The following is a 114,943-nucleotide window of genomic DNA, read 5'->3' as shown; positions in this document are numbered from 1 at the left end:
TTGTCGTTGTGAGCACGCTTTCAGGCCGGTTGCCTGAGGTGCATTGCAGCAGAACGAACGAGGACGCTTTTGTATCTATCCGACCTGGAATTGGCGGGATTGGCAGGGGCGTAAGGGGCTGCTTTGCAGCCGTTCGCGGGGCAAGCCCGCTCCTACAAGGGTTGTGTTGTAGGAGCGGGCTTGCCCCGCGAATGGGCGCAAGGCGCCCTCAGGTTACTTCAGGTCGAAACGGTCCAGCTCCATCACCTTCTCCCAGGCGGCGACGAAGTCCCTGACGAACTTGTCATTGCCATCACTGCTGCCATACACCTCGCTCAAGGCCCGCAACTGCGCATGGGAACCGAACACCAGGTCGACCCGCGTACCGGTCCATTTCACCTGCCCGGTCTTGCGGTCACGCCCCTCGAAGGCCTCGTTGTCCGCCGAGGTCGATTTCCACTCGACCCCCATGTCCAGCAAGTGGCGGAAGAAGTCATTGCTCAAGGTGCCGGGCTTGTCGGTGAACACCCCATGCTTGCTGCCGCCATGGTTGGCCCCCAGCACGCGCAGGCCGCCGATCAGCACGGTCAGCTCGGGCGCGGTCAAGGTCAGCAACTGGGCTTTGTCCAGCAGCAGTTTTTCCGCCTTGACGCTGTAGCGGGCCTTGGTGAAGTTGCGGAAACCGTCGGCCAGCGGCTCCAGCACGGCGAACGACTCAACGTCGGTCTGCGCCTGGGAAGCATCGCTACGGCCTGGGCGGAACGCCACGCTGACGGTGTGCCCGGCGTCCTTGGCGGCCTTCTCGACAGCGGCGGCGCCCGCCAGCACGATCAGGTCGGCCAGGGAGATCTTCTTGCCACCGGCATTGAACTCGCCCTGAATCTGCTCCAACGCCTTGAGCACCTTGTCGGTGCCCTGGTTGGCCGCCCAGTCCTTCTGCGGCGCCAGGCGCAGGCGGCCACCGTTGGCGCCACCGCGCTTGTCGGAACCGCGGAAGGTCGAGGCCGCCGCCCAGGCGGTGGACACCAGCTCACCCACACTCAGGCCCGATGCCAGCACCTTGGCCTTGAGTGCGGCGATGTCCTGCTCGCCCACCAGCGGGTGGTCGGCCTTGGGGATCGGGTCTTGCCACAGCAGCTCTTCATTGGGCATTTCCGGGCCCAGGTAACGCGCCAGCGGGCCCATGTCGCGGTGGATCAGCTTGTACCAGGCGCGGGCGAAGGCGTCGGCCAGCTGGTCGGGGTTGTCCTTGAAACGCCGGGCGATCGGTTCATAGACCGGGTCGAAGCGCAGCGCCAGGTCGGAGGTGAGCATCGACGGAGCGTGGCGCTTGCCGGCGTCGTGGGCATCCGGCACGGTGCCTGCGCCCTTGCCATCTTTAGGCCGCCACTGGTGTGCACCCGCCGGGCTTTTGGTCAGCTCCCACTCGAAGTTGAACAAGTTGTTCAGGTACTCGTTGCTCCATTTCGTTGGCGTGGAGGTCCAGATCACTTCCAGGCCGCTGGTGATGGCATCGCCACCTTTGCCGGAGCCATATTTGTTGGCCCAGCCCAGGCCCTGCAGCTCAAGGCCTGCGGCTTCGGGTTCGGGCCCGACATTGTCGGCGGGCCCGGCGCCATGGGTTTTGCCGAAGGCATGGCCACCGGCGATCAGGGCCACGGTTTCTTCGTCGTTCATGGCCATGCGGCCGAAGGTTTCACGGATGTCCCTGCCCGAAGCCACAGGGTCGGGGTTGCCTTCCGGGCCTTCCGGGTTGACGTAGATCAGGCCCATTTGCACCGCTGCCAGCGGGTTTTCCAGGTTGCGCTCGGCGCTGAGCTCGCGGTTCTGTTCTTCGCCGTGCTTGGCAGGTTCGGCCACCAGGTCGCCCTGGCCTGGCGGCTGGGCCTTGACCTGCTCCTTGCCGTAGCGGGTGTCGCCGCCCAGCCAGACCTTTTCCGAGCCCCAGTACACGTCTTCGTCAGGCTCCCACACGTCGGCACGGCCCCCGGAGAAACCGAAGGTCTTGAAGCCCATCGACTCCAGGGCGACGTTGCCGGTGAGCACGATCAGGTCGGCCCAGGAAATCTTGTTGCCGTACTTCTGCTTGATCGGCCACAGCAGGCGTCGGGCCTTGTCCAGGCTGACGTTGTCGGGCCAGCTGTTGAGGGGGGCGAAGCGCTGCTGGCCGGAGCCGGCGCCACCGCGGCCGTCACCGATGCGGTAGGTACCAGCGCTGTGCCAGGCCATGCGGATGAACAGCGGGCCGTAGTGGCCGAAGTCGGCAGGCCACCAGTCCTGGGAGTCGGTCATCAAGGCGGTGAGGTCTTTCTTCAAGGCCTGGAAGTCGAGGCTCTTGAACGCCTTGGCGTAGTCGAAGTCCGGGTCGGGGCTGGACTTGGACGAATGTTGGTGGAGAATTCTGAGGTTGAGCTGGTCAGGCCACCAGTCACGGTTGGTGGTGCCGCCACCTGCGGTTTGATGGAACGGGCATTTCGATTCGTTCGACATCTGCTGTTACCTTTTGGGTCGGTTATCCAGATTTCCGGTCTATGCCAGGTGTTCTTTCAGCCGAGCGCTGGGGCTCGTGCCTACCCCTCATCAGGTCGGGTCGGTCTTGTGCCGACGTGGGGCTTGCGAAGCTGTCACGCTGAAGGCGGCGGGGTCTTGCACGTAGGTGCTGGCACGCCGCCCGCACGCGCAAATCGCGGGGCCAGGGGAAAGACTAGCCGAGCTTGGGCAGAGGTCTAATAGAGGCAGTATTGAGGGGTGATAGGTTGGCTCTTTCAGGTTTGCCCCGCGACAGGGCCGGCACATCCATACAAGGCAAGCAGGCCAGCGCCGTGCTTCAATACACCGCCAACCCTTCACCCCCGGAACCCAAGCGCCCATGAACCGCAACGACCTGCGCCGCGTCGACATGAACCTGCTGGTGCTCTTCGAAGCCCTGATGATCGAACGCAACCTGACCCGCGTCGGCGAAAAGCTGTTCATCACCCAGTCCACCGTCAGCGCCGCCCTCGCCCGCCTGCGCGAGCTGTTCGATGACCCGCTGCTGATTCGCAGCGGCCGCGCCATGGAACCGACGCCGCGGGCGATGCAGATATTCGCCGAGTTGGGCCCGGCGATGGACGTGATTTCCTCGGCCATCAGCCGCGCCCGCGACTTCGACCCGGCCAGCAGCTGCAACCAGTTCCGCCTGGGCCTTTCGGACGATGCCGAGTTCGGCCTGTTCCCCGCCCTGCTCCAGGCCCTGCGTGAAGAAGCCCCCGAGATCAGCGTGGTGGTGCGCCGGGCCAACTTCCTGCTGATGCCGGGCCTGCTGGCCAGCGGCGAGATCTCCGTGGGCGTGAGCTACACCACCGACCTGCCCGCCACCGCCAAGCGCCGCAAGCTGCGCGATATCGGCGTGCGGGTGCTGCGCGCCGACGACCGCCCAGGCCCGTTGACCCTCGACGAATACTGCGCCCGGCCCCATGTGATGGTGTCGTTCTCCGGCGACATGAGCGGCAACATCGACCTGGACCTGGCCCGCATTGGCCGCTGCCGCAAGGTGGTGCTGGCGGTGCCGCAGTTCGGCAGCCTGCGGGCGCTGCTGCGCAACACCGAACTGATCGCCACCGTGCCGGACTACGCCGCCTGCGCCCTGGCCGACGATGGCAGCCTGCGGGCCGACCCGGCGCCGTTCGAGATCACCGAGGCGGAGCTGTCGATGGTATGGAGCGGCGCCCAGGACAACGACCCGGCCGAACGCTGGTTGCGCGAGCGTATCCTGCATTTCATGGCCACCCAGTGATGCATCGATCCCGTCGATAACCACCATGAAGGCCATCAAGTTCCGCCCGGCGCCGGCGCGGCGGAAGATGCTGGCATTCACTGACCGACGAGGCGTCCACCATGAAATCCGGCATGATCGCTGCCCTGCTGGCCCTGCTCGCTGCCCTTGGCGGATGCGCAGCGCCTACCCCGCAAGTGGGCACCCAGCCCGCTGGTCATTTCTACTCGGCCACGGCACTTTCCGATGTTTCATTGGCACCGGGGCAGCATGTGGCCGTGCTGCTGGGCCGGGACAGCGCAGCGACGCTGAACTACCTGCAGCAGCACCGTGGCGATGCAGCCAAACAGCCAGCCAACGGCAAGGTCCCGGTCGCCACCCTCAACGGCGGCAGCCAAGCCTACGACTGGCTGGCTCGGTCGCTGGCGCAGCGGTTTGCCGAGGTGACGTTCTATGAGGACCTGGACACCCTGCTGGCCGACCACCCGGATGTCATCGTGCTGCTCGATACCCAGAGCCGGCTGGCCAGTAGCGATATCGAAAGCCGGGTGGTGGCGCGGTTCTTCGATGACCAATTGACTTACATCGGCCGCGCCGAAGGGCGGGCCCAGAAGCCGCTGGGGGATGTCGCCCGGGTGGTGGAAGATGAACAGGCGGTGCAGGCTGCAGCCTTGCGGGATTTCGACAGGTCGTTGCAGGGGCTGATCAAGGGGTAGGATTTGACCGCCCTTTCGCGGATTGTTGCCGGCCCTGGTAGGAGCGAGCGTAGCTCGCGATGGGGCGCGCAGCGGCCCCAGGTTTTCGGCTTCGCGGCATAGGATGCCGGGGCTGCGTTGCAGCCCATCGCGAGCGCTGCTCGCTCCTACAGGCGCAGCAAATGTTACTTCCTGCGCTGCATCCAGGCCGCGCCCAGCCCACTCAGGCAGATGATGGCAATGCCCAGCAAGCTCGCATCATCCGGCACCTGGCGATAGATCACGAACCCCAGCAACCCGGCAAATACGATCTGGCAATAGCTGAACGGTGCCAGCAAGGCCGGCGCGGCATGCCGGAAGGCCTGGGTCAGCAGCAGGTGCGCGCTCATGCCGAAGCCGCCCAGCGCCAGCATCAGCAAGGCATGGTCCCAGCGTGGCACTTCCCAGAAGAACGGCACCAGCGCACTCATCGCCAAGGTATTGCACAACCCCGCATAGAAATTGCTGGTGGTCGGGCTGTCATACGCCGCCAGGATGCGCGTGAGCAACTGGTAGAAGCAGAACCCCAGCGCCGAGCCGAACGGGTACAGGATCGCCGGGGTGAACATCGCACCGCCCGGGTGCACCACCACCAGCACGCCGATAAAGCCCAGCACCACCGCCACCCACTGCCCCGTGGTGACCCGTTCCTTGAGCAGCGGCGCCGACAGCGCAGTCACCAGCACCGGGGCGAGGAAGTTGACCGAGGTGGCCTCGGCCAGTGGCAGGTACTGCAAGCCCGTGGTGAACAGCAGGCTGGTGCTGAGCAGGCTCAATGCCCGCAGGGTTTGCAGCACGGGCCTGCGGGTACGCAGCACGTTGAGGCCGGACTTGGGCAAGAAGATGCCCGCCATCAGCAGGGTATGCACCACATAGCGCGCCCACACCACCATGACGATCGGGTACAACCCACCGAGGTACTTGGACAAGGCATCGTGGCTGGCGAACAGGAACGTCGCCACCACCACCAGGGCAATGCCACGCAGGGGTTGGTTGACTCCGGACAGCGGTGTGCTGGAACTCATGGCGATCTCGATGGCGGCGCGGCGAAAGGCTGCGCCAGGGGGCAGGTGCGACAGGCGGAATTCTAGAAGAGATACGACGACTTAAGGAAGATCAAAAGCCCAGGTTGCCGGGGGTGTTTTGTATTTCGTTCGCTGATCGACCACTTTTTCCCGCTGGCACATGGCTGCCGCTCGCCAAAGCGCGCACCATCGGCCAGGCAACCTCGCACCCGAACAAGGAGTTTTCATGCAAAGGCTCACCACCCGCACCGGCCTGGACCTGCCCTGCATCGGCCTGGGCACCTGGCCGATGACCGGTGCCCAATGCACGGCCGCTGTGCACCAGGCCCTGGAACTGGGCTACCGGCACATCGATACCGCCACCGCCTACGACAACGAAGCCGCCGTGGGCCAGGCCCTGCGCGACAGCCGCGTGCCACGTGAACAGGTGCACCTGACCACCAAGGTCTGGTGGGACCGCCTGGCGCCCAAGGCCATGCGCCAGTCACTGGAAGACAGCCTGCGCGCGCTGGGCACCGAGCAGGTCGACCTGTTCCATATCCACTGGCCGGGCAAGGACTGGGACCTGCCGCGCAGCATCGAGGCCCTGGTGGCCCTGCGCGACGAAGGCAAGGCGCGCCAGATCGGCGTGGCCAACTTCCCCCTCGGCCTGCTGCGCCAGGTGGTCGAGGAACTGGGCGCGCCATTGTCGGCCATCCAGGTGGAATACCATGTGTTGTTGGGCCAAAAGCCGCTGCTCGACTATGCCCGCCAGCATGACCTGTTGCTGACCGCCTACACCCCGCTGGCCCGTGGCCAGGCGGCGGCGCGGCCAGAGATTCAGGCGATCGCACGCAAGCATGGGGTGCTGCCCAGCCAGGTGGCACTGAAATGGCTGCTGGACCAGGACGGCGTGGCGGCAATTCCCAAGGCCAGCAGCCGCGAGAACCAGCTGGCCAACCTGGCGGCGCTTGAGGTGCGGCTGGATGACCAGGACCGCGCGGTGATTGCCGGGTTGCCGAAGGATCAGCGGGTGGTCAGCCCGGATTTTGCGCCTGATTGGAATAGCTGAGGCCTGACCGTGCCCCTTCGCGGGGCAAGCCCGCGCCTACACACGCCCCTGTAGGAGCGGGCTCGCCCCGCGAAGAGGCCCGTCAGTCAGGCCCCACCACCTGCTTCAACCGCTCGCTGGCCGGCGCCGGCCGCCCATACAGGTAGCCCTGGAAGTGCGAGCAGCCCTCGGCCCTCAGCCGGCGCATCTGCTCCTCCGACTCCACCCCTTCGGCCGTGGTCTTGATCATCAGGCTGTTGGACAGCTCGGTGATTGCGCGGATGATCGACATCGCCTCGCGGCTCTCGCACATGTCATGCACGAACGACTTGTCGATCTTGATCCGGTCGAACGGGAACGAGCGCAGGTAGCCCAGCGACGAATAGCCGGTGCCGAAATCGTCCAGGGAAATCGACACGCCCAGGTCTTTGAGGGCGCGCAAGGTCCGCACGTTCTCTTCGCTGTTGCCCAGCAGCACCGATTCAGTGATTTCCAGTTCCAGGCGCTGGGGCGCCAGCCCCGAGTCGGCCAGGGCCAGGGCCACGGTATGGACCAGGTTGGCATTCTTGAACTGCACCGGCGACAGGTTCACCGACACGGTTTGCTCGGTGCCCCAACTGGCCGCTTCCTGGCACGCCAGGTTCAACGCACGGATGCCCAGTTCGTGGATGAGCCCGGTTTCCTCGGCAATCGGAATGAAGTCCATCGGCATGACCATGCCGCGGGTGGGGTGCTCCCAGCGCAGCAGCGCCTCGTAGCCGGTCACGCTGTTGGTCTGCTGGTCCACGACCGGTTGGTAGTGCAGGTGCAGCTGGCCCAGGTGCAGCGCGGTGCGCAAGTCGGTTTCCACCAGGCGGCGCTGGCGTGCGGCCACATCCAGCTCGACGTTGAAGCACTCGTAGCGGTTGCGGCCATTGCGCTTGGCCTCGTACAGCGCCATGTCGGCATAGCCGAGCAGCTGCTCGGCATGGTCGTTGTCGTCCGGGGCAATGGCCACGCCGATGCTGACGCCAACCGAGAACTGGTGGCCTTCGATCTGGAACGGCGGGCAAATGGCGTCTATCAGCCGCTGGGCGGTGTTACAGGCGGCGTCGCGGTTGTCCAGGTGGGTCAGTACCACGGCGAACTCGTCACCGCCAAGGCGCGCCAGGGTGTCGTGCTCGCGCAGCTCGCGGCGCAGGCGCTTGCCCAGGGCACGCAGCAGCTTGTCGCCGAAGGCATGGCCAAGGGAGTCGTTGATGTTCTTGAAATTGTCCAGGTCCAGGCACAGGGCGGCGGTGAGCTTTTCATGCTCGTGGCCACGCACCAGGGCCTGCTTGAGGCGTTCGTTGAACAGCGTGCGGTTGGGCAAGCCGGTGAGCGCATCGTGGTGGGCCATGTGGTGGATCTGGGCGTGGGCGGCCAGCTCCTCGGTGGCATCCTCGGCGACGAACAGCACGTAGTCGGCCTGGCCTTCGCAATTCTGGCTGAGCAGGGCGCGGCTGCGCAGGGTGCGCGGGCCACAGGCGGTGTCGACCCGGGTTTCGGCGGCAAAGCCCTTGGTGCTGCGGGCGCCGCGGCTGAGCTGGGTTTCCAGGTAGTCGGCGGCAGCCGGTGCCAGGCACTCGCCCGGGGTGTGCCCGATCATCGGCTTGCCACGCCCGCCGAACAGGCGCTCGGCCTGCTGGTTGGCCAGCAGGATGCGCTGGCTTTGCAGGTCCTGGACGATGACGCTGGCGGGGATGTTGGCAATCACCGAATCGAGGAACTGCGACAGGTTGGCCATTTCCTGGCTGTATTGCTCGGCCAGTTCCTTGGCCTGCAGCAGTTCGAGCTCCTGTCGGCGGCGTTCGGAGATGTCACGGGTGACCTTGGCAAAGCCCACCAGCTGGCCGTGGTCATCGCGCACGGCCTCGATCACCACATGGGCATGGAAGGCCGTGCCGTCCTTGCGCAGGCGTGCGCCGACTTCTTCGAAGCGGCCGGTGCTGCGGGCCTGCTCCAGGTTCTGCGCGGGCAGCCCGGCGGCGCGCTCGGCCTCGCTGTAGAACAGCGAATAATGCTGGCCGACGATTTCCTCGGCGCGGTAGCCCTTGGCGCGCTGGGCGCCCGGGTTCCAGTTGGCGACAATACCCTCGGGGGTGAGCAGGTAGATGGCATAGTCCACCACGCTCTGGATCAACAGCCGGTACATGATGTCGGGGCTTGCGACTAGCGACATGAAATTTACCTGAACCTGCGGCGTGCACGAATAAGAACCCCGTGCCAGCGCGGCCGGGCCTTGAAAAGCGGTGCTGGCATTATGCCGGGTGAGCGTATTTTGTGAAGTGGTTCACAGTATTTTACTGGAACGTCAGTGCAAGGCCGAGGTGATGCGGAAGGTGAGCAGTTGCGGGTCATCGTCGAGCACCACCTGCTGCACCGGGCGCAGCAAGCCGGCCACTGCCGCCCTGCAGAAGGCTGCTGCTACGGGGTCCTGGGCATAGCAGCGCAGCAGCCAGTCGCCGGGGCTGGCCAACAACTCCTGTGCCACGGCGCGGCCGATGCCCTGGCGGCGATAGCGTTTGAGGATGAACAGGTCGGCCAGCTCCAACGCGTCGATGCCAGGCAGTTCGCAGCCCTCGACCAGCACGAAACCGGCGATGAAACCATCGACCAGCACCAGGTTGGCACTCCAGCCAGGGCTGTGCCAGTAACGCTGCAGATGGTCTTCGTGGATATAGAAACGGCCGTCCACCTCCACGTCCTCTTGCTCCCAGTCGGAGGATTCGTAGGCGTAGAACTGGTAGAGGTTGCGGATCAGTTCGGCCTGGTCGGGGGTGGTTTGCAGCAGCTCGATGGGGGGCATGGGGGTGGCTCGGGGTCAAAGTGCCATTCTAAGGCTTTTCGCCGGGATTGATGGCCCTTTCGCGGGGCAAGCCCGCTCCTACAAAGGATCACCCCTCCCCTACTGTAGGAGCGGGCTTGCCCCGCGAAAAGGCCGGCCCTGCCTTACACGATAGCCGCCACCGCCTCGATCTCCACCAGCATTCCATCCAGTGCCAAGCGCGGCACCGGGATCAAGGTGCAGGTCGGTTTCATGTGCCCAGCCCAGGCCCGGTCCGCCTCCGCCACCCAGGCCCGCAACCGTGCCTCGCTGTGGTCAACGATCAACAAGGTCAACTTGAACACCTGGGACAGCTCGGCCCCTTTCGACGCCAGTGCCACCTGCACATTGGCCAGCGCCTGGCGCGCCTGCTCACCGAAGTCTGGCGAAAGCCGCCCTTGGGCATCCTCACCGCCCTGCCCGGCGACATACAGCAACCGGCTGGCGGCAGTGACTTCGGCCACATGGGAATAGGCATTGCCACTGGGGTCGTACAGCCCCGGCGGGTTGGACAGTTGGAAAACCTGGGTCATGGGACGCTCCTTGGTGTGATTGAGCGCCCGAGTCTGGGACCTTGAGTTAAGTCGAGGTCAAGGCCAGTTGTAGGAAATTTCGCAGCCGGCGCCTGTGCGCTTCAACACCGCGTCTGTAGGCACAGGCCCCCTGGCCTCGTACAGTGCAGGTTCCGGCACGGAGGCCAATTACCGCACTGTAAAGGAACCACCATGAGCAAGTCTTACTCCTTCCAACTCTCCTACACCATCAACCCGCTCACCCACCAGGACGAGCCCCACGCCGAAAAAGCCCGCAGCCATATGCGCAACAAAATGGGCTGGGACACGGTCGAGCATATCGAAACCACCCTGCTTGGCGAGGTGACCCTGGCGCCCGGCGACAGCGAAACCAAGCGCCGCGAAGCGCGTACCCTGGTACGCAACGGCATCCGCAAGGCGTTCAAGGAGCTGGCGGTGGACAAACACGTGGCGTTCAAGAGCAGCCTGCTGGTCAGCGGCCTGGCCCCGGCGATGGAGCTGAACATCCTGCCTGAGTAAACCCAATGCGCATCAGGCGCTGTGCGCCTGATGCCGAGCCTTCACTTTTCGTGCAGCACCGCCCTGCCCTTCACCGCCCGCGGCCCGCGCCATATCCAGAACAACAATCCCGGGAACGGCGCATAGACCACGAACACGATCCACAGCATCTTGCGTTCGGCCCGACGTTCGCTGCCGATGATGTGCCAGATGGCGAAGATTTCCAGCAAGATGACCAAGGCTGCCACCATGATCCAGATCGTTCCGATTTCCATGAGCACTCTCCCGTTGGCGTGTCATTACTATGGTTATAGCAAACGGCGAGGGTTCATTCGGATTTGCCGCGTCTAGCAGGACCAAGGCAGGCGTGAACCGGCGTGCAGACAGCGAAAAATTGCCTATCTTAAAGTTCTCCACCGGACGAAGAGCGCCTAGCCATGGATATCTCTACGCTGTTTGCAGAGCTGCACAGTCTTCCCAGCATCCCCCAGGTCGCCCTGGAATTGGTCCAGCAATTCGACAACCCCAACGAAAGCCTCGAAAAGGTGGCGCGCAGCATCGAACGGGACCCGGTGATCGCTGCCAAGGTACTGCGCCTGGCCAACTCGGCACGCTTCAAGGGAGCACGCGAGTCGGCCAGCATCGAGGACGCCGCCATGCGCCTGGGCTTCAACGTGCTGCGCACGCTGGTGCTGGCCTCGGCGGTGACCGGGGCGTTCAAGTCGGCGCCGGGGTTCAACCTCAAGCAGTTCTGGGGCCGCAGCTTCCAGGTCGCCAGCATCAGCCGCCTGCTGGCGCGCCAGGCCGGGCTTGACGGTGAAGTAGCGTTTACCTGCGGGGTGATGCACGACATCGGCGAACTGTTGATCCAAACCGGCGCGCCGGATTACGCCGCACGCATCAGAGGCGCCAGTGGCACCACCAGCCGCGCGGCCAGCGAAACCCAGCAACTGGGCTTCGGCTACCCGGAGGTGGGCGCGGAACTGGCAAAACGCTGGAACCTGCCGCTGACCATCCTTACGGCCATCCGCTACCAGGCCCAACCGCACCAGGCCCCGGACGGCCAGCCCTATGCACGGGTGATTGCCCAGGCCATGGAAGTGTGCGATGCGCTGGAGCAGCATGGCGGCCCAACCGATGAGGCGCGCGACGCCTTGGGGGGGCCGCTGTTCGAGGGTGTCGACCTGGTGCTGCTGTTCGAGAAACTGCCGTTCGTGCTGGAGCAGGACAAGGCGTTTGCCGATTTCCTGGCCTGACCGTGCGCGCCTCTTCGCGGGGCGAGCCCGCTCCTACTACAGGGGTGGGCTTGCCTTGCGACTTCGATTTGCCACTTGCCTCAACACGACCTGCAATACGACACGCACCCACGGGTGATTGTCTTTCCCGCACGCTCCCGCCACACTCTGCGGGCCAGCCAGGAAGCGGAGTTCAGAGTGCCCACCCCACGTCAGTTCAGCAAGAAGACCAGCACCAGCAACATGCTGCGGCTCAAGGCCGGCGCCGGCAGCCCCGAAGCCCCCTATCGGGTCGACTTCATTCTGCTTGAGCATTTCTCGATGGCCAGCTTCACCGTGGCCATGGACGTGCTGGTTACCGCCAATCTGTTGCGCGCCGACAGCTTCCGCTTCACACCGCTGTCGCTGAACGGCGACCGCGTGCTCAGCGACCTGGGCCTGGAACTGGTCGCCACCGAGTTATCCGCCGAAGAACTCCGGGAACTTGACTTGCTGATTGTCTGCGGCGGCCTGCGAACCCCGCTGAAGTACCCCGAACTCGACCGCCTGCTGGACGACTGCGCCGCCCACGGCATGGCCCTGGGCGGGTTGTGGAATGGCGCCTGGTTCCTCGGCCGTGCCGGTGTGCTGGACGACTACGGCTGCAGCATTCACCCCGAGCAACGCGCCAGCCTGTCCGAGCGCAGCCCGCAAACCCGCATCACCCCGGCCAGCTTCACCCTCGACCGCGACCGCCTGAGCGCCGCCAGCCCCAATGGCGCCATGGAACTGATGCTCGGCCTGGTGCGGCGCCTGTACGGCGACGGCCTGGCCGAAGGCGTTGAAGAAATTCTTTCATTCTCGGGCGCGCGCTACCGCCAGGTCGGCCCCGGCGCCAAGAAGTCCATGAGCCTGCACCTGCGCACCATCGTCGAGCTGATGGAAAACAACCTTGAGGAAACCCTGAGCCTCGACCAGCTGGCGGCCTACAGTGGCCGTTCGCGCCGGCAGATCGACCGCCTGTTCCAGGCCCAGCTGGGCACCTCGCCGCGGCGCTACTACATGGAGCTGCGCATCACCAAAAGCCGCCGCCTGCTGCAATACTCCGACCTGTCGGTGATGGAGGTGGCAGTGGCCTGCGGCTTCGTCTCGGTGTCGCACTTCAGCAAGTGCTATGCGGCCTACTTCGGCTACCCGCCGTCACGTGAGCAACGGCTGGGCGAATAGGCGGGTTCAGGCGCGGATGTAGCTCAGCACCACGTCGCAGATCATCTGCCGGTGGCGCTGCTTGACCTCGTCTGCGCCCAGGTCGATCTGGAAGATGTCACCGAAGGTGTGGCGGTTGGACACCCGGTAGAAGCAGAACGAGCTCATCAGCATGTGCAGGTCGATCACCTCGATCCCTGGGCGGAACACCCCCGCCTCCACGCCACGCTTGAGCGTGCTGCCCAGGGCGTCCAGCACCAGGCTGCTCATTTCACGAATTTCCGGGGATTTCTTCACGTACTCGCCGTAGTGAATGTTCTCGGTGCAGACCATGCGCACGAAATCGACGTTGCGGTCGTGGTGGTCGAAGGTGAACTCGGCCAGGCGGCAGATGGCCTGTTCGGCCGGCAGCGATTCAAGGTCCAGGCTCTGTTCGGTCTTGCGGATATCGCCGTAAAGCTTGACCAGGCACTCGACATACAGCTGCTCCTTGCTGCCGAAGTAGTAGTAGATCATGCGCTTGGAGGTGGCGGTGCGCTCGGCGATGGCGTCCACGCGGGCGCCCGCCAGGCCTTGCTGGACGAATTCGTTGATCGCGGCCTGGAGGATGTCCTCGCGGGTTTTCTCGGGGTTGTTCTTACGCGGTTGGCGCGTAGCCGAGGGTTCAGGCTGGCTGAGGGGGGCTACGGGGTTGCTCATGGGGGCTCACGGAGTATTTTTTGGATTTCGGCGATTATCCGTGACTGGCGAGGCGCAGGGAAGCACGCTTTTATGAGGGATACGCAGGCCACGGTTAAAGGCCCTCCCCGGCCGGCGTGCAAATCTGCCCAAGCCTTGTGCCGTATCAATACTTCGACGGCCCCTGTGCTCTACGCTCGGACATTTCCCACGGCAAGCACGGACGCATCTTACTTGTCGCGCTAGGCCGGTGCTCACATGCTCGGTACTCGCGATTCTGAGGAGGCTGCGCATGCACCCACACACCCACACCACCGCCGAACTGCGCAGCACCCTGCGCGAATTGATGGCCCATGAAGTCTGCAACCCCGACGGCGACCCGCACCTGTCCGGGGTGATGTTTTTCTGCGCCACCGACGAGCACACCCGGCAATTGGTGGAGCGCATCGAGCTGCTGGCCAGCGAGATGTTCTTCGACCCCTGCGGGCGTGCCATCAGCCATCACATGAAGGCGGTTGCCCTGGAAGGCGTGTGCATCAAGCGCAAGCGCAAGGCCCCAGCCGACGAGACGGTGATCCGCATTGCCGTGCAGAACAAGGGCTTCATCACCGTGAGCACGGCGCGCCTTTCCTGAGGGCAGGATACGGATACTGGGTAGGGCTTCTTCGATCACCGTGCGCGCCCAGGCTACCTTGCCCACGGGCGCAACGGTTTGCCCTGACCCACTTCCAAACGCCGACGCAGCTCTCGGTAGGAGCGAGCGCAGCTCGCGATGGGCTGCACAGCAGCCCCCGGCGTTGTTGGCCGCGCAGCTGAAGCCCTGGGGCCGCTGCGCGCCCCATCGCGAGCTCTGCTCGCTCCTACCAGGGGGTGGCGCGCAATTCAGAAGCCAAGCGTGGCCGACAGCAGGTAGGTTCGCGGAGTCGACAATGTCAGCCCTGGCTCGCTGTCATCCGAGGCCCCCGCCGAGGCCCAGTAGCGCTCATCCAGCACATTCTCGACGCTGGCCCGCAGGGTCACCTGGGTACTGTCGACCTTGAAGGCATAGCGCGCGCCAACGTCGAAGCGTTCCCAGCCATCGATCTGCTTGCTGTTGTCCTGGTCCAGGTACTGCGAGCTTGAGTGAATGCCACGGGCGGTCAGCGTCAGCCCCTTGACCCCGGGAAGATCCCACTCGGCGCCCAGGTTGACGTTGTATTCGGGTGTGGCCGGGGCGCGGTTGCCGTCGAAGGCGCCGTTCACGGTGTCGGTCAGCCTGCTGTCGATGTACATCACCCCACCCAGCACGCGCACGCCGTCCAGCGGCTCGCCGAACAGGCTCAGCTCGATACCGCGGTTGTCGCGCTTGCCGTTGGGGCCGAACACCCGCGAGGTGGCGTTGGTTTCGTAGGCTGGCTGGCGGATGCGAAAGGCACTGGCCGTGACGGCGACGCGGCCAAAGTCATACTTGGCGCCCATCTCGACCTGGCGGCTGATGAAAGGCGGGAATATCTGGTCTTCGTTGACCGAGGTCGACGGGGCGATTTTGCCCTGGCTCAGGCCTTCCATGTAGTTGGCGTAGAGCGACAGTTGCTCGGTGACCTTGAGCAGCACACCGCCCGAAGGCGACACCTTTTCCTCGTCATAGGCGGTATCGCCTTTCACCCCATTGCTCCAGTCATCCACCTGAACACGCTGCCAGCGGGCCCCCAGGGTCAACAGCAGGCGGTCGTCGAAAAAGCCCAGGGTGTCGGCCAGGGCGACGCCGGAAAAACGGTTCTCGGTGTACACCTTGGCATCGGTACGGGTCGGCGTGCCGGGCGTGGGCGTTGCGACTGGCTGGTACAGGTTGCTCGGCGCCGACGCATAGCGAGCGCCACCGTTGGTGAAGTCCATGTAGAAGTAGGTGGCGGCGAGGTTCAGTTCATGGCTGACAGGTCCGGTATGAAACCAGTTGCGCAGCCCCGCCATGGCGGTACGTACCGACTCGTCGCGGGTGAAGTCGCGAGGCTGCACGGTGAAATCGCCGGCATCGTTGACCACCGACACATTGTGCCTGAGGAAGTCGTGGTTGCTCTTGCGCGCCCCCACCGCGCCGTAGGCCATCAGTGAGTCGCTGATGTCGTACTCGGCATTGAACGCGCCAAAGGTGTCCTCGGTGCGCGCCTTGCTCCAGGCCTGGGCATAGTTGTGGCGCACGTGGTTGGCACTCGGCACCTGGGCGTTGGCCCCTACCAACACGCGCTCCTGGGGGGCGTCGGTGTCGCGCTCGGTGTGGCCCAGGTCGGCCGACAGGCGCAAGCGCTCACCACGAAAGTCCAGGCCCAGCACGGCCATCTGGCGGTCGACGCTCTGGTGGTCCCATTCGGTATCGCCGGCCTGCTTCACGCCATTGAAACGCAAGCCGAACTGCTCGCCTTCGCCGAAGCGCCGGCCTATGTCCAGCGCTCCGCCCACCTGGCTGCCTGAGGCATAACTGCCGGTGAACTCGGTGATCGGCGTATCACCGGCACGCTTGGGCACCACGTTGATGCCACCGCCGACGCTGCCCCGCGGCGAGATGCCGTTGATCAGCTGGCTGGGGCCCTTGATGATGTCGACGCGGTCGGCCATTTCCATGTCGATGGAATAGGTAGGCAGGATGCCGTACAGGCCGTTGTAGGACACATCGGTGTTGAACAGGCTGAAACCCCGAATGGTGAACTGCTCGAAGCGCCCGCCTGCCGGGTTGGTGGCGCGCACCGACGGGTCGGCGCCAATCAGGTCGCCCAGGGTGCGGGCTTGCTGGTTCTTCACCAGGTCGCTGGTGTAGGTGGTGATGCTGAACGGCGTTTCCATGAAGTCGCGAGCCCCGAGCAGCCCCTGCGAGCCCTTGCGCGCGACTTGGCCACCGGCGTAGGGCTGGGCATCACTGCCAGGGGCCTGGCCGCCGACGATGGTGGTCGGGGCGATTTCCAGGGCGCCGGCACCGTGCGCGGCCGGCACCAGGGTATAGGCGCCCTCGCCCACCGGCTGCAGGCGCAGGCCGCTGCCGCGCAACAGTTGCAGGAACCCTTCCTCGACACTGTAGTTGCCAGACAGGCCAGTGCTCTGCTGGCCGCTGACCAGCGCCGGGTCCAGCGACAGGCTGACACCGGCCTGGTCAGCGAAACGGGTAAGTACCGCGCCAAGGCTGGCGGCGGGCACTTCGAAATGGCGGCGGGCTTGTTGGTCTGCCCAGGCAGGTGCCTGCAGGCAAAGGCTGATCGCGAACCCGAGCGGGATCAGGCGGAATGGTGTTACGGCTGGCATTGAAGACGGCTCCCCTTGTGTTCTTCTACCGGTAATGACCGGTGAGAAAAAAAAAGGGGACACACTCAGGCACGCTTTTCTCGCGGGGCCAGTGTTACCCAGTAACGGGTGCGTGCATGCACCTCCACGGGCAGGCTGGCCGCCAGCAGCGCCAGCACCCGGTCGGTATCGTCGAGGCGGAACGTGCCGGTCACTTTCAACTGCGCAAGCTCCGGTGCCCAGCGCAACAGGCCGGGCCGGTAGCGCCGCAGCTCAAGCAGCAGGTCGACCAGGGGCCGGTCATCCAGGCGCAGTACGCCCTCTCGCCAGCCCAACAGCAACTCGTCCACGGGCTTCACCGGGCCAAGGCCGGTTGCCCGCAAGCTGGCCTGCTGGCCTGCCTGCAAGGTGGTTGCAGCACCGCGCCCGGGCTGCACGGTCGCCCTACCTGCGGCCACCGACACCCGGCAGGACTCATCGAACAGGCGCACGCATACCTCGGCGCCGCTGAGCGTGACCTGGCCATACGGCACCTGCAGCGCAAGGCTGACGGCAGTGGGTACGTCCACCGCCACCTCCCCGCGCACCAGGGTGATGCGCCGGGCGGCGAGGTCGATGTTGACGGCGCTGTCGGTGTTCAGCTGTAGGCGGGTGCCATCGCTCAAGGTCAGCTGCCTGCGCTCGCCCACGGCGGTGTGCACGTCGGCGCGCCAGGCCTCCAGCGGCAATTGCCGGCCCAGCAACCAGGCCGTCGGCACCAGTGCGGCAACCCCCAGGGCCTGCTTGAGCAAGGCTCGGCGGCTGGGCTGCGGGCGGTCGAGGGTGGCCATGGCCAGCTCGCCGGGCAGGTCGGCGAAGCGCTGGCGCAGCAATTGCGCCTGCTGCCAGGCGTTCTCGTGTTGGCTGCTGCTGGCACGCCATTGGGCAAGGCGCTCAAGGTCTGCCGGGCTGGCCCCACCTGACTCCAGCAGTGCCAGCCAGCGGGCAGCCGCGCGTACCACGGCGCGTGCATCAGCGGGTTGCGCGGGCATTACAGCTGCGCCAGCAGGCAATGCTCGTACGCCTGGGCCATGTAGCGTTTGACGGTGCGTTCGGAAATGGCCAGGCGTTCGGCGATTTCGGCGTAGCCCAGGCCTTCAAGCTGGCTCCAGAGAAAGGCCTTGCGCACGGGGGCCTTGAGGCCGTCCAGCAGTTCGTCGAGGGCGTGCAGGGTTTCCAGCAGGATCCAGCGCTGTTCGGGAGAAGGCAGGCTTTGCTCGGGCAATTGCGCCAGGGCATCGAGGTAGGCCTGTTCGAGGCTGCGGCGTTGGTGGAAGTTGCACAGCAGGCGCTTGCCGATGGTAAGCAGGTAGGCCCTGGGTTCGCGAATGTCTGCCAGGGGCTGGGGGCTGGCAAGCACGCGCAGGAAGGTGTCCTGGCTGAGGTCAGCGGCATCCCAGGCATTGCCCAGGCGCCGGCGCAACCAGCCCTCCAGCCAGCCGCGGTGCTCGCGGTACAGGGCCGGCAGGGTGGGCTGCGAAGGCGACGCGGTGTCGATCATGGGAGGGCGGCTCGGCGAGGGGGCGGCGTAAATGGGACTGATTATAATTTACGCGCAGGGACGGAGCCAAGGGGGTATTTTTGCGGGCCATTCGCGAGCTGCGCTCGCTCCTACGGGGGCGGCGTATGCCTGCAATCCCCGGTAGGAGCGAGCGCAGCTCGCGATGCGCCGCTACGCGGCGCTCGGCCCTACAGCCACTGCAGGCCGCGCGCGCCAGGCCAAGGTCAACACCAGCCCCAGCACCGCCATCCCGGCACCGGCATACGACACGGCTGGATACCCCAGCCCCGCACTGATCACCGCCCCACCCAGCGCCGCGCCAATCGCGTTACCCAGGTTGAACGCCCCGATATTCACCGCCGACGCCAGGTTCGGTGCGTCCTTGGCGGCTTCCATCACGCGCATTTGCAGCGGCGGCACCAGGGCGAAGCTGGCAATACCCCACACCAGGATCGCCACCGCGGTCGGCAGCGAGCCGCCCAAGGTCGCCGGGAACACCAGCAACACCGCGACCAACACCGCCAGGGAAACCAACAGGGTTCGCTCGATCGAACGGTCCGCCGCCTTGCCGCCCCACAGGTTGCCCAGGGTCAAGCCAATGCCGAACAGCACCAGCATGGCGGTGATGAAGGGGGTCGAGGCCTGGGCCTGGCTGTGCAGAATCGGCGCGATATAGGTGAACACGGTGAACATCGCACTGGAGCCAACCACCGTCAGCGCTAGCGCCGCCAACACCGGCCCACGGCCCAGCACACGGATCTCGGCCATCGCCCCGCCGCTTTTGGGCAGCGGCAGGTCGGGCAACGCAAACCACAGCGACACCATGGCCACCAGCCCAAGGCCGGCAATGCCCCAGAACGCCGTGCGCCAGCCGAACAATTCACCGAACCAGGTGGCCAGGGGAACGCCGCCGATGGTGGCCAAGGTCAGGCCCATGAACATCGCGGCCACCGCCCCGGCCCTTTTCTCCGGCGGCACCACACTGGCCGCCACTACCGAGCCGACACCAAAGAACGCGCCATGGTTGAGCGACGTGACAATGCGCGCAACCAACAAGCTCTGGTAGTCGCTGGCCAGCGCCGACAGCAGGTTACCCAGGGTGAAGATCGCCATCAGGCCGATCAGCAGGTAACGGCGCGGAACCTTGCCGGTGGCCAGGGTCATCAATGGCGCGCCGATCAGCACGCCAACGGCGTAGGCACTGACCAGCAGGCCGGCAGCGGGAATCGACACGCCGAGGTCGGCGGCGATGCTGGGCAACATGCCCATGGGGGCGAATTCAGTGACGCCGATGCCGAAGGCACCGATGGCCAGCGCCACGAGAGGGGGATTTATACGCATGGGGAAAGCTCCTTATCTATGACGGGAATGCTACGATCAGCGCCTTGAACGCACTAGACCGCTTTTGCGGCAATCACCTTTGCGTATGAGGCACAAATGGATTACAACGGCCGCTCTGGAGAAATGGAGGTGTTCGCCCAGGTGGTGGATGCCGGTAGCCTGTCGGCCGCAGCGCGGGCACTGGGGCTGACGCCGTCGGCGGTCAGCCGCATCATTGCCCGCGCCGAACAGCGCCTGGGCACCCGCTTGCTGCTGCGCACCACCCGGGCGATTACCCTGACCACCGAAGGCGAGGCCTACCTGCGTGGGGCACGGCGCATTCTGGCGGACATGGTTGAAGTGGAAGAAGCGATCACCGACCAGGGCGTGCCACGCGGGCGGCTACGGGTGAGCGCGGCGCTGGGCCATGGCCGGCTGACCCTGGTGCCGCTGCTGACGGCGTTCAGCGCGCGTTACCCGCAGGTGCTGGTGGACCTGACCCTGAGCGACGAGATCGTTGACATTCACGGCGGCCAGGCCGATGTCGCGCTGCGTTTCGGCGTGTTGCCCGACAGCTCGCTGAGCGCGCGCTGCATCGGCCATACCGGGCAGGTGGTGGTGGCGTCGCCGCAGTACCTGGAGCGCTGCGGCACGCCGCAGGTGCCGGAAGACTTGGCGCGGCACAACTGTTTGCGCTTCAACTTCCGCAGGGCGGCGATGGACTGGCCGTTCAGGCGCGATGGCGAGGGCTTTTCGCTAAAGGTGGCTGGGAACATCGAATGCAGCAGCGGCGAGGCCCTGGCGCAATTGGCCCTGCTGGGTGCGGGGGTGGCGCGGATCGGGCTGTTTACCGTGGCCGATGCCTTGCAGAGCGGCCAGTTGGTAGCGTTGCTCGAAGACTACAACCCGGGGGACCAGGAACCGTTGCATGTGGTGTTCGTCGGTGGGCCGACGATGCCGGCACGGGTGCGGGTGTTCGTGGATTTTCTGGTGGAGCATCACCAAGGGTGGCCGTTGGGCGCAGGGGCCTGATTGAACGAGGCCTCCCTGTAGGAGCGAGCGAAGCTCGCGATGGGCTGCAGAGCAGCCCCGGCGTTATCGGCCGCGAAGCTCAAATCCTAGGGCCGCTGCGCGCCCCATCGCGAGCTACGCTCGCTCCTACAGAGAGTGCGGGAACTACCGTCCCCCTTGCATGCCGCTCAGCAGGAAGGCCATGAACCGCCGCACCTCCTCGCGGTGCCCCGCCAGGTCCAGGGGCTCGGCATTGCACAGGCGCAACAGCTGCAAATGGCCGTAGTCATTGATCAGGAATGCCGCATAGGCCACATCCAGGTCAGGGCGCAGCTGGCCGCTGTCACACAGGTCCTGCAGCAGGCGCACCAGCTCCGCCACCAGCGCATCGTTGACCCGCTTATACGCCTGCGGCACCTCCTGCTGGTGGGGGCCCAGCAACGGCAACAGCGGTGGCAGGATCTCCCGCCACAGCGGCGCCGGTAGCACCTCGAAGGCGTACTCGGTCAGGTGCGCCTCGTAACAGCACAGGGCATCCAGGGCAGTGTCGAACTCCGCCAGCCGCTGGCGCACCTGGGCCACCGCACGGTGGTCAGCCTCGCGCAGCTTCTCCAGCAGTATCTCCTGCTTGCTGCCGAAATAGGCAAAAACCGTCGGCACCGACACCGCCGCCAGGCGGGCAATCTGCTCCATGGTCGTGGTCTGGAAGCCCTGGGATTCGAACAGGCCAAGCGCCGTACGGCTGATCGTTTCCCGGCGCATCGCCTTCTGCTGCTCGCGCAATCCGCTCACATCGCCCCCTGTCTTGTGGATTCGCTGCCCAGCATACAGCAAAGCCAATTCACAAAAATATTTTATTGACTAAAGTTTTTAACCGACACAACACTAGCGCGGCATTTTGACCCAGGGAGCCGCCATGAGCACCGCAGCAGACCTCATCATCCATAACGCCCGCATCTACACCGTGGACCCGCACCGGCCCTGGGCCGATGCCGTCGCCGTACAAGGCGAGCACATTCTCTGCGTGGGCGACCACGCCCGTGTCATGGCCTACGCCACCGGCGCCACGCGCCTGATCGACGCGGGCGGCAAGCTGGTGCTGCCCGGCTTCGTCGAATCGCACTGGCACTTCTCCAGCACTGCGTTCGCCTTCCAGGCCCTGGTCAACCATGAAGACCCACAGCAGGTGCTGGCCCTGCTGCAGCGCTATGTGGACGCCAACCCGCAGGAAAAGGCCATTACCGGCATGGGCTGGATCCAGCCGCTGATGCCACCCGAGCTGCTGCGCCGCGAAGTGCTCGATGCCATCTGCCCAGACAAGCCGGTGTGCCTGCTGTCCACCGACTACCACACCATGTGGGTCAACTCCTACGCGCTGAACGCCGCCGGCATCGACCGCGACACCCCACCCGTAGAGGAAGGCGCCAGCTGGTTCGAGAAAGACCCGGTCAGCGGCGAGCCGACAGGAGTGATCGTAGACTGCGCGGCCTATTCGCTGCTGATGCAGCGCCTGAGCGAAGCCGGCTACCTGCCGACCGGTATCGACCTGTACCTGCGCTCGATTCCCTTCTGGCAGGAAAAACTGGTGGCCGCCGGCATTACCACGGTGTTTGACGCAGGCTTCCTCGACCCGGCAGGCGACCAGGCGCTGCTGTACGAAACCCTGCAGCAGCTGGAGCGCGAGCAACGCCTGAAGCTGCGCGTGGTCGGCAGCTACATCAACATGGGCACCGAGGATGATCCGCTGCCCATCCTGCAAGACCTGCGCAGCCGCTACGACTCACCGCTGGTGAAGGCGCAAACCCTTAAGTTGATGCTCGACGGCACCGAGCTGAACCACACGGCATTCCTGCTCGAACCCTACTGCGACAAACCTCACTGCGGCGCCACGACCATGCCCGAGGCGGTGTTCGAGCGCCATGTGCGCGCCGCCGACGCCGCCGGCATCGACGTGATGGTGCATGCCGTGGGCGACGGCGCCGTGCGCATGGCGCTGGACGTGTTCGAACGCACCTTCGCCCACAACCCACCCCGTGATCGCCGCCACGTGATCACCCACGCCTTCCTCACCCACAGCGACGACATCCCGCGCTTTCGGCGCATCGGCGTCATGGCCAACACCCAGCTGCAATGGGGCGTGGTCGATGCCTACGCCGAGGCGATCCAGCAGTCTTACGGGTTCAAGCGCTGGGCCTCGATGTACAAGTTCCGCACCTTCATCGACCAGGGCGTAACCGTGTCGATCGGCATGGACGGGCTGGTTTGCCAATGCCGCTGCCAGCACAAGCCGGTGGAGCACATCGAGTCGGGCCATACCCGCCAGCTCAGCGGCGAGCCCAATGCCCCGGTGATGCCCGATGCCGACGAGCGCCTGAGCATCCCGCAGCTGATTGCCGCCTACACCCTCAACGGTGCCTACCAATTGGGGCTGGAACAGGAGATCGGCTCGATCACCGCTGGCAAGCGTGCCGACATCATCATTCTTGAGCAGGACCTGTTCGAACTCGACCGCTACCAGATCGGCAAGACCGACGTGGCGCTAACCCTGATGAACGGCCGCATCACCCACGACGCAGGCACCCTCCCCCACGCCTGACCCTGACCGCCCTGCTTCACCCGGAAAATTGCCATGCACAACAATAACAACACCCTGCTGCTGCGTGCCGCGCTGATCTACATAGCCGCCACGGCCTTGATCATCATTGGCGTGCAACCGATCTTCATCGGCCTGGTGGCCGAACGGCTCGGCCTGAACCTGAGCCAGCAAGGCTGGGTCCTGTCCGGCGAAATGACCGGCACCCTGCTGGGCTGCCTGCTGCTGCCTGTGTTGGGGCGCCGCTTCGGCGGGCGCGGCCTTTACCTTGGCGCGGCGCTGGCAGCATTGGCGCTGAACCTGGCCAGTGCCGCGCTGAGCTCGCTGGGCGCGCTGGTGCTGTGCCGCCTGGCCTGTGGCCTGGCGGCCGGCGTGCTGTATGCCGGGGCGGTCAGTGGGCTGGGGCGCTTGCCCGGGCAAGACCGCTCCTACGGTTTGTCGTTGTTGATCCAGACCGCCGTCTTTGCCCTGTATGCCACCTGCCTGCCGCAGCTGGCCGAGCAGCTCGGCAACCGTGGCGCGGTGGCGACCCTGGGGTTTTGGTTCGTGCTGATTGCCCTGGCGGCGCTGGCCATTCCGCATCGGCTGCACCGTGAGGCGCCAGCTGAGGTGGCAGGCAGCGGGCTCGGCTCGGCAACCTTGGGCCGTTATGCCTTGCTGGGGATGCTGTGCCTGCAGTTGGCGATCTACTGCATTTGGGGCTTCGTCGACCAGCTGGCCCGCGAACGCGGCATTGGCGCAGTGGACGTGGGCTGGGCATTTGGCCTGGGGATTCTTGGCGGCTTGCCCGGCGGCGCATTGCCCAGCGTGCTGGGCGCACGGGTGAGCCGTGGGCCGATGATCGGTTTGGGGTCGGTGCTGGTGCTGGTGTCGATCGGCATGCTGGCGCGCTTCACGCCGGATGCGAACTGGCTGTGCCTGGCGCTGCTGCTGATGAACTTCGGCTGGGTGCTGGCGCTGACGTATTACATGGGGGCGATCACCACCAATGACCCACGGGGTACATTGACGCCCTGGGTCAGCATCCTGCAGGTGGCCGCAGCGGCGCTGGCGCCGGCCTTCGTGGCCCTGCAGCAACAGGGCGCCGGGCACGAGACGATTTTCGTCAGTGCCGCGGTGGCGGTGGTCCTGGGCCTGGTACTCAAGTGCCTGGCCGGTGTCGTTCAGCGCCGGGCCAGGCCCGCCTGACCCCGCCGGGTTCTTTGTTCAATCAAATATCTGTAGGAGCGGGCTTGCCCCGCGAAGCAGGCAACGCGGTGCATGGCACCGGCAAAGCCGGTGTTCGCGGGGCAAGCCCGCTCCTACAGGTCTCCTAACGCACATCTTCCAGAAGTGCATCTGGCCGTTGTCTGCCATCATTGACTTTGCTGCCCCAACAACAGCCCCATCGCCAACCCACCTCCAGGGCCGACCACCATGCGCATCGCCATCCCCGACGACTACCAGGACGTAATCCGCTCCCTCGACTGCTTCAGCAAGCTGGCGGGCCACGAGGTCCAGGTGTTCCACCAGCAGCGCCCGGCCTCGCTGGATGAACTGGCCAGCCGCTTCGCCGATGCCGAGGCACTGGTACTCACCCGCGAGCGCACGCGCATCGACGCCGCCCTGCTCGACCGGCTGCCGAAGCTCAAGCTGATCAGCCAGACCGGCAAGGTTGCCGGCCATCTGGATGTGGACGCCTGCACGGCGCGCGGCATCGTCGTGACCGAGGGGCGCGGTTCACCGGTGGCGCCGGCGGAACTGGCCTGGACGCTGATGCTCAACGCCCGGCGCCAGCTGGTGCCGGCGATCGATGCGTTCCGCCAGGGCGATTGGCAGGTCAACCTGGGCCAGGCGTTGGCCGGCCAGGTGCTGGGCATCTGGGGCTACGGCAAGATCGGCCAACGCCTGGCGCGCTATGCCCAGGCCTTCGATATGCCGGTGCTGGTGTGGGGTAGCGAGGCCAGCCGCGCCAAGGCCGAGGCGGATGGGCACCGGGCGGCGGCTTCGCGGGAGGCGTTTTTCGCCGAGTCGGATATCCTCAGCCTCAACCTGCGCCTGTCGCCCAGCACCCGCCACGGGGTGACCTGCGATGACCTGTCGCGTATGAAAACCAGCGCACTGCTGGTGAACATCAGCCGCGCCGAGCTGATTGCCCCCGGCGCCCTGCTGCAGGCGCTCGACAGCGGGCGGCCGGGTTATGCGGCGGTGGATGTCTACGAGCAGGAGCCGATACTCGACCCCAGCCACCCCCTGCTGCGCCACCCCCGCGTGCTGTGCACACCGCACTTGGGCTACGTGGAGAAGAATGGCTACGAGCTGTACTTTGGCGATGCGTTCGACAATGTGCTGGCGTTTGCCCAAGGTGCGCCGATCAACGTGGCGAATCCGCAAGTGCTGTAGGCGATGCCCTGTAGGAGCGGGCTTGCCCCGCGAACACCGGCGAAGCCGGTGCCACGTACCGCGTCGCCTGCTTCGCGGGGCAAGCCCGCTCCTACAGAAATACACGTTAAATCATAGGAAAGGCGCTGCCGGTGCCATGGCGATCCTGCCCGTGCCAACTCGGTCAATCAGGCCAGCACGACTGGCGAATCACGCTGCAGAAATTGCCCGGCCGGAAGGCCGGGTCCTTGTCCGCAATCACATCGGCCTTGACGTTACCGAATGTGGTTTGCGGCTTGTGCCGAATCCCTTCGTAGAACGCCTGGATGATGGCCTCCTTGAACTGCGCCCCGCGCGGGTGCGCCTGCACCACCGCATCGCGCTGCACCCGGCTGAACCCGTCATGGTGCAGGCCCAGCACATCGGTTTCGACCCCGGCGGTCACCAGCGCGATCAGCGGATGCATGTGCTCAGGAATGCCGGGCGTGGTGTGCAGGGCGATCGCCGTCCACACCCGCTCGACATCGCGTTCGTCGACACCGTGGCGCTGGAGGAAGTCGCGGGCAGCGTTGGCCCCGTCGACCTCGAAACGGCAACAGGCGCTGCTGTGGGTGTGGGTCAGGCCCATGTCGTGGAACATGCAGCCTGCGTACAACAGCTCGCTGTCGTACTTCAGCCCCAGCCGCTCTCCCGCCAGGGCGGCGAAATAGAACACCCGGCTGGAATGGTGAAACAACAGAGGGGACGCCGTGTCACGCACAAGCTCGGTGATTTCACGGGCCATGGCGCTGTCGGGCAGCGCGATACCAGCAATGGATGAAGACATGATCGCTCCTGGGTGGGTGAATGACCTACCCAGTCTGCTGGCGTGCACCTATGTCCTCAATTGACTTATAGCTCCATATCCTGCCATTGTCGCGGTAATACGGACTTGCCGTCCGATACCTGGAACCCACATGCCAACACCCTCACTGACATTGGCCATTCTGGCGATGCCCGGCGTTCAGCTGCTGGACGCCTGCGGCCCGCTCGACGTATTTGCCGAGGCCAATCGCCAGGTCGGCTACGATGCCTATCGCCTGTTGTTGCTGGCGTGCGAACCCGGCCCGCTGGTGAGCTCATCCGGCACCCGCCTGCTGGCCGATGGCTGGATAGGCGAAAACCTGGAAGCGTTCGATACGTTGCTGATCGCCGGAACCCCGAACGCTGCCGAGCAGTATTTGCGGCCCGGCATCCTCGACTGGCTGCGCCAGCGTGCCGGCGCCTGCCGGCGTTTTGGGTCGGTGTGCACCGGGGCATTCGCGCTGGCTGCCGCCGGCTTGCTCGACGCACGCCGGGTAACGACCCACTGGGCCGTAGCGCAGACGCTGGCCGAGCGCTATCCCCTGGTACAGGTGGAGGCCGATGCCATCCAGGTGCATGACGGCAAGCTGCGCACGGCAGCCGGGGTGACGGCCGGGCTGGATCTGGCCTTGTCCCTGGTGGAAGAAGACCTGGGGCGGGAGGTAGCCCGGCAAGTGGCCGGGCAACTGGTGATGTATTTCAAGCGCCCGGGTGGGCAGTTGCAGTTCAGCCGCCAGGGTGGCACCTCACCCGTCGGGCGCTCAGCCCTGCAAGGCTTGCAGCGCTTCGTTGCAGCCAACCCGGCGCTGGCCCACGACATTGCCAGCCTGGCTGCCCGGGTGGGGCTCAGCCCCAGGCACTTCGCGCGGGTGTTCCAGCATGATGTCGGCATGACCCCGGCGGCCTGGGTCGAGCTGGCCAGGGTCAATGCTGCACGGGCGCGGCTGGAGGGTGGGCGCGAGCCACCCAAGCAGGTGGCTGCCTTGTGCGGGTTTGCCAATGCCGACACCTTACGCCGGGCGTTCGTGCGGCACGTGGGGGTGACGCCAGCGGAGTACCGCAAACGCTTCGCCCAGCACGCCGCCGACTAGCGGAATATCAACGAATGGTGGGCGGCACCGCCTGTGCGCGCCCCCTCGCCCACCGCGATAGCCACATTCCCCGCCGCTACTGCCGCATCGCCGCAGGCGAAGACGCCTGGCACACTGGTTTCGCGCATGGCATCCACCTTGATGAACGCCCCCATCGGCCCCTCCTCAAAGGCGCACCCCAGCTGCGCAGGCAACGAACTGGCCATTTGCGTATGCGGCTGGGTAAACAGCCCTGCCAGCTCGACGACCCGGCCGCTGGCCAGGCTGACAGCGGCGCGCTCCCCACCAATCGACACCACCGCTTCGCGCTCTACCTGCACCCCGCGCCTTGCCAACTGGGCCAATTGCTCGGCGTCGGGTTCAAACACACCATTGAGGAAAAACGTAGTCGGCCCCCAGTCAGGCAGCATCATGGCGTGATGCATCGCCACCGGCGACGCCGCCAGTACGCCGATCTTGCCCCCGTCGAGCTCAAAGCCGTGGCAATACGGGCAGTGGAAGACGCTATGGCCCCAACGCTCAGCCAGGCCCGGTACGCCCGGCAGCTCATCCACGACGCCCGTTGCCAGGATCAGGCGCCTGCCGCCGAACTGCTCGGCGCTATCAAGCGTGACCCGGAACCCGTCGCCCTCCTTGGCCGCCGACACCGCTGAACGCGCCAGCCATTGCACCGTGGGGTAGGCCAGCAACTGCTGGCGTGCTTGATCGGCGATTACCGCCGGGTCACGCCCATCCTGCCCCAGAAAGCCATGGGAGCTGCGTGCAAAGCGGTTGCGCCGCACGCCAGCATCGATCACCAACACCTTGCGCCTCGCCCGCGCCAGCTGCAGGCCAGCAGAAATACCGGCATAGCTGCCGCCGACAATGATCACGTCGAACATCTGGTCTTTCTCCTCGGGTTCACGACCCGCTCATGTCACTTATGACACAACGTAAGTTACATGATAGTGACCCGTCAATGGTCTTGTAACCTTTGATGTTTCGTGTGAGGCTGGCAACCTACCCTGGCCAGACCTCGCTCAGATGAGAAACGACACCCGCCTGTCCCGCATGCTGCACGTGCTGATCCACATGGCCCGCCATGACAAACCGTCCACCTCCGAAACCCTTGCGCAGATGCTTGGGACCAACCCGGTGGTGGTGCGCAGGACCATGGGGCTGCTCAAGGAGCAAGGCTATGTAAGCTCTGTGAAAGGGCACCGTGGCGGATGGACGCTGGCCAGGCCTCTGGCGCAGATCACCTTGCTGGATATCCATGAAGCGCTGGGCGGCGCGTCGATCTTTGCCATCGGCCTGTCAACCGACCACCCGCATTGCCTGGTGGAACAGGCGGTGAATGCGGCACTTACCGATGCCTTCGAGGCGGCCCAGGCGCTATTGCTGGAGCGGCTGGGCAGTGTGACGCTGGAACAGCTGGCGAGCGATTTCGAGGGGCGTTTTCAGGCATTGTGAATGCGATGGGAAGCCTGCACTGGAGTTCGCCTGCGCAGAGAGGAGATACACGATTGGATTGCTACATTCGCCAAGCGCTACCCAATGATGCCGTCGCCATCAGCCAGGTGATCATCAGCGCACTGCGCACCAGTAATGCCGCAGATTACGACGCGCGTACCATCGCTCGCGTCGAGGCCTCGTTCAGCGCGCCGGCCATCATCGCCCTGCTGACTCAGCGCCAGGTTTTCGTGGCACTGATCGACGAGAACGTGGTGGCGACCGCCAGCCTTGAAAACGATGTGGTCAGAAGCGTGTTCGTCTGCCCGGATCATCAAGGCCTTGGCATTGGCCGCCAGCTCATGCAGGTGATCGAGCAACACGCCACCGCAGGCGGGCTCGGTAGCTTGCGAGTGCCCTCCTCCATTACCGCCGAAGGCTTCTATTCAATGCTTGGCTACCAGAAGCTGCGCGAGGTGTTGCATGGAAATGAACGCACCATCGTCATGCACAAGCAGTTGCTCAAGGACGGATGAATTGATTTCGGCGCATCGCGGGGCTGTCACCCAGTGTCACGCCCAAACGCACGCGGCGTGTATGATGGCACTCGACCTTTTGCCAAGCGCCGCAGGAGACGCCCGCCATGCCCTACCCCATCGAGCATAAACTGGTTGTCGGCGTTGCCTCCAGCGCCCTGTTCGACCTGGCCGTCTCCGACGACATCTACCAGGCCGAAGGCGTCGAAGCCTACCGCCTGCACCAGGAGGCGAACCTCGACGTACCGTTCCCCAAGGGCGTGGCCTTCCCGTTCATCCGCCGCTTCCTGAGCATCAACCAGGCCTTTCCCGAGCAACTGCCGGTGGAAGTGGTGCTGCTCTCGCGCAACTCGCCGGAAACCGGATTGCGGGTGTTTCGCTCGATCAGGCACTACAACCTGGACATCACCCGTGCGGCGTTCATGTCCGGCCGCTCGCCCTACGAGTACATTCCCGCGTTCAATGCCTCACTGTTCCTCAGCGCCCACGAAGGTGACGTGCAACGCGCCATCGACGCCAATTACCCGGCCGGGCTGGTGCTGCCCACGCGCATCTACGACGACGAGATCGATACCGAGCTGAGGGTGGCCTTCGACTTCGATGGCGTGATTGCCGATGACGAGGCCGAAAGCGTCTACAAGCAGAACCTCAACCTCGATGACTTCCAGGCCCACGAGCAGGACCGCAAGGCCATTCCCCATCAGCCGGGGCCATTGGCCGACCTGTACCGCAAGCTGTCGCTGATTCGCCAGCTTGAAGACCGCAAGCTGGCGCAAGACCCTGACTACCAGCGCATCCTGCGCATCGCCATCGTCACCGCGCGCAACGCGCCGGCCCATGAACGGGTGGTAACCACCTTGAAGAACTGGGGCGTTTCGCCGGACGAGTCGTTCTTCCTGGGCGGCATGGAAAAAGAACGGGTACTGCGGATTCTGAAACCGCACATGTTCTTCGATGACCAGCGCAGCCACCTGTATTCGGCAGCCGGCGACCTGCCCATGGTGCACGTGCCGTTTGGCGTGGCCAACAAGCGCCAGGCTGCAGCCTTCACGGCAAAGGACCTGAGCAAGCTGGACATCGGCTGAGGTTCAGGCTCCGCCCTTCAAAGACACCGGCCTGTGGCGGGCGGAGATTATCTGACGGGGTTTCTTCAGGAACGTCCCTGATGGCCAGCCCATTCGCTGATAGCGAACGCGACCTCTCCCTTGGGCAGATACTCCTGCTCAAGGCGCCCGCGGGTTTGCTGCAGCAAGAACTGGTAGAAAGCCCCCTCATCCTCCAACAATCCATCCGGCGTGGTGGCCTGGGCGCGAACGGGCTCGATGACCGCGTTGAGCGCGCCATGCTGCTCAAATACCGCCTTGTGCATCAGCAACGCTTCAATGCCCGGGCGAGACAGGCGTGCCCGCGCCAGCATCAGCAGCCCCCAGCTGTCCAAGTCACCCCAGTAGCCAATGCACTTATCAGCGAAGTGCGCAGCCCCCAACCATTGCACATCCAACCCTGCACCCAATATTGCGACCGTGCCCGGTACCTCAGGCAATAGATGCAGGCACTGTTCATTCTCGACCACGAGGATCCGAGTGCCTGGCAGTGGGGTTTGGGCAAGCTCGGCGGTGGTGAGCCTAAGCCGTCTGAATGGCAACAGCCCAGGCTCCAACGGCACGACGAGCACCCAATGGCTGCTTTCTTCGAGCGCATCCAGAAACGTTGTCAGCCCCTGCTCCGAAACAGCACCCTCGAAGCGCTCATCAAGCAGGCGGCTAAGCAATGCCGAGTGTCGTTCAAAAAACTTGGTATCAACACCATGCTCGGCAAGTAACCTAAGCGGCCGACCGCTGGCGCATCCTGGGCTCAATTGCATGGCCAGGCGCAGGGTGGCAACCACCTCCTCACAGGGTTTGGCCATCCACAAGCTGCGTTGCGCCACCAGCAGCGAATGAAACGTGCTGTCAGCGTGCGCCACCAGGTATTCAAGCCGCGCATACTCATGGCTGACCTGCGCGTCGCCAATTGCGGCGACCCACTCGGAAGGGTTGCGCAGCTGCCAGCGCAGCGGTATGGATACAGGCTCAAGGCCTGCTCGGTAACTTACCCGTGCCCACTCGACCGTGCCAACCTTCACTTCACGCCAGCGTTGCACATGCTGCAGAACACGCTGGGGGCTTTGTGCAAAAACACCTGCCGATGGTTTCCCAATGGAAAGACGCTGCGGCCAGCTGCCTGGGTTGAGCAAACGCGCAACCCGTGTGCTGGACTGCTGCCATTGTCGGGCCAGTTTATGGCCCAGTTCCAAGGGTGATTTCATGGCTGGCCTTTGCGCTGTTGATGGTGCTCGTCCAAGGCTTCCCAGCTCAGCGATACCACACTGGAATCCATCCCTCGCCGATGGACGACTACGGCGGAGCGCGTATGGTGGCGCAACAAACGCATTTCCTTGTTGGGCGTGATGAACACGGCATGCAGGCCAAACTCGCGCAGGGCTGCGATGATACGGCCGGCCACGGCATGGGAGCTGCGCGAGAATGCCTCATCCAGCACGATGGTGCCGAACAGCGGCCGACTGCTGCCGTCCGGGCACAACGCATAACTGAGTGATGCGGTCAGCACGTAGGAAGCGATGATTTCCTTCTCACCGCCACTCCCACCTTGCGAACCAGTGCGCGTCTCGATGATCTCCCGGGATTCGCGGTCAATCACCGACACCGCGAACTCCAAGCGAAAACGTGGGTCGAGCAGCGCCTTGGGCCCCAGGTTGCGGCTGTGATCGCACGCGTCCTTGAGCAACACAACCAGCGCTTGCAGGGCCTGGTAGTGGCTCTCGCCTTGGTCCTCAACAAACCGCGCCGAAGCCAACTGCCGCTGAGCGCGCTGGAGGGTGCGCAGGCTTTCGTGAATGACTTTGTTGGCAACCAGGCGCAGATAACGCCCCGGCTGAAAGTCGACGCGACGCATGGTGTTATTCAGGTCATCGAGCCGTTCCTCGATAACCGAAACTTCATGCTCGATGTAGCTGAGCAGCTGGGTGACCCCATCGTCCGATGAGCGATTCAGGTATTCCTGGAAGCGTTTGAGTTTTTCCGGCAACGCTTCTTCGGTCAGCACGCGAAGCCGCTCCAGGTACTTGGGAATATCTGTGAGTTCCCGACCTGTTTCCGCGAGCGCACCGGTGTCCACCTTCAAGGCATCGGACATGTGGTTGGCCAGCTCCACTTGGTGCGCGCCCAACATGTCGGCCAGTTTCTTCAGCTCGTCACGCAAGGTACGCAGCAGCTGGCGCTCAAGGTCGTAGATATCTTCCAGGTTGGCTTCGGTCAACGCCGGGCAGTGGGCCTTGGCCAGTTCTCGCTGGCTGTCGGTAAGGCCTTTTTCTGCAGCGTTGTTGGCTTTGCGGGCGGCGGCGGCGGCAGTATCGAACTTGCCTTTGAGGGTTACGCAAGCCAGTTGGCACTGTTGAAGCTGTGCTTCCAGGTTTTTCAACACCTGCAAGGCCTCGTCAAGCTCTGCCTTGACCATTGCCAGATCGGAACCCGGCCGGGTCAGCGTTTCCAATTGCGCGCGCAGGGCCTGCAACTGCGCCTGGGCGCCGGGCAAATCGATGTCCTCGAATTGCAGCGCTTCCAGATGCTTGTACAGCAGGGCCGAATCCTCCAGCTCCCGTACCTTGTCCCGCGTCGCTGCCCTCGCAAGCTTAGCGGGCTTGAGCTGCGCATCGGCTTCGCGCAGTTGCTCGTCCAGGAAGGCCAGGCGGTCACGGTTATCGAAACCGGTCAGCCAGTCGTCTTCCAGGCGCTTGTGGTCCTGCTTGTCAAAAAAGCGGGCCTTACCAGACATCAACCCTTCGGCCGTCATGGCATGGGGCAGATGGCGCAGTTGCTCCGGGCTCTCTACACAGTGCCGGTCGTTGTCGGCCAGCAAAGCCTTGACCGAATCGCGATAGGGATGCTCCTTGAAATGCAGTTTGCGAGTAAAACCGTCCTCGAAGAAAACCGGCGGCGAACTTGGCGTTTTCACCTCCAGCAAACGCACGTGCAACCGGTTGTGCCGCAGGTTTACCCAATTCAGGGCAGCCTGTATCGATGCCGAAGGAACCAGGATGCGCAGCCTTTGGCTGCCGATGGCTCGCTCGATGGCCCCTCGCCAGGCTTGCTCGTCAGGCTTTACCTGCACCAGCTCGGCGACAAAGGGCAACGCCGACTCTTCCAGGCCCAGCGCTTGCGCCAAGTCATTGCGAAACCCATGGTAGTGGCCCCCCAGATTGGACCCCGGGCGCCGTTCGACTTCTGCGCGCTCCTGCTGTAACAACAGGCGTTTGTCGGTCAAGTCTTTCTCGGCCACCCCGGCTTGAAACGCCACATCGCGGGCCAGTTCGATTTCCTGGTCATGCTGCTCCCGGCGTTGCCTGAGCTGCTGCTGGTTGGCGTTGAAGGTGCTGGCCGTCAAGTCATCTGGCATACCCAGCCTGCCGACCACACGGCGGTACTGCTCGGCCTGCCGCCCCCTGCGCACGCATTCCTGGTCACGCTCAGCGATACGTTGCCGAAGCTGATCGATACCGGCACCGCCCACCTGCAAATAGCGTTGGCGGTGCTGGTCCACCGTCTCCCGTTGCACGTCCAGGCCTTCCTGGCACTGCAAGAGCAGCGCCTGCGCAACGTTGTGCTCCTGCTCCAGCCGATGAGTCTGCTGCAACCACAAATGATGCCCTTGCTCGGCAAACCAAACAGGTACGATGCTCTCAAGGGACTGCTTGTCGACGAACTGCACTTGCACCTGCTGGTAACGCTGCCAACCATCGGCAACGGGCTGCAGGGCGCGCTGCTGTTTGCGAGCGATTTCCAGCTCCCGGTGGATATCGGTCAGGTCATCAAAGCTCTTCACCACTTCATCTGCACGCTCGAATGCCGAACGGTCATCCAACACCAGTTCACGAAAGATTTCGTCGATACTGTTAAGCTGCTTCAGGCCCGCGGCCCGGTTAAGCAAGGTGAACGCATTCTCACCCACTTCGAAGTATTCCCTTAACCTCGCCAGATACGCCTTCTTGCTGGGGTAAGACCAAACGCCGGTGGCCTCTTTCTCCATATGGCGCAGCGCCCGCATGCCACCGGCATGGTGCTGATTCAGCCAATGCTCCAGGGTTTGATCGGCAGCCTCCACCAGCATCCAAAGTTTTTTCAGGTCCGTTGCAGATGAACTGGTGCCCTCGAACCAGAGCACTACGCCAATACGAACTTGGCTACCGTCACACTCGAAAGTAGCAGCGATAGCCGTCACTGTTTTGCCCTGGCGGGCGATGTGCGACTGTTGCTCGCCGCCGTCCCCTGGGCCAGAGACACCCCGCACGTAGGACACCAGGTCGCGGTCGCTTTCATGACCACCGGTGGAGGCCAGGTTGTAGCGGGGGTTGGCACAGAGTAGCGTCATCAAGGCATCGATCAGGGTAGTCTTGCCACTGCCAGTCGGCCCGATGACTGCAGTGCCACTGGGGTCGATCTCGGCCCGGTGATATCCGTGGAAGCCACCCCAGTTGTAAAGCTCCAGGTTGGCCAGGATGAACGTCTCGCTGTCGCGCCATGGCAAGGCCTGCTGCATGTTCATGCCTGCTCCCCCGCTTCACCCGTATTCGCAGCACCGGTGCCCTGAACCTGCGCACGCAGCCAGGCCACCAGTGCCTGCAGGTTTTCCGGATTCGCCAGGTGGGTGATGATAGGTCGGATGACGACCCTGTCGTGAGCATCGACGGCCGACACCAGGCCATGGCCCTTGAGCTGGTCCAGCAAAGCCAGCACTCGATTACGCTCACCCGCTTCGCTACCGAGCTCGCCCAGGTAGACCTGCAGCTGCGGGATCAACTCGTCAACCGCCACCTGCGCAAGGTTCGCTCCTGTGCCGCTTTCTTGCTCATAAACGATGAAGTGCTGCCTGAGAACGGCGATGAGCAAGGATTGCTCAAGGTTGAGCCGTTGCCGGCGCACCAATGGGTGCGACCAGTCGTCGTCTTCCCCCTGACCGGCCTGACGCACCATGACGAACAGCAGGCCACGTACATCATCGATCCCCATGGCCAGGTCAAGCGGTTCGAGAATCCGCTCCACCGCCTCGGTATCGGCCAATGCGGCACGGTAGAGGTTGGGTTTCTGGCTTTCCTCCAGCAATCCATATTTGAGCATTTCCTGAACCGCCTCGCGAACCTTGCGGGGTGTGCGCCATTCTTCATCCCGCGCATGCGATACCTGGGGCTGCGGGCCCGGGCTGCCCTCTGCCTGGGCATCCACCTCTTCAGGTGCCACGTGGTGCGGCTTTTCAGCTGCGGTGATGCGATCAAAAATCCCTGTCATGCCTACAACTCCCAGTCGATATCCTTGAGCGCCTCTGCGTCGAGTGCGACGTAGGGCAATGTAAAGCGCCAGCGACGTTCGTCTTCGTCAACCAGCTCCACGGTTTGGCGCTCCTGCACCAACACCTCGATCCCGGCCTCACGCGCCATCGCCAGCCATAACGCGAATGTTTCCAGGTCATGGGCGGGCGGAAGCAATGACGCCAGCTCCGCAATGCTCAGGGGACGGCCTTGCTCAGCCAGCAAGGCCAAGGTGCTTTGAATAAGCGCTTCACGGTCCAACCCGTCGAACGAATTCCAGAAATCCTCATCGACCTGTTCCAGGCCAGTGCTTTTTTGCCGCATGTCCGGCTGCGGGTTGGTATCGCTGTCCATGTCCTTGAAGCGCAATCGTTCGATGGCCGGCACGCCGATAATGGCTACCCCGACCGGCGGCAGGGGCACCGGTTGGCGGCGTTCGAGCTGACGCTGCCAGTCGAGCTTCAGTGCCAGGGTGAAGAAATCGTTGAGCAAATGGCCCACCCGATGATGCTCTGCTGCCAGGCCGGTTTTCATGAAGCCGCGAACATCCCGCTCGCTTCGCGCCCGTGCCTGCAGTACCGCTTGCGACTCCATCATCAGGCGCAGTGCCAACCTGCGCAGTTCGCGCTGTTGCGGTCGGGTAAGTGCCTTGGGCGCTGCGCGGTGCGAAAGAATGGTGCGCAACCGCTCGCGCATCACAACCAACTCATTGGACTGGCGCAACTGCTGCTGAAAACTGTCGAAGACTCGGCCTTCAGGGGTGTTGAGCAACGCATCCTGGCCATCCAGCAACCGGTCGACGATTTCACCCCGGTGCGCCTGCTCGCTGATGATCGACTGACGCAGGGCACGATCCGCTTCCCGCCAGGAATCCTCAACGCGGCGAAAATCCGCTCGCAAGCTGGTTGCCAGGTTGAAGATTTCACGAATGCCTTCGATCGCCTGGGCTTCGGTCAGCACTATCACGTGCCCGGCCTCTACCTGGCGCAGTTCGTGTTCGAGGTCGGTGATACGGCGCCGCAGGCTGGCAATACGGCTAGTGGGGCTGGGATTGAGATTGGTTTCGAGGTTTTCGATCTCGCGTTGCACCACCGACAGCCGTGAAGCGGTGGACGTCATGATCCGGTTGTCCAGCGAATCGGCAAACTGGATCGCCGATTGCAGTGCGTCAGTTGCTTGAATACGCCCTTCCCGCTCGACCACTAAGCGACGCTTGATCCACTCGCGCAGCTCCCGGCCGGCCTGCACATGGGTCGCCTCCGGGTCGATGTTATACAGCTCTTCGCTGGCATAGGCCGCGAGCATGGCAGCCAGCGCTTGTAGCGCGTCTTCCATCGTAATGCCGTCATGCGAGCGCTCGAACAACGCCCGCAGGCAGCCCAGTACCAAGGGTGCCCGAGGCGAAGCCAGCAATCGCCAGGCCGGGTGTTGATTGCGAGCGAACACGTAGCGTTCTGAGTGATGTTGCGCTTTTTCTTCCATGGTCACCGCTCGGTTGACTGCAGGGCGCTGGGCCTTACAGAAAGTGGGGAATGCGGGCCCGAACCATTCGGGTTGCGACAGTTGCCGAGACTAGAGGGCGTATTTGGTGGTCCGCAATCAATATGCGTCCGCCGCGATGATTTTCAGAACGGAACTTCAGATAAATCGCTGACTTATCGGATTCACGGGATTCTTCTTACAGCAATATAGGCTGGGCCCTACTCCACTTTGCGTTCAGAGGTCGCAAACACACCGGCTACCCAAATTTTTCCTTAAGCCCTCAAGTACGCGTAACAACAGTCGATACAGGCAGGTTGCCACTACCTATGTGCGCAACCATCACTTCGAAAAACGGACTTATCGTGTGAGCACTGTTATTGCCTCCCCTGCCCAGCAGGCCAGCACGATCTGCCCCCCTTTTTTGGCAAATTACCCTGGCGGCGCATGCGCCTGAGGCAGACTTCGACATGTCTTCACGGGACTACCTGTACAAGAACTTGCGCCCCGAGTTCGTGGCGCCCGAAACGCCTGAACCTTCTGCACCCGGGGCTATGCGCCGCAGTACCGAGCCGCGCTTTACCCTGGAGCGGGACGTGGTGCTTTCAGCGGCCATCCGCCAGCAGTTGGATGAAGCGCTGAGCAAGATCCGCCACCACGACATCATCTACACCACTTGGGGGTTCAGCGCAGTCGACCCCTGTGGCAAGGGCACCTTGCTGAACTTTCATGGTGCCCCAGGCACCGGCAAGACCCTCACCGCAGAGGCCTTCGCCGGGAGCATCGGTAAACGCCTGATACTTGCCAGCATCGCCGACCTTGAAAGCAAATTCATGGGTGACACCTCGAAGAACATCGTCAGCCTTTTCGAAGCGGCGCGCAGCGAAGACGCCGTGCTGTTTCTTGACGAAGCGGACACCCTGCTGGGGCGCCGCCTGTCCTCGGTCACCCAGGGCATCGACAACGAAGTGAACGCGATGCGTTCGACACTGCTGATCGAACTGGAAAAGCACCCTGGGGTAGTGATATTCGCCAGCAATTTCGCCCGCAACTATGACAGCGCCTTCGTCAGCCGGATTTCCCAGCACATTCGCTTCGAACTACCAGGTGATGAGGAGCGCCGCGCCATCTGGGCCAGGCTGCTGGTGCCAGGCATCCCCCTGGGGGCAGGCCGCGAGGCCCTGCTCGACAGCCTGGTTGCGCCGTCCGCCGGCCTCAGTGGCCGGGAAATCCGCACCTGCCTGCGGCTGGCGCTGCCAAAACCGCTGCTGCCCCAGGGCTGCGGCATCCTGCAGCCGGCACATGTGCTCGAAGCCATCGAGCAACTGCAAGCCGCACGCAATGACATTCAAACCAGCGCGCCAGGTGATGAACCCAGGCGCACCGACATCGCACGCAAACTGTTGGGCGTTCATACAAGGAGTGACGGATAAATGGGTATGTTCAGCACATTCAAGGGCTGGGTGAGCAAGGCGGTGGAAGTCGTCAGGGAAACCGTCGTCACGGCTGTGAACTGGTTGGCCGACGAGGCGGAAACCTTCGTTGGCGAAGTGAAGCGCCTGTATAAAGCCGCCAAACCCTACATTTCCAAAGCGCGCGTGGTGCTGCGCACGATTTCCCAGAACGTACCCATTCCGTGGGTCCAGGGTGTCAGTATGGCCCTGGACAAGGCCTTGGCCACCCTCGAACACCTGGATACCCACCCGCTTGCCGCCAAGATACAGGCAGCGGTCGAATGGGTGATTGCCCGCGCCCGGGATGCCAAGCGCCACCTGCTCAACGACCAGGAAGTGGCTGAAGCCGAGCAGCGCGCAGCCGACCTGGAAGCCGCCATGTCCAAAGTCGGTGAAACCGAACTTCCGGCGCTGCAGGGCCTGGCGATGAGCAACCGCTATGAACTGGTCCGCGCGCGCATCAACCGCCTTGTGGAAGATGAGGCGTTCGTTAGTTTCGATCACTACCTGCGCATCCGCGCCGTACAGAAACTGCTGCCCCTCTACGAAGAACAGATGGAGGCGGTGAAGGACATCGGCAGCGTTCTGGGTGAACCGATGTTCATCATCAATGTGGCCAGCCAACTGATCAAAGGCCACGCCGAACTCGACGACCTGGCCATGCAGCGCCTGGACCGGCTGACCACCGAGCGCTTTGGCAAACCGGTGATTCCGTTCGTGTTCGAGGAAATGATTAACGTCTGGGGCCTGGACCTCAAGCAGCATCAGGATACCTGGGAGGAGCTGAACCAGCGCCTATCCCGCGACCGGGTGATCTTGCGCCGCCTTGCCGCTGAGGCTGAGTTCGAACCACTGCCGGCCGAAGAAGCCAAGGTACTCGACGACCTGCGCAAGCTGGTGCCCATCGACGAAGCGAAACTGCAGAAGCTCGGCGCCGACGTGCGCGCCAAACGCAACTATGTGTATGCCGCCGAAGGGTTCCTGCAGCTGCTGGAAAATGACCAGCAGACATTGATCGACGAGGACCGCGAATACTTGATCGACGACGGTGCGCAAGTGAGCCATTTGCTGATCCGCTGCGCACAAAATGGCGAGAAGTGGGAAAACCTTTTGCCTGCCGAGCAATCGCTGATCATCAGCTTTGCCAACATCTTCGAAGCCGATTGCCGCAAGCGTACCGAGCGATTCACCCTGGTGGAGGTGGCAGCGTGAGCGGTGGCGTATTGGACTTTCTCTCCCCTTCCCTGGGCAACCCGCTGGAAATCGTGTTCTGCAGTGTAATTCTGGGCGGCATGCTGGTTTCCTTGATCACCGCCGAGCTGTTCGGGCGGGCGCCGGCCTGGGAGCGCAATTGGCAAGGTGGCACGCACAAGGGCGCACTGGATATCGAGCATGGCTCCATCGGCGAGCTGAGCCAGGCCGTGGCAACCCTGCCAGAACGCATCGTCGGCAATATGCCGGGCCTGCTGCTGATCGTTGGCCTGCTGGGCACCTTCCTGGGGTTGGGCATGGCACTGGACAAGGCCTCGGCCATCCTCCAGGGCAACGCCGACTCGCTCAATGCCATGAGCGATTCCCTATCGCAACTGACAGGGATGATGAAAGACCTGGGCACCAAGTTCAAAACCTCCACCTGGGGCATCATTGCCTTCATCGTGCTGAAACTGTGGGACTCAGCCCGCTGGTCGGCGGAGAGCCGGCGTACTGGCTGGTGTGTCGACCGCATGAAGCGCGAGATCGACCAGGCCCGCGCAACGCTCACGGCACAGGGCGATACCCGTGAACGCCTGGCCCGCGAGAACCTGCAGGCCGTGGGCAAGCAGCTGGTGCAGGCCGTGGCCGCACAAAGCCAGGTACTGGGCAACGAGCTCAAGCAACTCAAGCTCATCGAATTCAAGCGCGGGCAGAAGCAGGATGAGCAGTTCGGCCAGTTGGCAATTCAGATGGCCGAGCAACTGCAGCAACTGCAGCAACTCAACGCCCCAAGCGCCAGCCTTGCAGTGCTGGCCGGTTTCAGCGTCCACCTGCCCCGGCTCGAAGCGCTTGAGCAGCACGGCCAGTCGCTGCAGCAAATCGATGCTGGCCTTGCTCGGCTGCAGGAACAGGCCGAGCGTAACAGCCAGCAGGCTGCAGGTTTCAGCCAGCAGGCCGAACTCCAGGCGCAAGCCCTGCTGGCTGCGCTCGCCAAGCAACATGCACAGCACATTGAAGTTCAACGCGGCCTCGCCGATCAGCAATTGGAGCAGGCCAGAACCTTGACCTCGCTGGCATCCGAAACCAATCAGGTGCTCGAAACGGTTGGCCAGCACACCCAGGCAAGCCAGCAGAGCCTTGAGCAGTTCGTCAGTGCCAGCCGCGAAAACCTCAAGGCACTGGAAAACGCTGGCAGCACCATGGGCCAGGCCGCAGAACAACTGGCAGCGTCTGCCGGTGCACTGGAGAGCGGTGTGAAGGTGATGGAGCAGAACGTCGGCGGTGCCATCGACAAGCTCAATGGTGATTTCCACGGCCACCTGCAAAACATGCAGCAGAGCCTGGATGGCAACATTGCCCGTTTGAGCGAGGTGATGAACGAGCTGCAATCGGGCCTGATGAGCAACGTCGACCAGATGAGCCAGGATTTCTCGCGCAACACCGCAGCGATGTCCGAAAACCTAAAGGGCGCGACTGACAATATCTCCCATGCGGTCAATGGCCTGACCGGGGAAGTGCAGGATGTGATGCAGAAGGTCAGCGAGAACATCGAGTCGGCGAACGTTTCCCAGCGCAAGGTCAGTGCCATGGTGGTATCGACCAACGATGGTCTGAACGAGACCGTCGAACAGATGAAACAGCAGATGGGCATGATTGCCCAGAAGGTCACGGAAGGCTTGAGCGATGTATCTGAGAACAGCAAGCGCATGGACCGCGTCGGCAAGCAACTGGTGAAGTTTCCAGAGCTTGCAGAAAGCCTCGGCAAGCTCCATGAGCACTTCCAGGCACTGCTGGCGCAAGGCGCGCAAACATCCCAGGTACTCGAACAGTTGCCCACGCAGCTACGCGCTGACCTGAACCAAAACGGGCAATTGCTAAGCGCAGCGGTGGCCAACCTGGCCCAGCTTTCCGAACAACTGAACACGCTCACGGCGCGAGCCCAGCGCAGTGGTCAACAGGTGGCGGAGCTTCCCCAGGCCATGGCCGAGCGAATGGGCGAGCAGTTCTCCAACCACCTGCTGCCCCTGCAAGATGCCGCCGGCACCACCGTCGCCCTGTTGCAGCGCTTGGCCGATCAGGCCCGCCAGCCCGAGCCTCGACCTTCCTCCGACGAACCACTGACGGCATGAGACGGCCATGAAAGACAAACCCAACGAGTGGGTCTCGATCTCTGACCTGATGGCGGGGGTCATGGCCGTGGTGATGCTGATGCTGGTGGTGTCCGTACTGCAGAACAAGGCCGCCGAAGCCACGAGGGTGGTGGAGAAGCAGCAGATGGAAGCCGCGCGTCAGGCGCAGCGCAACAAAGGCGAGGCCGCACAACGGGCTCGCCTGAGCGAGCTGCTGGCCAGCATGCAATCGGACCTTCGCCGCACCGGGGAAACCGACCTGGTCGACGTTGATATCCAGAACCGTCGGTTGACCTTGCCCGATAACGCCTTTGCCCGGGGCAGTGCTTGCATTACGCCCGCAGCCAGGAATGCACTGACCTTGCTCAGCGCCCGGGTGGCGAGCTTCATCAGCGACTACGGTCAAGGCCAGGTGCTGGTTGAAGGCCATACCGACAACTTGCCAGTATCGCGCCCGGTGACCGACTTCGAGCGGTTCTGTACCGTGTATGACGACAACTACACATTGTCGGCGGCACGGGCCAGGGAGGCGCGCAAGCTGCTGATCCAGGCGCTCAATACCCAGCAGGCGCTGCGGGTGGTGGTTGCCGGCTATGGTGATTCGCGGCCCAAGCCTGGAGTGGACCCAGCCAGTGCATTGAACCGGCGGGTGGAAGTGCAGTTGGTTGTGGCCACAGAGGCACCCGCCAGCCACTGACAACCTTCAAGCCACGAGGCCATCGTCTGCGCACAGTCTGCGTGCAGGCGAAGGCCTTGCTGTTTGGGTGCCGGGGCAAGTCAACCACTGTGTCGATGGCTTGCCGGCGCAATGGCTCAGTCCGAGTACAGCCAGGGGCGAAGTTCTGCGCGGTTGGCCAAGACCAACTGTTGCGCCTCGGGCTTGGGCTCATGCACATTCGGGTTGATCTGAAAGCGCTGCACAACGTACTTCACCAACGCTTGCGGCCTGCGCACCACCAGTTGCCCATCCGTCATTCCGTAGTCCACCTCGATGATCACCTTCTGCGCCGCGCTCAGGCGCTCGTCTGGCCGGAAGATTACGTCAATCTGGGTATTCCACTCGGTATCCAACTCGATGCCATTGTCGGTGATTTCATCGCGCAACTCAGGCTCCCCGCGAAAACGGCTCAGCACGAAATCCCGGTATTTGCGGTTCTTCTCGCAATAGGCCCGCACATGCCAGCGCATACCCGTATACACCAGCGTATGCGGCGCAATGGTTCTGCCTTCCAGTTCTGGGCTTGTGAAGGACACGTACTCGATGTCCAGCCGCCGTTTCTCCCGGCAGGCCTTGAGCAACGGCCGCAGCACTTCGGGCCGGATGGAACGGTCCGGCACCTTCAATACCTCGGTATGTGCATACGCCAGCGCCAGCCCTTCAATGTGCGGGGCACGCTCGTTGTTCTGGTTCAGCAGGTCCAGGTAGGCACTGGCGCTGTCATCGATGAACAGCGGCTTGAACTGGCGGGTGGGCACATAGCCTTTGATTTGCTTGTCGTAGACAAGGTTTTTCGAGGCGTAATCGTTGATATAGGTATTGATGTCCTTGGAGGCCTGCTGCCGGCTGATGCCGAAGCTTTGCATCAGGTGATTGGTTGTCAGCCTGCCTTCCCACCACACCACCGTTTCAATGAGTCGATAGCGCAAAGCCAGGTCCCAACGGGTTTGTTCCATTCGTTGTGTGCGTTTCATCCGGGTTCCTGGTGACAGGGTGGCTGTTCATGGTCAAAAGGCTGACGTGTCGCCTGATCGTACGTGTCCAGCCCGATGCAAATCAAGCCAGCAGCGATATGTAAATAAACCGGTCATATCATAAGCGATTGCGCCAAGATGCGGTTTGGTGGCCCATGCGCTACAGCCCTCACGGCACAATACTTCGTGCGCTTTGGCCCAGCCAGGTAGCCTCAAGGCCTTCTCCACCCTAGCTCCGGGCTGGCTTCAGATCTGCACCATTCCTTTACCTGTACAAGTCTCCAATATCGACATGTCGTTTAACAGGACATATCTTTTGGTTGGCAGCAATTTGCCACCACCCAAGGAGAAACAGATGCAAGCCATTGAAATCACATTGCTGGGCGTCACCGGCCTTACGCTGCTCATGGTCTGCCTTGACCATGCCCGGCAGGGCGAAATCTGGAGCCTGCTCAAAGGTGATCGCGACCTGGAGCGCAGCGCACGTATCCACGAACTGGAAAACAGCGAACTGCGTTCTGCCCTGCGCGCCGAGCGTGAGCATGTCAGCCAACTGCAACGCCAGGTTCAGGTATTGCTGGGCGTAACGCCGCAAGCCTGATGGCTGCCCCGCGCAGCACAAAACCATCCACAAGATGCCAACCGCGTGCGGGCACGGTAGCAAAGACCTGAGCGGGGCGTGCAAACCGGCAGGCAGTTGTTTGAACTGCCTGGGCTGACGGGTAGAATTGCGCGTTTACCCCGACAGGAAGTCCCCATGCAACGCATCGTCATTCTCGGCAACGGCGGCAGCGGCAAATCCACCCTCGCCCGCGCCCTTGGCGCCCGCCTGAAGCTCCCCGTGGTCCACCTGGACCGGCTGTTCTGGGAGCCGAACTGGGCCGAGCCGGACGCCGAGCAGTTTCGTGCGCGCGTGCGCCAAGCGGTCGCCGGTGATGCCTGGGTGTGCGAGGGCAACTACGCCCGCCGCACCTTCGACCTGCGCTTGCCGCGTGCGGATTTGATAATCTGGCTCGACACACCCCGCCTGACCTGTTTTACCCGCGTGGTGCAGCGCCTGCTGCGCAACCAGCCGCGCCCGGACCGCGCGGACGGCTGTGAGGAACGCTTTGAACTGGCCTTTCTCAAGTTCGTGTGGACCTTCGACCGCGATTACCGCCACGGCATCGAGGCCATGCGCGAAAAGGTTGGGCCGCAGGTGCCTACGCTGCACTTGCGCGGCAAGCGGGAAATCAAGGCGTTTCTTGATAGCCTGCCAGAGCCCAGGGCTGACGACGTGTCACTGCTCAACGGCGTTTAATCGGCGCGAGGTGGTCTACCCGAAACACCCAGCCACGCACATCGCATGAGGTGCATGCATGAGCCTGATTCCCAACATCAATGGCGACGCCAATGCGCTGATCTGTGGTGCAAGCCGGGGCATTGGCCTGGCGCTGTGCGCCGCGCTGTTGGCCCGTGCCGACGTGGCGCGCGTCTGGGCCGTTTCCCAGCATGCCAGCCAGAGCACCGCCCTGTTGACGCTTGCCGATGCGCACGGCGGCCGATTGCTGCTGATCGACTGCGACGCACGTGACGAACAGGCACTGGCAGCGCTCGCGGCTGCGGTGCGCCAAACCTGTGATCATCTGCACTTGGTCATCAGCACCTTGGGCATCCTGCACCAGGAAGGCGCCAAGGCCGAAAAGTCGTTGCTGCAGGTGGAACTGGCCGGGTTGCAGGCAAGCTTCGCGACCAACGCTTTCGCGCCAATCCTGTTGCTCAAGCAGCTGTTGCCAATGCTGCGCAAAGGCCCGACGACCTTCGCCGCGCTGTCGGCGAGGGTGGGTTCGATTGGCGACAATCGGCTGGGGGGCTGGTACAGCTACCGGGCGAGCAAGGCGGCGCTCAATCAATTGTTGCACACGGCGAGCATCGAACTGAAACGGCTGAACCCGGCTGCGACGGTGTTGGCGCTGCATCCGGGGACAACGGATACCGAGCTGTCACGACCGTTTCAAGGGAATGTTGCGGCGGGGAAGCTGTTCGAGCCGGCGTATGCGGCGCAGTGCCTGATCACACTGTTGGAACGCTTTGGGCCTGCGGAAAGTGGTGGCTTTATGGCGTGGGACGGGCAGGCGATCGAGTGGTGAGCGGGCGCTGTCCTGGGGCCGGCTGCGCCTACTAGATCGCATCGCGAGCTTTGCTCGCTCCTACGCGGTAGGAGCGAGCAAAGCTCGCGATGAGGCCCGTACAGGCAAAGCTCGGAACGGTCAGTCCACCCGCACGAACTCGTTCTTGGCCATGTCATTGCCGCCCACGCCTTCCAGGCGCTTGCCGCCATCAAGCACGCGAACGTTGATCAACGCCTGGCCGTCCTTGTTGCGCGCAACTACCACATCACCCTTGCGCTCCCATTCATCAACCTTGACCTTGCTGCCGTTGGCGATGATGTAGTCCTTGGAAAACTCCCAGGTTTGTTTGGGCGCCTTGAAACCCATCACGGTGGTGGTGGCTTCGTAAGTGCCTTCAAGGGCGTCGTTACCGCAGCCGGCCAGTACCAGGAACGGCAGTGCCGCGAGTGCAAACTTGAAATTACGCATAGGATGTCCTTATCGGTGGATAAACAGTAAGCGAATGCTCTGACCCACAATCAAATATTTGGTTTCACAGCCGTGGCTTTAAGGCTGGTTTCACGGGCCTGCTTCGCCCACAATCGACCGCCTGGTTCACGCTGGGACGCACCGCATGCTCACTACCCTCGCCATCGGCAATTACCGTTCTATCAACCACCTGGTGCTTCCGCTGGGCCAACTCAACCTGGTCACCGGCGCCAATGGCAGCGGCAAGTCCAACCTGTACAAAGCCCTGCGCCTGCTTGCCGAAACCGCCCAGGGCGGCGTGGTCGAAGCCCTCGCCCGCGAAGGCGGGTTGGACTCCACCTGGTGGGCCGGGCCGCAAACCAGTGCCCGGATGAAGCGCGGCGAAGTGCCCATTCAAGGGCAGCAGGCGAGCGAGTCCAAACGCCTGCGCCTGGGCTTCGCCACCGAGGATTTCGGTTTCTCGATCTCCCTCGGCCTGCCGATGCCCCTGCCCTACCCGACTGCCTTCATGCTCGACCCTGAGATCAAATGCGAAGCCATTTGGGGCGCTGGTGCCTACCGCCCTGCCTCGCTGCTGGTCGAGCGCCGGAACGCCCTGGTGCGTGCCCGCGAGGGCAACCGTTGGGCGGTGCTCGACCAGCATGCCGACAGCGGCGAGAGCTTCTTCAACATCGTCGGCCGGCCCCGCCAGGCGCCAGAGATCGGTGAGTTGCGTGCCTTCATCAACAGCTGGCGGTTCTACGACCACTTCCGTATCGACCGCGACGCCCCGTGCCGCCAGCCCCAACTGGGCACCCGCTCGCCGGTGCTGCACCACGACGGCCGCAACCTGGCCTCGGCGCTGCAAACCATCATCGAGATCGGTGAAGTGGAAGACTTGGTGGCCGCGCTGGAAGACGCCTTTCCCGGTAGCCGCCTTGAGGTCGACGCCCCACCAGGCGGGCTGTTCAGTGTTCGGCTACATCAGCACGGCTTGTTGCGGCCACTGGGCGGCGCCGAGTTGTCGGATGGAACCCTGCGTTACCTGCTGTTGATGGCCGCCTTGCTGACGCCACGGCCACCGTCGCTGATGGTACTGAACGAACCGGAAACCAGCTTGCATGCCGATTTGCTGCCGGCCCTGGCACGGCTGATCATTCGGGCCTCGCAGCGCAGCCAGGTATGGGTGGTGTCGCACAGCCGGCCACTGATCGAGGCAATCACTGCGTGCGAGGGCTGCAATGTGCTGGAGTTGGAGAAGCACCAGGGGCAAACGCAGTTGCGGGGCGTAGGGTTGCTGGATGAGCCGTTGTGGCGGTGGGTGGATTGAGCTAGATAACCAGCTATCCGCTCATATGACGGCTCCCACACTGTTTGACGCAGGTTCCCCTAGTTGAGGAAGAGCGTGTAAGAGCCCATTTCGCTGAGACAGAACCAATAGGGCCACTAAAAATCAACGAATTCGAATCGGTATTATTTGGCCCGAAGTGCGGTTGGCAGTGGCATGATTTCGCAAACTGCAGTGCCTCCAGAGATATCCTCTACGACTAATACCTTCATCTTCGCTGGAGTGAATCCGAGCAGGCAATTCTCCCCGAACAGTGCAGTGAAGCGAGCAAGTCGGGTATCACGGGTAACGTCGCCGCTCATTCTGCCAGTCTCATGACCCGCGCTATCAGTGGATACGACCTCAATCCGCTCACGGCCTTTGTCGTTGTAGACATGATAAAAACCCTGAGTAACCTTGTTTCCGTCTATCGACGAGGCATCAACGTGCGCAGTATTTGTTAGGGTGAGGATACCCGCTAGGGCAAAAAGGTAATGACGCATGATCACTCCATGATGTGTTGAAAAGGAGCGAGCATACACTTACATCAAGGCCATATGCCACCATCCTGAGCTACCGCTCAAACCGTTCATAACAGCAAATTAGTTCCGCGGACATCACTAATTACGCTGCCAGCGCACCCCGTCCACATAACCTAGGACATGCGTACTATTCTCATTGCGGCCAACCCTCCCGATACTTCCAGCCTTAATCCGTTGCACATAAGGAACGCCAAGCCCCCCGGAGCTTGGCATTTAATGGAGTATCCAGAACCGCCATGAATCCCTTATTCAGATTATCCCCGCTCGCCTTTTCGATCACCCTCGCCCTGCTGCCAAGCGCCCACGCGGCGGACTATGAGCTCAACAGCGGAGAGGACACTTTCAGCAGCGACCGAGCCTACGATGGCTCGATATTGCTGCGCCCCGAAAACGGCGCCAGCGCCAGCCTGACCATCAACAACGGCGCTGAAGTCACCACCAAGGGCGGGCGAATCGGTGGCAGGCAATCCTCCAACACAGCCGACGCTGCATTGGCCACTGTTACGGTCACAGGCCCAGGCACCCGCTGGATCGTGCCACGTACCACGGCCGTACTGGGCAATACCATCGTCATCGGCGGCGCCGGCCAGGGTACGCTCAACGTGCTGGACGGCGGGCTGGTGTCGGTGCGCGACCTTCAGCTCAGCGACAATGGCAATACCGGCAATGCGTTTTCCCGGGCCAACTTGCTGGTGCGCGGCCAAGGCGCGAAGGTGGACGCAGTCAACGTGACCTCCGGCGGCACCTTTCTCTACGACTCACGCATTACCCTGCAAGATGGCGGGCAGCTTGCCAGCGAGCGGGTGGCGATCAACTCGATCAGCGAGCTGTCGGGCGCCAACACACGCTGGGACAACACCGGTTCTTTCAGAAACCGCAACGACCTCAGCCTGAGCGATGGCGCAGTGCTGACCAGCGACTCGATGGAGCTGGGCTCGGCCAACCTTGGCCGCGAAACCGTGGTCAGCGTGTCTGGCGAAGGCACGCGCTTGGCCACCCGCACGCTGCTGGTGGGCAACACCACCAACAGCACCAACCTGGTGCTGGCCAATGGCGCCGAGCTGAGCAGCAGCGAAGGTATCGACATCAGCGAGCTGACCAGTATCAACTCAGCGGCACGCGGCACCCTGAGCATCGGTGGCCAGGCCACCCGGGACCCGGCCCGCACTGATATCGACGGCCTCTCGGCCGGTGCCGCGCAAGCCGCCGGCCGCCTCGACCCGCTAACGGCGATCCGCTTCGGCGCAGGTAGCGGCGCGCTGGCGTTCAACCATACCGACAGCGACTTGCAGGTCAGCAACAGCATCAGCGGCGCGGGCCGGGTGTATGCCTTCAGCGGCAACACCACGCTCAGCGGTGACCTCACCGGCCTGTCGGGCAGCACGGTGGTGCGTGGTGGGCGCCTGGTGCTGGCCGGCGACGTCGACCAGACCAACCCTCGCGGCACCTCGCTGCTGAGCATCGGCAACGGCACCTTGGTGGTGAACGGCACCGTCGGCCATACCGACAGCCTGGGCAATTACAGCAACCGCGCCGAAGTACTCGACGGCGGCGTGTTGGCCGGTACCGGCCAAGTCGGCAATACCCAGGTGGCCTCCGGCGGTACGCTCTCCCCGGGTGAAGGCGCACTGGGCACCCTTTCGATCAACGGCAACCTGGAGATGGCCGCCGGTTCGCGATACGCTGCGGACATCGCTGGCGACGGCGGCGCCGACCGCGTCAACGTCACTGGCACGGCGACCCTGCGTGGCACCCGGGTCGACGTCACCACGCTCAATGACGCACAAAGCTACCAGACCGGCCAAACCTACACTCTGCTGGCCGCCCAGGGCGGCGTAGTCGACGGCGCTGCCGCCGGCACCGCCTATGCCGAGGCGTTCACCAACTCGGCGTTTCTCAACGTCAGCTTGCAACGCACGGCCAACGAGTTGAACCTGACCATCGCGCAGAAAACCACTACGCCGGAGCCTCCGGTTGAACCGCCTGTAGAGCCACCGGTCGAGCCGCCAGTGGAGCCGCCAGTGGAGCCGCCCGTTCAGCCCCCAGTCGAGCCACCGGTTCAGCCTCCGGTCGAGCCGCCCGTAGAGCCACCGGTTCAGCCCCCGGTCCAGCCGCCTGAAACAGGCGGGCCGGCCACCCCTGGCATCTTCCAGACGGTAGCGCTCACCGGCAACCAGTGGAACACCGCAGGTGCGCTTAGCGAGCTTCAGCAAAGCGGCGACCCGCTGCGCCTGTACAACAACTTGCTGGTGCTGGATGCCGACAGCGCACGCAATGCCATCGACCAACTCTCCGGCGACTACCACGGCAGCACCGGCACTGCGTTGATCGCCAACAGCCAGGTGGTTTCCGGCGCCCTGAACACCCGCCTACGCAGCCTGCTCGACAGCACGGCCGTGCGCATGCCGCTGGGTGCATCGAACTTCATGCCCGCCACCCCTGATTCCCAGGCCGGTGCCTGGGCGCAGGTGTTCGGCAACTGGTCGCGGCTGGACGGCAACAATGGCGCCGGCGGCCTTCACCAGCGAACCGGCGGTGTGCTGGTGGGCGCTGACGGCAGCATTACCCCGGACTGGCGTGCCGGTGTGTATGGTGGCTACAGCCGCACCAAGTTCGATGCCGACGACCGCGATGCCAAGGGCCACAGCGACAACTACCACCTGGGCCTGTACACCGGCGCTCAACTCGATGCCCTGCGCCTGAGCGCAGACGTTGGCTACACCTGGCACAAGCTGGACAGCAAACGTAACGTGGCCTTCGCCGGGTTCGACGACCACCTGAAGAGCAAGCGCGACGCCAACACCTTGCAAGCCAGTGGCGAAGCGGCCTATCGCATTGGTTTGGGCGAGGTGGCGTTGGAGCCGTTCGTGGGCGTTTCGTATGTGAAGTACGATGCCGACAGCTTCCGTGAAAAAGGCGGTGCTGCGGCGTTGAACGTGGCCAGTGAAAAGCAAGAAACCTGGTTCTCTACACTGGGCATGCGCGCTTCAACCCACACCCGCGTGGCCAGCCACGACACCCAGGTGTACGGCTCGCTGGGCTGGCGCCGTGCGTACGGTGACCTGGACCCACGCAGCACCCAGGCCTTGGCCGGCGGCCCGGACTTCGAGGTGCAGGGCCTGGTACAGACGCGCAACGTGGCGATGACCGAGCTTGGGGCGAAAGTGAAGTTGAACCGCCAGACGGATGTGGGGCTGTCGTACCAGGGCCAGTTCGGTTCCGGCACGCGCTTCCACTCGGTGAATGCAGGTATCACGGTTCATTTCTGAGCCAAACGGCGCATCGCGAGCGCTGCTCGCTCCTACGAGGCTGCACTGGCCTGGTAGGAGCGAGCGCAGCTCGCGATGCGCCGCCCAGCGGCGCTCTATCGCCCTGCAAATCAAACCCTCTTCTGGTTCTGATCCCAGCCTGCTTCCCTTATGCTTCCCGCCCCACCAATGTTCTGCAAACAGGCCTGACAGCATGGAAGCCGATAAAGCTTGCCCCGTCGTTCTACGAACCCGCGAAGCGCTGGAAATCCTGGCGTTCGAGCACCCACTGGCAGGCTTGCAACTGGTCAAAGGCAGTGTCGAACCCGATGAGCCCACCGAACTGGCTGCTGTGCGAGAGTTAAAGGAAGAAGCCGGCATCCGATCCACAGCCACCCGCAATCTGGGGCAATGGCGCTCCCGCGTTACCGGCCACCTATGGGCATTTCATGAATGCCATGTCGCCCAGGACCTGCCCACCACCTGGGTGCATTTTGCAGAAGATGATGGTGGCCATGAGTTCAGGTTTTTCTGGCACCCGCTCATGAGCGAACCGTCTGACCAATGGCATCAGGTTTTCAAGGACGCCTTGGCCTTTATTCGAACAACGCTGTCAGGCGCCTAACCCTTCCCCCCCGTAGGAGCGAGCGCAGCTCGCGATGCGCCGCCCCGCGGCGCCTAACTACGCAGCCTGCTATGAACTTGACAATATTCAGGTGAGTTAACCAAAAACCCTAGCGTACCAGTATGCATCCTTGTTACCAAAGAACCAAGACTCATTAGCCTTAGTCATAAGGCACTGCAACTGCGTCATATCAGTTTCATACCTGTAGCTCACCGCCAGCAGTTCGTGAAGGTCCATTTTTGAAACCGGCGACTTTATGGAAATTCTTATTTCGTTCCCCACCCCTAACACCTCGGATACACACTTGATATTTCCTAATCTAGTAAAAAACGACTCCTCATCCATTGGAGAAAGGAACATTACATCTTCAAAGCACAACGTTTTCATTTTTCCGCCTGGTTATCCATTTCCGTGTTCATCTGCGCCAGATTTTCTAACATTCCCATAGGCGCCACTACCAGCGCGAAGCTGGGCTCAGCGATCACTGCTCCATCGCTGCCTCCAATGATAGAGGCAAAACGATTTCACACACTTCTGGTAACTGCAGTCCAGATACAACAGCCCAGCACGGGCTGAGCTTCATGTTGCAGGGGTATCCAAATTAAGGGGTAGCTACGGATGCTTAACAGGTCAGCGGCTATCCTGAAGTTTCTTAGGGAGGGCGTATGTGCGGAAGGCTGACGCAGTACCGAGGCATCCACGACTTCGTGGATACCCTGAGCATGCCGGAAGTATGGCGCAACAACGTAGGAAACCAGGCGCTTGGTAGGTACAACGTCGCGCCAAGTACGCCGGTGGCAATTCTACGGATGGATGACGCAGGCCCGAGGGCAGACCTGGTGAGGTGGGGATGGCGCCCGCATTGGGCAACCGATCGCGCTGCGCCGATCAATGCCCGGGTCGAGAAGGTAGCCCACGGCCCATTCTTCCGGGCCATCTGGCCGCATCGGGCAGTCACGCCCATTGATGGCTGGTACGAATGGGTGGACGAAGGTGGCGCCAAGAAACAGCCGTACTACATCCGGCGCCGCGACGGGTGCCCTGCCCTGTGCGCGTCGATAGGGCAGTTCTCGAGCGGTGAGCACGACGGGTTCGTGATAATCACCGCCGATGCCCAGGGCGGCATGGTCGATGTGCACGACCGAAGGCCTGTCGTACTGTCGCCAGAGCTGGCCCGAGCGTGGATAACAGCAGTGATGCCTGGCGAGCATGCCGAGCAGATGGCGCTCAATCTGGGTGAGCCGGCAGAGGCTTTTGAGTGGTACCGCGTGAGCACAGCCGTTGGCAATGTGCGCAATCAAGGTGCTGACTTGATTACGCCGTTGGATCCCACGGCATTATAGGTTCGCTCGCACGCCAGGCCTTTTAGCCGGTGATCTTCTTGTGCTGGTTGTCCATTGTCGGTCCCAAAAGCGCATCAGTGTATTGTGGCGCGAGCAGTGCTACGCTCCGGGCGACTTCCCCTCCAAGGAAATGGACATGAGCTTTGACTGGCATGCTGGGCCAATCACCCGCGCTACACCAATCGACACCCGCTACCGAAATACGCAGAAGGTCCGGCAGTTCCTGGTGAGCGAGTGCGGCGGGGCATTCAAATTTGATCGGGCTTTTATGGCATGGATCAAGAGCGGCGCCCCAGCCACGATGGGTGACGTTGCAGATCAATGGCTGCGCCTGCATTCTTGATTGAGGCAGCATCCTATTCGGGACCTCCACACTAACGCCGATCATCAGAAAGCGGAGTTTGCTCGTCCGCTTCCGGAGATATCCTAGCCCGTCGGGCTTCGCTGTCGCGCAGGGAACTTTGCCAACTGGGGCGCCGAAGTGCCCTGTAGGAGCGGGCTTGCCCCGCGAACACCGGCGAAGCCGGTGCCATGCACCGCGTCGCTTGCTTCGCGGGTCAAGCCCGCTCCTACAGAGTCCTTTTTGAATCAAATAGCAGCTCGCCCCGTGGCGCCTGATTCACACGTTCCAGGCATCCATCTCAAGGAAACAACCTCATATGAAGGAACAACCTGCCATCCCTCTAGTCATCCTCGACGTCCAGGATGCCATCGATCAGCCCGTGTGGAATAACAAAAGTCACCCCAACTACGTGTCCGTGATCCAACGCCTTTTGCAGCATTGGCGGTCAAACGGCTGGCCTGTCCTTCACGTAAAACATGATGAAAAAAAACCCACGTCCACCTACCACGTTCATGGCCCCTGGAATGGAATCAAGAAAGAGGTAGCCCCATTAGAAAGCGAGGCCGTCGTCATTAAACATGAGAACTGCGCATTCATCGGAACCCAGTTGCACGCCCTTCTCACAAGCCTGCAAGCCAAACGCTTTGTGCTAACGGGGGTCGTGATTCACAACAGCATGGATGCCACCATCCGGGCCGGGAAAGCGCTTGGGTATGAAATCATTCTGCCCGCGGATGCAACCACCGCTGTGCCCGTCACTGGACCACATGGCCAGTGCTGGGATGCCCTCACCGTGTATGAGATGACCCTCGCCATACTCGGCAGCGGATATGCCCAGGTCACGACATCAGACGATGTGGTCGCACAATTTGGCCGGTGACGCGGAGCGCGCTTCAAGGGCGTGTCGACGGCTCGATGTCAGGCCCGGCGTTACATGCTGTTACGTCTAACGGCTGAAAAAATCAGAATTTGGCCCTTTCTTGTAGGGCATTTCCCAAAGATACTCCCGGCGGCTGTTATCCGTTGCACATGCCCAACGTAGATCCTAGTCTCGGCTCGTTGCTGCAAATTCAGCGACCGGTTTTGACGGACCGAATACGCTGTCCTCATGTGCACACGTTTATGGTGGCTGTACGTGCGGGCACCCTGTGGTGCGCCGAGTGCCAACGTCTCGGTCCGTCAACCCGCGTACAGCTACCACCCATTGCTTGACGGCATGGCTGTGGTAGTTCCTTCCTCTACGTTGGAGCTTTACCATGCTAAAGATCGTCCCCGATCCCCCCCTCGACAAGCTTACCCTCGAAGACACCCTCATCCAGGCCACGGACTATGCGCTCTGCGCAGCTACCGTGGTGCATCAGGCCTTGCTGCTGCAGCCTGAATCCCCAGCGTCAATTTTGATGATGACCTCGATGCATGAAATGGAGGCCCTGCGCGCTTTGCTCGAGTCCGCGCTGCTCCAAGTTCAGACGCCCACTGAGCCACGGACTTCGCACTAAGGGTATGCCTGCGCTGGTCTATCCATGAAGACAGGCCAGCCCACAAAACGTAATGTCAGGAAGATTGAGCGATGAGCAGATGCCGAGTTGGGCATGAAGCGCTGAGTTTTCTGCCATGCTGGGTGGAGCATGGCCCCACTTCGAAGGTGCTCCACCCAGTGGCCTAGCTGACCAGAAGCTACCAGGTCTTCGGCTCTGACTTCTTGTATGAGCCCCCAGTCATGCACTTCTCCACCAAGGAAATGGACATGAGCTTTGACTGGCATGCTGGGCCAATCACCCGCGCTACACCAATCGACACCCGCTACCGAAATACGCAGAAGGTCCGGCAGTTCCTGGTGAGTGAGTGCGGCGGGGCATTCAGATCAGACGATGTGGTCGCACAATTTGGCCGGTGACGCGGAACGCGCTTCAAGGGTGTATCGACGGCTCGATGCCAGGCCAGGCGTTACATGCTGTTACGTCTAACGGCTGAAAAAATCAGAATTTGGCCCTTTCTTGTAGGGCATTTCCCAAAGATACTCCCGGCGGCTGTAATCCGTTGCACGTGCAAAATGTGGACTCTAGTCTCGGCATGTCGTTGCCATTCAACGACCGGGTTTAGCCGCCCGAAATCGTCGGACACCACAGCCTTGCAACACCGAGTAGTCGGCAGTTGCACCTTTCATGGCGGCTGTACGGGGGGCACCTTCGGGTGCGCCGGGTGCCTGACGTCCCGGTCGGCTAACCCGCGTACAGCTGCCACCAATTCGTTTAGCCGCGGTTGGTGGTAGCTCCATTACGACAGGAGCCATACCATGCTAAAGATCGTTCCCGACCCGCCCCTCGACAAGCTTACCCTCGAAGACACCCTCATCCAGGCCACGGACTATGCGCTCTGCGCAGCTACCGTGGTGCATCAGGCCTTGCTGCTGCAGCCTAAATCCCCAGCGTCAATTTTGATGATGACCTCGATGCATGAAATGGAGGCCCTGCGCGCTTTGCTCGAATCCGCGCTGCTCCAAGTTCAGACGCCCACTGAGCCACGGACTTCGCACTAAAGGTATGCCTGCGCTGGTCTATCCATGAAGACAGGCCAGCCCACAAAACGTAATGTCAGGAAGATTGAGCGATGAGCAAAGACGACACCCACTTCACTATCGGACAAACCACTTTCTACCAAGGTGAAAACCAAACCCATCCCCTCTTCCGTATCGAAGCGGGAATCCCTTGCCAGTTTGCCAGGGAGCAAGCGTCGGAGTTGATGGGCTATGCACGGGACCTGAGCATCGATGGTTTGATGGAAGACAAGCCACAGTTGATATGGGCCTCCCACTACCTTTGCGCAATGGCCAAGGCGCTGTTGGATGATGCCGAGTTGGGCATGAAGCGCTGAGTTTTCTGCCATGCTGCCGGTTAGCCTTTCAGCGCTGCCCGCTAGCGCCCAGCTACGTGTCTTGGCTGAAATGCAAAGCGATCGCCAGGGCCGCGACAACTAACACGACCTCAGCCACGAGGTACACGCCGTAAAAGTCTTCCGAGAACATTCCTAAGCTTCCGCTAGCAGTTATTGATCTTGTAAGCCGGAAAGCCTCGCATTCGCGGCGCCACGATCAGAGTAGTAGGGCCGCTCAGAAGTTCATCGAATTTTCCACGCTGCCCGCCAGCGCCGTTCTCGCCCAAACGAAAACGCCGCCTTGAGTTAGGCGGCGTCGGGGAATGCTCGTTAGAAATCAGCCATGAGCGCCGCCGATGGCGCTGGCCAGAGCGAATAATTCATGGAAAGAATCAGAAGGTGAGGCTGTCGCAGCATGACAACCATCACCAGGTCAGGCCAGATCACTCAGCGCAACCGATCTCGCTTGTTGCGGTTCCATGTAATGGTCTGGCTCACAAAGTCTGCGAATGGAAGCAAGCCTTTCCAGACGATCGAGTGCACCAGCACCCCACCAATAAGTCCGGGAATTCCCCAGATCATCTCAGCGGCAAGCGTGAACACAATGCAGGCAATGCCGCTGGCAAGTCGAAATAAAGCCATTCCCATCACGTCGCCTCGAAGTCCATTTCCGCCAACTGGGGATAATGGCACTGATGGCGTTGTGCTTCCATTAAGTTTCTCGCCAGAGAGGGTGCTCCTTGTCGCCGAGATCGACTACAGCGACACGCTGTTCAGGGCCTCATCAGCATTGTCGACAGTATGGGTGGTGATGGGCGCTGCCTTTGACGCCTTGGTCGCGGCATTCCCGCCTTACTGGTCAGCCCATCAAGGCGCTTGTTGCGCTCAGCCATGTCGGCAGAAACCTCCGCCCGCTCGCCGGCTTTCGTTAGCCTGTCCAGAACTATTGCGGCAGAAATTGCATCGCCTGATTCGACTTTGACACCTAGGTGTAACGACTGAGATTGAAGAGCAAAAGACCGCAGGCTCACCACCTATCAAGTGCATCCAGGCGTTGAATTTGATGCTTGTATTCGCACACAAGCTGATAGGTTGAGCTCGCTGTCCCGGTAACCAAGGCACCTACCACACCACAGTCTGCTTTGACGTACAATTCCCACGCTGCCTGCGCCTGTGGAAGCAGGGCCGGAACGCTTGCTGGAACTACGCCCTGTTCAGCGTCTTGCTGAGTCCGAACGAGCCTTCCCTGATATTTCTGTGTCACGGCATCGCTAGCTGTTTCAAGCATCGCCAACGCGCACATTTCGCTGTCGTTTGTCGTGTGTGTATTTGGACTCTTCAAACACTGCTGCCACTCTCCTTCCAGCTTCGCCGCGAACTGGCGCACTGCCGCGTCCAGTGCTTCTTCCCGGCCAACATCAGCGTGCGCTGCGCCCATTGCCATCCACGATCCCAGACAGATCGCTTTATACAAACTCTTCACGTGCCTCTCTCCTTGAGATGTCTATTCCAGGCCCGCAGGGTGCGGCAAAAAGAAACTGTGCGCCACGAAAAGGCGCTCAGTTATTTTGTGGCCCACACCTACCATAGCCGAACGTCCCTACCTTTATCTCATAGTCTCCGGGCAGGCTGAGGTGCTTGCTCGACGCCCCTTCAGGCCTATTTACCTGGCTGCTTATGCCGGACGTATAACGCCCCCGCGCCCCCTGAGGCTGGGCGAGCCTGGAGTTCAAATGCATGCGAATGCCCTTTAATCAGATCGCTCAGCTTTTTGAAGCCGTGAGTGCGAGGGTCAAATTCTGGTCTCAGTTTGGTGATGTTCGCGCCCAATAGCCCTAGATTCGTCCATCCATCTTCGTCAGCTATGTCGTCAAGAATCTTGGCGATGAAGCTCACAGGCGCTTTTGGTTTCTTTCTCGCTTCCAGCTTGACCGTAGTTTTGCTGGCAATGGTCGCATCAGAAGCTGAGTCAACCTCAGTAGTTGGCAATTCTTCGCTGGGGCTAAGGATGTCCTCACGCAGCAACTCAGTGAACACGAACTTGTCGCACGCTGCGACAAAAGGCCTAGGGGTCTTCTCTTCGCCAAACCCGTAGACGGTAAGCCCCTCCTCTCGCATCCTCGAAGCCAACCGCGTGAAGTCGCTATCACTGGAAACCAGGCAGAACCCATCGAAACGGCGGGTATAGAGGAGATCCATTGCATCGATTATCAGTGCACTGTCGGTTGCGTTTTTGCCCTTTGTATAAGCGAACTGCTGGATGGGCTGAATGGAATGATCGAGCAGAACCTTCTTCCAACCTCCCAACTGGGGTCCAGTCCAGTCGCCGTAAATCCGCTTCACGCTCGCGACGCCGTACTTTGCTATTTCCTCAAAAAGCCCTTCCACAATCGCGGCAGGTGCATTGTCCGCGTCAATGAGGACAGCAAGGTGTTTTTGTGAGCGGTTCGACGCGATAGTGGCCATATGTCTTCCCTGAAAAAGGGGTAACCATACCGCCGATCGCTTGGAGAAATCACGCTCGATAAGCAAAAAGCCCAGCGTGGTGCTGGGCTTAGGATGAAACCGACCACTAACCTCGAAGTCGAAAGCATCTCGAAATATGCAGATCAGATTCAGGCAGCCCTGAAAGTGAAGTGATATATCTGTGCCGCACTAACCTGCGGCACACCTACCCTTCCCCGCCATTTCGGCGTGGGCATGCGCATGCAGAATGGCGTCGAGCAGACGCTGAGGTAGGTCGGCGGCCTTGACCTCATCGATCGCCTTGATCACTGCGGCGTCAAGCGCATTAGTAGCGGCTACCACGTTCGCAGGAAGCGGCAAGACGTGGCGCAGTCGCGTCACGTTGCTCATGCTTGATCTTCGAGAAACGCCACTAACGACTCATCATTTTAACTGTCAGAACCTCAAGTGGATTAGTACCACCCATCAAGCGCACGAAGGCGTTGAAGCGCATGCTTGTACTTGCACATGAGGGCGTAGCCAGACCGGGCGGTTCCTGACACGGCAAGCGCTACGTGATGTGCGCCTTGCTGAACATCACCACCGGCGACGTCAGGGATGACGACGCACATTCGTCGGATGACTCCGATACGACAGAAATGCGAGCCCAGGCGTTAAACGACATCCTTGCCCAAGTCGAAGCAGCCGCCACGCCATACTTGCCTTTGGGCTGCACTTTCTGCGCTTCGACGAACTTACTGTTGTAGCCTCGCCAATCCCTACAATGCTGTCGCTACAATGGAACTTCAGCAACACCAGGGTTTGCCCCCTCATCGTACGCATGGCAAGTGTGTGAGGACGAATCGTTGGCAAGTCAACAATCAACACTTCGATTCGCTGAACAACAGGAGCTCTCATAGCTTTTCCTCTCTCAAGAATTCAATGAAATACCAAGCGACTGCAAAACCGAGCGCTAGGTATTGCTTTCGGTAAATTTCTCGAAGTAGAGCGTGCTATGTTCCAACCCGTGCGTAGTCCTCCACTCTTTGACTGACTCAACCATAGGGGGTGGCCCACAGAGATAGATGTCGTGCTCTGTCCTGGAAATAGTATCGACACAGAGATGCTGATTTATGTAGCCGGATTTGCCTTGCCACTCAGCATCCGGTTCGCTGACAACAAGGTGATACTCGAAGCCGGGGATGGTGTCTGTGAAGCTGTTCAGCCTATCCAGCTCACACAGATCCACAGCGCTGCGCACCCCATAGAAAAGCGTGACGTCCTGGCCGATAGGTGCTTGAGATATCTGGTCGAGCATCCCCAGAAATGCCGAAAGCCCCGTTCCCCCAGCAACCATGATCAAGGGGTTCTTCACCTTGCGAAGGTAGAACGCCCCAAGCGGTGCCTCCACCATCACGCAGTCACCTACGGCGCAGCGCTCGCGGATGTAATCACTCATCACGCCGCTGGGCAGGATACGGATCAAGAACTGGAGGGTCGTGCTACCAGGTGCGGAGGCGAATGAGTAGGAGCGCCAGTTCGCTGTCCCCGGCACCTGAAGCCTGGCGTATTGGCCAGGGAGGTAATCGACCAAGGCTGCCACAGACGACACATCCAGGTGCAGCACCGCCGTGGTGTCAGAGACTCTGTCGACTTTAACCACCACGCCTTCAATTTGCCGAGTCGGTGGCGCTGAGCACAGGGTCGAATCGAAGTCGAAGTAGAACGCGGCATCTGACGAGACCTTCGTTTGGCAGGTCAGCACCTTCCCTTGGGCAAGATCGTCGGCGCTCAGCGCGTCATCATCGACATAGTCCTGGGTGTAATTGCCAGAGTCACACCGACCTTGGCAGGTGCCGCAAACGCCCTCCCTGCAATCAAGCGGTATCTTGATTCCATTTTTCAAAGCGGCATCTAAAACACTTTCGACACCATTGGTTTCACAGAAGAATGTTTTACCATCTGCGAAGCTCAGTGCAATTTTATAAGACATGATAGACCCACTGTCAGAGATGGTAGAAATCCAATACCGAATTGATGGTATCGTTCAGCAGGACGGTAAACTTCCTGGCGATCTTCCACTGACCATTGACTTTGCGCAGGCGATAATCAGCCCGCCCAAAAAACTGCTCTGAAATCTGAAGCCGATGGTAAAGCGTCAACCAATTCAAGCTGACGCTCAGGTCCCCGCCCTCCACGGCTTCGAGCTGGATATTGCTGACCATGTGCAGGGTTCTGGGCATCGGGATGGTCGAAGCCGCCTTTCCTGTTCTGATACGGAACACGCGGTCTTCCAGACCACCACGGTTGGCGTAGTAGATGAGCGACATGCCTTTCTTCGGATCCGTGGTGTACACATGCTCCGAATCCCACTGAGGCAGGTGGAACTCGCTGTCCTCGGTGAACAGATCAATGTATTCGTCCCAGGACTGGGCATCACACAGCGCGGACTTTCGATAGAAGAATTGTTCAATCTCGTACTGAAGTTCACTGTTCATCTCAAACCTCACGGGCAATCAGTTGGGATTCGGCATGCTTCTTCTGCTCCAACCCGCGAAGCAGGAACTTCGCCCAATTGGAATGCTGATTGACATAGAGGCCTTCGTGGGTGAACTCGACACCCGTCATCGCGGGCTGAATGCCCAGGATTTTCGCACTGTTGATTGTGCCTTTCTCCCAGCGATCGCACCCTCGGGAGATATCGTTCCAACGCTCCAGACGGGCCTGGAAGCCTCGCTGGGCTTCTTTGAACTCCACCAGATCATCCGGCGTGCCCATACCTGAGACATTGAAGAAGTCTTCGAACTGGCGAATCCTGTTCTCCCGATCTGCGTCGGACTCACCTTTCACGCCCAAGCAGAAACTGTGAATTTCAGTTTTATTCCAAGCCAACGGTCTGATGATACGAAGCTGAGAGCTAATTTGATCCAAGAAGAACATACTTGGATAGACGTTCAAGTTACGAAGTCGGTGCATCATCCATTCAGCTTTGTCCTTGCCATACTCTTGAATGAGCCTTGGCATAATGGATGCGTAACCTGGCCTTACACTGGGGTTCGGCATATCGCTAAACAGCACGGTATGGCCATTTTCGAAAGCAAACCAGCCATCGTCTGTTTCTTTATCTCCGGCGCCAAGCTTCGAATAATCAAGCGTGTCGCTTGCCATAACACCCTTGGCAGAGTTTACCTGCTGACGATGCTGAACGGTGGCCACGTAGTTGTAATGCACCGTACTCACATGGTAACCATCAAGCCCGTTCTCATTCTGCAGCTTCCAGTTACCCTCATAGGTATACGCCGACTTGCCTGGTAGAACTTCAAGCTCCCCAGTAGGCGATTGTGCGACCATCATGTCGAAGAACACCTTGGCGTCACCGAGGTAATCTTCCAGAGAGTCCTTTCCGTCATTGTCAAGGCTTACGAATACGAACCCTTTGTAGCTTTGGATGCGGGCTTTCTTCAGGCCACGGGTTGCTTTGTCGAACCCTTCAGGATACTCCCCAGGCGCCTTCACCTTTACAAGGCGGCCATCACTCTTGTAACACCAAGCATGGAAGGGGCAAGTAAACGTGGACTGATTGCCCTTCATCACACGTGTCAGCGTAGTGCCACGATGCTGGCAGGCGTTGATCAGCGCGTTCAGATTTCCTTCACCATCCCTGGTGATAATCAGCGGCTGCCGCCCAGCTCGCATCGTTACGAAGTCATGTTTGTTGGGCAACTCACTCTCATGGCAGGCGTAGATCCAGTTCTTTTCGAAGATCAGCTCCATTTCCAAGTCATAGAGCTCAGGCTCAGTGAACATGTCTCGGGCAATTCGAAAAATACCCTCTACTGGACGAAAATCGATGCAGCTTTCTACAAAGCTCGTCCACTGTTCTGCGGTTCGGTAGGAGGACATCGCGGCAAGACCTCTGGCCATTAGGCATTGTTGTAGGTGTGCCTCCATTTAAAAGAATCATCTCAGCAGCGGTCTATCCACATATTCAACGATCATAATCCACATCCTGTGAACGTGAAAAAACAAGATGCCAATGATTATCATTATTCAGAATTTGTTTCGGTTGGTAACACGTTACCGCCGTGCAGCCGCAATGCTCTTTCCCACCCCAATGGCATAACTGGAAAGTTAGGCATTTCTGCTGCAAATCACTTTTAGATCGAGGGAAATCCGCCAACCTACCGAGCGCTATCCGATTTATTGCGATCGTCTATCCAGATAATTATGTCTCGGTGCTGGAACGAACTTTGCTTATTAATAAGCCAATAACAATAGCCGAGGTATCCGTGATGCCGGTCAATACCCTGCGCAAGCCTGTCCGTACCGAAATACATGATCTTGCTGAGGCACAGGCGTGGATGAGCGCCATCTGCGGGCCCCACATGCTGCGGGTAGATAAGCCTGCCCATGTGAGGTTCAGGCACCAGGGCAGAAGACTGGAGAGCCTGACGATCGGGCACATCGAATATGGCACTGAAGCGGTGATAGACATCAGAGGAGAGAATGCCCTCAACAGCTATAGTCTCAGCTTGCCGGATGAGGGATTTCAAGATTTGCACGTGCGGGGCTCGACTGTCCACTCAACTCCCGACGCGGGAATCATTCTCGGCCCGACCGGGGAACAGCATCTCACAATTGATGGAAATTGCCGAAAATTGCAAATAGCCATACCTGTTGACACTGTCAGCAGCGTCCTTGAAACCATCATCAAAAAGCCAGTCCATTCCCCAGTTGAGTTTCTCCCAATGATGAACGCAGTCGAAGGGAAAACAGGGTCTTGGTGGCGCATGGTAAAAAATGCGCTCCGGGAGATGGACAGTGACGATGGCCTGCTGGGGCATCCAGGTGTCGCGCTGAACTACTCGGAATTTCTTGTTCGCTGCTTGCTGATATCTCAACCCAATAGCTATACGCCCGAAATTGACAAAGCGCTGAGCCAGCACCTGCCAAACTACGTATTGAAGGCAAAGAAATTCATAGAGCTCAATGCCACGAATGACATCTGCCTGGAAGATATTGAACTCGTTGCCGCCGTACCTAAGTACAAGCTTTTCGAAAGCTTCAAAAAATATATTGGAACTTCACCAATGGCTTATCTCAAGCAATTCCGATTACTCGGAGTTAGGCGCGACATCCTACTTAGCCAAGACCATCGAAATATCGCGGAGATTGCAACTGCTTGGGGATTTTCTCACCTAGGGCGATTCTCAGCCGACTATCGCAAGCTGTTCAACGAGGCACCCAGCGAAACGCTGGCAAAGCATAGTTTTAAAGGTAGGCGATGACACAGGGCTGCAGCTGTAAAAAGACCAACCCCTTCTATGGAAGCTGGCCAAACGCCCAAAGGAGCACAGGCAAAACCAAATTAGAAAATCAGCCCTTTTTTTCCTGCGAAGCTTCTTCTTTTTGATTTTCATCTTCATGCTGTAGCTCAGGATTTGGCAGCAGCTTACCGTCCTTCCAAATGAAGCGTGGGGTAGGCCACGGCTGGTTATAGCCCAATTCGTTTTTGGCATTTTCCGCCAAACAAACGCATGCATTCGATAAACCGATTGATACCAGCATCACAACAACAGCTTTCTTCATCTTACGCATAACACCATCCATATTTGAGTACTCAAACCCCCATACCAGAGGTTTCAAGGCACCCAACGCTTCATACCGACAGCTCTCGCCGTGGTCACTAGCGCAGGTCTCCAAGGTGGTTGAATGATGCTCTAAAAACAGTCGAATTATCTTGTTTATTTGCTAACAAACACATTGGAATTGAAATTTTTTGCGAGCCAATCGCAGAAAATTGAAATATTATTCAAATCGTCGGTAGCTGAGCACGAGAAGCAGCCAAAAATATGCCCGCAAAAGGCGGGCACACTACCGGGTGCTATGACTTACATGTTGGTACGAAGACGCCATAGCTCAGGGAACAGCTCCTTATCCAGCATTTTTCGCAGATAGCCTACTCCTTCGGTGCCGCCGGTACCGGTTTTGAATCCGATGATTCGCTCAACCGTTGTGACATGGCGGAAACGCCATTGGCGAAGGGAGTCCTCAAGGTCAATGAATTTCTCGGCCAACTGGTAGAGATCCCAATAGCACTTGGGACCTTCATAGACTGCTCGCCAGGCATTCTCGACCGAGACGTTGTACTCGGTTGGTTTATCACTGACCAGATTCAATCGATCCGCGTCAATTTCCAGTCCTTGGCGAGCCATGGCCTTGACAGCTTCGTCGTACAGCGAAGGTGACTGCAGCTCAATTTCGAGCTTGCTCATAAGCTCACGGCGATGCGCATGGGGCTTCATCAGCGGGGTGCTTTTATTGCCGAGGATAAACTCGATCTCACGATACTGATAAGACTGGAAACCCGACGATTGCCCCAGGGACTCTCGAAATTCGGCATACTCACTTGGAGTCATGGTGGCCAGTACAGTCCAGGCTTGAACCAGTTGGTCAAAGATGCGAGACACCCTCGCCAGCATTTTGAAAGCTGGCTGAAACGCTTCCTGCTTGACCTTCTCACGCGCTGCTCTGAGCTCATGCAGCATGAGATTCATCCACAGTTCGGACGCTTGGTGCTGGATGATGAACAGCAACTCATTGTGGTTGTCGGACAGCGGATGTTGAGCGGTGAGAATTTTATCTAATCCCAGGTAATCCCCATAGCTCATGCTATCGGAAAAATTCAGCTGGGCATTGTGCCACTCACCCGACTCGGATGAGGCACTAAAAGGACACTGACTCATACATCACCTCAAACATTGATTTTTCAACTAATAATAAATATACAACCAGGCTTATTGGCTCACGTGAGCGGCTGGCTCGCTGACCACCGCGCTGCCCTCACCTTTTCTAGTTCGCGTGCGCAAGAAGACGCGGTAACAAACTGTCAGAATCAGCAGGAAGGGCAGCCCGAAGGTAAGTGTCATATTGAAACGCGGTACAAAAGCAGTGGTCACCAAGATGGCAAAAGTCAATCCAGCACCGACCAAGGTCCCCCATGGGTAGCCCCACATTTTAAAATCGAGTTTGATGCCGTGCTTTACTTGATATCGGCGGAAGCTCAGGTGGGTGATAAAAATCATCATCCAGGTGAAGATCGCACCGAAGATGGCGATCGACATCATCAGCATGAACGACTGGCCTGGGAACATAAGGTAAATCGAAGTGGCTACTGCAATACCGGCACATGAAATGAGCAGTGCGTTCATAGGAACGCCACGCTTGTTCAGCTCCCCGAGCTTCTTCGGTGCATAGCCTGCTCTGGACAGGCTGAACATCATCCGGGTGGCCGTATACAGCTGGCTATTCATCGCAGACAACGCAGCCACCAGGATCACAAAGTTGATCGTTCCCGTGGCGGCTGGAATGCCGAGCTTGTTCATCACCAACACAAATGGGCTCTCAGTTCCTTGCGCAGCGACGTCCCACGGAGTCATCGCCAGGATCAGTGCCAGCGTGATGATGTAGAAGAAAAGCAGCCGAGCCATGGTCACACGGAAGGCATGCTTGACTGCCCTCTTCGGCTCCTCTGCTTCGCCGGCAGCCACGGCAATCGTCTCGATGCTCAGATAACTGAAGATGGCGACAATCAAGGCGACCCATACGCCACTCCATCCTCGGGGAAGGAAGCCGCCATGATCGACATAGTGATGGAAACCATACTCGGCATTGCTGCCCCCGAAGACCAACCAGGCACCCAGCAGGATGAAGGCCAGAATTGCCGCGATTTTTACTGCTGAGAAGAGGTACTCGAAATGCCCAAAGGCCTTCACGCTGATCGCATTGGTCAAGACCAGCAGACCCGAGAACGAGATGATCCAAACCCACCCTGGAACATCGGCGAACCAGTACTTCATGTACATCGCAATCGCGGTGACCTCTGTCCCAATCGCCAGCACGATTGCGGCCCAGTAGGAGTACCTGACGAGGAATCCAGCCAGGGGGCTCAAGTAGAACTCGGCGTACGCGCCGAATGAGCCAGAAGTCGGATGAGCAATGGTCATTTCCGCCAGGCATCCCATGAGAAGCAGGGCGATCACCGCGCCGATCCCATAGCTGATCAAGACCCCGGGGCCGGCAAAACTGATGGCGTAGCCACTCCCCATGAACAACCCGGTACCAATAGCGCCGCCAATGGCGATCATGCTCATTTGGCCAGGTGTGAGATGCCTTTTCAGGCCCTGCTCGCGATCGGATATAGCCGCAAAGCTTTTTTGATCCTGCATTTTATTCGCCTCGGTATATTGTCGTTGTAATAGCCGTTGGCCGCAGTGCCACGACCTGGTTGCCCAGGTCGCGGCGCAAACTAGGAGTCAATCAGGTGACTTTTTTCCGGGTCATGTGCTTGTCTGTACGCCATGACTCCGTGCTCAGTACCGAGTGCAATGCTTCGACCGCATCCCACACATCCACGTAGCGGGTATACAGAGGAGTAAACCCAAAGCGCATGATGCGAGGCTCGCGGTAGTCGCCTACCACACCCTTCTCAATCAACGCCTGCACCACCGCATACCCTTCTGGGTGCTCAAAGCTGACATGGCTGCCGCGATGCTGGTGATCAAGCGGCGTCACCAAGGTGAGAGGGAACTCTGCACAGCGTTCTTGAACGAGCTCGATAAAGAGGTCGGTGAGCGCCAGCGATTTCTTGCGCAAGGCCTCCATGGTGGTCTGCCCGAAGATGTCCAGGCCGCACTCGATCAAGGCCATCGAAGTGATCGGTTGCGTACCGCAGAGGTACCGGTTGATCCCGCTTGCCGGCTCGTAACCTGGCTCCATTTGGAATTGGCGAGCGTGCCCCCACCAGCCGGACAAGGGTTGATTGACCTTGTCTTGCAGCGCTGCCGACGTCCACACGAAGGCAGGCGAGCCTGGCCCACCATTGAGATACTTGTAGGTGCAGCCGATGGCGTAATCGGCATCGGCGCCGTTGAGGTCGATCGGGACGGCGCCAGCGGAATGGCACAGATCCCAGATCGTCAACGCCCCGCACTCATGCGCGAGTGCAGTGAGCTCTTTCATGTCATGCAGGTAGCCGGTCTTGTAGTTGACCTGCGTGATCATGACCACCGCCGTATCGGTCTGGATGGCTGCAGGCAGCTCTTCCGGAGAGTCGACCAACCGCAGGCTGTAGCCATCATCGAGCAGCTCGGCGAGCCCTTGAGCGATGTAGATGTCGGTCGGGAAATTGCTGCGCTCGGTGACAATAACTTTGCGCGAGGGATCAACGTCAGCCTGAACCTTGAGCGCTGCCGCCAAGACTTTGAAGAGGTTGATCGACGTAGTGTCGGTGACCACGACCTCGCCGTGGTTGGCGCCGATCAGTCCAGCGATCTTGTTGCCCAGCTGCTCAGGCAGGGCACGCCAGCCTGCTTCGTTCCAGCTACCGATCAGGCCATACCCCCACTCCTGCGCGACGACCTGGCGCGAGCGCTCCAAGGCCTTGACCGGCCTTGCGCCCAAGGAGTTGCCATCCAAATAAATAACGTTTTCGGGAAGACTGAACTGCTCATGGAACCGCCCCAACGGGTCGGTTGAGTCCATGGCCAGGTAGAGTTCACGCTTCTTCATATTATTTTCCTTTATTTAAAAGCAAGGCGACGCAGCACAGCTCGCACAGGGCTGGCGTCAAGGTTGGTAAACTTGAGTGGCAGGGCGATCAGCTCGAAATCTCCGACTGGAACGTCGTCCAGAACCAATCCCTCAAGGATGGCCATGCCGTACTTGGCGACGGCCATATGGGCATCCATGGTTTTGCTCGATTGGGGATCAAGTGAGGGGGTGTCCACGCCGATCAGGCACACGCCGGCAACAGCAAGCATCTCGATCGTCGCTGGGGCAATGGCAGAAAAGCTCACAGGCCATGCAGCAGTGGGGGCGCGATTGAAAGTACGAATGATGACCCTGCGCGGGACATCCGCCATGGAAGCAAACAGGTCTTCGGGCTGGACGATGCCTGTGACGTGGGTGCAATCGATCACCCGACAAGGTCCAATGTAGGGCTCTAACGACACCGCACCGATAGCAAGCCCGTCCGCACTGTAGTGGAGGGGAGCATCTGCATGAGCGCCGGTATGAGGCGACAGGGTTATACGCCCGACATTGACTGGGCAGTGATCATCAATCTTCCAGCAGCGCTCTTCTTGAAAGGGGGTATCCCCCGGCCACACTGGGGTATTCACATCCAGGGGTGCGCTGATATCCCAAATTTTTGCGTCTCCGAACATGCAGATCTCTTCCCTTCAGAACGGGAAAATGATGCTGCATTTCTGACGGAATTTTCGTGCATTCTCGGTTGCGCCACCGTCATTTTTTCGCAGAAAATGCGCAGAAGGATAGATAACGGAGAATTTTATGCAGGCTCGCCTTGACGCCATCGACGTACGGATTTTGCTGTGTCTGCAGCAGGATGGACGCATCAGCAATCAAGAGCTCGCGGAGAAAGTGGCATTGTCACCCTCCGCATGCCTGCGCCGTCTACGCCTGCTCGAAGACCAGGGCATCATCTTGGGCTACCGCCCGATCCTGGACTCGGAAAAGCTGGGTATCGAGCTGGAAGCACTGGTGCACGTGTCCATGCGCCAGAACGAGGATGGGTGGCATGAAAGGTTTGTAGAGCAGGTCAACAACTGGCCGGAGGTCGTCAAGGCTTGGATTGTCACGGGCCATAGCAACTACGTTCTCAAGGTGCAGGCGCGCAACCTCAAGCACTTCTCCGAGTTCCTGGTGAGCCGCCTCAACCGAACTAACGGCGTAACCGACATCCGCTCAGAAATCGTTCTGCAGACCATCAAGAACTCGGGCGGTGCATCGGCTCTACTCAGCCGAGCCTAGAAACTGCCTGGCATACCGCGCCTATCAGGACACTGCGTACACCAGGTCGATCGGATGCTGCTCGTCAAGGGGCGATCAGCACCTGGCCGGTCATCTCTTCCGGTACAGCCAAGCCCATGATGCTGAGAAGGGTCGGCGCCAAATCACAGAGCCGACCATTTTTGAGCGTGATGCCAGGCTGGCCGCCTACATAGATCAACGGAACCGGGTTAGTGGTATGCGCGGTGTGCACCTGCTCGGTAGCCGGATCCAGCATTTGCTCAACGTTACCGTGGTCGGCGGTAATCAAGCAGTGACCTCCGTTCTTCAACGTCGCTTCAACTACCCTGGCCAAGCACTGATCCAGAGTTTCCACCGCCTTGACAGCCGCGTCGAATAACCCCGTGTGCCCTACCATGTCCCCATTGGCATAGTTGCAAACGATCAGGTCGTTTTTCCCGCTGAGGATTTCCTCCTCCAGCCTGTCCGTAAGCTCGAATGCACTCATCTCCGGCTGCAAGTCATAGGACGCCACCAGAGGCGACTGAATCAGGATGCGTCGCTCCTCGTTGAACGGCTCTTCTCGACCACCGTTGAAGAAGAACGTGACATGGGCATATTTCTCGGTTTCAGCGATTCGCAGCTGAGTTTTTCCGAGGCCTGCCAGGTACTCTCCCAGGCTGTTCGAGATGGACTCGGGAGGAAACGCGCAAGGCCCATCCAGGTCATCGGAGTAACGGGTCAGCGTCAGCAGCCGTTCCTTACCAATCACTTGAGGACGAGCGAACGCATCAAATGCTGGCGAAATCAGAGCCTCGCAAAGCTGACGCGCTCGATCAGGGCGGAAGTTCATGAAGATGATCGAGTCATCTTCACCGATAGGCGCAGCCGCTCCGATCACGGTGGCCTGCACGAACTCATCGGACTCCCCTCGCTCATAGGCAGCCTGCAGAGCGTCACTGGCGGATAGAGCATGGTGTTCTGCTTCACCTTGAACGATCAGGCGGTACGCCGACTCAACACGACTCCAACGCTTGTCTCGATCCAGGGCGAAGTAGCGACCAATGACGGTTGCAATCCGACCACACTGCTGCAGAGCAAGCGCATCCTCCAGAGCTGATACCGACTCAGCTGCGCTCTTCGGAGGCGTGTCGCGACCGTCGAGGAATGCGTGCACGTAGACCCGCTCGACTCCCTCCCCTGCCAGGATCTGACAGCCAGCAATGATCTGGTCGATGTGGCTGTGAACACCACCCGGCGAAAGCAGGCCCATCACATGGATGGCACCGCCACGGGTCTTGGTGCCGCTAACCAGCTCCATCAGAGCTGGGTTGCTGGCAAATGAACCATCCTCAATGGCCTTGTTGATGCGGGTGAAGTTCTGATAAACAATCCGACCCGCACCGAGGTTCATGTGCCCGACCTCGGAGTTGCCCATCTGGCCATCAGGCAGACCCACCGCTAAGCCCGAGGTGGCAATGAGACTATGAGGGTAATGCTCGAACAACCCGTCCAGCGTGGGCGTGCGGGCAGCGGCAAAGGCATTCGCTTCTACCTCCGCCCGCACACCGATCCCATCCAGGATGATCAGTGTGCAGGTAGCCATCTCAGGTACTCACTCAGAAGATATAGTCAGTGGTGATGAAGCTCGATTTCCGGTTCTGGATAATCTCGCTCACCAGCTCCTTGTTGTTCTCATTGAACTTGGTAGCCACCAGGGTACGGATGGAGAACACCCGAAGCGCATCGTGCACAGAGAGCGTTCCTTCAGCAGAGTTTTTGCGTCCGTTGAACGGGTACGAATCCGGGCCACGTTGGCACTGGGTGTTGAGGTTGATGCGACCTACCTGGTTGGCAAAGACGTCAACCAGACTGCCTACCTGACCTGGGTTGGTGCCAAAGATGCTCAACTGCTGGCCGAAATCAGAATCCAGGACATAGTTGATGACCGTGTGCAGATCTCGGTACGGCACAACAGGTACCAATGGGCCAAACTGCTCTTCTTGGTAGACCCGCATATCAGCAGATACGGGGTACAGGGCGGCAGGGAAGAAGAACGAGCCACGGACTTCACCACCGCCTTCGTTGACGATGCGAGCCCCTTTCTCCTGGGCATCAGCGACCAGAGAATTGAGATAGTCGACCTTCCCAGGTTCTGGTAGCGGCGTCAGGGCAACGCCTGGCTCCCAGGGCATGCCAGGCTTGAGCGAGGCCAGCTTGTGGTTGAACTTCTCCAGGAACTGATCGACGACGTCTTCGTGCACGAACAGGATTTTCAGCGCGGTACAGCGCTGACCGTTGAACGACAGGGAGCCTGTCACGGCTTCGTTGACGGCATTGTCGAGATCAACCTCAGGCAGAACGATACCTGGGTTCTTGGCATCCAGACCGAGCGCAGCACGCAACCGATGGGGACGAGGGTGCAGCTTCTTCAGCGCACTGGCGCCCTTGTTGGTGCCGATGAACGCGAAGATATCCACTTTGCCGCTGGCCATCAGGGCACTCACGGTCTCGCGGCCACTGCCGTAGATCACGTTGATCACGCCAGCAGGGAAGCTGTTGCGGAAAGCCTCCAGCAACGGGCGAATCAGCAAGACGCCGAACTTGGCCGGCTTGAACACCACGGTGTTACCCATGATCAAAGCCGGGATCAGGGTGGTGAAGGTCTCGTTGAGTGGGTAGTTGTACGGCCCCATGCAGAGGGTCACACCCAGCGGCACGCGACGGATCTGGCCCAGGGTGTCCTGTTCCAGTTCGAAGCGGCAGGAACGGCGATCCAGATCCTTCAGCGCGTTGATGGTATCGACGATGTAGTCACAGGTGCGATCGAATTCTTTCTCGGAATCCTTGAGGTTTTTGCCGATCTCCCACATCAGCAGTTTCACCACGGCTGTGCGCTGCTGTCGCATACGAGCCAGGAACGCTTCAACGTGGCGAATTCTCTCGGCCACCCGCATGGTAGGCCATTCACCTTGCCCATTGTCGTAGGCTTTTACCGCTGCATCCAACGCGACCAGTGCAGCATCAGCATCCATCTCCGGGAAGCTTCCCAGCACAACCTGTTGGTCGCCATCGGGGGTGGAGAGATAAACCGGGCTGGTGACTTTGAGCAGGCTACCTTCCCAGCGCTGAAGCTGGCCACCTACCAGGTACTCGCGCTGCTCGACGGGTTCCCCAAGTCGATATGCTTCGGGGATCTCATTTACGGTAGGGAAAAGGTTGGCTAAGCGGTTACTGGTCATTTTGAATTCTCTTGGAATGGTTTGAATTGGCGGGCCGGCACGCAGCCCCCTTCATGCGATAAAAGTTGTCGGGACTGGCCCGCTCTGCAGATGGACAGGAACGAATGGGCGTCCAGGGACGCGCCCCCTACCAGACCACCATCGATGTCGGGTTGGCTGAACAACTCAGCGGCGTTGTCGCCTTTGACGCTGCCGCCGTAGAGGATGCGAGTTGTCCGGGCGACCTCTGGGCTGATCTCGGCGATATAGCGGCGAATGTGCTGGTGTACCTCCTGCGCCTGCTGAGGGGTCGCGGTCTCCCCCGTCCCGATAGCCCAGACAGGCTCATAGGCGATGACACCCTTGCCCAGCTCCTCCACCCCCACGGCGTCCAGCACAGCCTGAAGCTGGTCATTTACGACATTCAGGGTCTCGCCATCACGGCGCTGATCCAGCGTCTCGCCGACACACAAGACGGGAGTCAGCCCAGCGTTCAGGGCAGCCTTGAATTTGGCCGCCACCAACGCGTTGGTTTCGCCGTTCAGACTACGGCGCTCAGAGTGGCCGACCAGAACGTAGTGACACCCAAAGTCCCGTAGCATTGAGCCCGATATCTCGCCGGTGAAAGCCCCTTGCTCTGATTCACTCAGGTTCTGCGCACCCAAATGGATCGGTGACTGGACGACCAAACCTGCCAGTTGCTCCAAGTAGATGGCGGGTGGGCAGACAGCGACGTCGACGTTCTCCAGTTGATCCAGAGGTGCCAGAAATTTCGACAGGAACTCAGTGTTGCTCTGACGGGAGCCGTTCATTTTCCAGTTGCCGATAACAAGCTTGTTGGCCATGTTCGTGTACCCCTTCAGGATCTGCGAGAAAGAAGGGATTCGGCGCTGTAGGGCGCACGCGCTTGAAGTGCTTCCTCAATGCGCAGCAAACGGTTGTACTTGCCCACCCGGTCAGAGCGGCAAAGCGAACCGGTTTTGATCTGGCCAGCACCGGTGGCAACAGCGAGGTCGGCAATGGTGGTGTCTTCGGTTTCGCCGGAACGGTGCGAGATCACCGCTGTGTAACCAGCTTTCTGCGCCATGCGAATAGCGTCGAAGGTTTCGCTCAGGGTGCCGATCTGGTTGAACTTGATCAGGATCGAGTTGGCGATGCCCTGTTGGATGCCCTCGTGCAGGATCTGAGTATTGGTGACGAACAGATCATCGCCGACTAGCTGAACCTTCTGCCCCAGACGTTGGGTGAGATGCGCCCAGCCCTCCCAATCACTTTCGTCCATCCCATCTTCAATGGAGACGATGGGATACGCATCGCACAAGCCAGCCAGGTACTCAGCGAATTCACTCGAAGTGAACGACTTGCCTTCTCCGGCCAATACGTAGCGCCCGCCCTTGTAGAACTCTGAAGCGGCACAATCCAGAGCGAGGGTGATGTCTTTACCCAGCTCATAACCCGAGCGGGACACGGCTTCCTTGATCACCACCAGCGCTTCTTCGTTAGAACCCAGGGATGGTGCAAAACCGCCCTCATCACCCACGGCGGTGCTCAGGCCGCGCTCGCTCAACACCTTCTTCAAGCAGTGGAAGATTTCAGCGCCCATGCGCAAGGCTTCACGGAAGCTTGTCGCACTCACCGGCTGAATCATGAACTCCTGGATGTCGATGTTGTTGTCCGCGTGCTCACCGCCATTGATGATGTTCATCATCGGGACAGGCATGGCCAAACGCGGTTCCGCGCTGTAGAGCGAAGCCAGATGCTCGTAGAGAGGGACGTTCAGAGAGGCAGCAGCAGCTTTCGCCGTTGCCAGGGAGACCGCCAGAATCGCATTGGCACCCAGAATCGATTTCGCATCAGTGCCGTCCAGGGTGATCATGGCCTGGTCGATCACTCGCTGATTCAAAGCATCGAGCCCCACAATCCGCTCGCGAATTGGATTGTTCACATTCTCCACCGCGCGCATTACGCCCTTACCCTGATAGCGCCAGGAGCCATCACGCAATTCCAAGGCTTCGCGGGATCCTGTCGACGCACCGGAAGGAACACTCGCCTCCCCCACCACGCCACACTCCAGGGTGACCACGGCTTCAACAGTAGGGTTTCCACGAGAGTCCAGGATTTCGCGGGCGAATACATTTTGGATCAGGGTGTTCTTTTTCACAGGCGGTACCAACGAAGCGTTGTAGGTTGCGGTTTCAGAATCCAGGGTTAGCAGTTCCTGCTGCTCTGCCACTTGCACACGAAAGTCAAAGTCACGCGGCCATTCACCAGCGCCGTGTGAGTCCTGCTGACGTCGGTGCCCATCGGCACTGCTAATCAGGTCGGTCATGGGGCACTCCTCTCAGTTGATGCGATCACCGACACGAACGATGCGCAGGGTGTTCGTGCCGCCTTGCGCATTGAGGTAGCTGCCTTTGGTGATGAGTACGTGATCGCCCACGGTGACCACACCTCGGCTCACCAGCTCATCAATGGCGCGCTGGTTTACTTCGTCAGTCGGAATGCTGTCTGCATCGAACGGGACAGTGCTGACGCCACGGAACAGGGCTACTCGATTCTGGGTGCGCACATTGCGCGAGAACGCGAAAATGGGCAGGTGAGAGCGAATTCTCGACATGAGTCGCGGGGTATCGCCGGACTCGGTCATGCAGATGATTGCCTTCACGCCATCCAAGTGGTTGGCGGCATACATGGCCGACATCGCGATCGACTCATCAATGCGATGGAAGACCTCGTTCATACGATGCTTGGAGCGGTGAGCCAGAGGATGCTTTTCTGCACCCAGGATGACTCGGCACATGGCCTCGATGGTTTCGATGGGATAGGCGCCTGCCGCCGTTTCAGCTGAAAGCATGACCGCATCGGTGCCGTCCAAAACGGCGTTCGCGACGTCGAACACTTCCGCACGCGTAGGCAGCGACTGGGTGATCATCGTCTCCATCATCTGGGTTGCCGTGATCACGACACGATTCAGCGTCCTTGCACGATCGATGATCAGCTTCTGGACAGCGACCAACTCGGCGTCCCCGATCTCGACCCCAAGGTCACCACGCGCGACCATGACGCCATCGGAGACCTCGATGATTGCATCCAGGATGGCAGTATCTTGCACGGTTTCCGCGCGCTCGATTTTTGCTACCAACCCGGCTTGGCCTCCAGCCTCCAGCATCAGCTTGCGCGCCAGGTGCATATCATCGGCGTCCCGCGGGAACGACACTGCCAGGTAGTCAGCTTGCATGAGCGCAGCTGTCTTGATGTCTTCGCGATCTTTTTCGGTGAGGGCCGCAGCGGAGAGGCCACCACCTTTGCGGTTGATCCCCTTGTTGTTCGACAGAGGGCCACCCACCACAACGGTGCAGATCAACGAGCTCTCGCGTACTTCCTGCACCTCCAGCTCGATTCGACCGTCATCCAGAAGCAAGATGTCGTGAGGACGGCTGTCAGTGATCAGCGCCTTGTAGTCGATACCCACCTGGGTCGCATCACCTTCGTCCCGGCCTAACCGGGCATCGAGTGTAAAGGTCTGCCCCTTGGCAAGTACGACCTTGGTGTCGGCGAAACGGGCGATCCGGATCTTTGGGCCTTGAAGGTCGGCCAGGACGGCGACGAAGCGACCATGTTTCGCCGCCAGGGAGCGCACCAGTGAGGCGCGGCTCATATGGTCTTGCGCAGATCCGTGGGAGAAGTTGAGGCGAACGACATCGACACCGGCTTCGATGAGGCCTTCGATCATTTCGGGCGTGTTAGTGGCAGGGCCGAGCGTGGCGACTATTTTGGTTCTGCGTTGCATAGCAGTGACATCTCGTTCAATGGGCACAGCCCAGGCTGGTGGGTGATGAAACGCCGCACCATTTGTGCCGATGTCACTTTCCGCTGTGGTATTTACAGAGAAAACCACTATTTCAGTCATCAATCAGGCATTTTTCTGACTGAGCGCTTGTTTTAAGGCGCCCACCGAATGTGGACTATTAATTCGAACTCCCACAAGTTCGGTGCCTTCAAAAGCAGTTCAAAGTGGTAAATCCTCTGAATTATCAAAAGCAAAGGGTGTGAATCCGTAACACACCCACTTAGAACGTGTAGCACGGTATCAACCAGGGCGCGTATGACCGAAGCCACATTTTAATGACCGTATTTAAAAAATGACCGATTAGGCAGTGCGCAACTTAAATCGGGCACTCTGTTCAACAACGGCGGACCTACGCCAAGCGTTGCCTTGAAGCCCGCAAAGCCTCATATCGAAGGTACTTCGATGAGACAGCAATGGCTCTTCACATAACACAGGTCAGAGCAATAACGACCGAACCACCTGAAAAATCGGTCAAAAAACCAACCATTCAGTCAGTGGCATGTGGGATGCACCCTCTTTGGCATAGCTGATTTATCCCAACAGGCAATAACATGACGAAACCATTACCTAATCACACCGATGTCTTCGACGTCGTCGTTGTCGGCGGCGGCGTTGTGGGATGCGCGATGGTGAGGCGTTTCACCTTGGAAGGTGCCAAGGTGCTTCTGCTGGAGAAGAGCTCCGACATTCTGTCGGGCGCCAGTAAAGGCAACAGCGCAATCCTCCATACCGGTTTCGACGCTCCTCGCGACAGCCTCGAACTGCGCTGCATGCAGGATGGTTACCAGGAGTACCTGGATATCCACTCCAAGATGAACCTTCCGCTGCTCAAGTCCGGCGCGATGGTCGTTGCCTGGAGTGAAGAAGATCTAGCGAAACTGCAGGGCATTGTTCAACAGGCGCATGACAATGGCGTAGCTGACGTTCAGATCATTGACCGTGCGCGAGTACGTGCGCTCGAACCTCACCTGGCAAAACATGCACTCGGCGCCGCTGAGGTGCCAGGTGAGTTCTTGATCGACCCTTGGTCTGCCCCGCTAGGCTACCTTCAGCAAGCCATGCTGCTGGGCGCCAAAACCCAGTTCAATGCCGAAGTCCTGGGTGGCCAGTTCGACGGTGAATTGTGGCGATTGGAGACCTCACAAGGAACTTTCCTGACCCGTACCGTCATTAACTGTGCCGGGCTGTTCGGGGACATCCTTGAGCAAAGCCTGCTGGGTGAATCCAGCTTCTCGATTCACCCGCGCAAGGGTCAGTTCGTAGTGTTCGACAAGGCTGCGTCGCGCTACCTCACAAACATCGTGCTGCCAGTACCCAACGAGCGTACCAAGGGCATCGTGCTCACCAAGACCGTGTACGGCAACCTGCTGGTAGGGCCTACCGCCGAAGAGCAGGATGACCGTATCCATGCTCGACTGGACGGCGAAATTCTCGGGCAACTGGTCGAAGCCGCTGTCGAACGCATTCCGGCGCTCGAAGGCATGCCAGTGACCGCCACGTATGCAGCCTTGCGCCCTGCTTCCGAGAAAAAGGAATACCGGGTACGCAAGGTGGAAGGCAAGAACTGGATCACCGTGGGCGGTATCCGCTCGACCGGTCTGACGGCGGCACTCGGCATCGCCAAGCACGTATTCAGCCTGTACGACTTCAAACACGAAGCGCCCACGAGCCTCATGTGGCCCTCGATGCCAAACCTCGCCGAGCACCTCCCCCGTGACTACCAGAACTCCGGTTACGAAGAGATTGTGTGCCACTGCGAAATGGTCACGCTGCGAGAAATCAAAGCAGCCTTGAGCAGCCCTCTCCCGCCCGGAGATATCGGCGGCCTCAAACGCCGAACCCGTGCGTGCATGGGACGCTGCCAGGGTTTCTATTGTGGCGCGAGGGTCGCCGAGCTGAGTGCCGGCCACCTCGCCATTCCTCTTGCTACAGGTGTTTGCCATGAGTCCCACTAACATCGAACACGTCGACGTCGCCATCATTGGTGGTGGCCCGTCGGGACTTTCTGCAGCCATCGAACTGCGCAAGCAGAGCATCGGCAAGGTTGTAATAATCGAGCGCGAACCGGAAGCCGGTGGCATTCCTCGTCATTGCGGTCACCCGCCTTTCGGGTTCTGGGAATACGGGCGTATTTACAGCGGGCCGGACTATGCCAAGCGAAACGTGAGCGAGGCCAAGAAAGCAGGCGTGGATATTCGAGTACTGCACTCAGTGACCCGTCTCGGAGCCAATGGCCAACTGGACGTTGTCAGCCCGGCAGGGGCTCTGCAGATCCAGGCAAAACGAGTACTCATCGCAACCGGTGCACGTGAGACTCCACGCTCCGCGCGCTTGGTTGGAGGCGACCGCCCTCTGGGCGTCATCAACACCGGTGCTTTCCAGTCCTACGTTTACCTTGAGCACTTGAAGCCGTTCGAGCGCCCGCTGATTGTGGGTACCGAGTTGGTCAGCTTGTCCTCGGTGCTCAGCTGCCGAAAAGCGGGCATCAAACCTGTGGCCATGATCGAGGCGAACCGCCGTGCAACTGCGCGCTGGCCACTCTCGCTGTTCCCACGCCTGTGCGGTGTGCCTATGCATTTTGGCGCGCAGCTACAGGAAATTCACGGGACTGGCCGCGTCGAAGGCGCAAGCGTGAAGTTGGCAGATGGCTCGATCCGCGAGTTTGAATGCGACGGGGTGCTGCTGACCGGGCGCTTTGTTCCTGAGTCCAGCCTGGTAAGGCTGAGCGATCTCAAGCTTGACCTGAAAAGCGGTGGCCCCGCCATTGATCAATATGGCAGGTGCTCCGATCCGGCCTACTTCGCTGCTGGCAACCTGCTGCGCCCTATTGAGACGGCAGGATGGTCATACCGGGAAGGTCGCAAGATCGCTTCTCTGATCGTACGCGACATGCGGGGGCAGTTGCCGGCTCCAGGCCAGGACATCGAGATCCTCTGCAAAGGGCAGCTCAAACTTTGTGTCCCACAGCGCCTCACCCTGTCACCGGTGGAAGGCATGAAGAACCTGCAGATGCGAGTGAACCGCGCAACGCGTGGCCGTCTGCTGATCACCGCCGACGGTAAAGAGCTGTGGTCACGTACCACGTCTGCGCTACCAGAGCGCCGAATTCTCGTCCCGATTGCATCGTTGAATGTACCGAAGGGCGTGCAGCAGATTGAAGTCGACTTTGTCGGCGAGTAAGAAGATAGCCGAGGAGACAACAAAAACATGCGTATCGCCGCGCTCGATCAAGGTACCACCAGCACCCGTGTCCTGGTCGTCACCCAGAATGGCTCCGCCGACATCCAGCAATCGCTTCGGCACCAACAACATCACCCGCATCCAGGCTGGGTAGAGCACGATCCAATCGAGCTCCTGAACAACCTCCAGAGCTGCCTTCAAGCAACGGGAAAGGTCGATGCCATCGGCATCGCAAACCAAGGCGAAAGCTGTCTGGCCTGGGACGCAAAAACCGGTGAGCCGCTCTCGCCTGTGATCGTCTGGCAGGACAATCGCACCGCACCTGAAATCAGCCGACTGCGTGCAACTGGCGCTGAGTCGCTGACTCTGGAGCGAGCTGGCCTTGCCCTCGACCCGTACTTCTCGGCAAGCAAGTTGGCCTGGATTGTCCAGAACCTGCCCGCCGCCCAGAGTGCACTTAAAGCTGGACGGCTGCGCCTGGGTACCACCGACGCCTACTTCCTGGATCGTCTCACCGGCGTGTTTGCCACTGACGTCACAACGGCGTCGCGCACCTCGCTGATGAACCTGGCCACCGGGCAGTGGGATACCGAGCTGTGCGAACTGTTCGGCGTGCCGATGGAGGCACTTCCCGAGGTCCGCGACACCGTTGGATTCTTCGGTGAAATCGGCGTTACTCCGGTCACCGCTTCGATCGTCGATCAGCAGGCCTCTCTGTATGGCCATGGCTGCCGTGCCGGCGGGGATGCAAAGATCACCTACGGTACCGGCGCCTTCGCCCTGACCGTCACGGGTGATCAGATCATCCGGGCTCCCGAAAAAGGCCTGCTTGCCACTATCGCCTGGCAAATCGCGGGCAAACCTACCTATGCCATGGACGGGGGTGTTTATGACGCCAGCGCCGCCGTGGAATGGGCGGGTCGTCTCGGCCTCTTCAGTGATTTCTCCGAGCTGGCCGCCTTCAGTGAACCGCCTGCTATTTCGCGCCGGCTTGCATTCGTGCCAGCCCTCTCGGGACTTGCTTGTCCGCACTGGGATCGCAGCGCTGCTGCCCTGTGGGTCGGCATGAGTGGCGGCACCACCCGCCAGGACATGTGCCAGGCACTTCTCGAAGGCGTCGCACTGCGCAGCGTCGAAGTGATTTCGGCCATGGACGGATTCCTGAACGTGACTGACCAACTGTCCATCGATGGTGGCCTTGCACGCAGCCCGTACTTCGCGCAGTTCCTGGCCGATGCGCTGCAGCGCTGTATCGTGACCCAGCGATTCGACGAACTGACCTCGTTCGGTTGCGCAGCCCTGGCGGCCAAAGGCATTGGTATCGAGCTCAAACCTCCCCGCAACACCAGCACCAAGTTCCGGCCACGCATCAGCGCGACCGAAGCCCAACAGTGGCGCGAGACCTTCTCCGATGCCGTAAAACGGTGCAGAAGCTGGAGGTAAGTCAGGCCAGGTAATCAGTGGTCACTCAGGGCAAAGTTTTCAAACTTTGCCCTGTGGCCAACAGCATCCTGGAGACACGCATTTTTGCCCGTTCCAAAAGAGGAAAAAACACAAAACCACATCATTAAAGTCCATGGCATACCGCGTGCGTCGATAACAATAACTCACCCTGACGATCATGATCGGGACGAGTCTGCTTGATAGTGAACACACTTCAGGAGACATCCATATGTCTGAGAATGCAATGAATACTCGGGCGCAACTCAACGACGGCCCACCCGCCGAAGAGCAATACACTGCCCAGTTTGAAAGGACGTTAGGCAAGTTCGAATCCTTCGCTGTCGCCTTCTCCTTCATCTCCATCACCACAGGTCTGTTCTCGACCTACGGCAGCATGCTGACTTCCAGCGGGCCCATTGGTATCTGGACATGGCCGATCGTTACCTTGGGCACCATTCTCGTGGCACTCGTCTTCGGCTTGCTGGCGAGCAAAATCCCGCTTTCCGGATTCAGCTACCAGTGGGCCAGCCGCTTGGTAAATCCGGTACTCGGGTGGTGGTTCGGTTGGGCTAGCTTTGCCTTCCTATCCATCGTCACCGTGGCAGTAGATTATGGCCTAGCCCAGGTCGCACTGTTCCCCCTACTCGGATGGGAGTACAGCGCTTCAGCGGGCGCTCTGACTACGCTCATCCTGATCCTGGTACAGACAGCTCTCATCATCTGGTCAACACCGATTCTCACCAAGATCAACAACCTGGCCGTCGGCGCCGAAGTTGTCGCGGTGTTCGGACTGATCATTGCCATCGGCGTCGCCGTGGCGTTCTTCGGCAAAGGAAATACCTCCAATTTGCTGTCCACAGGCATCGTCCACAGCGACAACTACTACGGCTGGCTTGGCCCATTCATGCTCTCTGGCCTGCTCGGAGCATTCACGCTGGTGGGCTGGGAATCGGCTGCCAACCTGGCTGAAGAAACCCACAACCCCAAGCAGGTAGTGCCCAAGGCGATGGTCAACGCCGTCGTGGTCAGTGGCGTACTCGGAACACTGTTCCTGATCGTGGTGAGCCTGGGCCTTGGCGACAACGTAGCCGAACTCACTCGAAGCTCAGCACCTGTAGCAGACGTCATTCGCATGACCCTGGGTGAAACCTTCAGCAAGGTGGTATTGGTGGTGGTTTGCGTGGCCATCTTCGCCTGCGGTCTCGTGATCATGACGAGTAACAGCCGGCTCATCCATGCCATGGCCCGAGATGGCCGCCTACCCTTCTCGGAAAAACTATCGGTCGTCCCCAGGCCAACCGGTGGGCCGCTGTGGGCAACGCTCTTGGCGTGTGTCGTATCGGTTGGCATTGTGCTGAGTTTCTACAGCTCACCTGATGCACTTACCCAGTTGCTGGGGGCCGCGACGCTGTTCCCGGCGCTGCTCTACAGCGGTACCGTGGTGCTCTACATCTTCACCCGTCACAAGCATATCCATCACCCTGACGACTTCACCCTCGGCAAATGGGAATGGCCAGTGGTTGTAGGCGCAAGCGTGTGGCTCTTCGTGGAGATGTGCGTGTTCATCATCCCAAGCGATTTCCGCGTAGCGCAGATGTACGTATTGGCTTCAATGCTCGTGGGAGTCGTCGTGTTCGCAGCGGTATGGTTGCGCCGCAGGAAGCAGCTCGAACGCATGCCTCCACTGGGCACCTACCTGTAACCTGCGTGGTTGGAGTGGCCCTCCCTTGGCTGGGCGGGCCATCTGATCTATCAGCGCTCCACCCATTCCTGCCTGTTGCTAGCAGGCACTTCGTGCACCTCGACATGGGCTTCAGCCAGGGCCTTCGCCAACTCGCCTACCGGCTTACGGTCGATGATCAAGCGGTCAATCCGATCCAACGGGAACACCTGGAACAAGGCGCGCTTGCCCATTTTTGAGGAATCGGCGATGACCGTCAGGTAGCGGGTGCGCGCGATCATCGCCCGCGTGATCTCCGCTTCCTCGATCGAGAAGTCGAACGCTCCGTCTGAACTGAGGGCACCGATGGTCACCACGGCGTGCTCTGCGTTGAAGCGGGCGATCTGCTCCATCGCCAACGCCCCTGTGTTCTGAGCTGACTCGGGGCGGTACTCCCCACCAATCATGAAGACACGGTTACCGCTTGCCCCAATGCTTTCGGCAATCATTAGCGAGTTCGTGATGACCGTGATCCGGCTCATTTTCGCAAGCTCACGCGCAAAGAAGAGCGTTGTCGTGCCGGTATCGATGAGGATGCTGTCTCCTGGGGAGTAGAGCCCCGCAGCGTAGCGCGCGACCATTCGCTTCTCTGCCGAGAACTCGTTCATGCGGGTCTGGAACGCATTCTCGTGCTCCCCGCGAGGGGGTAAGGATGCACCTCCATGGTACTTGGTGACCTGCCCCTCTTCCGAAAGCACCGTCAGATCGCGCCGGATCGTTTCCTGAGAGGTGCTAAGCGAGCGAGCCAGCTCCTCGACCGATATCCGCTCGCGTTGCCGCAGCAACTCCAGTATGTGCTGTCGCCTTTCACTCGGACGCATCTCTACTCCTTGGTCACGTGCCGATGCCCCCAAAGGAAGCGGTATGTGTTACCGACGCACACACTTGAAGCATCGGTAACGCTCAACGACAAACACTTGCCGACATCGCGCACCATTATTCTTGTGATTTCAGAAACTTACCCACGGCCCTCGCAGCCCGCACCGTTGATGATTCCAGTCACAATACGCCGCCATTTTGACCGAATCCAGCTCAATTGATCCTCAAAACCACATCAAAACAACGAATGGCATGTGATGTGGTTAGTAAATGGTCAGAAACGTCTCGGAAGTCACACAGCCGATTTGCTGAAGACTCCGGCGATTCACATTCACGTTGACGGTGCTTCTGATCTCGGTTGGGAGCTAAACAAGAACAAAGTTCCAGGCCCGGCAGGCTATACGCCAGGCCATTGTGGACATGAAGGTGAAGTCATGGCTGAGTTTGGAAATTTTGTGATCTATCTGATCATGATGGGTGCGGTGATCGGTGCTTGCGCATCCGTTCTCAAGCCTGAGAGTGGTCTGGGTAAAGAGTTCGTGAACGGGATTCACTCCATTGGGCCCGTCTTCCTCGCTCAGGCGGGGATCATGATCTCCATCCCGTTCCTGTCGAAGTTCATCGAAATGGCCCTTGGCCCATACTTCAGCCTGATGGGATCGGACGTCTCGATCGCTGCGCTCTCAATCATCGCTGTGGACATGGGCGGCTATCAGCTCGCTGACGCGATCGCCGCAAACCGCGACGTCTGGATCACTGCCATGATTGTCGGCTACACGTCCGGCGCTACCATCGTCTACCTGATCCCCGTCGGCCTGATGATGCTGGATCGCAAGGATCACAAATACCTCGCTCTGGGGGCGATGGCCGGCCTGATCAGCATCCCCTTCGCCGTACTCGCGTCCCTGGTGATGATCACCTCGTTCAACTTGCCAGTGCGTGAAATGGTGTCGACGAACTCGCCGGCCCTGCACTACCTGACGCTGGACTTCGTGGCGTGCCTCAAGTTGCTGACACCGCTGTTCATCTTCTGCTTCGTACTCGCGGCTGGCCTGCGCTATAGGGCCAATCTCATGGTCACCGGCTTCCTGGTGTTCGGTAAGGTCATGGACGCCTTCATCAAGATCATCCTGGCACTCGCCATCGTGGAGCACTTCACCGGCTTCTTCATGAAGAACTTCGGGGTGTGGGGCTTCGATCCAATGTTTGCAGATCAGAAGGAGCTGTTCCGCGCGATCGAGATCGCGGGCTACATAGGCATCATGCTCGCTGGCACCTTCCCCATCTGTTTCCTGTTCAACAAATACTGCCGCCGCCCGATGGAAGTCCTGGGCAAACAGTTTGGCCTCTCAGGCCCTGGTGCAGCCGCCTTCGTCATGGTGTTCGCCAACATCATCGCGGTCTACCACATGTTCAAAAACCTGAATGCTCGCGACAAGGTGCTGTGCGTTGCGCTGGGCGTATGTGCTCAAGCAACCATCGGCGACCACCTGGCATTCACCGCCAACTTCCAGCCCACGCTGATCATGCCAGTACTGCTGGCCAAGCTCTTCGGTGGCCTGCTGGCAGTCGGCATCGCAATCAAGATTTCCGTGCCTGCCGCCCTGCGCTATGAAGCTCAGGAAAACGCTCAGCAGGAGGAGCTCGATTGCCCGCAGACAGCACTTCGCTCTGCCTGACCGGTAACCACCAGGCGATCACTCGCCGCCATTAATAGAGGTAAACATGCGTAAAATTTTCCTGGCCTGCCCTTACAGCCACACCGATGCCAACGTGACCCACGAGCGGTTCCTGGCATGCAACAAGGTAGCTGCCACGATCGTTGAATCGGGCAACGCGGTGTTCAGTCAAGTGTCGATGTCCCACCCGATCAACCTGGCTTTCGAGGGCAAAGACAACGCTGCCATCGGTAAGCTCTGGGCTCCAGTGGATGCAGTGTTCATGGACGTCATGGAAGAGCTGATCATCCTCGACCTGCCTGGTTGGGATCTGAGCTCGGGCATCAAGCGCGAGATCGAGTTCTTCAAAGCCCGCGATCAAAAAGTGAGCCTGTGGTCTGAAGTCAGCCACGAGTTCCAGTAAGAGAAGGAGGCTAAAAGCCTCCTTCTTCGTTTCTCCCCCCTCGCTTACAGCTACAACGCTTCTCGTGCCAGCTACAGTCCCACTACTCGCACTGGCGCCTGGGCGCTGGATTGATGAGAGGTATCAGCTGTGACGGACAGGATGCGCGAGCAGTTCGAGGCTGCGTATGTCGAGGAAATGGCTTTGCGTTGCGGCGAGGACATTCGCCAGCGCGCCAAAGCCAATCTCGAATGGCGACAGAAGAACGGAGATTACCGCGATCCTATGGTGCGCCTTGTCTATTGGGCCTGGTAGGCCAGCCGTGTGGCTGTGGTGGTGGCCCTTCCGAAGACTGACGAGATCGAGTCACGTGATCGCTGGGAGCAAGCGGTTCACGGCATCCATAGCATCGTCGGGCCAGGCCCAGGGCGGGATTTTGAGATCCATGACGAGATCGTGGCAGTGGAAAAGCTCAAGGGGCTCTGGCTGGCGGCAGGTCACGACGATGACCCCAAGTCGGAATGGATCGATGTGCGCCTGCGCTGCGGCAGCGTGCTGGCAGGCTGCGCGCGCACCGGCCCCTTCGAGTACCGCTGGCCCTTCGGCCAGATGAACTTCACCAGCAAGGACTTCGGCAGCGACATCGTCGCGTTCCAGCCGATACCGGACCCAACGCCCAACAAAGAGCCCCAACCATGACTCTGCCCCTGATGTACATGGCCTATCTGGTATGGAAGGCGCCGTGATGATCGGCATGAGCACGATCTACCCGCACATGACGGAGAAGGAAGAGCAGGAGCACTTCCGGAAATTGCTCGCCGAAGCAGAACGCCAGCGCAACGCTCAATATGCCTTGCTCAAGTCCGAAGATCATCACACTCACTGCCGCGACTGTGGCCGGTTCGTCGACAAGAGCCGCTGGCTGCTCAAGATCTCGGCATGGGCGCAGCGGAGCCAGCGCCCACTGTGCGCGCCCTGCTCCGCCGAATACGACTTCGAATACTAAACCCTCTCCCTACAACTCAAGCCCGCCGAAAGTACCCGACAATCAATAACACAACGCCGGGCACCAACAAGCCAACTGCGGTATAGCCGAAAGCAGTCTGCCCAGATGCGCCTACAGCTGCGAATGCAGCACCAACGGCTATCAGCGGCGCCGCGGCTAAGTAAAACGGTTTGGCTGTCTTGCCCATATCGAATCTCCTTTTGACCACTTTTTTAACACATAAGCCCGCCGATATGCGCGGGCATGGAGAGCTATTGCCATGACGAAACCAAAACACACGCCCGGCCCATGGGAAGTCCTGAACGAAACCGAGGTTTTCACCGGTCTTGGCGCCGACAGCGGCGATGGAGTTAAAGCACTCACATCGGATGGCTGGATGATCGCCGACTGCGGCGATTGCGTGAGCAGTCGATCCTCTTCGGCGAGTTGCCAGACCACCTTCAGCGAATGGCCCTGTTCAAGGTGAACACCGGCTGCCGCGAGCAGGAGGTCTGCAAGTTGAGGTGGGATTGGGAGATTTTCGTCCCCGAGCTGGACGCCAGCGTGTTTCTGATACCAGCCGATTTCGGCGGCAGGCATGAGAACTCTGGAGTCAAAAACCGAGAGGAGCGCCTGGTCGTTTTGAACAGCGTGGCCAAATCGATCATCGAAGGACAGCGCGGGATAAGTCGGGAATGGGTGTTCCCGTACAACGGTACCGCCATGCACCGGATGAACGATTCGGCCTGGAAGAAAGCGCGAGTGCGCGCGGCAAAGCTCTGGCAGGAGCAACACTTGCGGCCGGCGCACCCAGGGTTCGCTTCCATCAGGGTTCACGACCTGAAGCATACATTCGGACGAAGACTGAAAGCAGCAGCCGTCAGCCTGGAAGACCGGAAGTCGCTACTGGGTCACAAAAGCGGAAGCGTGACCAGTCATTACTCCGGTGCGGAGATTGGTCAAATGATCGATGCGGCAAACAAGGTATCGGCTACCGACTCGCGCGGCCCGGTGCTGACGATCTTGAAGAGGAGAATTGGATGAGGAAAAAGGCGAAGTCACTCGTAAAGTCACTATGCCCAGAAACAACAAAGCCACCCGAAGGTGGCTAAGTCGCTGAAATATATGGTCGGGACGGAGTGATTCGAACACTCGACCCCTTGCACCCCATTCGATTATTTATTGGATTTCAGTGGACATGGGCAGAACACAGAAGCACGTCACAAACCTAGCAATCACAGGGGTCTCAGGCTAGAATTTTATCTACCTCTGCCCATAGCTTTCCACCGAGAGCCGTCGCCATGGTAGGGGTATAAGTAGGGGTATTTTTTGATCCCCCCACGTGTACAAGGGGTAGAGAATGGCCAAATTAACCGTCTGAGAACTGGAATCGCTCACCGCTGAAGATAACGGAAAGACCCTTCGCGACGACGGGAACTTGATAGGCAAAGTGATTGCTCGCCAGAAAGGCGTCTCGGTGAGCTTTTATTATCGCTTCAAGTGGGACGGAAAATTCAAAGACTTCGCCTGCGGTACTTGGGCCAAGACTGGTAGCAAAAGTAAATCCCTGTCCGATATAAGATCCGAACATAGGAACGCGAGCCGAAAAGTAGCAGAAGGTCTTGATCCGACATCCGCCAAGAAGGCAGAAAAAATTGAAGCCCAAACCGCCATTGCTGCCACGATTGCCGAAGCCGAACGCCTGGCAGCGGAGAACAAGACTTTTGAAAATTTATTCGACGAATGGCTGCGCGATGGTGTATCCCGCCAAGATAACAACGCGGAGCTGCGCCGCAGCTTTAAGAAAGACATACTGCCTGTCATTGGCAAGAGGCCATTGCGTAGTCTGACAGAAAAAGACTTACTAGCTGTTCTACGCGCAGTTCGCACGCGTGGTCTGAACCGTACTGTGGTCATCCTATACAACGACATTGGGCAGATGCTGCGCTGGGCCGAAAAGCGCAAACCATGGCGATCGTTGATGATTGACGGCAATCCGATCGACTTGGTCAATGTGCAGACACTGCTTGATCACGACTATCAAGAAGAACGTGACCGTGTGCTTTCCTCCGACGAAATCTGTGAACTACGAGGCATCTTTGCTCGCCTGGAGCATGACTATGACACCCTACCCGCCGGGCAGAAATACTCCGGCATCCGTCCTGTTAACTCTCGAGTACAGCGTGCGGTATGGATCTGCCTGAGTACCCTCTGCCGTATCGGTGAGCTACTCAAAGCCGAATGGAAAAATTTGGATCTGGAGAAAGGCACTTGGTTCATCCCAGCACTAGCCACGAAAGGACGTAAAGGTAAGCGTCAGGATCACCATGTATTTCTATCGAACTTTGCTTTGGAACAGTTCAAACGCTTGCAGAAAGAAACTGGAAGTAACCCATTTTGTTTCCCCAGCAAAAATGGTGAATGCCATGTTGATATCAAGACAGTCAGTAAACTGATTGGCGATCGGCAGTGCCGCTTCAAGAAGCGCAGTAAACCATTATCAGGCCGTCACCATGACGATTCCCTAGTGCTAAACAACGGCACAAAGGGTGAATGGACCCCACACGACCTTCGCCGTACCGGGGCGACCATGATGCAGGAACTTGGCGTCACTCTAGAGATTATTGATCGCTGTCAGAATCACCTGCTGGCAGGCTCCAAAGTACGAAGGCACTACCTGCACCATGATTATGCTAAGGAGAAGACTGAAGCATGGCGTCTTCTTGGAGAGAGAATTGAAACAATCCTGGCATAGGTAGAGAAAGGAGCCGAAAGTGGGCAACTGAACGGTGATGCTCAGTTCGTCAATACAGATGCTTCGTTACGATCTGAATGACGTCACTGACCTGCGTCACATTCAATAGCGCGGCAACCCGAGACGACAGATTCTTGCCGAAAGCCGTTGATGCGGTGATCACATGTTCGTTGCCGAAGGTTTTCACGCTGTCTACGATCAATGCCGCCAGGTTTTCAACGCCTTGATCGGCATAGTCAGTATCACATGCGACGACCACGTTCTGCATATCAACATGACCTGCAATCTGCTCGGCAACGCATCCTGCGGACTCGCCAGCGACCAGAACGTCTACGGCAGCGTCCAGGTTCCTCGCGTTTAGAGAAGACATACAGCAGCTTGGCGATTGCCAGCGGTTCCAGGTCCTGATCGCTCTTGATCAGTGCCCATTGCCAGCGCGGTCCGCAGTTGCTCCTGACTGTTTCCGGCCCCCCGATACGGGGATGAATTCGCTGGCCTGCCCGCTTTCCTTGAGCTGCAGCGCTGCTTCTACGGCAATCTCACAGAAAGGAGAGCTCGATCTTGTCTGTACCCGCGTCGTTGCGCCTGTCGATGGATACGTCACCAACCTGAACGTTCCCCCCGGTAACTATTCTCGCATCGGGCAAGCATTCACTCAGCGTGAACTGCTTGACGCGACCGAAGTGGTCAGGCGCTTTCAACGACTCGGGCCTGCGCTGCAATAGGATAGTCGGCGCGATGATCAGTCAGCTGGCAGGCCTGCTGCGTGGATGGGCGATGGGATAATGGTGTAAGTTGCCATTCCGGCAATTCAGGCCTATCAGCTACCGCCTTCTTCACGACTCATCTGCACGCACGAGACAAGGCAGCCATGCAGCAAAAAATCCTCCGAGACGCCTTTGCAGGCATGAATGTCTTCGTGGCAGTCGCCCGCGATCAGAGTTTCACCAAGGCGGCGGCACGATTGGGGCTTTCGCAGACCGCGGTCAGTCACGCCATCCGCACTCTGGAGAAACGGCTTGGTGTGCGGCTATTGTCACGCAATACGCGGGCGGTGGTCCCCACGCAAGCCGGCGAGCGTCTCTTGCAAAACGTGGTGCCTCAACTGTCGGAGATCGATACCGAGCTCGACGCGCTCACAGAACTGGGCAACAGTCCGACCGGCAGAATTCGAATCACCGCCTCGGACCATGCGATCCGCACCATATTGACGCCTAAATTGAAGAAGTTTCTCCCCAGATACCCCGGGATCCAGGTCGAGTTGTTTTCCGATAACGGCTTCGCGGATCTGGCGGCCGGTAACTTCGATGCCGGCGTTCGCATGGGGGAGTCTCTGGCTCAGGACATGATCGCTCAACGAATCGGACCTGACGCCAGTTTTGCAGTGGTGGCGACCAAGCATTATCTTCAAGGTCGTCAGCTTCCCTTGCACCCTGAGGATCTGATGCAACACAACTGCATCAACATCCGCCTGCCCACTCATGGCGGGTTATGGGCGTGGGAGTTCGAAAAGGAAGGCAATGAGGTCAGCGTCCGCGTCGAAGGCCAGTTGATCCATAACGGTACCTTTGAATGCCTGGATGCAGCCATTGCGGGGTTGGGTATTGCTTACGTGCCCGAAGAACTCGCCATACCGTATATCAGATCCGGCCACCTGATTCGTATGCTCGAAGACTGGTCGCCCATCTGGCCCGGGCTCCATTTGTACTATCCCAGCCGTCGTCAACCGTCAGGGGCCATGGCCTTGCTGATTGCCGAATTGCGCCTGGAGCAATAGCGAGAGCCTGCGCTGGCATCAAAGCCATTTATCAATATCTTGCATATCTGCATTCTTTTTATGCGGTTTATCGCATCACCTGGCATGACTTAGCCTAAGCGGGTTATGGCCCGTGCGGGCCTTTGTCCATGTTAGGAGATCTACATGATCGTTAAAGCCTATGGCGCACACAGCGGCGAGCAGCCCCTGCAGTCAATGGATATCAGTCGTCGCGAAGTCGGCGCCCATGACGTGCGTATCGATATTGCTTATTGCGGCATCTGCCACTCCGACCTGCATCAGGTGCGCGGAGAGTGGCCGGGTACGCATTACCCATGCGTGCCTGGTCACGAAATCGTGGGCCGAGTTTCATCAGTCGGCGTCCATGTCGAACACCTGAAGGCGGGAGATCTGGTCGGAGTAGGTTGCATCGTCGACAGTTGCAAGCAGTGCGACGACTGCGATGCCGGGCTTGAGAACTACTGCGATGCAATGACTGGCACCTATAATTTTCCAAGCACCGACGCACCAGGCTGGACGTTGGGCGGGTATTCCGAACAGGTCGTGGTACATGAGCGCTACGTTCTGAAAGTACGTCACCCTGAGGATCAGTTGGCCTCGGTCGCGCCACTGCTGTGCGCCGGTATCACGACTTACTCGCCGTTGCGCCACTGGAACGCAGGCCCAGGCAAAAAAATCGGCATCGTAGGCATCGGCGGGCTGGGCCATATGGGAATCAAACTCGCGCACGCGATGGGCGCACATGTCGTTGCGTTCACAACCTCCGAATCCAAACGAGAGGATGCCCGGGCCCTCGGTGCAGACGAAGTCGTGCTCTCCAGCAGTGCTGAAGAAATGGCCGCTCATGCCAAGAGCTTCGACCTGATCATCAACACTGTGGCAGCGCCCCATGATCTGAATGCCTTTCTGGTATTGCTCAAGCGTGATGGCAACCTGACGCTGGTTGGCGCACCTGCATCCCCGCATCCATCGCCTGAGGTGTTCAACCTGATATTCAAACGCCGTTCACTCAACGGCTCGATGATTGGCGGGATTCCGGAGACGCAAGAGATGCTCGATTTCTGTGCGGAGCACGGAATCGTGTCCGATATCGAAGTGATTCGCGCCGATCAGATCAACAGTTCGTTCGAGCGCATGCTCAAAGGCGACGTCAAGTATCGGTTCGTTATCGACTCATCGACCCTCGCGGACTAACCCTCTCGATACCACGCACCATCGCAGCAACCATGACCTCGCCCCGGCGAGGTCATCTGTTTGGTGTTTATTGCGTAAATTTCCAAATCGCGCTGCGGCCCGGCAATGCCGTACCAGCGCCTGAAACGTTACCAGGCAATCATCCATGACAAACCTTTCACCCATCTCAAAAGTCAACGCTACGCCGCCTGCAGCCTGGGGTGCTGTGCTGGCCATGGCAATGGCTGCGTTTGCGCTCGTTGCATCTGAATTCATGCCCGTCAGCCTCCTCACGCCTATCGCGACTGATCTTTCGGTGACCGAAGGTCAGGCAGGGCAAGCCATCGCCGTGTCAGGTGCATTTGCACTGCTCACCAGCCTGTGTGTATCGGCGGTTGCCGGGCATCTGAATCGCAAGTTACTGCTGGCGGCGCTCACACTACTGATGATTATCTCGGGAAGCGTGGTGGCGTTTGCTCCCAACTACGGGACGTTCATCGTCGGCCGTGCGCTTATCGGCGTTGCCATTGGTGGCTTCTGGTCGATGTCGGCTGCGACCGCCATGCGCCTGGTGCCGGAAGACAAAGTGCCTCGTGCACTCGCGATCCTCAACAGCGGCAATGCGCTAGCGACCGTCATTGCAGCACCTTTGGGTAGTTTCCTCGGCTCAATCATTGGCTGGCGCCTGGCGTTCTTCGCTGTTGTTCCCGTGGCGATCATTGCGCTCTGCTGGAAACTGTTCAGCCTGCCATCTATGCAAGCGCAGGCCGAACGGCGGTCGAGCAATGTCTTCAAATTGCTCAAGCGCAAACCAGTAGCACTGGGCATGGCGGCCTCAAGTCTGTTTTTCATGGGTCAGTTTTCGCTGTACACCTACCTGCGCCCCTTTCTCGAGTCCGTGACGCAGGTTCAGGTGACCACCCTGTCCTTTCTCTTGCTTCTGGTGGGTGTAGCCGGATTTGTCGGAACCCTGCTGATCGGTGGGATGCTGAAAAACGGTGTGTATCGTGTGCTGACGGCCATTCCGTTGCTGATGGCTGTGCTGGCAATCGGTCTGACCTATACAATCATCGGCGGCTCCCTGCCCCTGACGGCCATCAGCCTCGGTTTATGGGGGCTGGTCGCCACTGCCGCTCCGGTCGGCTGGTGGACCTGGGTGGCGAAGATCATGCCAAGAGATGCCGAGGCCGGTGGCGGACTGTTCGTTGCAGTCGTTCAAATGGCGATCATGCTGGGAGCCACAGTGGGTGGGGTTCTGTTCGATCACTACGGCTACCATGCTACTTTCGAGATGAGCGCTGCCTTACTGATCGTGTCCGCAGTTCTCACCGTAATCACGGCCCGTAGCGAGGAACAAGAAGCGCAACCGGGCACCAAACAATCTGCAGAGGGTGTGCAAGCCTGACTCCACTGCTGACTATCGGATCGATTCATGGCTCGTGAGCATTACAGTGATTTGCTGGCATTGGTTGCTGTCGCACAAGAACGCAGTTTCACCAAAGCGGCGGCTCAGTTGGGTATGTCGCAGTCGATGCTGAGCCACACAATCCGCCAGTTGGAGGCGCGCCTAGGGGTGCGCCTGCTCACACGGACCACCCGCAGTGTGGCGGTGACCGAGGCAGGTGAGCGACTGCTGCGCGCCGTATCGCCACGGCTCGACAGCATCGCGGCAGAGCTGGTTTCGATTGCTGATATGGGCAGTGCTGCCAGTGGGTCGGTGCGCATCACCGCCACCGATCACGCCATTGACACTCTACTTTGGCCTAAGCTCGAACCGTTGCTCACCCGGCACCCGGACATCCAGTTGGAGCTTCATTCAGACTATGCGCTGATCGACATAATCGAAGGACGGTTTGATTTTGGCGTGCGCCTGGGTGACGTGCTGTCCAAAGACATCACTGCAGTGCGAATTGGTCCTGACCTGCAGTTTGCGATCGTAGCCTCACCCTCTTATTTCACTTCCCGGCCAAGGGTCGAAAAACCGCAGGATCTGACACAGCACAACTGCATCAACCTGCGCCTTCCTACTAACGGCAATCTCTGGGCCTGGGAACTCGAAAATGACAAGCAGCAGATGAACGTCAGGGTAAGCGGGCGCCTTACCTTCAATGGCATTTATCAAGTGCTTAGCGCAGCCCTGTGTGGACAAGGCCTGGCTTATCTCCCCGAAGACCTAGCTCGCGACCACCTTCTCACGGGAAGCCTGGTCCCGGTTCTACCTCAGTGGTGGATCACCTTCCCTGGTTATCACCTTTATTACTCAAGCCAGCGAGTGACCTCTCGACTGATGCAACTTTTCATCGATGGCCTGCGGCATCAGGATTGAAAAAAAGCCGCACGAACCTCATGTAAGCGATGTACATGATGTTGGTACGGCGACTGCTGCCTGCAGCTTCCTGTTAATCACCCACCAGGCTGATCATCGCCCTCAACGGCCCCTTGCGCCTCAGTTGCTCTATATCTAAGTCCAGGCGACCTAACCTGATCAGCCCTTCGGAATTAGGGAAGTCCTTGAGAAAAATCGCCAGGTTCCCCCAAAGCGCATATATAGATGGCGTCGCCCGTAACTGGGGTCACGGCGGACGGTGCTCCTTGAGTCGACGACTTGCGAGGCAAGTAGCTGATCTTATCGGTTGCGGTCTGAAAATGTCGAGGCAATGCTGGTGCCTGGACGCACGTTCGTTTATGCGTCCGGCCGCCAACGCAAGGCTTCGACCACCAGAGCAAGTGCTGGCGAGCAATGCCGCCGGTTAGCATAATACAAGTGATACCCCGGAAAGGTCGGCCACCAGTCCTCCAGAACAGCCGTCAACGCACCACTTTCGATGTGTGGGCTCAGTAGATCGAAAGGTACGTAGGCGAACCCCTGACCATCGAGAGCCGCCTGAAGCATCTGATAAGTATTATTGAATACGGCCTGCCCCTGCACACGTACCTTGTTGGGCTGGCCGCCCTTCTCGAAATCCCAGGCATGCAATCCTCCATGAGTGGGCAGGCGCAGATTGATACACCTATGCGCCACCAGATCCGAGGGTACTTGAGGGAGTTCCCTACCCTGGAGATAGTCGACGGACGCAGCCACACCCATGCGCAAATCGGGCGCGATGCGAACAGCCACCATGTCCTGGTCTACCTTGTCGCCGACCCGTACGCCAGCATCGAATTGCTGTGCAGCGATGTCAGTCATACCGTAGTCAGTGACGAGCTCCAACTGTATGTCAGGGTATTGAATCAGCAACGGACTCAGGCGCGGCCAGAGCACCGTACTGATGGCATGGTCATGTGCGGTAATGCGCACGGTCCCGGCAGGTCTGTCACGCAGCTCACTCAGAGCGCCAATCTCTGCCTGGATATCGTCTATGCGGGTTGCGATGCCCTCCAGCAAACGCGCGCCAGCTTCGGCAGTCGATACACTGCGCGTGGTCCGGGTCAGTAGACGTACACCAAGACGCGCTTCGAGGCCAAGCATGGCATGACTGAGTGCTGACCGGGATATCCCTAATTGAGCCGCCGCTCGTGTGAAGCTGCGCAAGCGCGCAACCATAACAAAAGCCTGCAGGTCGTTGAGGCTGAGCTTGTCCATTGATGAACGTTCTGTATTGGGGCATGCCACTCACTGGCCTATTGAGCGCATCCCGAAAATTGGTGGTTGCCGGTGTTCAAGGATTCATGGCCTTCCTGCAAGCACGGCGGGCATGGTGATGAATGGCTCAATCACCATGCCCCTGTCCGTAATGGCGCAGGGACATGGATAACGAACCGTCATGGAGGAGAGGCAATCAGACGTGTGGCTGATTACTCGCCTCCGCCTGACCTCTACCGGAAAGATGACTTTTAGCGTTTAAATGGTCGAGGCGTCGATCACATAACGATACCGAGCGCCTTTGGCAACGATGCTTGCCCAGGCGTCGTTGATTTGCGGCGCTTTAATAACCTGAATGGTGGGCAGCACTTTGTTTTTCGCACAATAGTCGACCACCTCCTGAGTCTCCTTCATGCCCCCGATCAACGATGCATTGAAGTTGACTCGCGAAGCAGCCAGCGCCAGGGCACCGAGCGTCAGCTCGAAACGTTCCGGCATGCCCACCTGAGTAAAACTGCCGTAAGGTTTCACGGTCGCCGCATAAGCAGCGACATCATATTGATAAGGAATAGTGGAGATCAGGTAATCAAGCGTCCCCTGATACCGCCTCAACGCTTGCAGATCATCAACGACCACGGCCTCCTTGGCCCCAAACGACAATATGTCCTTGACCTTGTCGGCGGAGGTAGTAAATGCATAAACCTCGGCCCCTTGTGACACCGCGATTTTAATTGCCATATGGCCAAGGCCGCCAATCCCCGCGACACCAACCTTCGTTCCCTTTTTAATTTGGGCCCGCATGAGTGGAGAGTACGTAGTGATTCCGGCGCACAATAAAGGTGCTGCATCCTGAAAGCTGATGCTGTCCGGGATATGAACCGCGAAATGATCACGCACCACAATATTGTTCGAATAACCTCCTTGCGATATTCCCGTTGGCGAACCGGGTTCAGGATAACCGTAAGTAAACACTGTTGCAGGGCTATATTGCTCCGCGTTTTCCACAGCGTCGAACTGCTTGAGGCTGCTATTTACCATGCATCCTACGCCGGCTCGATCACCGACCTTGAACTTGGTAACGTTTTTACCGACGGCTGCCACCACACCCACGGTTTCATGTCCGGGCACCTGAGGATACTTCTGCACGCCCCAGTGTCCTTTCATCTGATGAATATCTGAATGGCAGATGCTCGCGAATTTCGTTTCAATGAGGATGTCATTATCACCAACCGGGCGACGCTCGAATGTCCAGGGGGCCAATTTTCCCGACGCGTCGAATGCAGCGTAGCCATGGGACCGTACATTCTGACCATTCTCGGCGGCAAACAATTTCAGCGGTCCAGCGAACAACAGTCCAGCACCTGTCACAGCTGTACCCGCAACGAAGGTTCGTCGCGTCAGGCATTTATCATCAACCATAGGCTTAACTCCTTTTACAGCGGCTGAGAGTGATTACGGGCCTGCTTGATCGCCCATCCTTTCAGTAAACGGTTTAAATTCGATGGGAGCCAGCACCTACCGCGTGTATGAGATATGTGCGCCGGGTTGCGAAGTAAGGTGAATCGCCTCAACGGCAACCACAGCGTCCGCTCGCATTTTAGCAATGTTCCCTAAGCCGTAGAGCTCTCAGGATGATCGCTGCTATGAATTTAATTTCTTAATCCGCACCAGTTGGGCTCCATTCGTTGAAGTGATATTCGCGCAGTCGGGAGATAGTCTGATGTTAACTAGAGCTGGATAGGCCATAGTGGGTCTTTGGCCGCGTGAGGCGTGAAACAGATTTACCAAATTTCATCGGCTCTGGAGACTGGTGAGTTTTCTGCACCAGGGCATGCCGATAATGCCATCTACCCAACAAATACTACGCAGCTTAAAGTTTTTGCCGTGTTCAAAACAGCATTCAGGAAACGTCTATGGAACTCAAACACGCTGGCTCTCAAGCGTCAATCAAAGGTCCCTCCGAGTGGTTCACTGGTACGGTGCGCATCGACCCGCTGAACAACCCTCCAGAACCGGCACGCACCTCGTGCGCCTCCGTCACTTTTGAGCCTGGCGCGCGCACTGCATGGCACAGCCATCCGCTGGGACAGACGCTGATTGTTACCGCCGGATGCGGATGGACTCAGTGCGAAGGCGGGACGACGGTAGAAATCCGTGCAGGGGACGTCATTTGGTGTCCCCCGGGCCATCGCCATTGGCACGGCGCTTCGCCAACCACGTCCATGACCCATATTGCCATTCAGGAAGCCCTGGACGGCCGCAACGTCACTTGGATGGAGCATGTCAGCGATGAACAGTATCTCGCCACTCCACCGCACCTGTGATCGTCCCGAGAACCTGATGCAGTATCTGAAACTGCCTCTATTTGCAGCAGTACTATGGGCAACTGTGATCGCTCAGGCAGAGGCAGAGGCAGAACGCACTTCAGATACTGCACAGCACATCATCAGTGCCGGGCATCAGCCTTCAGTGCCTGGCCCTGAGCAAAACTTCACAGGTCGTGTACGTATCGACCCCATATGGCCCGCGGACGCTCATATCAATGCGTCGGGCGCACTGGTCACCTTTGAGCCGGGTGCACGCTCGGCATGGCATACGCACCCAACCGGACAACGTCTGGTGGTCACGTCCGGCGTGGGTCTGACTCAGGAATGGGGCAAGCCCGTGCAAATCATCCGTCCTGGCGACGTGGTCTGGTGTCCTCCCGGCGTCAAACATTGGCATGGCGCTGCAGTGCAAACTGCCATGACCCACCTCGCAGTCACTCCGGTACTTGATGGAAAGAACGTCAATTGGATGGAAAAAGTGAGCGACGATCAATATTCAGCGAAGTGACAGTGCCCTGTCACTCAGGCGTTACACCTCGTTCGCTTCGCACCCCCTATCCAGGCTGACACTCAGAAGGATCTTCACACCATGGCCAACTCGCCGAACTCATAAGCGGCCGACACCACAAATACGAACCTGAACCCCAACGGTGTAACTTCCGATAGACCCATTCCGCCACCTTCATAGCGGAGAGACCTTCAAAATCATGCAAGGGATGGCCACTCAGACGCGAAAATGCTTTAATTAGAAATTCTAATAACCCCTTTAAGAATTCTCCATGTAGTAAATACTTATTTCGAACGTAGAATCAAATAACACATCAGCTAAACCATCGCAACACTTAGAAAAATATAAGGCGAGCACCGCCACGATACAACCACTGCTCCAACCAACTTAATTTCCCACTTCGGAAATTATAGCTCGATAAGCAGAATTGCAAAAACCGACCAAATACTTCCTTTAATCTAACACCACGCATTCCGGACACGAGAACAAACCAATATGCAAAAATCAACCTTCAGCTTAGCCTTAATGCTTCTTTGCTCAGTGGCGCATGCAGACAGCTTCAAATTATCAAGCAGTGACATACAGGATGGTAAACAGCTTGGGATCGCTCAAATCCAACATGGCTCTGGATGCTCTGGGCTCGACATTTCTCCAGCACTTCACTGGACTGGTGCCCCCCCTTCAACCCAAAGCTATGCAATCACTGTGTATGATCCTGATGCCCCCACTGGTAGTGGCTGGTGGCACTGGACATTAGTAAATATACCCAAAAACATAAACGCTTTACCTAAAGATGCGGGCAATCGAGATGGGTCTAAACTTCCGTCAGGGGCAGTACAAGGTCGTACAGATTTCGGCAGCCCTGGTTTCGGTGGTGCATGCCCGCCGCATGGAACACACCGCTACTCGTTTAAGGTATGGGCGCTTGACGTGGAAAAAATCCCTATAGATAACAACTCCAGTGGAGCATTGGTAGGAGGTCTATTGAACGCTCACAGTATAGGCACTGCAGAATTGACTCCGATTTCCACTCGCTAACGAAGAAACGACAAACCACTCAAAGTGTCCGCCTTAGCTTAGTAAATGACGCCTTAAATAACTAGAGGTCTTTTGGTGAGAGTCGCATCACTCGGAAGAGGCGCCACCTCCGGCTTGAGTACCACTCGCGATAGCTCGCTCAGTGAGGTCATCTTTCTAATCAGCGGAGCAAACCCCACATTAGCGCTCGGTTTGAATCACCCCATGCTCGAAGGAGCTGAAAATCTGCTTGACAGAGTGCAATTCGAAAATTCGCCTGGTGGCCCCAAAACTAGAATGCCACCTGCAGATGGTATCTACTGCACTTGAAACCGAGCCAGACACAGCGTATTCCTAAACTTTAAAATTGATAAGCACGCCACCGCAAGACTCGCTAGAACTCACGGTCGCTCCAATGGAATTAAGTTTTACTCGAACCTGGTCATCCAGAGAGTCAAAGTTCCAGGAAAGCGAAGGCTTTCTTAAATCTTGCGTCACGACATCAAAAGCCTCAAGAAAAATTGATGCTGCGGGAAGCCAGGCTGTAACACCATGCCCCTTGAGGGCTGAGATATTAATGTTCAAATACTCACATATGGCCACCTTATTCTGAATATCATCGCGATCAGCTTGCCGAGAACGTTCAATCAAAACAAGAAGCTCCGGAGCATACTCAGAATTACGCAAAATCAGGGGCAGCTCTCCACTCCATACATCTGAGGGGCAGTCCTTAATTACCGGGTCAAGTTTAATATAAGGATTGATTTCGGCCGGATAAATTTGGCATACCAACGGGCGACTATCGTACTGCCCGCATCGGTTATCTTCTTTTAGGTAGCGACATCGACCAGGATTGAAAGCAGCAAACGTAGCGATCACTCTAGCAACTGAAGTCCCGGAAGGCACCGGATAGGAACGCCGCGCTATATGGCACATTGGATCATCTTCATCACCTGCACCGCCTTTGAAATAGCCTTCGACAAAAATTACAATTTGGCCACCATCCATTACCCAGCACTTACTTTCCTGCAGCGTTAACGGAATATGATGACCCTGGCAGCATTGGCCGCAGCCATTACATGCAAAACAAATATTACTCACCTTATCAACCCTGTGTAGCTACTGAAAAACTCAAAACACTCAATTAATTCAAAAGCACCCCGAAAACGAGACCTCAGAGTGCTCAACTGACCAGCAATACTGATAGCTAGTTAATTTAGGTTCTCCCTGAAAAAGCTAGACAGCTTTGAGAATGGAATGACATCAGTGCGATCATAAAGGTCTACATGGCCTGCATTGGGAACGATAAACAATTCCTTTGGCTCCCCTGCCAACTTATAGGCGGTCTCACTAAATTCACGAGAATGCGCGGACTCTCCCGCAATGAAAAGTACAGGGCGAGGGGAGATAGTTTCAATATCATTAAATGGATAGAAGTTCATCTGCTTAACCTCAGCAGTAATTGGGCGATTAGTGGTCAGATAGAGAGTTTGGCCGCTGGGTACAAACTCACCCCGTGGGGTTCGATAAAAATCGAAAAACTCTTTTTCGATAGCGCTCGCATTTGGGCGCAACTTTTCCAGCATTCCATCAGAATATTTTTTGGCGCCACCTAGAAACTCGACGTAGCGCTGTTCGGCAGCTTGTGCAATAAACTGACGCCGCTGCTCCAAAGTCTGTGAGTGTTGTAAACCAGTACGATTCACCTCACCCATATCATACATGGAGACAGTAGCAATCGCTTTGATACGCGGATCAATTTTAGCAGCACTAATCACATAACCGCCGCTTCCACAGATACCTAGCGCACCTATATTGGCTCGATCTACGTAAGGGCGTGTACCGAGAAAATCAACGGAAGCCATAAAAACTTCTGTATATATATCAGAAGACACAGCATTCCGAGCACCTTCGCTTTCCCCCCAAAAAGAAAGATCAGGAGCCAAAGTCACAAACCCCTGCTCTGCCATCTTCTGAGCATAGAGATTTGCACTCTGTTCTTTTACTGCGCCGTTCGGATGCCCAACGACGATAGCTGCCAGTCTTGTGCTTTTCGAAACGCTTTTAGGCCGATAAAGATTAGCTACAATTTTCATTCCATATTGATTATTAAAAGCAACCTTCTCGACATCAACATCATTACTCTTATAGAAATTATTCGCACCTCTTGACATGTCCTGCGCCAAGGCAGCCCAGGAGAGGAAAGAGAGAAGAATGGCAAAAAAGTATCGTTTCATATAACCGTCCACAACAGTTTTCGCGAAGGGTGTCACGGCTCGCTCTACATCCTTCCGGAGCAGAGTCCACATGCATTCAGAGACGTAACCGCATAGAGCATAGATTCGGGCTAGACTCAGGATGCATGGAGCCGCGACCAACATTTTCCATGACGCGAACCTCACAGCCTTGGCTAATCCGATGATTTTTTTGCCTAATCCAGCGTCTTTGCAGCAGGTTAAAGGTAACCACTAATTAATTGGAGTAAGCTATAGTGAAGAGGGTGGACCCATGAATTCAAAATTATCCCATATCGAGCACACCGTCGAGCCAGCCGCCAGACACAAAGATTTACTGCGTATCATTGACCTGTGGGCAGACAAAAATACTGGCGATTGCCTCACTCCAATTAATGGGTTGACATTTTTCCGTCGAGACAAACTAGCGGCGCCACATCACTGCATGGTTCAACCCAGCATTGTAGTATTAGCCCAGGGTGCGAAATTGATGCGCGTCGGAGATGCCGCCCTCCCCTACGACCCAACGAAGTTTCTAATTGTATCGCTGGACGTGCCGGCCATCTCCGAGCTCGTATCTGCGAGCCAAGAGCATCCGTGTCTAGGGCTATCACTTACTCTAGACGTACACATGCTTGCTGAACTATTTATTCACACTTCACACCCAACCGCTATCGAGAAGATAGCAAATTATAGCGTAGGCACAGCACCACTATCATCTGTACTTTGGGACCCTATAATTCGCCTCGTAAGCCTACTAGACGAGCCATCATCCATTCCTATTCTTGCACCACTTGCTCTCAGAGAAATACATTATCGATTGCTACTAAGTGAGCAAGCTCCTCTGCTCAGACAAATCGTGTCAACTGATGCATACGGCCAAAGAGTTGCTCGAGCAATCAACTGGCTAAAAGAACATTTCGCTAAGCCTTTTCGCATTGACGATCTAGCCGGAAGGGTTCAAATGAGTCCCTCTACATTTCATCAACACTTTCGCCAGTTGACTTCTATGAGCCCTCTTCAGTACCAGAAGTGGTTGCGTTTAAACGAGGCGAGGAGGTTAATGCTCAGCGAGCGCTTAGATGCGAGCAGTGCAGCATACCAAGTAGGCTACGAAAGCCCATCACAGTTCAGCCGTGAATACGGTCGACTTTTTGGCTCTCCCCCCAAGAAAGACATCGGTGCGCTTCTAAATCCTGAGAAGGCTGCACAGAAAGCCACTCAACCATTGCCTAACAGAATATAAGTAAGACCGTACAAAGCGGGGCTAGTCAATAAAATTTTATTTTCAGGGTGAGACAGCGCATCTGTCATATTCCCTCCCTTTGGACGCCTTCTGGCGTCCTTTTTTTTGGACAACCCGAGCAATACCCCCCTCACAACCACACATGCCAAATACCGTGCACACATAATCCACATATTTAACCACCGCACTTACAGCATAAAAATTAATACCTTCAATAATCTATCACATCGGTAGGAACGATAAATTTTTCGCTTATAAAAAGTACCCCAGCCACTATTGCGAATAGCAAAGCTCGCACTTGCAGACAACAGAAACCATAAAAATCATTATTAGCCTTATGAATTAACGATTACTAATTAGCTCAGCTTATAGGGTCATTCACCTTCCACCCTCTACTCAACTGAAGAATATATGATAAAAATTCTCAATGCATAGAATCTGCCCGCATGAGGACTACAAATTGAAAAGCCACCACAGTTTATCACGCAGTTATCTCGTCCATAGCTACACCCGTTCGAAAGCGTGCTAACTAACTCAAGAGGCAGCGCGCTATTGATGGCCCCAACCCCACTAATCACAGGCACTAAAAAACTAAATCATCAGACAACGCGCAATTGACTTTCGGGAGCGCAAGCAGAATCACGCGCCCCTAATTTACATATGAGACTTGTCAGATAAAACGGAGAATCACATGGTATCCCGACGAGATTTTATAGCAGGAGTTGGAGCTGTGGGTGCTGGGATTGCGCTGAGCAGTTCCATTCTGCCCAGCGCCTCGGCGTCAACTAACGGACCTAGAAACGCCGCTCTAAACTCGAAGAGAGGCGCAATAAAAAAGATACCACTTGGTTCGACCGAGATACAAATCCCAAATATTGCCGCAGGCATGATGCGGATAGCTGATCTTAACGACACTCAGATTCGAGCGCTGTATGACGGAGCAAGAAAAAGCGGCGTAAACTTCTTCGATCACGCTGACCTATACGGTTTCAACACCCCAGGCGGCATCCATTTTTGTGAGCGACGATTCCGTGAGGCACTTAGCCTCAGCAACTCAGAGCGAGAGCAAATTTTCCTTTTGACAAAAACTGGAATCGTCACTGATCCGTGGCACTATGACCAGTCCTATGAGCACATCGTAAGTTCCGCGGAGGCATCATTGAGGTCACTCGGCACTGACTATCTTGATGTACTTCTGCTCCATCGCCCTGATGCACTTGTTGAACCCGAGGAGGTGGCTAAAGCATTCGACCACCTAAAAGCCTCCGGGAAAGTCCGCTCATTTGGAGTATCGAACCACACTCCACGCCAGATTGACTTGCTTAAGACAGCCGTCACTCAACCAATAGTGGTCAACCAAATTCAACTGTCAATTACCCACTCCCCAATCATAGCCCAGGGTCTCTCTTCTAACATGACAGGCTTCGACGACTCCATCACACGCGACGGTGGTGGCATAATCGACTATGCAAGAGCAAATAAGATCACACTGCAGACTTGGTCGCCATTCCAGAAAGGCTTTCAGGACGGGGTTTTTCTCGACTCACCAGATTATCCAGAACTCAATGCGGAGTTGAAGCGACTCGCTGCGAAATACGAAGTTACTCCCACGGCAATTGCTACAGCCTGGATTACACGCCACCCCGCTGGCATGCAAGTTGTGCTTGGCACCACAAAGCCTGAGCGCGTCGCGGAAGCCGCGGCTGGATCAAATCTCCCATTGACCCGCGGGGAATGGTACGGACTTTTCCGAGCCGCAGGGCACAACGTTCCATAACTCAAGCGGCCCGCTGACTCCTTGCCCTTGTGAGAGCCAGCGGTACCTGCGTGCTGCAACCTCGCTAATAACTAGCACTTCTGGAAAAGGTTCGCCCTGAAGTGCGACAGCATGCTTTCCAGCGACACCTTGCAACTGGGCTTATCCTCCATGACTCATCTCATATCGCGGTTAACGCGTAAGACTTTTAATGTGCAGCGCGGAGAGATCCTGCCGGTCATTGTGGCAGGTTTGTTCTTCTTCTTTATTTTAACAGCGCTCATGCTGCTGCGACCTGCGCGAGACGCGTTAGGTATGCAGCGTGGCATCGAGGCCATCCGATGGCTGTTCATAGGCACCGCCGTCGCCACTCTGCTAGTCAACCCAGTCTTTGGATGGATGGTGAGTCGCTTCCAGCGGCTGCGCTTCATTTCAGCCACCTACGCTTTCTTCGCGCTCAGTCTAGTCGGCTTTTGGTGCCTATTGATCTTCGCTCCAGGAGCAGTAGGTGAACGGAGCGGGCAAGTCTTTTACGTTTGGTTTAGTGTATTCAATCTATTCGTAACCATGGTTTTCTGGGCTCTCTTAGCAGACCTCTTCTCCGGTGATCAAGGTAAGCGACTCTTTGCGCTCATTGCTGTTGGGGGCACCCTTGGTGCCATATTCGGACCATGGTTGTCATCTCAGCTTGCTAAGCCCCTTGGTACGCCAGGCCTGCTTTTGGTAGCTGCATGCTTTTTAGCACTCGCCATTCTCACGGCTTGGATACTGGTCTGGCTACGCCTAGATCACCAATCCACTGAGCTCGGCGATACTCCAGCGAATCTCCAAGGTGAAGAAGCTGAGCGCATCGGTGGCGATGCCTGGGCCGGCTTACGCGCAGTCATTTCCTCCCCTTACCTCTTGGGAGTCGCGGCATACGTGCTGCTTATGACGCTGATGGCCACATTGATTTACTTCACACGACTTCAAATAGTCGCTGCGGCGGCGACTGATCTGGACACGCGAACGGCTCTGCTCGGCAGCATCGATATGTGGACGCAAACGGCAGTTCTGCTTCTACAGCTCACCTTAACGGGGCACATCGTTAAGCGCTTCGGACTGGGCGCCGCACTCGCCATTCTTCCCATAGCGACGGCAATTGGATTTATTGGCCTCGCGATCTATGGTTCGTTCGCAGTGCTCATACTACTGGAAGCGACGAACCGCGCCGTTCAGCGGGGGCTGACCCGTCCAGCTAGAGAAGCTCTTTTCACTGTCGTCAGCCGAGAAGAAAAGTACAAGGCTAAGGCGATCGTCGACACGTTTCTCTATCGAACGGGCGATGTAATCGGCGCCCAAGCCGAAGGTGTATTAGGGCGCCTTGGCTTTGCCTTAGGCGGCTTGGCAAGCATCGTCATCCCTACAGCCATCGTCTGGGCGGCATTGGGCCTCTGGTTAGGCCGAGCTCATACGGCCCGTACGGCCACAGCAGCAAGAACCAAGTCATAGCAACGGCTTATTCCCTGTGTCCGAATTTCTACAAGCAGCCTTCCAGCGGTGTGAGCAGTGTGGCGATAACCCTTCAAGACAATCAGAAAACCTGAAGGTCTAACTAGGCACGCTCGGCACAAGCACTATAAGCGTGGATCTTTCACATGGTCCTATGGCACGTTGCCGGTGAAGTTTCCGAAGCTATAGAAGAAACCAAATATTTTTTTTGCAGTGGAACTGGCGCAAAACATGCAAACTAAAGACAGAGGCATTACGCCAGCTCAATTTCTGGCCGGGATCAAGCCAGAGGAAGCATCCACAGTCACGTGGTCACTTATTTATACTGGCTCACTATTTTTCGCCTACTATGTGCTACGCCCAATACGTGACGAACTCGGTGTAGCCAGCGGCGTCAGCAGTTTACCATGGCTATTCACCAGTGCCTTGGTAGCAATGATTATATTAAACCCTATGTACGGGTATCTCGTCCGGCGCTTCACAAGACAACAAGTCATCTCAATCTCATACAGATGCTTTAGCATTTCCTTAGCTGGCATCACCGCCGTACTCGCGGTAAGCAGCGATGCACACAACATTTTGGCTGGGCGCATATTTTTCATCTGGGTTTCAGTATTTAATCTTTTTGTCGTTTCTGTTTTTTGGTCATTCATCCAGGACATCTTCGACTCCGAGCAGGGGAAAAGATTATTCGGAATCCTAGCAGCCGGTTCAACCATAGGGGGGCTTCTTGGCTCGGCCTTAACCGCAAGTCTATTCGAGAATGCAGGTCGAACTTGGCTAATAATTATCGCTATCATCCTGATAGAATTTGCAGTCTTAGCATCTCGCAAAGCCTCTCTAGCAAGCTCTAAACATCTCACTGTAGCGCAGCAGCAAATCGCGTTCACTCCCATTGGGGGAGGAGTATTCTCAGGAATCGGGCGAACATTTAAATCACCGCACCTACTCGGACTTGCCCTTTTCATCCTCCTCTACTCCATAACCTCCGCTTTCTTGTACTTGCAACAAGCTAGTTATGCGGACGCCAGCCTAACAACAAGTACAGAACGCACAATTTTTTTTGCAAATATTGAGTTATGGGTACACGCGACCACCCTATTTTTCCAAATATTCCTGACCGGTCGCTTTATGGCAAAGATGGGAGTACTTGTCACTCTATGCTCACTTCCTATTGTCAGCACACTAGGATTTGCAGCACTAGCCACCAACCCAACTGTATGCGTTTTTATTATAGCGCAAGTTGTACGCAGGGTCACAAATTTCGCACTTACCAGACCAGCGAAGGAGATTCTATTCACTGGAAGAACACGTGAAGACCGATACAAGGCTAAAACCTTCATAGATACGGTAATTTATCGCAGCGGAGACCAAGTTGGTAGCTGGGGATACGCTAGTTTAATGTGCATGGGTTTAGGAACGGGTCAAATTGCTGCAGTTGGTATCCCACTCTCTTTAGCCTGGCTAGCACTGAGCGCTTGGCTGGGAAGCAGACATATAGTCGAAACGCAGGACGCTCCGCAGCCTTAACTAACCGAATATAAACTAAAAAATCAATGAGCACTCACTTTAACCTCGCCTCACGCGCAAGTAAATAGCTGCGTTAATCATAGTTTTTTGGATATAACTCAAGCCTAACGCCCACCTGCAAACATCAAGACGCCAGCAAGGGCAGGTACGCCTCATTTCCAATTGTGTCACCTCTGGTTTCACAATAACCGCCAATTTCCTCAGGAGTTTTAACTCTCAAGTGGCCATCTGCTCTATCGCAAAGATTTCTGAGAACGCATCGGCACCCACAATTTGTGGGTGTCTCGAGTTCGTAAACCCGCTGCGTTTCACGCCGGGAGTGGACAGAACGTCGTCGTAGCAAGCTCTTGTCCACCGTAACTCGCCGCCAGAATGACCCTACTTATTAGCTTGACTTATAAACGCTTTAAGTATTTATCAGGTAGTTAGTACGGCGGGTTTTTGAAAAAATCTCGATAATACCGTGCTACTCCAATGCCTCATATATTTTAGCAAGTCTAGCCAGATGGCCTTTAAGGATCTTTGAAATGTCAGCGGTAGACAGCTCTTGCACGTTTGCAACTGAGCAGCTGGCTACCGCTCGCCTGGATCAGTAGGACTAATCAGATCCTCAGAAGGCTTGCCTAAGAGCAGCGGGTCAAATCTTTAACCAGGCTGCAATGCAGTTGGATCTTTAACGGGCTGGTTGGGAGCTTACTCATGCGTTACCTGCAAGACTCAACCGGCCCTGTGTTGGTGTCTGAGCAATGAAACGAATGACTCCAATTGTATTTCGAGATCAATCTACATGACCGATAGTGACAAGAGCCGAATGTCCATAGCAAGGATATTGCTTGCTATACCGTTAGCGGCAACAGTGTTGACCGCTTGTGACTCCAAACCTGAGACCACAGGCCCAGTCGATCTCCCCATTGTCGAAACCTCCCTCACCTCCGTCAAGCCAGTGAATGTCTGGGAGGACTTCAACGGCAGGGTCGACCCGGTAGAGTTTGTGTCAGTTATCCCTCGAGTCTCCGGCTACATAGAGAGCGTTAATTTCAAGGACGGTCAGCAGGTCAAGCGAGGAGATGTGCTGTTCACCATCGATGCCCGAGATTATCGCGCACGTGCACAACAGGCTACGGCAGCACTCGCCAGAGCTATCGCTCAAGCGGATCAGACACGTAACGAGGCATCCCGAGCGAATATTCTCAATGAGGTGCAGGCCATATCTAGAGAGGTTTGGGAGCAGCGGAGGGCCGCGGCTGCACAGGCTTCGGCAGATGTACAATCTGCCAAGGCCGCTTTGGTACGCGCAAAACTCGATGTTGAATGGACTCAGGTCCGATCACCAATCGACGGACGCGCAGGCCGCGCACGCTTCACTGCCGGAAATCTGGTCAAAGCGGGTGACGCAGAAAGCGTACTAACGACGCTTGTTTCTCAGGACAAGGTGTACGTGTACTTCGACGTCGACGAAACTCTGTATCAACGCTTTGCAGTTCTGAAAAGCGTTTCGCGTGCCGCAGCAGTCCGCGTTGGGTTCAGCGGGGAGGCAGGCTATCCACATGAAGGACGGGTCAGCTTTGTCGACAATCAAATTGCCAGAACGACCGGCACGATTAGCGTGCGAGCGACTTTAGACAACCGTCCAAACACCTTTACACCCGGACAGTTCGTGCGCGTGCAGTTACAAGCTGGGAAAGCACTCAACGCGGTATTAGTCGATGATAAAGCAGTGCTAACTGACCAAGATCGCAAATACGTCTATGTAATCGACACCGAAGGCACTGCACAACGGCGCGACATCCAGCTGGGCGCTATGGTGGAGGGGCTACGCATAGTCTCCCATGGCTTAAATGCCGGCGAGAACGTGGTCATTAGCGGCACACAGCGAATTTTCGGCCCTGGAACAAAGGTCAAAGTTCGCGCCGCTACCCAAATTCAGCAGGCCTCAGCCTCTTCATCGACGCATCACTTCATACCGAACTAGCGCGGATAAAACCCGTCCGTAACGCATAGATGCCTGGTGCCCCTGCAGCGGTTCAGGTCCCTCCAATACGTCTCGATGAAATCGGGCTCGGCGCTCGCTAGCCGCCGCGACTTCGAAAGCCCGCACAGGAACCGAGCAGAGAACAACGTGATTACCAATGAACTTTTCTAGGTTTTTCATCGATAGGCCGATCTTCGCGGCGGTCCTTTCGATCATCATCTTCGCAGCCGGAGTGATTGCCCTTCCATTGCTTCCAATCGGTGAGTACCCCGATGTTGTCCCGCCCTCAGTCCTTGTACAGACGACTTACCCGGGTGCCAACCCCAAGACCATTGCGGAGACTGTCGCCAACCCGCTGGAGGAAGCGATCAACGGGGTGGAGGGCATGATGTACATGAAATCGGTGGCCAGCTCAGAAGGCGCCATGCTTCTGACCGTCACCTTCCGGCCAGGCACCGATCCAGACGATGCAGCGGTGAAAGTGCAGAACCGCGTTGCCCAGGCTCTTCCGCGTCTGCCTGAAGATGTGCGGCGACAAGGCGTGACGACCCAGAAGCGCTCTCCAACCTTCCTCATTACCGTTCAGTTGACATCACCCGACGGCCGCTACAACGCGCAATACTTGCGTAACTATGCGCGCATTCATATGCGCGACGCGCTCACCCGAATCCAAGGTGTTGCCGATGTCGTATTTGAAGGGGCTGGCGAATACGCGATGCGAGCCTGGCTTGATCCCGAGCGTATAGCGGCACGCGGCTTGACCGCAGGTGACATATTGAGAGCAATGCGCGAGCAAAATGTGCAGGTCTCTGCAGGTCAGCTCGGTGCAGCGCCAATGCCCGGTGGCGATTTCGTGACATTACTGAATACTCAGGGACGCTTGCAGACCGAGGAGCAGTTCGGCTCAATCGTGGTTAAGGGCGGGAAGGACGGCGAGCTGGTCAAGCTTTCAGATGTAGCCCGTATTGAGCTAGGTGCCGTTGACTATGCACGGCGTTCGTTAGTAAACGGCCACGAAGCAGTCGGCATGGCCGTGTATCAAGCTCCAGGCGCCAATGCGCTAGAAGTCCGCGATGAAGTTGTGGCGCGCATGTCCTCGATGGCAAAACGACTCCCACCTGGTATCACGTTCGAGGCAGGATACGACACCACGATATTCGTACGTGACTCGGTAAAGGCTGTAACCAGCACACTGTTTGAAGCTATTGCGCTGGTTGTAATCGTGGTGTTGCTGTTCCTTCAGACATGGCGTGCGTCCATCATTCCACTCATTGCCGTGCCGGTCTCAGTCGTTGGAACTTTCGCAGCCCTGTATCTTCTAGGCTTTTCTATCAATACGCTTACGCTGTTCGGCTTGGTCCTTGCAATCGGCATTGTGGTCGATGACGCCATTGTTGTGGTCGAGAACGTCGAGCGCTACATAGAGCGTGGACTAACTCCGCTCGCGGCAGCGCACACTGCGATGCGAGAAGTCTCAGGCCCCATCATTGCCATCGCGATCGTGCTCTGTGCGGTGTTCGTCCCGATGGCATTCCTCAGCGGTGTGACAGGCGAGTTTTACAAGCAATTCGCGGTCACGATCGCGATTTCCACAGTAATTTCGGCCATTAACTCTCTGACTCTTTCACCTGCGCTGGCTGCACGCCTGTTAAGGCATCGCAGTGCACCAAAAGATCTCGCGACAAGAAATATTGAGCTGGCGCTAGGATGGTTCTTCCGGCCTTTCAATCGCTTTTTCGACAAGAGCTCGAAGGGCTACCATGAGAGAATTGCAAAGATCCTCGATCGGCGAGGGATGGCACTCGTTGCCTATATCGTACTTTTAGCCGCCACGGGGCTCATGTTTAAGGTAGTGCCCGGTGGCTTCATGCCAGTCCAGGACAAGCTATTTCTGATCACGACCATCAAGCTGCCAGAAGGTGCTTCAATCGAGAGAACAGATCGCTTGGTGAAGAGCATCACCGCAGAAGCGAACGAAGCGGAAGGTGTCCTTCGCACAATCTCCTTCACAGGGATGAATGTTTTTCAGGGCATCAATACGCCAAACATGGGTGCAGTATATGTTCAATTGAAAGCAAAGACCGATCGGACACTAAGTGCTGAGCAAATCGTCGCTAATCTAAACAAAGAATGGTCTACATACACTGAAGGCCAGGCCTTCACATTTATGCCCTCCCCCATCCAAGGATTGGGTAACGGTAACGGGTATCAGTTATTTATTGAAGACCGCGAAAACCAAGGCTATGCAGCCCTTCAAGATGCCGTCCAGGCAATGCGCTCGGCGATTGCGGCTACTCCAGGATTAAGCCTGCCAGTCACCAGCTATCAAGTGAATGTTCCTCAATTCGACGTCGACGTCGACCGAGAGAAAGCCAAGGCGCAAGGGGTGGCACTGACGGACGTGTACGAAACGCTGCAGACTTATTTGGGCTCTGCCTACGTCAACGACTTCAATCGGTTCGGACGAACCTGGCAGGTTGTGGTCCAAGCTGATGGGCAATTTCGTAAATCCGTGCAAGATGTTGCGAACCTTCGCACGCGTAATGACCGTGGCGAAATGGTTCCTATCGGGACTATGGTAAACATTCGTCAAAGTTTTGGCCCAGATCCGGTCCTACGCTATAATGGTTATCCTGCCGCGGACCTCTTGGGCGAGTCGAACCCAGCGTTTTACTCTTCAGCACAAACGATGGAAGTTTTGACTGAGTTGGCTGGGCGAGTCCTGCCCGCGGGCATGGCATTTGAGTGGGCCGAGATGAGCTATCAACAAGCCACCCAGAGTAATTCGGCGATCATCATATTCCCAGTGGCAGTAATGCTCGTCGTCCTAGTACTGGCTGCGCTCTATGAGAGTTGGACTCTCCCTCTGGCAGTAGTGTTAATCGTGCCTTTGTGTATGCTTTCAGCTTTGGTAGGAGTTTGGATCACAGGCGGGGATAATGGAATTTTTGTACAGGTGGGCCTTGTTGTCCTGATGGGACTAGCTTGCAAAAACGCAATTCTGATAGTTGAGTTCGCGCGCGAGCTGGAGTTGCACGGGGAAAATATCTTAGAAGCTGCGCTGGAGGCTTGTCGATTGCGCCTTCGGCCGATTGTCATGACATCAATCGCATTTATTGCAGGAACTATCCCCTTAGTATTCTCGGCCGGAGCCGGTTCAGAGGTACGCTCGGTCATTGGTATTACTGTCTTCGCGGGAATGCTTGGCACAACGCTTTTTGGACTATTCCTAACACCGGTGTTTTATGTTGCGATGCGAAAACTAAGCGGGCGACCGCTCGTATCGCATGAAGCAGACAATCAAACGTCGAGTTTCCCGGGCAAAAGTCGATAATGGCGCTTGATCGAAGCGCCCTCGCTTCGATCAACATAAACAAAGAGTTCATCGCATGAACATCAAACCCACCTCCTCCCTGCTTTCCGTCTGTTGCGTACTCGTCTCAGTAACCAACTCCCAGTGAGTACCGCTTCTAGGGCGATGCCCCGTCTGTGAGAAATCAATACTGGAGGCCAACCGCTTGAGTTCCTTATTGAGCCGCCACAAACAAAACGCCGACGCTTGGCCGACAGCTTTATTACATCGCCTCGGCATCCCATTTGATCTCACCTCGCCAACCCTTCACATGCGAATGAGCAGCTACCTGCATAGCTAGTCGAAGTCACTGTAGCCGAACCACGATTGGATCAGGTCGCACTCACCCATCAGCGAAGAGCATCTTTCTCATATGAGCCGCTGTTCCATATCCACGCGGGGCTTCATCAATATTGTCACGAGAAAAAAACGGCTATCGATTGGAGTATGTGCTGCCCGTGCTCAAAGATGCGCCGCGCGGCCGCCGACGAAGCAAGCCAGTGTGATCGGATAATTTCCACCACATCGGTAGGTGCAGGCATGACTTACGTATGGTGAGGTGGGCGGACGCAGGCGATGGTGGCTGTTTCTGCCAATTTTCAGGAGTCACGTGCTCAGCGGCAGCAAAAACGAGGCACTCACAGCGTTTTTCGCTACTCGAACCTATATTTTGCCTCGTTTGGGATATGAGGTGGCTGGCGTACGGAATCCCTGAAGCTAAAGGCGAATCTGAGAGTAAGTTCGCCAGACGCTTATCCAGCGAAAGCGGCCAATCCCCTCACGCGACTCCTCCTTTGTCGCCACCACGACGCTGGGGATGTCTCTAGCCACCACATTGCCGCGGTAGCCCTTTGAGCACCTTCGCTTCTGTTGTGAAAAAAGGTCAACAGTACTTCGAAAGGGTCATCTGGGCGAACATCGTAAGCGTACGGGCAAACCGTCTTGCACGACTAAGCTGGACGCCACCTATGCGGCAGCAGCGCAGCAATCTCACTCGCCCGCTGCGTAGGCAGGCGCGTCAGCACATCCTTCAGGTAGGCATACGG

General features: G+C 58.6%; 106 protein-coding genes and 1 pseudogene. 58 read left to right on the top strand and 49 right to left on the bottom strand.

All coding sequences use genetic code 11. The features are described 5' to 3' along the window. Window positions 1–213: 213 nt before the first annotated feature. Window positions 214–2,469, bottom strand: coding sequence for a catalase/peroxidase HPI (gene katG, locus F3J44_RS00530; RefSeq protein WP_167269930.1), 2,256 nt, complete (start codon window positions 2,467–2,469; stop codon window positions 214–216). A 379-nt stretch (window positions 2,470–2,848) separates the two neighbouring features. Here katG and F3J44_RS00525 point away from each other — a divergent pair, with 379 nt between their 5' ends. Further along, complete coding sequence (locus F3J44_RS00525; RefSeq protein ID WP_167055273.1) at window positions 2,849–3,754, top strand: LysR family transcriptional regulator; 906 nt, start codon at window positions 2,849–2,851, stop codon at window positions 3,752–3,754. A gap of 113 nt (window positions 3,755–3,867) precedes the next feature. Further along, the gene (locus F3J44_RS00520) at window positions 3,868–4,449 is read left to right on the top strand and encodes a hypothetical protein (protein ID WP_205299603.1); all 582 of its coding nucleotides are present in this window, start codon (window positions 3,868–3,870) and stop codon (window positions 4,447–4,449) included. Window positions 4,450–4,613: 164 nt separating this feature from the next. Here F3J44_RS00520 and F3J44_RS00515 read toward each other — a convergent pair whose 3' ends face one another. Further along, a complete protein-coding gene (locus tag F3J44_RS00515) occupies window positions 4,614–5,492 on the bottom strand; it encodes a DMT family transporter (RefSeq protein ID WP_167055279.1) in 879 nt (292 codons plus the stop codon). 226 nt (window positions 5,493–5,718) lie between these two features. On the opposite strand from F3J44_RS00515, the gene F3J44_RS00510 reads away from it, so the two are divergent. After that, entirely contained in the window at window positions 5,719–6,543 is an 825-nt protein-coding gene (locus F3J44_RS00510; RefSeq protein ID WP_167055283.1) for an aldo/keto reductase, read from the top strand. A gap of 82 nt (window positions 6,544–6,625) precedes the next feature. On the opposite strand, the gene F3J44_RS00505 is transcribed toward F3J44_RS00510, so the two are convergent. From F3J44_RS00505 to F3J44_RS00495, 3 genes are all read right to left on the bottom strand, one after another. After that, a complete protein-coding gene (locus tag F3J44_RS00505; protein WP_167269926.1) occupies window positions 6,626–8,722 on the bottom strand; it encodes a bifunctional diguanylate cyclase/phosphodiesterase in 2,097 nt (698 codons plus the stop codon). Between the two features lie 132 nt (window positions 8,723–8,854). Then, on the bottom strand, window positions 8,855–9,349 hold the full coding sequence (locus tag F3J44_RS00500; RefSeq protein ID WP_167055289.1) for a GNAT family N-acetyltransferase: 495 nt from the start codon (window positions 9,347–9,349) through the stop codon (window positions 8,855–8,857). 143 nt (window positions 9,350–9,492) lie between these two features. Continuing rightward, window positions 9,493–9,900 carry a RidA family protein gene (locus tag F3J44_RS00495; protein ID WP_167269924.1) on the bottom strand — a complete coding sequence of 136 codons (408 nt, stop codon included), beginning with the start codon at window positions 9,898–9,900 and terminating at the stop codon, window positions 9,493–9,495. Window positions 9,901–10,092: 192 nt separating this feature from the next. Between F3J44_RS00495 and F3J44_RS00490 the strand changes: the two genes are divergently transcribed. Then, on the top strand, window positions 10,093–10,419 hold the full coding sequence (locus F3J44_RS00490; RefSeq protein WP_167055296.1) for a hypothetical protein: 327 nt from the start codon (window positions 10,093–10,095) through the stop codon (window positions 10,417–10,419). A 41-nt stretch (window positions 10,420–10,460) separates the two neighbouring features. On the opposite strand, the gene F3J44_RS00485 is transcribed toward F3J44_RS00490, so the two are convergent. Beyond that, window positions 10,461–10,673: a PLDc N-terminal domain-containing protein gene (locus F3J44_RS00485; protein ID WP_167055299.1), complete on the bottom strand. Its 213-nt coding sequence runs from the start codon at window positions 10,671–10,673 to the stop codon at window positions 10,461–10,463. Between the two features lie 162 nt (window positions 10,674–10,835). Between F3J44_RS00485 and F3J44_RS00480 the strand changes: the two genes are divergently transcribed. Next, entirely contained in the window at window positions 10,836–11,654 is an 819-nt protein-coding gene (locus F3J44_RS00480) for an HDOD domain-containing protein (protein ID WP_167269922.1), read from the top strand. Window positions 11,655–11,831: 177 nt separating this feature from the next. Next, on the top strand, window positions 11,832–12,839 hold the full coding sequence (locus tag F3J44_RS30290; protein WP_167055304.1) for a GlxA family transcriptional regulator: 1,008 nt from the start codon (window positions 11,832–11,834) through the stop codon (window positions 12,837–12,839). Between the two features lie 6 nt (window positions 12,840–12,845). Here F3J44_RS30290 and F3J44_RS00470 read toward each other — a convergent pair whose 3' ends face one another. After that, entirely contained in the window at window positions 12,846–13,517 is a 672-nt protein-coding gene (locus tag F3J44_RS00470) for a TetR/AcrR family transcriptional regulator (RefSeq protein WP_167269920.1), read from the bottom strand. Window positions 13,518–13,788: 271 nt separating this feature from the next. Between F3J44_RS00470 and F3J44_RS00465 the strand changes: the two genes are divergently transcribed. Beyond that, window positions 13,789–14,130: a hypothetical protein gene (locus F3J44_RS00465; RefSeq protein WP_167055310.1), complete on the top strand. Its 342-nt coding sequence runs from the start codon at window positions 13,789–13,791 to the stop codon at window positions 14,128–14,130. 248 nt (window positions 14,131–14,378) lie between these two features. Here F3J44_RS00465 and F3J44_RS00460 read toward each other — a convergent pair whose 3' ends face one another. The 4 genes from F3J44_RS00460 to F3J44_RS00445 all read right to left on the bottom strand — a co-directional run bounded on the left by F3J44_RS00460 (window position 14,379) and on the right by F3J44_RS00445 (window position 19,626). Beyond that, the gene (locus F3J44_RS00460; protein ID WP_167269918.1) at window positions 14,379–16,766 is read right to left on the bottom strand and encodes a TonB-dependent receptor; all 2,388 of its coding nucleotides are present in this window, start codon (window positions 16,764–16,766) and stop codon (window positions 14,379–14,381) included. A 65-nt stretch (window positions 16,767–16,831) separates the two neighbouring features. Continuing rightward, window positions 16,832–17,776 (bottom strand): FecR domain-containing protein, encoded by a 945-nt coding sequence (locus tag F3J44_RS00455; RefSeq protein WP_167269916.1) that lies wholly within the window; start codon window positions 17,774–17,776, stop codon window positions 16,832–16,834. Further along, the gene (locus F3J44_RS00450; protein ID WP_167055321.1) at window positions 17,776–18,285 is read right to left on the bottom strand and encodes a sigma-70 family RNA polymerase sigma factor; all 510 of its coding nucleotides are present in this window, start codon (window positions 18,283–18,285) and stop codon (window positions 17,776–17,778) included. The genes F3J44_RS00455 and F3J44_RS00450 overlap by 1 nt, the downstream gene beginning before the upstream one ends. Before the next feature lie 171 nt (window positions 18,286–18,456). Next, window positions 18,457–19,626 (bottom strand): MFS transporter, encoded by a 1,170-nt coding sequence (locus tag F3J44_RS00445; protein WP_167269914.1) that lies wholly within the window; start codon window positions 19,624–19,626, stop codon window positions 18,457–18,459. Window positions 19,627–19,722: 96 nt separating this feature from the next. Between F3J44_RS00445 and F3J44_RS00440 the strand changes: the two genes are divergently transcribed. Further along, complete coding sequence (locus tag F3J44_RS00440) at window positions 19,723–20,637, top strand: LysR family transcriptional regulator (RefSeq protein ID WP_167269912.1); 915 nt, start codon at window positions 19,723–19,725, stop codon at window positions 20,635–20,637. A 144-nt stretch (window positions 20,638–20,781) separates the two neighbouring features. On the opposite strand, the gene F3J44_RS00435 is transcribed toward F3J44_RS00440, so the two are convergent. Continuing rightward, window positions 20,782–21,408, bottom strand: a complete 627-nt coding sequence (locus F3J44_RS00435; RefSeq protein WP_167269910.1) for a TetR/AcrR family transcriptional regulator — start codon at window positions 21,406–21,408, stop codon at window positions 20,782–20,784. A 124-nt stretch (window positions 21,409–21,532) separates the two neighbouring features. On the opposite strand from F3J44_RS00435, the gene F3J44_RS00430 reads away from it, so the two are divergent. The 3 genes from F3J44_RS00430 (at window position 21,533) to F3J44_RS00420 (ending at window position 25,591) form a co-directional block, all read left to right on the top strand. Then, window positions 21,533–23,212 carry an amidohydrolase gene (locus F3J44_RS00430; RefSeq protein ID WP_167269908.1) on the top strand — a complete coding sequence of 560 codons (1,680 nt, stop codon included), beginning with the start codon at window positions 21,533–21,535 and terminating at the stop codon, window positions 23,210–23,212. Window positions 23,213–23,245: 33 nt separating this feature from the next. After that, complete coding sequence (locus tag F3J44_RS00425; RefSeq protein WP_167055337.1) at window positions 23,246–24,397, top strand: MFS transporter; 1,152 nt, start codon at window positions 23,246–23,248, stop codon at window positions 24,395–24,397. Between the two features lie 228 nt (window positions 24,398–24,625). Further along, on the top strand, window positions 24,626–25,591 hold the full coding sequence (locus F3J44_RS00420; RefSeq protein ID WP_167269906.1) for a D-2-hydroxyacid dehydrogenase family protein: 966 nt from the start codon (window positions 24,626–24,628) through the stop codon (window positions 25,589–25,591). A 163-nt stretch (window positions 25,592–25,754) separates the two neighbouring features. Here F3J44_RS00420 and F3J44_RS00415 read toward each other — a convergent pair whose 3' ends face one another. Beyond that, window positions 25,755–26,396: an HD domain-containing protein gene (locus tag F3J44_RS00415; RefSeq protein ID WP_167269904.1), complete on the bottom strand. Its 642-nt coding sequence runs from the start codon at window positions 26,394–26,396 to the stop codon at window positions 25,755–25,757. A gap of 130 nt (window positions 26,397–26,526) precedes the next feature. On the opposite strand from F3J44_RS00415, the gene F3J44_RS00410 reads away from it, so the two are divergent. Next, window positions 26,527–27,504: a GlxA family transcriptional regulator gene (locus F3J44_RS00410; RefSeq protein WP_167269902.1), complete on the top strand. Its 978-nt coding sequence runs from the start codon at window positions 26,527–26,529 to the stop codon at window positions 27,502–27,504. On the opposite strand, the gene F3J44_RS00405 is transcribed toward F3J44_RS00410, so the two are convergent. Beyond that, window positions 27,501–28,385 (bottom strand): NAD(P)/FAD-dependent oxidoreductase, encoded by an 885-nt coding sequence (locus tag F3J44_RS00405; RefSeq protein WP_167269900.1) that lies wholly within the window; start codon window positions 28,383–28,385, stop codon window positions 27,501–27,503. The two genes, F3J44_RS00410 and F3J44_RS00405, sit on opposite strands and share 4 nt — an antisense overlap. Before the next feature lie 142 nt (window positions 28,386–28,527). On the opposite strand from F3J44_RS00405, the gene F3J44_RS00400 reads away from it, so the two are divergent. The 3 genes from F3J44_RS00400 to F3J44_RS00390 all read left to right on the top strand — a co-directional run bounded on the left by F3J44_RS00400 (window position 28,528) and on the right by F3J44_RS00390 (window position 30,556). Further along, complete coding sequence (locus F3J44_RS00400; protein WP_167055351.1) at window positions 28,528–28,956, top strand: Rrf2 family transcriptional regulator; 429 nt, start codon at window positions 28,528–28,530, stop codon at window positions 28,954–28,956. Window positions 28,957–29,009: 53 nt separating this feature from the next. Next, entirely contained in the window at window positions 29,010–29,471 is a 462-nt protein-coding gene (locus tag F3J44_RS00395) for a GNAT family N-acetyltransferase (protein WP_167269898.1), read from the top strand. A 107-nt stretch (window positions 29,472–29,578) separates the two neighbouring features. Further along, a complete protein-coding gene (locus tag F3J44_RS00390; RefSeq protein WP_167269896.1) occupies window positions 29,579–30,556 on the top strand; it encodes a 5'-nucleotidase in 978 nt (325 codons plus the stop codon). A 65-nt stretch (window positions 30,557–30,621) separates the two neighbouring features. Here the strand turns inward: F3J44_RS00390 and F3J44_RS00385 are convergent, their stop codons facing one another. The 5 genes and pseudogenes from F3J44_RS00385 to F3J44_RS00370 form a co-directional block, all read right to left on the bottom strand. Next, on the bottom strand, window positions 30,622–31,779 hold the full coding sequence (locus F3J44_RS00385) for a DUF3322 domain-containing protein (protein WP_167269894.1): 1,158 nt from the start codon (window positions 31,777–31,779) through the stop codon (window positions 30,622–30,624). Further along, the gene (locus tag F3J44_RS29710) at window positions 31,776–33,125 is read right to left on the bottom strand and encodes an SbcC/MukB-like Walker B domain-containing protein (protein ID WP_240158183.1); all 1,350 of its coding nucleotides are present in this window, start codon (window positions 33,123–33,125) and stop codon (window positions 31,776–31,778) included. Before F3J44_RS29710 ends, F3J44_RS00385 begins: the two co-directional genes overlap by 4 nt. A gap of 1,188 nt (window positions 33,126–34,313) precedes the next feature. Next, window positions 34,314–35,066, bottom strand: a pseudogene (locus F3J44_RS29705) (ATP-binding protein); the annotation flags it as partial. Between the two features lie 2 nt (window positions 35,067–35,068). Continuing rightward, window positions 35,069–35,812, bottom strand: a complete 744-nt coding sequence (locus tag F3J44_RS00375; protein ID WP_167269892.1) for a DUF4194 domain-containing protein — start codon at window positions 35,810–35,812, stop codon at window positions 35,069–35,071. A 2-nt stretch (window positions 35,813–35,814) separates the two neighbouring features. After that, window positions 35,815–37,314 carry a DUF3375 domain-containing protein gene (locus F3J44_RS00370; protein WP_167269890.1) on the bottom strand — a complete coding sequence of 500 codons (1,500 nt, stop codon included), beginning with the start codon at window positions 37,312–37,314 and terminating at the stop codon, window positions 35,815–35,817. Between the two features lie 467 nt (window positions 37,315–37,781). Here F3J44_RS00370 and F3J44_RS00365 point away from each other — a divergent pair, with 467 nt between their 5' ends. From F3J44_RS00365 to F3J44_RS00350, 4 genes are read left to right on the top strand one after another with little or no spacing between them, the layout of a single operon-like run. Beyond that, on the top strand, window positions 37,782–38,744 hold the full coding sequence (locus F3J44_RS00365) for an ATP-binding protein (RefSeq protein ID WP_167269889.1): 963 nt from the start codon (window positions 37,782–37,784) through the stop codon (window positions 38,742–38,744). Window positions 38,745–38,750: 6 nt separating this feature from the next. Further along, a complete protein-coding gene (locus F3J44_RS00360) occupies window positions 38,751–39,977 on the top strand; it encodes a hypothetical protein (protein ID WP_205299602.1) in 1,227 nt (408 codons plus the stop codon). After that, the gene (locus F3J44_RS00355) at window positions 39,974–42,088 is read left to right on the top strand and encodes a hypothetical protein (RefSeq protein ID WP_205299600.1); all 2,115 of its coding nucleotides are present in this window, start codon (window positions 39,974–39,976) and stop codon (window positions 42,086–42,088) included. The genes F3J44_RS00360 and F3J44_RS00355 overlap by 4 nt, the downstream gene beginning before the upstream one ends. A 7-nt stretch (window positions 42,089–42,095) precedes the next feature. Next, complete coding sequence (locus F3J44_RS00350; RefSeq protein ID WP_167269887.1) at window positions 42,096–42,785, top strand: OmpA family protein; 690 nt, start codon at window positions 42,096–42,098, stop codon at window positions 42,783–42,785. Window positions 42,786–42,901: 116 nt separating this feature from the next. Here F3J44_RS00350 and F3J44_RS00345 read toward each other — a convergent pair whose 3' ends face one another. Further along, complete coding sequence (locus F3J44_RS00345; RefSeq protein ID WP_167269886.1) at window positions 42,902–43,780, bottom strand: YafY family protein; 879 nt, start codon at window positions 43,778–43,780, stop codon at window positions 42,902–42,904. Window positions 43,781–44,135: 355 nt separating this feature from the next. On the opposite strand from F3J44_RS00345, the gene F3J44_RS00340 reads away from it, so the two are divergent. The 3 genes from F3J44_RS00340 (at window position 44,136) to F3J44_RS00330 (ending at window position 45,909) form a co-directional block, all read left to right on the top strand. Next, the gene (locus F3J44_RS00340; RefSeq protein WP_167055358.1) at window positions 44,136–44,381 is read left to right on the top strand and encodes a hypothetical protein; all 246 of its coding nucleotides are present in this window, start codon (window positions 44,136–44,138) and stop codon (window positions 44,379–44,381) included. Window positions 44,382–44,537: 156 nt separating this feature from the next. Further along, window positions 44,538–45,080: an AAA family ATPase gene (locus tag F3J44_RS00335; protein WP_167269885.1), complete on the top strand. Its 543-nt coding sequence runs from the start codon at window positions 44,538–44,540 to the stop codon at window positions 45,078–45,080. Between the two features lie 58 nt (window positions 45,081–45,138). Further along, window positions 45,139–45,909, top strand: coding sequence for an SDR family NAD(P)-dependent oxidoreductase (locus tag F3J44_RS00330; protein ID WP_167269884.1), 771 nt, complete (start codon window positions 45,139–45,141; stop codon window positions 45,907–45,909). A gap of 120 nt (window positions 45,910–46,029) precedes the next feature. Here F3J44_RS00330 and F3J44_RS00325 read toward each other — a convergent pair whose 3' ends face one another. Further along, window positions 46,030–46,359, bottom strand: a complete 330-nt coding sequence (locus F3J44_RS00325; RefSeq protein WP_167269882.1) for a hypothetical protein — start codon at window positions 46,357–46,359, stop codon at window positions 46,030–46,032. 145 nt (window positions 46,360–46,504) lie between these two features. Here F3J44_RS00325 and F3J44_RS00320 point away from each other — a divergent pair, with 145 nt between their 5' ends. Beyond that, window positions 46,505–47,668: an AAA family ATPase gene (locus F3J44_RS00320; RefSeq protein WP_167269880.1), complete on the top strand. Its 1,164-nt coding sequence runs from the start codon at window positions 46,505–46,507 to the stop codon at window positions 47,666–47,668. A gap of 143 nt (window positions 47,669–47,811) precedes the next feature. On the opposite strand, the gene F3J44_RS00315 is transcribed toward F3J44_RS00320, so the two are convergent. Next, a complete protein-coding gene (locus F3J44_RS00315; RefSeq protein WP_167269878.1) occupies window positions 47,812–48,168 on the bottom strand; it encodes a hypothetical protein in 357 nt (118 codons plus the stop codon). 275 nt (window positions 48,169–48,443) lie between these two features. On the opposite strand from F3J44_RS00315, the gene F3J44_RS00310 reads away from it, so the two are divergent. The 9 genes from F3J44_RS00310 (at window position 48,444) to F3J44_RS00270 (ending at window position 56,640) form a co-directional block, all read left to right on the top strand. Beyond that, window positions 48,444–51,476 carry an autotransporter outer membrane beta-barrel domain-containing protein gene (locus F3J44_RS00310; protein ID WP_167269876.1) on the top strand — a complete coding sequence of 1,011 codons (3,033 nt, stop codon included), beginning with the start codon at window positions 48,444–48,446 and terminating at the stop codon, window positions 51,474–51,476. 193 nt (window positions 51,477–51,669) lie between these two features. Further along, a complete protein-coding gene (locus F3J44_RS00305; RefSeq protein ID WP_167269874.1) occupies window positions 51,670–52,080 on the top strand; it encodes an NUDIX domain-containing protein in 411 nt (136 codons plus the stop codon). Window positions 52,081–52,745: 665 nt separating this feature from the next. After that, a complete protein-coding gene (locus F3J44_RS00300; RefSeq protein ID WP_167269872.1) occupies window positions 52,746–53,423 on the top strand; it encodes an SOS response-associated peptidase in 678 nt (225 codons plus the stop codon). A gap of 136 nt (window positions 53,424–53,559) precedes the next feature. Further along, window positions 53,560–53,766, top strand: a complete 207-nt coding sequence (locus tag F3J44_RS00295; protein WP_167055391.1) for a DUF6434 domain-containing protein — start codon at window positions 53,560–53,562, stop codon at window positions 53,764–53,766. Window positions 53,767–54,082: 316 nt separating this feature from the next. Further along, the gene (locus tag F3J44_RS00290; RefSeq protein WP_167269869.1) at window positions 54,083–54,646 is read left to right on the top strand and encodes an isochorismatase family protein; all 564 of its coding nucleotides are present in this window, start codon (window positions 54,083–54,085) and stop codon (window positions 54,644–54,646) included. Between the two features lie 376 nt (window positions 54,647–55,022). After that, window positions 55,023–55,265 (top strand): hypothetical protein, encoded by a 243-nt coding sequence (locus F3J44_RS00285; protein ID WP_167269867.1) that lies wholly within the window; start codon window positions 55,023–55,025, stop codon window positions 55,263–55,265. 221 nt (window positions 55,266–55,486) lie between these two features. After that, entirely contained in the window at window positions 55,487–55,663 is a 177-nt protein-coding gene (locus tag F3J44_RS00280) for a DUF6434 domain-containing protein (protein ID WP_167269781.1), read from the top strand. Between the two features lie 399 nt (window positions 55,664–56,062). Beyond that, window positions 56,063–56,305: a hypothetical protein gene (locus F3J44_RS00275; RefSeq protein WP_167055394.1), complete on the top strand. Its 243-nt coding sequence runs from the start codon at window positions 56,063–56,065 to the stop codon at window positions 56,303–56,305. A gap of 71 nt (window positions 56,306–56,376) precedes the next feature. Beyond that, window positions 56,377–56,640, top strand: coding sequence for a DUF3077 domain-containing protein (locus F3J44_RS00270; RefSeq protein ID WP_167269865.1), 264 nt, complete (start codon window positions 56,377–56,379; stop codon window positions 56,638–56,640). 447 nt (window positions 56,641–57,087) lie between these two features. Here F3J44_RS00270 and F3J44_RS00265 read toward each other — a convergent pair whose 3' ends face one another. The 8 genes from F3J44_RS00265 to antA form a co-directional block, all read right to left on the bottom strand. Beyond that, window positions 57,088–57,288: a hypothetical protein gene (locus tag F3J44_RS00265; RefSeq protein WP_167269863.1), complete on the bottom strand. Its 201-nt coding sequence runs from the start codon at window positions 57,286–57,288 to the stop codon at window positions 57,088–57,090. 379 nt (window positions 57,289–57,667) lie between these two features. After that, the gene (locus tag F3J44_RS00260; RefSeq protein ID WP_167269861.1) at window positions 57,668–58,123 is read right to left on the bottom strand and encodes a lysozyme inhibitor LprI family protein; all 456 of its coding nucleotides are present in this window, start codon (window positions 58,121–58,123) and stop codon (window positions 57,668–57,670) included. A gap of 176 nt (window positions 58,124–58,299) precedes the next feature. After that, window positions 58,300–59,106 (bottom strand): NYN domain-containing protein, encoded by an 807-nt coding sequence (locus tag F3J44_RS00255; RefSeq protein ID WP_167269859.1) that lies wholly within the window; start codon window positions 59,104–59,106, stop codon window positions 58,300–58,302. A 189-nt stretch (window positions 59,107–59,295) separates the two neighbouring features. After that, window positions 59,296–59,496: a hypothetical protein gene (locus F3J44_RS00250; protein ID WP_167269857.1), complete on the bottom strand. Its 201-nt coding sequence runs from the start codon at window positions 59,494–59,496 to the stop codon at window positions 59,296–59,298. Window positions 59,497–59,697: 201 nt separating this feature from the next. Then, window positions 59,698–60,003, bottom strand: coding sequence for a hypothetical protein (locus F3J44_RS00245; protein WP_167269855.1), 306 nt, complete (start codon window positions 60,001–60,003; stop codon window positions 59,698–59,700). Window positions 60,004–60,058: 55 nt separating this feature from the next. Beyond that, complete coding sequence (antC, locus tag F3J44_RS00240) at window positions 60,059–61,078, bottom strand: anthranilate 1,2-dioxygenase electron transfer component AntC (RefSeq protein ID WP_167269853.1); 1,020 nt, start codon at window positions 61,076–61,078, stop codon at window positions 60,059–60,061. 13 nt (window positions 61,079–61,091) lie between these two features. Beyond that, window positions 61,092–61,583 (bottom strand): anthranilate 1,2-dioxygenase small subunit, encoded by a 492-nt coding sequence (gene antB / locus F3J44_RS00235; RefSeq protein ID WP_167269851.1) that lies wholly within the window; start codon window positions 61,581–61,583, stop codon window positions 61,092–61,094. Window position 61,584: 1 nt separating this feature from the next. Further along, complete coding sequence (antA, locus tag F3J44_RS00230; RefSeq protein WP_167269849.1) at window positions 61,585–62,988, bottom strand: anthranilate 1,2-dioxygenase large subunit; 1,404 nt, start codon at window positions 62,986–62,988, stop codon at window positions 61,585–61,587. 389 nt (window positions 62,989–63,377) lie between these two features. Here antA and F3J44_RS00225 point away from each other — a divergent pair, with 389 nt between their 5' ends. Continuing rightward, window positions 63,378–64,373, top strand: a complete 996-nt coding sequence (locus F3J44_RS00225; RefSeq protein WP_167269847.1) for an AraC family transcriptional regulator — start codon at window positions 63,378–63,380, stop codon at window positions 64,371–64,373. Between the two features lie 88 nt (window positions 64,374–64,461). Here F3J44_RS00225 and F3J44_RS00220 read toward each other — a convergent pair whose 3' ends face one another. The 5 genes from F3J44_RS00220 to kynB form a co-directional block, all read right to left on the bottom strand. Continuing rightward, window positions 64,462–64,683: a hypothetical protein gene (locus tag F3J44_RS00220; RefSeq protein ID WP_167269845.1), complete on the bottom strand. Its 222-nt coding sequence runs from the start codon at window positions 64,681–64,683 to the stop codon at window positions 64,462–64,464. 293 nt (window positions 64,684–64,976) lie between these two features. Next, on the bottom strand, window positions 64,977–65,831 hold the full coding sequence (gene kynA, locus F3J44_RS00215; RefSeq protein ID WP_167269843.1) for a tryptophan 2,3-dioxygenase: 855 nt from the start codon (window positions 65,829–65,831) through the stop codon (window positions 64,977–64,979). Window positions 65,832–65,882: 51 nt separating this feature from the next. Continuing rightward, window positions 65,883–67,313, bottom strand: coding sequence for an amino acid permease (locus F3J44_RS00210; protein ID WP_167269841.1), 1,431 nt, complete (start codon window positions 67,311–67,313; stop codon window positions 65,883–65,885). A 91-nt stretch (window positions 67,314–67,404) separates the two neighbouring features. Next, window positions 67,405–68,655: a kynureninase gene (gene kynU / locus F3J44_RS00205; RefSeq protein ID WP_167269839.1), complete on the bottom strand. Its 1,251-nt coding sequence runs from the start codon at window positions 68,653–68,655 to the stop codon at window positions 67,405–67,407. Between the two features lie 11 nt (window positions 68,656–68,666). After that, window positions 68,667–69,311, bottom strand: coding sequence for an arylformamidase (gene kynB / locus F3J44_RS00200; RefSeq protein ID WP_167269837.1), 645 nt, complete (start codon window positions 69,309–69,311; stop codon window positions 68,667–68,669). A 127-nt stretch (window positions 69,312–69,438) separates the two neighbouring features. Here kynB and F3J44_RS00195 point away from each other — a divergent pair, with 127 nt between their 5' ends. After that, the gene (locus F3J44_RS00195; protein ID WP_167070024.1) at window positions 69,439–69,918 is read left to right on the top strand and encodes an Lrp/AsnC family transcriptional regulator; all 480 of its coding nucleotides are present in this window, start codon (window positions 69,439–69,441) and stop codon (window positions 69,916–69,918) included. A gap of 64 nt (window positions 69,919–69,982) precedes the next feature. Here the strand turns inward: F3J44_RS00195 and gpmI are convergent, their stop codons facing one another. The 5 genes from gpmI to pyk are packed head-to-tail and all read right to left on the bottom strand — an operon-like array spanning window position 69,983 to window position 76,908. After that, window positions 69,983–71,503: a 2,3-bisphosphoglycerate-independent phosphoglycerate mutase gene (gene gpmI / locus F3J44_RS00190; RefSeq protein WP_167269835.1), complete on the bottom strand. Its 1,521-nt coding sequence runs from the start codon at window positions 71,501–71,503 to the stop codon at window positions 69,983–69,985. Window positions 71,504–71,516: 13 nt separating this feature from the next. Beyond that, window positions 71,517–73,139 (bottom strand): NADP-dependent glyceraldehyde-3-phosphate dehydrogenase, encoded by a 1,623-nt coding sequence (locus tag F3J44_RS00185; protein WP_167269833.1) that lies wholly within the window; start codon window positions 73,137–73,139, stop codon window positions 71,517–71,519. Further along, window positions 73,136–73,963: a triose-phosphate isomerase gene (gene tpiA, locus F3J44_RS00180; RefSeq protein WP_167269831.1), complete on the bottom strand. Its 828-nt coding sequence runs from the start codon at window positions 73,961–73,963 to the stop codon at window positions 73,136–73,138. Before tpiA ends, F3J44_RS00185 begins: the two co-directional genes overlap by 4 nt. A gap of 14 nt (window positions 73,964–73,977) precedes the next feature. Next, window positions 73,978–75,447: a phosphopyruvate hydratase gene (gene eno / locus F3J44_RS00175; protein ID WP_205299598.1), complete on the bottom strand. Its 1,470-nt coding sequence runs from the start codon at window positions 75,445–75,447 to the stop codon at window positions 73,978–73,980. A gap of 12 nt (window positions 75,448–75,459) precedes the next feature. Beyond that, complete coding sequence (gene pyk / locus F3J44_RS00170; protein WP_167270490.1) at window positions 75,460–76,908, bottom strand: pyruvate kinase; 1,449 nt, start codon at window positions 76,906–76,908, stop codon at window positions 75,460–75,462. Between the two features lie 611 nt (window positions 76,909–77,519). Between pyk and F3J44_RS00165 the strand changes: the two genes are divergently transcribed. The 4 genes from F3J44_RS00165 (at window position 77,520) to F3J44_RS00150 (ending at window position 83,293) form a co-directional block, all read left to right on the top strand. Next, window positions 77,520–78,923 (top strand): NAD(P)/FAD-dependent oxidoreductase, encoded by a 1,404-nt coding sequence (locus F3J44_RS00165; protein WP_167269829.1) that lies wholly within the window; start codon window positions 77,520–77,522, stop codon window positions 78,921–78,923. Continuing rightward, on the top strand, window positions 78,910–80,148 hold the full coding sequence (locus F3J44_RS00160; RefSeq protein ID WP_167269827.1) for an NAD(P)/FAD-dependent oxidoreductase: 1,239 nt from the start codon (window positions 78,910–78,912) through the stop codon (window positions 80,146–80,148). The genes F3J44_RS00165 and F3J44_RS00160 overlap by 14 nt, the downstream gene beginning before the upstream one ends. Window positions 80,149–80,175: 27 nt before the next feature. Continuing rightward, window positions 80,176–81,591, top strand: a complete 1,416-nt coding sequence (locus F3J44_RS00155; protein WP_167269824.1) for a glycerol kinase — start codon at window positions 80,176–80,178, stop codon at window positions 81,589–81,591. A gap of 229 nt (window positions 81,592–81,820) precedes the next feature. Then, window positions 81,821–83,293: an amino acid permease gene (locus F3J44_RS00150; RefSeq protein WP_240158149.1), complete on the top strand. Its 1,473-nt coding sequence runs from the start codon at window positions 81,821–81,823 to the stop codon at window positions 83,291–83,293. A 50-nt stretch (window positions 83,294–83,343) separates the two neighbouring features. Here F3J44_RS00150 and F3J44_RS00145 read toward each other — a convergent pair whose 3' ends face one another. Further along, window positions 83,344–84,132, bottom strand: a complete 789-nt coding sequence (locus F3J44_RS00145) for a DeoR/GlpR family DNA-binding transcription regulator (RefSeq protein WP_167269822.1) — start codon at window positions 84,130–84,132, stop codon at window positions 83,344–83,346. A gap of 432 nt (window positions 84,133–84,564) precedes the next feature. On the opposite strand from F3J44_RS00145, the gene eutH reads away from it, so the two are divergent. The 5 genes from eutH (at window position 84,565) to F3J44_RS00120 (ending at window position 87,197) form a co-directional block, all read left to right on the top strand. Beyond that, the gene (gene eutH, locus F3J44_RS00140) at window positions 84,565–85,809 is read left to right on the top strand and encodes an ethanolamine utilization protein EutH (protein ID WP_167070007.1); all 1,245 of its coding nucleotides are present in this window, start codon (window positions 84,565–84,567) and stop codon (window positions 85,807–85,809) included. A gap of 46 nt (window positions 85,810–85,855) precedes the next feature. Next, window positions 85,856–86,212, top strand: coding sequence for a DUF1937 family protein (locus tag F3J44_RS00135; RefSeq protein WP_167070005.1), 357 nt, complete (start codon window positions 85,856–85,858; stop codon window positions 86,210–86,212). Between the two features lie 129 nt (window positions 86,213–86,341). Beyond that, window positions 86,342–86,506, top strand: coding sequence for a hypothetical protein (locus tag F3J44_RS00130; RefSeq protein WP_167269820.1), 165 nt, complete (start codon window positions 86,342–86,344; stop codon window positions 86,504–86,506). A 21-nt stretch (window positions 86,507–86,527) separates the two neighbouring features. Further along, window positions 86,528–86,890, top strand: coding sequence for a hypothetical protein (locus tag F3J44_RS00125; RefSeq protein ID WP_205299596.1), 363 nt, complete (start codon window positions 86,528–86,530; stop codon window positions 86,888–86,890). A gap of 31 nt (window positions 86,891–86,921) precedes the next feature. Continuing rightward, on the top strand, window positions 86,922–87,197 hold the full coding sequence (locus F3J44_RS00120; protein WP_167269818.1) for a hypothetical protein: 276 nt from the start codon (window positions 86,922–86,924) through the stop codon (window positions 87,195–87,197). 16 nt (window positions 87,198–87,213) lie between these two features. Here F3J44_RS00120 and F3J44_RS00115 read toward each other — a convergent pair whose 3' ends face one another. After that, a complete protein-coding gene (locus F3J44_RS00115) occupies window positions 87,214–87,384 on the bottom strand; it encodes a hypothetical protein (protein WP_167269815.1) in 171 nt (56 codons plus the stop codon). Between the two features lie 209 nt (window positions 87,385–87,593). Here F3J44_RS00115 and F3J44_RS00110 point away from each other — a divergent pair, with 209 nt between their 5' ends. Continuing rightward, the gene (locus F3J44_RS00110) at window positions 87,594–88,220 is read left to right on the top strand and encodes a tyrosine-type recombinase/integrase (protein WP_205299594.1); all 627 of its coding nucleotides are present in this window, start codon (window positions 87,594–87,596) and stop codon (window positions 88,218–88,220) included. Between the two features lie 340 nt (window positions 88,221–88,560). After that, on the top strand, window positions 88,561–89,931 hold the full coding sequence (locus F3J44_RS00105; protein ID WP_370526693.1) for a tyrosine-type recombinase/integrase: 1,371 nt from the start codon (window positions 88,561–88,563) through the stop codon (window positions 89,929–89,931). Window positions 89,932–89,980: 49 nt separating this feature from the next. Here F3J44_RS00105 and F3J44_RS00100 read toward each other — a convergent pair whose 3' ends face one another. Then, on the bottom strand, window positions 89,981–90,301 hold the full coding sequence (locus F3J44_RS00100) for a hypothetical protein (RefSeq protein ID WP_167269813.1): 321 nt from the start codon (window positions 90,299–90,301) through the stop codon (window positions 89,981–89,983). 513 nt (window positions 90,302–90,814) lie between these two features. On the opposite strand from F3J44_RS00100, the gene F3J44_RS00095 reads away from it, so the two are divergent. From F3J44_RS00095 to F3J44_RS00080, 4 genes are all read left to right on the top strand, one after another. Continuing rightward, complete coding sequence (locus tag F3J44_RS00095) at window positions 90,815–91,708, top strand: LysR substrate-binding domain-containing protein (protein ID WP_370526692.1); 894 nt, start codon at window positions 90,815–90,817, stop codon at window positions 91,706–91,708. 144 nt (window positions 91,709–91,852) lie between these two features. Beyond that, complete coding sequence (locus F3J44_RS00090; RefSeq protein ID WP_167269809.1) at window positions 91,853–92,902, top strand: NAD(P)-dependent alcohol dehydrogenase; 1,050 nt, start codon at window positions 91,853–91,855, stop codon at window positions 92,900–92,902. Between the two features lie 145 nt (window positions 92,903–93,047). Then, window positions 93,048–94,286 carry an MFS transporter gene (locus F3J44_RS00085; RefSeq protein WP_240158147.1) on the top strand — a complete coding sequence of 413 codons (1,239 nt, stop codon included), beginning with the start codon at window positions 93,048–93,050 and terminating at the stop codon, window positions 94,284–94,286. A gap of 27 nt (window positions 94,287–94,313) precedes the next feature. Next, on the top strand, window positions 94,314–95,207 hold the full coding sequence (locus F3J44_RS00080) for a LysR family transcriptional regulator (RefSeq protein WP_167269807.1): 894 nt from the start codon (window positions 94,314–94,316) through the stop codon (window positions 95,205–95,207). A gap of 73 nt (window positions 95,208–95,280) precedes the next feature. On the opposite strand, the gene F3J44_RS30285 is transcribed toward F3J44_RS00080, so the two are convergent. The 3 genes from F3J44_RS30285 to F3J44_RS00065 all read right to left on the bottom strand — a co-directional run bounded on the left by F3J44_RS30285 (window position 95,281) and on the right by F3J44_RS00065 (window position 97,883). Continuing rightward, complete coding sequence (locus F3J44_RS30285; RefSeq protein ID WP_370526691.1) at window positions 95,281–95,430, bottom strand: cyclophilin-like fold protein; 150 nt, start codon at window positions 95,428–95,430, stop codon at window positions 95,281–95,283. Window positions 95,431–95,564: 134 nt separating this feature from the next. After that, complete coding sequence (locus F3J44_RS00070; protein ID WP_167269805.1) at window positions 95,565–96,464, bottom strand: LysR family transcriptional regulator; 900 nt, start codon at window positions 96,462–96,464, stop codon at window positions 95,565–95,567. A gap of 258 nt (window positions 96,465–96,722) precedes the next feature. Continuing rightward, the gene (locus F3J44_RS00065) at window positions 96,723–97,883 is read right to left on the bottom strand and encodes an NAD(P)-dependent alcohol dehydrogenase (protein WP_167269803.1); all 1,161 of its coding nucleotides are present in this window, start codon (window positions 97,881–97,883) and stop codon (window positions 96,723–96,725) included. Between the two features lie 494 nt (window positions 97,884–98,377). Between F3J44_RS00065 and F3J44_RS00060 the strand changes: the two genes are divergently transcribed. From F3J44_RS00060 to F3J44_RS00050, 3 genes are all read left to right on the top strand, one after another. Next, the gene (locus F3J44_RS00060; protein WP_167269801.1) at window positions 98,378–98,788 is read left to right on the top strand and encodes a cupin domain-containing protein; all 411 of its coding nucleotides are present in this window, start codon (window positions 98,378–98,380) and stop codon (window positions 98,786–98,788) included. A 16-nt stretch (window positions 98,789–98,804) separates the two neighbouring features. Then, window positions 98,805–99,299: a cupin domain-containing protein gene (locus F3J44_RS00055; protein ID WP_167270484.1), complete on the top strand. Its 495-nt coding sequence runs from the start codon at window positions 98,805–98,807 to the stop codon at window positions 99,297–99,299. 495 nt (window positions 99,300–99,794) lie between these two features. Beyond that, window positions 99,795–100,337 carry a YbhB/YbcL family Raf kinase inhibitor-like protein gene (locus tag F3J44_RS00050; RefSeq protein ID WP_167269799.1) on the top strand — a complete coding sequence of 181 codons (543 nt, stop codon included), beginning with the start codon at window positions 99,795–99,797 and terminating at the stop codon, window positions 100,335–100,337. A gap of 333 nt (window positions 100,338–100,670) precedes the next feature. Here F3J44_RS00050 and F3J44_RS00045 read toward each other — a convergent pair whose 3' ends face one another. Then, window positions 100,671–101,417: a YkgJ family cysteine cluster protein gene (locus F3J44_RS00045; RefSeq protein ID WP_167269797.1), complete on the bottom strand. Its 747-nt coding sequence runs from the start codon at window positions 101,415–101,417 to the stop codon at window positions 100,671–100,673. A gap of 110 nt (window positions 101,418–101,527) precedes the next feature. Then, entirely contained in the window at window positions 101,528–102,553 is a 1,026-nt protein-coding gene (locus F3J44_RS00040) for an alpha/beta hydrolase (protein WP_167269795.1), read from the bottom strand. Window positions 102,554–102,824: 271 nt separating this feature from the next. On the opposite strand from F3J44_RS00040, the gene F3J44_RS00035 reads away from it, so the two are divergent. The 6 genes from F3J44_RS00035 to F3J44_RS00010 all read left to right on the top strand — a co-directional run bounded on the left by F3J44_RS00035 (window position 102,825) and on the right by F3J44_RS00010 (window position 113,879). Then, on the top strand, window positions 102,825–103,796 hold the full coding sequence (locus tag F3J44_RS00035) for an AraC family transcriptional regulator (RefSeq protein WP_167269793.1): 972 nt from the start codon (window positions 102,825–102,827) through the stop codon (window positions 103,794–103,796). A gap of 691 nt (window positions 103,797–104,487) precedes the next feature. Next, window positions 104,488–105,573, top strand: a complete 1,086-nt coding sequence (locus tag F3J44_RS00030) for an aldo/keto reductase family oxidoreductase (RefSeq protein WP_205299590.1) — start codon at window positions 104,488–104,490, stop codon at window positions 105,571–105,573. Window positions 105,574–105,684: 111 nt separating this feature from the next. After that, window positions 105,685–107,043, top strand: coding sequence for an NTP/NDP exchange transporter (locus F3J44_RS00025; RefSeq protein WP_205299588.1), 1,359 nt, complete (start codon window positions 105,685–105,687; stop codon window positions 107,041–107,043). 231 nt (window positions 107,044–107,274) lie between these two features. Next, on the top strand, window positions 107,275–108,573 hold the full coding sequence (locus tag F3J44_RS00020) for an NTP/NDP exchange transporter (RefSeq protein ID WP_167269789.1): 1,299 nt from the start codon (window positions 107,275–107,277) through the stop codon (window positions 108,571–108,573). Window positions 108,574–109,384: 811 nt separating this feature from the next. Next, a complete protein-coding gene (locus F3J44_RS00015; RefSeq protein ID WP_205299631.1) occupies window positions 109,385–110,545 on the top strand; it encodes an efflux RND transporter periplasmic adaptor subunit in 1,161 nt (386 codons plus the stop codon). A gap of 157 nt (window positions 110,546–110,702) precedes the next feature. Then, window positions 110,703–113,879, top strand: coding sequence for an efflux RND transporter permease subunit (locus F3J44_RS00010; RefSeq protein WP_167269785.1), 3,177 nt, complete (start codon window positions 110,703–110,705; stop codon window positions 113,877–113,879). A 968-nt stretch (window positions 113,880–114,847) separates the two neighbouring features. On the opposite strand, the gene F3J44_RS00005 is transcribed toward F3J44_RS00010, so the two are convergent. Beyond that, window positions 114,848–114,943: transposase domain-containing protein (locus tag F3J44_RS00005; protein ID WP_167269783.1), on the bottom strand; the 96-nt coding region annotated here is incomplete at its 5' end.

Origin of the sequence: Pantoea sp. Tr-811 (genome assembly GCF_011752535.1) — a bacterium.
In the GTDB taxonomy this organism is placed as follows: domain Bacteria; phylum Pseudomonadota; class Gammaproteobacteria; order Pseudomonadales; family Pseudomonadaceae; genus Aquipseudomonas.
The sequence above is the reverse complement of the archived record's forward strand: the minus strand, read 5'-3'. Positions and strand labels throughout refer to the sequence as shown.

Bases quoted from the DNA above. Each gene is read 5' to 3' on its own strand.
- katG (WP_167269930.1), bottom strand. From the start codon at position 2,469: ATGTCGAACGAATCGAAATGCCCGTTCCATCAAACCGCAGGTGGCGGC.
- F3J44_RS00525 (WP_167055273.1), top strand. From the start codon at position 2,849: ATGAACCGCAACGACCTGCGCCGCGTCGACATGAACCTGCTGGTGCTC.
- F3J44_RS00520 (WP_205299603.1), top strand. From the start codon at position 3,868: ATGATCGCTGCCCTGCTGGCCCTGCTCGCTGCCCTTGGCGGATGCGCA.
- F3J44_RS00515 (WP_167055279.1), bottom strand. From the start codon at position 5,492: ATGAGTTCCAGCACACCGCTGTCCGGAGTCAACCAACCCCTGCGTGGC.
- F3J44_RS00510 (WP_167055283.1), top strand. From the start codon at position 5,719: ATGCAAAGGCTCACCACCCGCACCGGCCTGGACCTGCCCTGCATCGGC.
- F3J44_RS00505 (WP_167269926.1), bottom strand. From the start codon at position 8,722: ATGTCGCTAGTCGCAAGCCCCGACATCATGTACCGGCTGTTGATCCAG.
- F3J44_RS00500 (WP_167055289.1), bottom strand. From the start codon at position 9,349: ATGCCCCCCATCGAGCTGCTGCAAACCACCCCCGACCAGGCCGAACTG.
- F3J44_RS00495 (WP_167269924.1), bottom strand. From the start codon at position 9,900: ATGACCCAGGTTTTCCAACTGTCCAACCCGCCGGGGCTGTACGACCCC.
- F3J44_RS00490 (WP_167055296.1), top strand. From the start codon at position 10,093: ATGAGCAAGTCTTACTCCTTCCAACTCTCCTACACCATCAACCCGCTC.
- F3J44_RS00485 (WP_167055299.1), bottom strand. From the start codon at position 10,673: ATGGAAATCGGAACGATCTGGATCATGGTGGCAGCCTTGGTCATCTTG.
- F3J44_RS00480 (WP_167269922.1), top strand. From the start codon at position 10,836: ATGGATATCTCTACGCTGTTTGCAGAGCTGCACAGTCTTCCCAGCATC.
- F3J44_RS00470 (WP_167269920.1), bottom strand. From the start codon at position 13,517: ATGAGCAACCCCGTAGCCCCCCTCAGCCAGCCTGAACCCTCGGCTACG.
- F3J44_RS00465 (WP_167055310.1), top strand. From the start codon at position 13,789: ATGCACCCACACACCCACACCACCGCCGAACTGCGCAGCACCCTGCGC.
- F3J44_RS00460 (WP_167269918.1), bottom strand. From the start codon at position 16,766: ATGCCAGCCGTAACACCATTCCGCCTGATCCCGCTCGGGTTCGCGATC.
- F3J44_RS00455 (WP_167269916.1), bottom strand. From the start codon at position 17,776: ATGCCCGCGCAACCCGCTGATGCACGCGCCGTGGTACGCGCGGCTGCC.
- F3J44_RS00450 (WP_167055321.1), bottom strand. From the start codon at position 18,285: ATGATCGACACCGCGTCGCCTTCGCAGCCCACCCTGCCGGCCCTGTAC.
- F3J44_RS00445 (WP_167269914.1), bottom strand. From the start codon at position 19,626: ATGCGTATAAATCCCCCTCTCGTGGCGCTGGCCATCGGTGCCTTCGGC.
- F3J44_RS00440 (WP_167269912.1), top strand. From the start codon at position 19,723: ATGGATTACAACGGCCGCTCTGGAGAAATGGAGGTGTTCGCCCAGGTG.
- F3J44_RS00430 (WP_167269908.1), top strand. From the start codon at position 21,533: ATGAGCACCGCAGCAGACCTCATCATCCATAACGCCCGCATCTACACC.
- F3J44_RS00425 (WP_167055337.1), top strand. From the start codon at position 23,246: ATGCACAACAATAACAACACCCTGCTGCTGCGTGCCGCGCTGATCTAC.
- F3J44_RS00420 (WP_167269906.1), top strand. From the start codon at position 24,626: ATGCGCATCGCCATCCCCGACGACTACCAGGACGTAATCCGCTCCCTC.
- F3J44_RS00415 (WP_167269904.1), bottom strand. From the start codon at position 26,396: ATGTCTTCATCCATTGCTGGTATCGCGCTGCCCGACAGCGCCATGGCC.
- F3J44_RS00410 (WP_167269902.1), top strand. From the start codon at position 26,527: ATGCCAACACCCTCACTGACATTGGCCATTCTGGCGATGCCCGGCGTT.
- F3J44_RS00405 (WP_167269900.1), bottom strand. From the start codon at position 28,385: ATGTTCGACGTGATCATTGTCGGCGGCAGCTATGCCGGTATTTCTGCT.
- F3J44_RS00400 (WP_167055351.1), top strand. From the start codon at position 28,528: ATGAGAAACGACACCCGCCTGTCCCGCATGCTGCACGTGCTGATCCAC.
- F3J44_RS00390 (WP_167269896.1), top strand. From the start codon at position 29,579: ATGCCCTACCCCATCGAGCATAAACTGGTTGTCGGCGTTGCCTCCAGC.
- F3J44_RS00385 (WP_167269894.1), bottom strand. From the start codon at position 31,779: ATGAAATCACCCTTGGAACTGGGCCATAAACTGGCCCGACAATGGCAG.
- F3J44_RS00375 (WP_167269892.1), bottom strand. From the start codon at position 35,812: ATGACAGGGATTTTTGATCGCATCACCGCAGCTGAAAAGCCGCACCAC.
- F3J44_RS00370 (WP_167269890.1), bottom strand. From the start codon at position 37,314: ATGGAAGAAAAAGCGCAACATCACTCAGAACGCTACGTGTTCGCTCGC.
- F3J44_RS00365 (WP_167269889.1), top strand. From the start codon at position 37,782: ATGTCTTCACGGGACTACCTGTACAAGAACTTGCGCCCCGAGTTCGTG.
- F3J44_RS00360 (WP_205299602.1), top strand. From the start codon at position 38,751: ATGTTCAGCACATTCAAGGGCTGGGTGAGCAAGGCGGTGGAAGTCGTC.
- F3J44_RS00350 (WP_167269887.1), top strand. From the start codon at position 42,096: ATGAAAGACAAACCCAACGAGTGGGTCTCGATCTCTGACCTGATGGCG.
- F3J44_RS00345 (WP_167269886.1), bottom strand. From the start codon at position 43,780: ATGAAACGCACACAACGAATGGAACAAACCCGTTGGGACCTGGCTTTG.
- F3J44_RS00340 (WP_167055358.1), top strand. From the start codon at position 44,136: ATGCAAGCCATTGAAATCACATTGCTGGGCGTCACCGGCCTTACGCTG.
- F3J44_RS00335 (WP_167269885.1), top strand. From the start codon at position 44,538: ATGCAACGCATCGTCATTCTCGGCAACGGCGGCAGCGGCAAATCCACC.
- F3J44_RS00330 (WP_167269884.1), top strand. From the start codon at position 45,139: ATGAGCCTGATTCCCAACATCAATGGCGACGCCAATGCGCTGATCTGT.
- F3J44_RS00325 (WP_167269882.1), bottom strand. From the start codon at position 46,359: ATGCGTAATTTCAAGTTTGCACTCGCGGCACTGCCGTTCCTGGTACTG.
- F3J44_RS00320 (WP_167269880.1), top strand. From the start codon at position 46,505: ATGCTCACTACCCTCGCCATCGGCAATTACCGTTCTATCAACCACCTG.
- F3J44_RS00315 (WP_167269878.1), bottom strand. From the start codon at position 48,168: ATGCGTCATTACCTTTTTGCCCTAGCGGGTATCCTCACCCTAACAAAT.
- F3J44_RS00310 (WP_167269876.1), top strand. From the start codon at position 48,444: ATGAATCCCTTATTCAGATTATCCCCGCTCGCCTTTTCGATCACCCTC.
- F3J44_RS00305 (WP_167269874.1), top strand. From the start codon at position 51,670: ATGGAAGCCGATAAAGCTTGCCCCGTCGTTCTACGAACCCGCGAAGCG.
- F3J44_RS00300 (WP_167269872.1), top strand. From the start codon at position 52,746: ATGTGCGGAAGGCTGACGCAGTACCGAGGCATCCACGACTTCGTGGAT.
- F3J44_RS00295 (WP_167055391.1), top strand. From the start codon at position 53,560: ATGAGCTTTGACTGGCATGCTGGGCCAATCACCCGCGCTACACCAATC.
- F3J44_RS00290 (WP_167269869.1), top strand. From the start codon at position 54,083: ATGAAGGAACAACCTGCCATCCCTCTAGTCATCCTCGACGTCCAGGAT.
- F3J44_RS00285 (WP_167269867.1), top strand. From the start codon at position 55,023: ATGCTAAAGATCGTCCCCGATCCCCCCCTCGACAAGCTTACCCTCGAA.
- F3J44_RS00280 (WP_167269781.1), top strand. From the start codon at position 55,487: ATGCACTTCTCCACCAAGGAAATGGACATGAGCTTTGACTGGCATGCT.
- F3J44_RS00275 (WP_167055394.1), top strand. From the start codon at position 56,063: ATGCTAAAGATCGTTCCCGACCCGCCCCTCGACAAGCTTACCCTCGAA.
- F3J44_RS00270 (WP_167269865.1), top strand. From the start codon at position 56,377: ATGAGCAAAGACGACACCCACTTCACTATCGGACAAACCACTTTCTAC.
- F3J44_RS00265 (WP_167269863.1), bottom strand. From the start codon at position 57,288: ATGGGAATGGCTTTATTTCGACTTGCCAGCGGCATTGCCTGCATTGTG.
- F3J44_RS00255 (WP_167269859.1), bottom strand. From the start codon at position 59,106: ATGGCCACTATCGCGTCGAACCGCTCACAAAAACACCTTGCTGTCCTC.
- F3J44_RS00250 (WP_167269857.1), bottom strand. From the start codon at position 59,496: ATGAGCAACGTGACGCGACTGCGCCACGTCTTGCCGCTTCCTGCGAAC.
- F3J44_RS00245 (WP_167269855.1), bottom strand. From the start codon at position 60,003: ATGAGAGCTCCTGTTGTTCAGCGAATCGAAGTGTTGATTGTTGACTTG.
- antC (WP_167269853.1), bottom strand. From the start codon at position 61,078: ATGTCTTATAAAATTGCACTGAGCTTCGCAGATGGTAAAACATTCTTC.
- antB (WP_167269851.1), bottom strand. From the start codon at position 61,583: ATGAACAGTGAACTTCAGTACGAGATTGAACAATTCTTCTATCGAAAG.
- antA (WP_167269849.1), bottom strand. From the start codon at position 62,988: ATGTCCTCCTACCGAACCGCAGAACAGTGGACGAGCTTTGTAGAAAGC.
- F3J44_RS00225 (WP_167269847.1), top strand. From the start codon at position 63,378: ATGCCGGTCAATACCCTGCGCAAGCCTGTCCGTACCGAAATACATGAT.
- F3J44_RS00220 (WP_167269845.1), bottom strand. From the start codon at position 64,683: ATGCGTAAGATGAAGAAAGCTGTTGTTGTGATGCTGGTATCAATCGGT.
- kynA (WP_167269843.1), bottom strand. From the start codon at position 65,831: ATGAGTCAGTGTCCTTTTAGTGCCTCATCCGAGTCGGGTGAGTGGCAC.
- F3J44_RS00210 (WP_167269841.1), bottom strand. From the start codon at position 67,313: ATGCAGGATCAAAAAAGCTTTGCGGCTATATCCGATCGCGAGCAGGGC.
- kynU (WP_167269839.1), bottom strand. From the start codon at position 68,655: ATGAAGAAGCGTGAACTCTACCTGGCCATGGACTCAACCGACCCGTTG.
- kynB (WP_167269837.1), bottom strand. From the start codon at position 69,311: ATGTTCGGAGACGCAAAAATTTGGGATATCAGCGCACCCCTGGATGTG.
- F3J44_RS00195 (WP_167070024.1), top strand. From the start codon at position 69,439: ATGCAGGCTCGCCTTGACGCCATCGACGTACGGATTTTGCTGTGTCTG.
- gpmI (WP_167269835.1), bottom strand. From the start codon at position 71,503: ATGGCTACCTGCACACTGATCATCCTGGATGGGATCGGTGTGCGGGCG.
- F3J44_RS00185 (WP_167269833.1), bottom strand. From the start codon at position 73,139: ATGACCAGTAACCGCTTAGCCAACCTTTTCCCTACCGTAAATGAGATC.
- tpiA (WP_167269831.1), bottom strand. From the start codon at position 73,963: ATGGCCAACAAGCTTGTTATCGGCAACTGGAAAATGAACGGCTCCCGT.
- eno (WP_205299598.1), bottom strand. From the start codon at position 75,447: ATGACCGACCTGATTAGCAGTGCCGATGGGCACCGACGTCAGCAGGAC.
- pyk (WP_167270490.1), bottom strand. From the start codon at position 76,908: ATGCAACGCAGAACCAAAATAGTCGCCACGCTCGGCCCTGCCACTAAC.
- F3J44_RS00165 (WP_167269829.1), top strand. From the start codon at position 77,520: ATGACGAAACCATTACCTAATCACACCGATGTCTTCGACGTCGTCGTT.
- F3J44_RS00160 (WP_167269827.1), top strand. From the start codon at position 78,910: ATGAGTCCCACTAACATCGAACACGTCGACGTCGCCATCATTGGTGGT.
- F3J44_RS00155 (WP_167269824.1), top strand. From the start codon at position 80,176: ATGCGTATCGCCGCGCTCGATCAAGGTACCACCAGCACCCGTGTCCTG.
- F3J44_RS00150 (WP_240158149.1), top strand. From the start codon at position 81,821: ATGTCTGAGAATGCAATGAATACTCGGGCGCAACTCAACGACGGCCCA.
- F3J44_RS00145 (WP_167269822.1), bottom strand. From the start codon at position 84,132: ATGCGTCCGAGTGAAAGGCGACAGCACATACTGGAGTTGCTGCGGCAA.
- eutH (WP_167070007.1), top strand. From the start codon at position 84,565: ATGGCTGAGTTTGGAAATTTTGTGATCTATCTGATCATGATGGGTGCG.
- F3J44_RS00135 (WP_167070005.1), top strand. From the start codon at position 85,856: ATGCGTAAAATTTTCCTGGCCTGCCCTTACAGCCACACCGATGCCAAC.
- F3J44_RS00120 (WP_167269818.1), top strand. From the start codon at position 86,922: ATGGAAGGCGCCGTGATGATCGGCATGAGCACGATCTACCCGCACATG.
- F3J44_RS00115 (WP_167269815.1), bottom strand. From the start codon at position 87,384: ATGGGCAAGACAGCCAAACCGTTTTACTTAGCCGCGGCGCCGCTGATA.
- F3J44_RS00100 (WP_167269813.1), bottom strand. From the start codon at position 90,301: ATGTCTTCTCTAAACGCGAGGAACCTGGACGCTGCCGTAGACGTTCTG.
- F3J44_RS00090 (WP_167269809.1), top strand. From the start codon at position 91,853: ATGATCGTTAAAGCCTATGGCGCACACAGCGGCGAGCAGCCCCTGCAG.
- F3J44_RS00085 (WP_240158147.1), top strand. From the start codon at position 93,048: ATGACAAACCTTTCACCCATCTCAAAAGTCAACGCTACGCCGCCTGCA.
- F3J44_RS00080 (WP_167269807.1), top strand. From the start codon at position 94,314: ATGGCTCGTGAGCATTACAGTGATTTGCTGGCATTGGTTGCTGTCGCA.
- F3J44_RS00070 (WP_167269805.1), bottom strand. From the start codon at position 96,464: ATGGACAAGCTCAGCCTCAACGACCTGCAGGCTTTTGTTATGGTTGCG.
- F3J44_RS00065 (WP_167269803.1), bottom strand. From the start codon at position 97,883: ATGGTTGATGATAAATGCCTGACGCGACGAACCTTCGTTGCGGGTACA.
- F3J44_RS00060 (WP_167269801.1), top strand. From the start codon at position 98,378: ATGGAACTCAAACACGCTGGCTCTCAAGCGTCAATCAAAGGTCCCTCC.
- F3J44_RS00055 (WP_167270484.1), top strand. From the start codon at position 98,805: ATGCAGTATCTGAAACTGCCTCTATTTGCAGCAGTACTATGGGCAACT.
- F3J44_RS00050 (WP_167269799.1), top strand. From the start codon at position 99,795: ATGCAAAAATCAACCTTCAGCTTAGCCTTAATGCTTCTTTGCTCAGTG.
- F3J44_RS00040 (WP_167269795.1), bottom strand. From the start codon at position 102,553: ATGAAACGATACTTTTTTGCCATTCTTCTCTCTTTCCTCTCCTGGGCT.
- F3J44_RS00035 (WP_167269793.1), top strand. From the start codon at position 102,825: ATGAATTCAAAATTATCCCATATCGAGCACACCGTCGAGCCAGCCGCC.
- F3J44_RS00030 (WP_205299590.1), top strand. From the start codon at position 104,488: ATGGTATCCCGACGAGATTTTATAGCAGGAGTTGGAGCTGTGGGTGCT.
- F3J44_RS00025 (WP_205299588.1), top strand. From the start codon at position 105,685: ATGCTTTCCAGCGACACCTTGCAACTGGGCTTATCCTCCATGACTCAT.
- F3J44_RS00020 (WP_167269789.1), top strand. From the start codon at position 107,275: ATGCAAACTAAAGACAGAGGCATTACGCCAGCTCAATTTCTGGCCGGG.
- F3J44_RS00015 (WP_205299631.1), top strand. From the start codon at position 109,385: ATGTCCATAGCAAGGATATTGCTTGCTATACCGTTAGCGGCAACAGTG.
- F3J44_RS00010 (WP_167269785.1), top strand. From the start codon at position 110,703: ATGAACTTTTCTAGGTTTTTCATCGATAGGCCGATCTTCGCGGCGGTC.